Source organism: Arthrobacter sp. ok362 (assembly GCF_900102785.1).
GTDB lineage: Bacteria > Actinomycetota > Actinomycetes > Actinomycetales > Micrococcaceae > Arthrobacter.
In genome coordinates this window covers 1-115,343 of sequence record NZ_FNGC01000006.1, presented here as the reverse complement: position 1 = coordinate 115,343, position 115,343 = coordinate 1, and the positions used below count along the sequence as shown (strand labels likewise).

Sequence of the window (115,343 nt, the reverse complement as noted above, 5' to 3'; positions counted from 1 at the left end):
GGTCCGAGCGGCGCTTGTTCAGTGAGACGAGGTCGCGCTGCAGGGCGACAAGGTCCTTGGACAGGCCCGTGCCGCTGTTGAGCCGCGCCTCGTCGCGTTCGATCCGGGAAGCAACCTGTTCGACGTCGGCCTCTGAGCGCTTGAGTTCGAGTTCGGCGTCGTGGACGGCCATCTTCGCGGCGCCGAGCTCACCGTTGGCCACGCTGAGGGCGGCTTCCAGGTCGGTGATCCGGGAGTCGCTTTCAAGGCTTCGTCGGCGGTTGGACAAGGACTTGAGCTTGGCATCGAGTCCCTGCAATTCGAGCAACTTCAACTGTTCCGCCGGTGCTGCCTTGGCCACTATTTACCTCCGCTAAATCCAAACCGGCCGAAGCCGGGCACCGTATCGGCGCTCCCTAGACTCTAGTCCCCGCCCGGAGTCAGAATGAAGTCCCACGGGTCGCTGTTGGTGGTACTGACCCGGATCTGGACGTCATGGCCCTGGTCGGTGAGCACGTTGCCCAGCGCTTCGGCGGCCGCAGGCAGCCACAGCCATTCGCTGGCGAAGTGGGACACATCGATCAGGTACGGCCGGTCGTTCACCGCCGCCTCCCGGGCTTCCGATGCCGGGTGGTGGCGCAGGTCCGCCGTCACGTAGACGTCCGCGTTGCTTGCCCGCACCTCGCCAAAGAGGGAGTCCCCGGCGCCACCGCAGACAGCCACGCGCCGGATCAGTCCGTCCCGGTCCCCCGATACCCGGACGCCGCCCGCCACCGAGGGCAGGATGCCGAACACGCGGGCAGCGAAATCACCCAGCGTCAGGACTTCTTCGAGGTCGCCGACGCGGCCGATGCCTTCCTCGGGGAGCCCGTTCGCGGCGGGGGTCAGCGGGGCCACGTTCTGCAGGCCCAGCGCGTCGGCCAGGACGTCGGAGACCCCCCCGACGGCGGAGTCACCGTTGGTGTGCACGGTCATCAGCGCGGTCCCGGACTCGATGAGGCGGTGCACGGCCTTGCCCTTGGCCGTGTTCGCCGCGACGGACGTCACGCCCTTGAGCAGCAGCGGATGGTGCGTGATGAGCAGTTCGGCACCGAAGTCGATGGCTTCCTCGATCACATCGATGGACGGGTCGACTGCGAACATGACCCTGTGCACCTCGGCGCCCGGGTGGCCCGCCACGAGGCCCACCTCGTCCCAGTCCTCGGCCAGCGATTCGGGCCAGAGTTCCTCCACCGCCAGCTGGATCATGCCCAGCGTCACTGTCCCCAGGGTCTCAGGGCCGCGCGCCTCCCCGGGGCCGGTATCGCCGTCGACGGCGGCAGCAGGGCCGTCGGATTCCGCTGAAACATCGGTGTTCACAGGTTCCATACCCCCATTTTTACCCTATCCGCGGGCGGCCCGGTCACTCGTAACACTCTCGTAAGGTGGGCGGGGAATCATCGGGGCCCTCGAACCATTGAACACATCATGAGAACTTTTGTCCTCGGCGGAGGCTGCTTTTGGTGCCTCGACGCCGTCTACCAGAAAACCAAGGGCGTCAGCTCGGTCGTCTCGGGCTACACCGGAGGCCATGACCACAACCCCGACTACTACTCCGTGTGCTCCGGGACCACTGGCCACGCCGAGGCGGTGGCGGTGACGTTCGATGAGGACGTCATTCCCGCCGAGGTCATCCTGGACATGTTCTTCGCCCTCCACGACCCCACCACGCTGAACCGGCAGGGCTACGACGTCGGGACCCAGTACCGCTCCTCGATGTTCTACGAGACCACCGAGGAAAAGATCCTGTTCGAGGAGGCGATCGAACGGAACCAGGCCCTGTGGCGGCATCCGATCGTCACCGAGGTCAGCCGGCTGCCAAAGTTCCATGTGGCCGAGGAAATCCACCAGGACTTCTTCGCCAAGTACCCCGAACAGGGCTACTGCCAGGTCATCATCAACCCCAAGCTGGCCAAGGCGAGGAAATATTACTCTGCATGGCTTAATGCTTAGCTAGGGCCTGTGGCCGCTCGTTAGGCTGACCTCAGTCAACCCTCTTCAAAGACAGGCATACATACATGGCACCGATCTATGACGATGTAACCCAGCTGGTGGGCGGAACTCCGCTGGTCCGGCTGAACCGGCTGACCGAAGGCCTTGACGCCACCGTGGCCGTCAAGCTGGAGTTCTACAACCCGGCCAACAGCGTCAAGGACCGGATCGGCGTCGCCATCATCGATGCCGCCGAGAAGTCCGGTGCCCTCAAGCCCGGCGGCACCATTGTCGAAGGCACGTCCGGCAACACCGGAATCGCGCTGGCCATGGTGGGCGCGGCCCGCGGCTACAGGGTCATCCTGACCATGCCGGAAACCATGTCCACCGAGCGCCGGGTCATGCTGCGTGCTTACGGCGCCGAGATTGTCCTGACCCCCGGCTCCGAGGGCATGCGCGGAGCCGTGGAGAAGGCCCAGGAGATCGTGGCCAACACGGAGAACTCCATCTGGGCCCAGCAGTTCGCCAACGAGGCCAACCCGGAGGTCCACCGCCGCACCACGGCCGAGGAAATCTGGGCCGACACCGACGGCAAGGTGGACATCTTCGTCGCCGGCGTTGGCACCGGCGGCACCGTCACCGGTGTCGGCCAGGTCCTGAAGGAACGCAGGCCGGAGGTCCAGATCGTCGCCGTCGAGCCGAAGGACTCCGCCATCCTCAACGGCGGAGCCCCGGGCCCGCACAAGATCCAAGGCCTCGGCGCGAACTTCGTCCCCGAAATCCTGGACACCAATGTCTATGACGAGGTCATCGACGCCACGCTGGAAGATTCCGTCCGCGTCGCGCGTGATCTCGGCATCAAGGAAGGCATCCTGGGCGGCATCTCCTCCGGCGCCATCGTCTGGGCGGCCCTGGAGCTCGCCAAGCGGCCGGAGAACGCCGGTAAACTCATTGTTGCTGTGGTTTGCGACTTTGGTGAGCGCTACATCTCCACCGTGCTGTATGACGACATCCGCGGCTAAGTCCCTGCCGCTGTCCCACGATTTCCCAGAAAGGTCTTTGTGAGCTTCTTCGCAAGACTGAAGGAAGACCTCGACGCCGCCCGGTCCCACGACCCGGCGGCTCGAGGTTCTTTTGAGAACTTCTTCGCCTATTCCGGCCTGCACGCGATCTGGTTCCACCGCCTGACGCACCGGCTGTGGCAAAACCCGGCCCTGCGGTTCCCGGCGCGGCTCATCTCCCAGCTCGCCCGGTTCCTCACCGGCATCGAGATCCACCCTGGCGCGACCATCGGCCGGCGCTTCTTCATCGACCACGGCATGGGCGTGGTCATCGGCGAAACCGCCGAGATCGGCGAGGACGTCATGATCTACCACGGCGTGACCCTCGGCGGCCGCTCCCTCGCCAAGATCAAACGCCACCCCACCATCGAGGACCGCGTGGTGATCGGCGCCGGGGCCAAGATCCTTGGCCCCATCACCATCGGCCGGGACAGCGCCGTCGGCGCCAACGCCGTGGTGGTCAAGGACGCCCCGGCCGAATCAATCGTCACCGGCGTGCCCGCCACCTGGCGGCACCGCGACGCGCAGCGCGAGACCAAGCCCGCAGTCGACCCGGCCGAATACCTGATCGAATACCGGATCTAGGCCGAATACCGGATCCAGCCGTTCCTACCCGGGGAACCGCTTGTAGATGTTCCAGAGGACGGCGTCGAACGCCCGGTCCGGCAGCAAGTGGCGCAGCAGCAGGATCCCCCGGGCGCTGGCCCCCACCGGGTAGCGTGTCTTGGGCCGCCGCGCCGTCGCCGCGTGCAGGATCGCCTCGGCCGCGAGCTCAGGCCGCGCCGAGGTTGCCGCGTTGTCCGTAGTGGCCAGGGCGGCCGCCACCACCTTGGCCTGGGCCCCATACGGGCCACTCCCGGAACTGGCCAGCAGCCCCTGCGCCGCGATGGCGCCCCACTCGGACTGCGTCCCGGCGGGCTCGATGATGGCCACGTCAATGCCGTGAGGCTTGAGCTCGAGCCGCAGCGAATCGCTTAGGCCCTCCACTGCAAACTTGGTCGCGTGGTACCAGGCGCCCAGCGGCTCGTACATTTTGCCGCCGATCGATGAGATATTGATGATCCTGCCCGCACGTGCGGCCCGCATGGCGGGGATCACGAGCTGCGTCATGCGCGCCAGGCCGAAGACGTTCACGTCGAACTGCCGCCGCCCTTCGGCCAGCTCCACCTCCTCGAGCGAACCGTACGTCCCATAGCCGGCGTTGTTGACCAGGACGTCGATCCGGCCGTGCGCGGCCAGCACTTCCCCGACGGCGGCGCTCATCGAGTCCTCATCCGTCACGTCCAGGGCCATCACCTTGACGCCGGAGGCCAACAGCGGCTCCATTTTCTCCACCCGCCGGGCCCCGGCATAGACCGCGAAGCCGGCCGCGGCAAGCTTCTTCGCGGTTTCAAAACCGATCCCGGTGGACGCACCGGTGACAAACGCTACGGGCTGGGGCATGGGCAAAACTCCTTGGGCGCTGAACTCCTTGGGCAGGAGCGGTGCGGAAACACGGACGGCCGGCGCCTCCCAGAGTATCTGGAAAGGGCCGGCCGTCCGTGGTGCGGCTAGTGGGTGTCGACTGCCTCGATCTCGGACTTGTCCTCGCCCCAGAGGGTGTGGAACGTGCCCTCGGCATCGACGCGGCCGTAGGTGTGCGCACCGAAGAGGTCGCGCTGGCCCTGGATGACGGCGGCCGGCAGGCGCTTGCGGCGCAGGCCGTCGTAGTAGGCCAGCGAGGAGGAGAACACCGGAACCGGGATGCCGAGCTGCACGGCGGTGGACACCACGCGGCGCCAGGCCGGGAGGACCTCGGCGATCGCCTTGGTGAACGCCGGGGCGAAGAGCAGGTTGGCCGGCTTCTCCGCCGCGGCGTAGGCCTTGGTGATCTCCTTGAGCAGTTCGGCGCGGATGATGCAGCCGCCGCGCCACAGCGAGGCGATTTCATCCAGCTTCAGGTCCCAGCCGTATTCCTTGGCCGCGGAGGTGAGCATGTCCAGCCCCTGGGCGTAGGAGACCAGCTTCGAGGCGTAGAGCGCCTGGCGGACGTCTTCGACGAAGCTCTCGGGGACCTCGACGGCGGCCTCGCCGCCGGCCAGCAGTTCCTGGGCCAGCACACGCTGCTCCGCCTGCGAGGACAGGGCACGGGCGAAGACGGACTCTGCGATGCCCGAGGTCGGGGAGCCGAGCTCGAGCGCGGAGATGACCGTCCAGCGGCCGGTGCCCTTCTGGCCGGCAGCATCCACCACGACGTCGACGAACGGCTTGCCGGTCTTCGCATCAACGTGGCCGAGCACCTCGGCGGAGATTTCGATCAGGAACGAGGCGAGGTCGCCCTTGTTCCACTCTTCGAAGATCTTGGCCTGCTCGGCCGGTTCGATCCCGGCGCCGGAGCGCAGGAGGTCGAAGGCCTCGCCGATGACCTGCATGTCGGCGTATTCGATGCCGTTGTGGACCATCTTGACGAAGTGGCCGGCGCCGTCGGTGCCGATCCAGGCGCAGCAGGGCTGGCCGTCGACGTGGGCGGCGATCTTTTCCAGCAGCGGGCCGAGGGCGTCATAGGACTCCTTGGAGCCACCGGGCATGATCGAGGGGCCCTTGAGGGCGCCTTCCTCGCCACCGGAGACGCCGATGCCGACGAAGTGCAGGTCTTTCTTGGCGAGCGCGGCCTCGCGGCGGCGGGTGTCCTCGTAGTGCGAGTTGCCGGCGTCGATGATGATGTCGCCCGCCTCCAGGAGCGGCTCGAGCTGCTCGATCACGGAATCGACCGGCTTGCCGGCCTTGACCATGATCAGCACGCGGCGCGGCTTCTCCAGCGAATCAACGAGTTCCTGGAGGGTCTCCGTGCGGACGAAGTCGCCCTCGTCGCCGTACTTGGCGAGCAGGGTGTCTGTCTTTTCCACCGACCGGTTGTGCAGGGCAACGGTGAAGCCGTTCCGGGCCAGGTTGCGTGCGAGGTTGGCCCCCATCACCGCGAGGCCGGTAACACCGATGTGTGCTGACATCAAAACTCCAATTCATTTCTGTACACCCATGATTTCTGTAGACCATGTATGCACGGCGGTTCATCTAAGACGTTCATTTAGGACTCGGGCAGGTTGCGCCGCAGAGGGCGGAACCCCGCTTGAGGATTTGTGGCTGTCCATAAACCATATGTATTTCCGCGGGCTGCGGGAAAGCAGCGCCCACGTAGCGGAATACTGCGCGTCATAAACAGTCTATGATCACAGGCGCCCGCCCCGCCGGTCGGCCTGGAGCGGGCCCGCAGCATTATGCTTACGACTATGTCAATCAGCCTCCATCATCGTGCCATTGAGCACCTCGGGACCCGGATCGTGGCCGGCGAGCTGCCGGCCGGGCACGTCATGCTTGCCGAGCACCTTGAGGACGAGCTCAAGGTCTCCCGCTCGGTGGTCCGGGAGGCCGTCCGGGTCCTCCAGTCCCTCGGCCTGGTTGAGACAATCAAGCGGGTCGGCATCCGGGTGCTGCCCTCGAACCGGTGGAACCCGTTCGATCCGCTCGTGATCCGCTGGCGCCTGGCCGGCGAGGGCCGCGGCGCCCAGCTGCGCTCCCTGGCCGAGCTCCGCACCGCCGTCGAACCGGTGGCCGCCGAACTGGCAGCGGCCAACGCCCCCGAGGAGCTCCGCCGGGAGCTCGTGGAGATCTCGCACGCCATGCGCGATGCCGGGCAGGCCGGGGACGTGCCCCGGTTCCTGGAGCTGGACATCCTGTTCCACTCCCTGTTGCTGACCGGCTCCGGCAACGAGATGTTCGCCAACATGGTGGGCCAGGTGACCGAGACGCTGACCGGACGCACCATCCACGGCCTGATGCCGGACCACCCGCGGGAGACGGCGCTGCAGTGGCACGTGGAGGTCGCCGAGGCCATCGCCGCCGGGGATGCCGCCGCCGCGCGCGAGGCCTCGAACCGGATCATGCGCGAGACCATCTCGGAGATGGAGCCGAGCTGGAAGAACCAGCCGCGGGTGTTTGTCCCGGTCGAGCGGCACTAGCGCGCCGGTCGCGGCCCGGGCCTCGACGACGGCGGCGCGCCTCACGCCGGGGCCGGCCGGAAGTCCAGCAGGACCTTCCCGGAAACAGCCGCGTTCCTGGCGACCTCGAACGCTTCCAGTCCGCGGTCCAGCGTAAAGGCGTGGGTGACCACGGGATCCACCAGCAGCGATCCGTCGGCCAGCGCACCGAGGACCTCATCGAGTTCGTCGTTGAAGCGGAACGAGCCCAGCAGTTCCAGCTCGCGCGTGATGGCCAGGGAGATCAGCACGGGCTGCGGGCCGGAGGGCAGGAGCCCCACCATGACCACCCTGCCGCCGCGGACCGCGCCTTTGATCGCCGAGGCCAGGCCCTGGTGGCTGCCGGAGGACTCGATGACGACGTCCGCCTCCACCGCCGCGATCGCCTCGGCGTCGTCCCCTTTGAGGACGGCGTCAGCTCCCACGGCACGGGCTATTTCCAGCGGCCTGTCGTGCATGTCCACGGCCACGATCCGCCGCGCGCCGGCGCGCTTGAGGACGGCCACCGCCAGGGCCCCGATGGGACCGCTGCCGATCACCAGCGCCGTCTTTCCCGCCACATCCCCGGCACGCGACACGGCGTGCCAGGCAACGCTGGCCGGTTCCGCCAGGGCCGCGGTCCGCAGTTCCAGCCCCGCCGGCAGCGGCCGCAGCATCCGGGCAGGCAGGGTGGCATAGCGGCTGAAAGCCCCGTCCGTGTGGGGAAAGCGCGCGGCGCTGCCCAGGTAGGTGCAGCCGGGTGAAAGGTTGGGGCGGTCCTCGGGGTACCGGGCGCCGCCCGGACCCGGCGTGGCGGGATGCACCGCGACGGGCGTGCCGGGCGCGGGCCCCGAGCCGTCCGCGGCGGCGCGGATCACGGTTCCCACGATCTCGTGGCCCAGGACCAGGGGTGCCTTGAGGACGGATTCCCCTGCGGCACCGTGCAGCCAGTAGTGCAGGTCGGAGCCGCAGATGCCGCCGAAGGCGACTTCGATGACGGCTTCATCGGGCGCCGGCGCGGACACGGGAATGTCCTCGATGCGCAGATCGCCCGCCGCGTGGGCCACCACGGCCGCGGCCGTGGCCGGAAGTGCTGCCGCGGCGCCCATCAGACCACCACCGTCATTCCGCCGTCGATGAAGATCGTCTGGCCGTTCACGAAGTCCGAGCCGCTGGAGGCCAGCCACACCGCCGGGCCGGCCAGGTCCTGCACGGTCCCCCACCGGTGCGCCGGGGTCCGGCCCAGGATCCAGGAGTTGAAAGCCTCGTCGTCCACGAGGTTCTGCGTCATCTCGGTGTGGATGTAGCCCGGGGCGATGCCGTTGATCTGCAGCCCCGAACCGGCCCATTCCGCGGTCATGGCCCGGGTCAGGTTCCGCAGGCCGCCCTTGGCCGCAACATAGGGGGCGATGGTGGGCCGGGCAAGGTCCGTCTGGACCGAGCAGATGTTGATGATCTTGCCCCGGCCGCGGGGAATCATGTGCCGGGCCGCCGCGCGCCCCACCAGGAAGGCGCTGGTCAGGTCCGTGGAGATCACCCGCTCCCAGTCGGCGACGTCGAGCTCCAGCATCGGCACCCGGTGCTGGATCCCGGCGTTGTTCACCAGGATCTCCAGCGGCCCCACGTTCTCCTCCACCCAGGCGACGCCCCGGGCCGCCTCGGCGTCATTGGTGACGTCGAAGGCGCAGCTGTGCACCCGGCCCGGCGGGTAGTCCGCGGCCATTGCGGCTTCGGCGGCCTTGAGCCGCTCGGCGTTGGTGCCGTTGAGCACAACGGTGGCGCCGGCGTCGGCCAGTGCCCGGGCCAGGGCGTTGCCGATCCCCCGGCTGGAGCCGGTGACCAGTGCGGTCCGGCCTGTCAGGTCAAAAAGTCCATTCATGGTTCGCTGATCCTCAATTGGTCTTTGCTGCTGGGTTGTCACGTGGGTAGTCGCTGAGGTTGGAGATGGTTTGCCGCACGGCGGCGAGGTCCCGGTCCCCCAGCCCCTGGCGCTTGAGTTCCGCATAGAGCTCGACGCCGGCGGCCGCCATCGGTACTGCGGCACCGGCCGCCGCGGCGCTTTCGAGCACGAAGGACAAGTCCTTGTGCATGAACTTGGCGGGTCCGGTGGGCTCGTAGTTCCTGGCGGCGAGCCGTGGCCCCACGATGTCCAGAACCCGGCTGCCGGCCAGTCCGCCCGCGAGCACCTCGTAGAGGGCAGGTACGTCCATGCCGGAGCGTTCGGCGAGTTCCGCGGCCTCGGCGAGCGCCGCCGTCGTGGTTCCCACGATCAGCTGGTTGCATGCCTTGGCGAGCGACCCCGCACCCAGCGGTCCCAGCCGCCGCACAATGCTGCCCATCGCGCTGAAGAGCGGCAGGAGCCGGCGGAAGTCGTCTTCGCTGGCGCCTGCCATGATGGCGAGGGTTCCGTCCACCGCACCTTTTGTGCCGCCGCTGACGGGCGCATCGACGACGACGGCGTTGCCTCCGCTCGCCTCCGCGACCCGTGCCCCGAATTCCTGCACCGCGGACGGCGAGACGCTGCTCATGACCACCACCGCGGTGCCGGGGGCGGGCGGCCTGGCGCTCCAGCCGGCCAGGAGCGCGGCGCTGGCATCCTCGATGTCGGACAGATCCGGGAGCATGAAGACAATGACGGGGTGGTCGCGGAGAGCCTCGACCACGGCCACCCTGGATCCGCCCCGGGCCTCGAAGGCATCCAGTGCCGCCGGCGACCGGTTCCAGGCACTGACGGCCCACCCTGCCGCGACGAGGTTGGCGGCCATCGGCGCGCCCATCAGTCCGAGGCCGACAAAGCCGGCCTCCTTGCGGTCCATCTCCATGCTGCCTCACTCCGTCGTGGTAAATCCCTCGTGGGTAAATCTTCGAAACTTGTTCAGCATTCTAGCCTCTATTCAGTATGATGAACACTATGACGACCAAAACCACCGTCGCGATCGCCGTCCCGCTCGAAGCAGAGCTGGTGGAACGCATCCGCGCCGTAGATCCGTCCGTGACCGTTCTCTACGAGCCCGGGCTCTTGCCGCCGGAACGCTTTCCCGCCGACCATGCGGGCGATCCGGACTTCCGCCGGACGCCGGAGCAGGAAGAGCGCTACTGGGATATGCTCAACAAGGCCCAGGTCCTGTACGGGCTCCCCAACGAAAGCCCGGCGGGCCTCGCCAGGATCGCCGGCAGCAATCCCCGGCTTGAGTGGATCCATGCCATGGCGGCCGGCGCCGGCGGCGCCGTGAAGGCCTCGGGACTGGACGCCGCGACGCTGCAGAAGTTCAAGGTCACGACCTCGGCCGGAGTGCACGCCCTGCCGCTCGCCGAGTTCGCCGCCCTCGCCATCCTCAACGGCTTCAAGCGCAGCGCGGAACTGGCACAGGACCAGGCCGCCAAGCTCTGGCCCGAACTCCGCACGCCCACCCGCCTGGTCAACGGCTCCCGCCTGGTGGTCACCGGGCTCGGCGAGATCGGGCTCGAGACCGCACGGATCGCCCGCGCCCTGGGCATGCGCGTCAGCGGCACCAAGCGGACCGTGGAGACCATCGACGGGATAGAGGTGGTCACGGACAACGACGGCCTCGCCGGCCTGCTCGGCACCGCAGACGCCGTCGTCAACACCCTTCCCGGCACGCCGTACACCGAAAAACTCTTCAACCGCGAAGTCTTCGCTGCCATGAAGCCCGGAACGGTCTTCGTCAACGTGGGCCGTGGCACCGTGGTGGATGAAGAGGCACTCCTGGAGGCGCTCGGGAACGGCCAGGTCTCCTATGCCTGCCTGGACGTGTTTGCCGTGGAGCCGCTCCCGCAGGACAGCCCGCTGTGGACACACCCCAGGGTGATGGTGTCCCCGCACACTTCGGCCCTCAGCGCAGCCGAAAACCGGCTGATCGCCGAACGCTTCTGCAGCAACCTGCGGACCTACCTCGACGGCGGCGAACTCCCCCACCTCGTGGACACGGTGCACTTCTACTGAGTCAGCTCCTTCCCATCCTTGCGGCCCGCGCGGCGGCGCACACCCGGGCGGCCTCTCCGGAAACGGAGGGGCCGCCCTTTGCTGTCGACGCGCTTCCTGCCCGGCGCGGCGGCTTCCGCTCGGCGACGCGCTTCCTGCCCGGCGAGGCGGCTTCCGCTCGGCGCCGCGCATAGTGCCCGTCGACGCCGGTATTCGGTAGCGCCGTGTATTTCGCGCGTCGCCAGGCGCTTCCCGAGGCGCAGAAACGGCCGTGGCCCCTTCCTTGGTGGAAGGGGCCACGGCCTGGGGTCCTGCAGGCAGCGTGCCGATAAGGGCGGGTGCGCCTAGTGCGCGTCCTCCGTCAGGAGGAGGTCGCGTCCCACCGTCTCGGGCGTGAAGAACGTGGTGACGAACGAGATCAGCGCAAGCACCAGCGAATAGATGGCGAGCACCAGCCAGGAATGGTCCGTGGCGGCCAGCAGCGCGGCTCCCACCAGCGGGACCAGTCCGCCGGCGAGGACGGCGGAGAGTTCGCGGCTCATGGCCACGCCGGTGAAGCGGTACTGCGAGCCGAAGAGTTCCGGCAGCAGCGGGCACTGCGGGCCGAGCATGGACTGAACGCCGAGGGCGATGCCCACCACCATGACGATCCACACGAGCGTGACGTTGCCCAGCGTCACCAGATAGAACGCCGGCAGCGCGATGAGCGCCTGGAAAAGCGCACCGTAGCGGTAGACGGGCACGCGGCCAAACCTGTCGGACAGCGCACCGAACGTGATCACCATGACGGCGGCGAAGCCTGCGGCGATGAGCAGGCCGACCGGTCCGATGAACTTGTCGCCGGGAAAAACGCCGTCCTTTGCCGCCAGGAACGCGATGAGCAGGGCGGAGTAGATCGAGGAGTTTCCGTTTTCGCCCATCCGCAGGCCGATGCCGATCAGCACGTTCTTCTTGGAGTGCTTCCACAGCTGGCCGACGGGGTTCTTGACCACGTTCTTGTGCTTCTCCAGCTCCTGGAAGACGGGCGTTTCCTTCAGCCGGAGCCGAATGAAGATGGCCACCGCAACCAGGAGCACGCTGGCCAGGAAGGGCATCCGCCACAGCCAGCCTTCCAGGACGGCCTTGTCCGCCATGGCAATGAGCGCAAACGTTCCGGCGCCGAGCAGGGTGCCCAGCTGGATGCCGACGAACGGGAGCGAGGCGAAGAAGCCACGACGGCGGCGCGGTGCGACCTCGGAAATCAAGGTGGTGGCGCCGGCCTGTTCAGCACCGGCACCCAATCCCTGCAGGATGCGCAGGGTCACCAGGAGCACGGCGCCAAGCATGCCCGCCTGTTCGTAGGTCGGCAGCAGGCCGATGGCAAAGCTGGCGGTCCCCATCAGGCCAATGGTGAGGATGAGGACCATCTTGCGGCCGAACCGGTCGCCGATGTACCCGAAGACCATTCCGCCGAAGGGCCGGGCCGCGAAGCCGACGCCGTATGTGGCGAAGGATGCAATCAGGGCCCCGTCCTCGCCGAGCGGCTTGAAGAACAGCGGGCCGAAGATCAGGGCCGAGGCCAGGCCGTAGATGTAGAAGTCGTAGTACTCCAGCGCGGAGCCCACGGAGCTGGCAAGCGTTGCCCGTCGCAGCTGTTCCGGATCGACGACGGCGCCGTCCGCTTCAGCGAGCGGTGTATTAGTACTAGTTGTCACAAGCACTCCCTCAAGAACACTCCAGACCCCCGTTGGTCTGGTGGGACGTGAGCAACCCTCTACGGGCCAATCACTATGCTGAACAGCGTACAGCATGATGATCAACTAGCCAATTAATAATCAGATTTATTCGCGGTACCCCGGACAGCCCGACGTTTCGGGTGCTAGCCCATGGGATTGCCGAGGGACCGGGCGAGGTCCTGGAGTTCCTTCACCATCATGGCGCCCTGCTCCTGCGAGTACGTCGCCTTGAGTGCGGTGACCGAGAGGCCGAGGCTGGGGCCGTGTGCGCCGCGCGTCGGGACGGCCACAGCCAGGCACACGACGCCGGTGGTGGATTCCTCGTCCTCGAACGCGTACCCCTGCTCCCGGATGACGGCGAGTTGCGCCTTGAGCTCGGCTCCCGTGCGCAGCGACTTCGGGGTCAGGACCGGCAGTTCGGCGTCGTCGGGGAACATCTCGTCGACGTCGTGGTCATGCAGCCGCGCCATCAGCGCCTTGCCCACGGCGCAGAGGGAGACCGGCATCTTGTCGCCGATGTTGGACGTCAGGCGTACCGCCGGGTGTCCTTCGTAGCGGGCGAGGTAGATGACATTTGTTCCATCCAACATGGCGATCCGGACCGTCTCCCCCGAAAGCGTCGGAGCCTGTTCACAGAACCGGTAGAACTCCTGGACCTCGTCGAGGCGGCTGAGGTACGCCGCACCCAGCTCAACCAATTTGCGGCCCAGGGTGAACTCCGCGCCCTGGCGGTTGATAAGCCTGGCCTCCTCGAGCGCGAGCAGGAGGTTGGAGGTTGAGGACTTCGGAATTCCCAGCTCCCTGGCCAGATCACTGAGCGTGAGGCGTCCGGTCGCTGATGCGGCCAGGGCTTCCAGCACGGCGGCGGCACGGGTGACAGCCGGCGCGGGTGAGGCGCTCCCCAATCCGTCGGAGGTTCGGGAAACTCGGGAATCGGCCATGATTCTCCTTCAGGTATCGCGCGCATGTCGCCGCGCCACTCGTTCGAATGCCGTCCAGTCAGCTGAACAGTAACCATCATAATGTCTGGTGCCGTGGATTGGGACCCGGCTGGCGCCGTTCGCCCGCGGTTCCCCTGTCAGCGCTCCTCGTCGTGGACCGCCGGCCTCTCAGGCAGCGGACTCCACGGGATTGGTCAGCTGGCCGATGCCTGCAATGTGGCACGTGACTGAGTCGCCGGGAACGATTGGCGCGCACTCGGCGGGGAATCCCGTCAGGACCAGGTCGCCCGGGTGGAGCGTCATGAAGGAGGTCAGATAGGCAAGGATTTCCTCGACCCTCCACCCGAGATCGGCGGTGCTGGCCGCCTTGAGCTCCACGCCGTTGTGTCTGATTCCGACCGCCAGGTCTTCGCCCGTCAGATCCGTGACGATCCATGGCCCCACGGGCGTGAACGTGTCCTGGCTCTTGGCGCTGATCCACAGCTCGTCGGATTTCTGCAAGTCCCTGGCGGAGACGTCGTTTCCGATCGTGTAGCCCAGGACTGCGCTCCTGGCGTTGCCGGGCGTCAGTCCGCGGGCCCTGCTTCCGACGACGATTGTCAGTTCGGCCTCCGGCTCGACGCGGCCCACGCCCGGGCGGAGTTCAATTGCATCGCCCGGTCCGACCACGCTGGGCGACGCCTTATGGAAGGCCTGCGGCGGAAGGTCGCGGCCCGCGCGGCCGGTATTGTGCGCCATGCCCAGGACGTTGGCCGGGACGCTGGGCGCGAGGAACGTGAATGATGCTTCATCCACCGTCGCGCCGATTTCCCAGCCGCCGCGGGGCCGGCTGCCGGCGTTGGCAGCGGAACCAGGAAACGGGGAGGTGGTTACGGTCCACACCTTGCCGGCCGCACTGCCAAAGTCCGGTGCGTCGTTGGCGACGAAGAAGTGTTCGTCCTCGGCGGCACGGGAAAGGGGGCGGACTCTGGCGATGCGTCGGGCACTCGTGGCGGTCATGAAAACATCCTAGGCGGCAGGGTCCCGGCGCCTGCGATTAGGCCATCGAATGGCCTAATTCTGCGGCGGTGAAACGCCGTCGGTGTTTCACATTTCCAATCGTTCACGGTATATTCGTGTACAAGCCTTCCACCGCGGCATCCCCCAATAGTCGCGGTGGAAGGCTTTTCCAATGCCCGGGTGGCGCCGGTGTCCGGGACCACCAGCGGGAGCCGGCGGGACCGGCCGATCGATGCCGGCCCCAGCCCCTTAGGCCCGGTACCCTAGGCGGCGTCCGCCACCGCCCCCCGCAGCCGCCAGCCGCCGCCGAGGCCGTCCCGGATCAGTTCCATGGTGGTCAGCGCCGATCCGCGGTTGCGGCCAAGCCTTGCCTGGATCTGCCAGACCTCGACGTCCACGCGGCTCAGGCCCTTGGGCATCCGGCGCTCGGCCTCCCACCAGCTGACCCGCTCGAACCAGCGCACCGGCTCGGCCCCGACCAACCATTCCCTGCCCCCGCGGACCACGGCCAGCGGCCGCCCGTCCGGGGCTGTCTTCACCATCACGTGTTCCATGCCCGACATGCTAGGGCGGGGCTCGGACATTTTAGGGGCCGGACAATTTGGGGGCCCGGAGATTTCGGGGCCCGGAGACCGGTGAACCGCGGCCGAACGGATCAACAGGACGCACAAAACCCCGTCCTTGCGGACCATGTGGTCCGGAATGACGGGGTTTTTATGGTGGGTCCTACCGGGATCGAACCGATGACATCCACGGTGTAAACGTGGCGCTCTACCAGCTGAGCTAAAGACCCAAACCGCGGTATCCGCGCCTCAGCGCTTCAACCAACGAACAGCTACTGTACCGGATGTCACCGGCCATGCGCCAATCGGCCAGGGCGTCCCTACAGTGGCGGCAGCTCGGCGGCGAGCCAGGTCAGGGCCCCGCTGACGCCTGCCTCCAACTTGATGGTGGCGAGGTTGTCCCCGCGGGTCGGTCCCTTATTGATGATGACCACGGCTTTGCCCTGCTTCGCCGCGTGGCGGACAAAACGCAGGCCGCTCATCACGGTGAGCGATGAGCCGGCCACCAGGAGCGCCCGGGCCGCGTCAACCATGGCGTAGGAGCGCTCCACGCGGTCCTTGGGCACGTTTTCGCCGAAGTACACGAAGTCTGGTTTCAAGGTTCCCGCGCAGGCGGGGCAGCGGGCGACGACGAACGATTCGATCAGTCCGGAGTCCTCGACTGTGGCATCGGCGTCGGGGGCCATTTCAACTACCCCGGCGGCCTGCGCCCGTTCCAGGAACCCGGGGTTGAGTTCCTCCAGGACACCGGCCAGCATCCGGCGGCTGAACCGCCGCTGGCAGTCCAGGCACACAACCTGGTCGAACCGGCCGTGCAGGTCCACCACGTTGACGCTGCCGGCGTCCTCGTGGAGACGGTCCACGTTCTGGGTGATGAGCCCGGTGAGCAGTCCCCGCTGTTCCAGCCGGGCTACCGCGGCGTGGCCGTCGTTGGGATCGGCCCGGCGCAGGTGCGACCAGCCGATGTGGTTACGGGCCCAGTAGCGTTGCCGGTTTCCGGGTTCGCCGATGAATTCCTGGTAGGTCATGGGGGTCCGCGGCGCGGCGCCGGGCCCCCGGTAATCCGGGATGCCCGAATCCGTGCTCAGGCCGGCGCCGGTCAGCACCGCAAACTGTCGCCCGGACAGGAGGCCGTGGATGTCCTGCAGGATCCCGAGTTCGCTGCACTGGAGCTCCGCGGCGGTCTCGGCTGCCGCGACCGGCGGGAGGCTGGCAAACCCGGTCATGCCGATTCCTGGCCGCCGCTGCCTCACCGGATCAGTTCCCGCCGAGTCCCGCGAGGGCAGTCCGGTATTCGGCAAGGTCCCGGGCCTGGCCGCGGGGATTCACCACGACGTAGCGGACGATTCCCGCCGCGTCGATGATAAAGGTGCCGCGCAGTGCCATGCCGCTCTCAGAGTCGAACACCCCGTACGCCGAGGCCACGGCGCCGTGCGGCCAAAAGTCGGCGAGCAGGTCGAAGCCGTAGCCTTCCTTTTCGGCGTAGGCCCGCTGGGCGAACTTGCTGTCCACCGAGACTGCAAGCACGGCGGCATCGGCATCTTCGAACAGGGCCAGGTTGTCCCGGATTTCGCACAGTTCCCCGGTGCAGATGCCGGAGAAAGCGAAGGGATAAAAGACAATGACTACATTGTGCCCGCGGAAGTCCGAGAGGCGCACGGGTTCGCCGAATTGATTGGCGAGTTCGAAATCCGGGGCGGGATCGCCGATGCCGGGAACGGGCGCCACGGCGGCGGACAGCGTAGCGGCAGACACCGCAGTGGCCTCGTGCTGGACCGCTTGGGTCACTTGTTCTTCCGCGTGACCAGCCGGGTGGCGCTCCAGTCCTTCGAGACGCCGGCGGACGTGGTGTAGTGGAGCCCCGCGGTGGGCGCGGCATCCTGGATGTCGGCCGGCGACACGTAGCCGTCCCGGCCGGACTTGGGAGTCAGGACCCAGACAACGCCGCCCTCGGTGAGAGTGGTCAGCGAATCGACCAGGGTGTCAACAAGGTCTCCGTCACCTGCCCGCCACCAGAGAATGGCGGCGTCGACCACCTCGTGATCGTCCTCGTCGAGAAGCTCAGAGCCCGTGAGATCTTCGATATCGTCTCGCAAGTCGAAGTCGACGTCGTCGTCATAACCGAATTCCTGAATCAGGTCCCCGTCTTTGAAACCCAGTTTCTCCGCCACATTTACCGAAGTAGCGGCGTCGGCCTCGCTCACGTGTTGCTCCTATGCTTTGTGAATTGCTTCATGTTTTCAATGGCACTAGTGATTTCCATTACTCCAAGCCAACACCCTTTGAGCTCTCGCTTCAAGCTGTTGGCACCGCGATCCGCCATATTCTGCGTCACACGGGGCGATCCGGAGGCTGCCGGGCAGCGCTTCGTCACACAACCAGTATGCCCGTGAAATACGGTGGCGGGTCCATGGGGCGGCTACGCATCCGCCAGCCCGCACGGCTAGAGTGGCAGGTGACGACTACGCCTGCGCGGGCAACCGCCCGGCTATTTACAGGCAGGCGTACCGTGATTGGACCTTGCCCGGCGCATACGACCGGGCTGTTGTAACCGATATGTCGCACACGACGCGTTCACGCCAGGCAGTCACCCTGCCCGGAGCTGAGGGTGCCGATGGATGCGCTCAAAGAGAGGTTGGACGTGGCTGCAGGAGAAGATACCTCCCATATCCTCAGCGGGTTGACAAACCAGCTGCCTGATCGTGATCCGGAAGAGACCGCCGAATGGCTGGAGTCCCTGGACACTTTGATTCAGGAACAGGGCACTGAACGTGCCCAGTACATTATGCGCAGCCTGCTCCAGCGGGCCGGGGCGCAGAGCGTGGGTGTTCCGATGGTCACCACCACGGACTACGTCAACACCATCCCGGTGGACCAGGAAGCGGAATTCCCGGGCGACGAGGAGATTGAACGCAAGTACCGCGCCTGGCTGCGCTGGAACGCCGCGGTCATGGTGCACCGGGCCCAGCGTGCGGATATCGGCGTCGGCGGCCACATCTCCACCTACGCCGGCGCCGCAACTCTCTACGAAGTCGGGTTCAACCACTTCTTCCGCGGCAAGGACCACCCCGGCGGCGGGGACCAGGTCTTCTTCCAGGGCCACGCCTCCCCCGGCATGTACGCCCGCGCCTTCATGGAAGGCCGGCTGAGCGAAGAGGACATGGACGGCTTCCGTCAGGAGAAGTCCAAGGAAGGGCATGCCCTTTCCTCCTACCCGCACCCGCGCCTCATGCCGGAATTCTGGGAATTCCCCACGGTCTCCATGGGCATCGGCCCGATGAACGCCATCTACCAGGCGCAGTCCAACCGGTACCTGCACAACCGCGGCATGAAGGACACCTCGGACCAGCAGGTCTGGGCGTTCCTGGGCGACGGCGAAATGGACGAGCCCGAGTCCCGCGGCCTGCTCCAGCTCGCGGCCAACGACAAGCTCGACAACCTTAACTTCGTCATCAACTGCAACCTCCAGCGCCTCGACGGACCGGTCCGCGGCAACGGCAAGATCATGCAGGAACTCGAGGCCTTCTTCCGCGGCGCCGGCTGGAACGTCATCAAGGTGGTCTGGGGCCGGGAGTGGGACAACTTGCTGGCCAAGGACGAGGACGGCTCGCTCGTCAAGATCATGAACGAGACCGTCGACGGCGATTACCAGACGTACAAGGCCGAGTCCGGCGCGTTCGTCCGCGAGCACTTCTTCGGCAAGACCCCGCAGACCAAGGAAATGGTCCAGGACCTGTCCGACGACGAGATCTGGAACCTCAAGCGCGGCGGTCACGACTACAACAAGGTTTACGCCGCCTACAAGGCCGCCACCGAGTTCAAGGGCAAGCCCACGGTCATCCTGGCCCACACGGTCAAGGGCTACGGCCTGGGTACGCACTTCGAGGGCCGCAACGCGACCCACCAGATGAAGAAGCTCACGATGGCCGACCTCAAGGCCTTCCGCGACCACCTGCGCATCCCGATCACGGACGAGCAGCTGGAAGCGGACCTCTACCGGCCGCCGTACTACCACCCCGGCATGGACTCCCCGGAGATCCAGTACCTGATGGGCCGCCGCAAGGAACTCGGCGGCTTCGTCCCCGAGCGGCGCTCCAAGCACGTGGACGTCACCCTCCCGGATGAGAAGGCCTACGAAGTCGCCAACCGCGGCTCCGGCAAACAGCATGCCGCCACGACCATGGCGTTTGTCCGCCTGCTCAAGGACCTCATGCGGGACAAGGAGTTCGGCAAGCGGATTGTGCCGATCATTCCGGATGAGGCCCGAACGTTCGGCATGGACGCGTTCTTCCCGACGGCGAAGATCTACAACCCGAACGGCCAGAACTACCTCTCCGTGGACCGCGAGCTCGTCCTGGCGTACAAGGAGTCCATCTCCGGCCAGATCGTGCACGCCGGCATCAACGAGGCCGGGTCCGTGGCAGCCTTCACCGCCGCCGGCACGTCCTACGCCACGCACGGCGAACCGCTCATCCCGGTCTACGTCTTCTACTCGATGTTCGGGTTCCAGCGCACGGGCGATTCCTTCTGGGCCGCCGCGGATCAGATGACCCGCGGGTTCATCATCGGCGCCACGGCCGGCCGCACCACGCTGACCGGCGAAGGCCTGCAGCACGCGGACGGGCACTCCCCCATGCTGGCGGCAACCAACCCGGCCGTCGTCACCTACGACCCGGCATACGGCTATGAGATCGGCGTCATTATGCGCGACGGCCTCAACCGGATGTACGGCCCCGGCCCGGCCGACAACGACCCGTCGCGGAACGTGATGTACTACATCACGGTCTACAACGAGCCGATCGTGCAGCCGCCGGCACCGGCGGAACTCGACGTCGAGGGCATCGTCAAGGGCATCTACCTGCTCGCACCGGCCAAGATTGACGGCCCGCGCACGCAGATCCTTGCCTCGGGCGTGTCCGTCCCCTGGGCCCTCGAAGCCCAGCGGGTCCTCGCCGAGGACTGGGGCGTCTCAGCGGACGTCTGGTCCGTGACCTCCTGGACCGAACTGCGCCGCGACGCCATGGCCGCTGAGGAAGACTCCTTCCTCAACCCCGGCCAGCCCGCCCGCGTCCCGTTCGTGACCCAGCAGCTCGCCGGCGCCACCGGCCCGATCGTGGCCGTCACCGACTACATGAAGGCCGTGCCGGACCAGATCCGCCAGTTCCTCCCGAACGAGTTTGCCTCGCTCGGCGCTGACGGCTTCGGCTTCTCGGACACCCGCGCCGCGGCACGCCGCTTCTTCAAGAACGACGTCCACTCGGTTGTGGTCCGTTCCCTGGAGATGCTGGCCCGTCGGGGCGAAGTGGATGCCCAGGCGCCCGCCCAGGCCATCGAGAAGTACCGCCTGCACAACGTCAACGCCGGCACCACCGGCAACGCGGGCGGCGACTCCTAACCCGACGCCCCCGCCCGGCCGTGAGGCCAGGCAGCCATGACCGACGGCGGCTCCTCTTTCGAAAGGTGGGGGGCCGCCGTCGGGCGTTTAAGCCCGCCGTCCCCCGCCGTCTCCCTCCGGGGGCCGGATCGGGGGCCGGGCCGTTGGCCGGGCCGTTGGCCGGGCCGTGGACGTTGTGATGCAGGACAACGGCAGTTGTAGCCTTCGCACAAATGGAGCTTGGACGGCGCGCCCCGTATGCTCAATGCATGGCAGAGCCGATCACCACTCCCGAAAAACGCAAGCCGGCCTCGAGGGCGATGACTCCGGAGAAGGCCGAGACCCTCAAGAAGCTCCGGGCCAGCGTGGGCCAGCTGTCGACGACGACGCTGCGCCAGTTGGAGAAATCCCTGCCGTGGTACAGCCGGCTGAACTCGGATGAACGTTCCGCCCTGGGCATGGTGGCCCAGAACGGCATCGCAGCCTTCGTCACATGGTACGAGCGGCCGAGCTCGCCGTCGTGGATCCTCTCCGACGTCTTCGGCACCGCGCCCACCGAGCTGACCCGCTCCATCAGCCTCCAGAAGGCGCTCCAGCTGATCCGGATCGTCGTGGAGGTCGTGGAGGACCAGGTCCCGGTCATCGCCCCGGAAGCGGACCAGGGGGCCCTCCGGGAAGCCGTGCTGCGCTATTCGCGGGAGGTCGCGTTCGCGGCCGCCGACGTCTACGCCCGCGCCGCGGAATCCCGCGGCTCCTGGGATACCCGCCTGGAGGCCCTGATTGTCGATGCCATCCTCCGCGGCGAAAACACGGACGCGCTGCGGTCCAGGATCGCGGCCCTGGGCTGGAAGGCGCAGGAACGCTTCACTGTGATGGTCGGGAATTCCCCGTCCGAACCAAGCGCCAGCTACGTCAGCGAACTGCGGCGCACCGCAGGGCGCTTCGCCGAGGACGCCCTTGTGGGGATCCAGGGCGACCGGCTCATCCTGATCCTCGGCGGGGTCCACGACCGGGAGACCGCGTACCTGAAGCTCAGCGAACTCTTTGCTCCCGGCCCGGTGGTCTACGGCCCGGAGGCCGGTTCCCTCCTGGAAGCCAGCGGCTCCGCCCAGTCAGCCTTCGCCGGCCTCACCGCGGCCCGGGCATGGCCTTCCGCGCCGCGCCCGGTGGCGGCCGATGACCTGCTCCCCGAGCGCGTCATCTCCGGCGACGACGCCGCCCGCCGCTCGCTGGTCAAGAACATCTACCGCCCGCTGCTGGCCGCCTCCAACGGGCTGGTGGAGACCTTGGGCACGTACCTCGAACTGGGCCATTCGCTCGAGGCGACGGCCCGCGAACTCTTCGTCCACGCCAACACGGTGCGCTACCGGCTCAAGCGCGTCTGCGACGTCACGGGCTGGGATCCGCTGCTGCCGCGGGAGGCGTTCGTGCTCCAGACCGCCCTCGTGGTGGGCCGGCTTTCGGCCCCGCCGAAGGCCCCCACGGAGCGGCAGCCTCCCCGCAACGGCTCCTGAACCGTTGTAGACTTCCTACAAACTGACCCAGTGAGCTTGGTGCATGAAAACACGAATGTTCACGCGGTAATTTGGAAAGCTGGTTACGTGCTTGCAATCGTCTGCCCTGGACAGGGCTCCCAGACCCCTGGTTTTCTGGCCCCCTGGCTGGAACTGCCACCCGTCGCAGGCCTCCTGGCCTCCCTCAGCGAAATAGCAGGCATCGACCTCACCGCCCACGGCACCACCTCCGATGAGGAGACCATCAAGGACACTGCGGTAGCGCAGCCCCTGATTGTCGCCGCAGGCCTGGTGACCGCAAAGTCACTGTTCGACGTCGAACTCGGCACGCTTCCGGTCATCCTTGCCGGCCACTCCGTCGGCGAAATCACCGCGGCCTCGCTCGCCGGTGTGCTGTCGGAAACCGAAGCCATGACGTTTGTCCGCGAACGAGCCAACAGCATGGCCGCCGCCGCTGCCGCCACCCCGACCGGCATGAGCGCCGTCGTGGGCGGCGACCCCGCGGACGTCCTGGCAGCCATTGGCGCCGCCGGGGCCACCGCCGCCAACGTCAACGGGGCCGGCCAGACCGTCGCCGCCGGCACCCTGGAGCAGCTCAAGGCCCTGGCGGAGAACCCGCCGGCCAAGGCCCGGGTCATTCCGCTGAAGGTCGCGGGCGCGTTCCACACCGCGCACATGGCCCCCGCCGGCGCGGCCCTGCAGGCCCTGCGCCCGTCGCTGCACCCCCAGAACCCGCAGGTACCGCTGCTGTCCAACTTCGACGGCGCGGAAGTCACCGACGGCGCTGCCGCCGTCGACAGCCTGATCGCCCAGGTGTCCCGTCCGGTCCGCTGGGACCTCTGCATGGAGACGATGGTGCAGCGCGGGGTAACCGGCGTGATCGAACTGGCTCCCGCCGGAACACTGGCCGGCCTGGCCAAGCGCGGCATGTCCGGCGTCAAGACCGTCACCGTCAAGACCCCGGACGACCTTTCCGCGGCCCTGGCCCTATTCGCAGAACTGGAGGGAGGGGCATGAGCGTTCCCACTTTGAAGCAGGCGCCCGTACAGGAAAACACCCGCATCATGGGTGTCGGCGCCTACCGGCCCAGCGTGATCGTGACCAACGATGACGTGTGCCAGTGGATCGATTCGTCGGATGAGTGGATCCGCCAGCGCACGGGCATCGTCACCCGGCACCGCGCGCCCGCCGATGTCAGCGTGATTGACATGGCCGAGGGTGCCGCACGTGAGGCGCTGCAAAAGGCCGGCATCGAGGCCTCCCAGCTCGGCGCCGTGATCGTTTCCACGGTCACCCACCCGTACGCGACCCCCTCCGCTGCCGCGAGCCTCGCCGACCGCCTCGGCGCGACGCCGGCCCCGGCCTTCGACATTTCCGCGGCGTGCGCCGGCTACTGCTACGGCATCGCCCAGGGCGACGCCCTGGTGCGCTCCGGCGCGGCCGCCTACGTCCTGGTCGTCGGTGCCGAGAAGCTCTCCGACGTCATCGACAACACGGAACGGACCATCTCCTTCCTGCTTGGCGACGGCGCGGGTGCCGTCGTGATCGGCCCCTCCGACACGCCGGGCATCGCCCCTTCAGTCTGGGGATCGGACGGCAGCAAGTGGGATGCCATCGGGATGACCCACTCCATGCTGGACATCCGCGAGCTCGCCCTGACCGGCAAGCACGGCGCCGCAATCAGCGATGCGGAAGCGGCAGTGACCGACGCGTCGCTGTGGCCCACCCTGCGCCAGGACGGCCAGACCGTCTTCCGCTGGGCCGTATGGGAGATGGCCAAGGTGGCCCAGCAGGCCTTGGATGCCGCCGGCATCCGGGCCGAGGACCTTGCCGCGTTCATCCCGCATCAGGCCAACATGCGCATCATTGACGAGATGGCCAAGAAGCTGCAGCTGCCCGAGACCGTCAAGATCGCCCGCGACATCGCCGACGCCGGCAACACGTCGGCGGCGTCCATCCCCCTGGCCACCCACCGCCTGCTTGAGGAAAACCCTGAGCTCAGCGGCGGGCTGGCGCTGCAGATCGGCTTCGGAGCCGGACTGGTCTTCGGCGCCCAGGTGGTCGTGCTTCCTTAGGCAGCCACCGCTTTTCTGAACTGAATACGTTCCGCCCGTTTTACCTTTGCACCGCATGTCCTGACTTTCAGGGCTCGCCCCATGCTGTGCTCAGCAAGCATTCCCGCACCAAGCCGAACCCTCGGTTTGAATCATTTCCGCCCACGACGGCCGGCATTCCACCGGCGGCCGGGGGCAACAACCAGAAAAGGAGCCATCAATGGCTAACAACGAAGAAATCCTGGCCGGCCTGGCTGAAATCGTCAACGAAGAGACCGGTCTGGCCACGGAGGCTGTCGAAATGGACAAGTCCTTCACCGAGGACCTGGACATCGACTCCATCTCGATGATGACCATCGTGGTCAACGCCGAAGAGAAGTTCGGCGTCCGCATCCCGGACGAAGAGGTCAAGAACCTCAAGACCGTCGGCGACGCCGTCAGCTTCATCGCCAACGCCCAGGCCTAGTCTGGCTTCCGCCGGCAACGGCGGACCCCGGTGCCCGGTCCGGGCGCTGCAGCAGTGCCCGGACCGGACCACCATCAATTTGCATGACCCCAAAGTTTTCCCTCGCAGGCCCCGGCCATCCCGTTCGCGGTTCCGGATACGGCAGGCGCACCGACAGAGAGTGATCCCATGGCACGCAAAGTAGTCATTACCGGTCTGGGTGCCACCACACCCATCGGCGGCGATGTCCCCACGATGTGGAAGAACGCGCTCAAGGGCGTCTCCGGCGCGCACACGCTTGAGGACGACTGGGTGGCAAAGTTCGAGCTGCCTGTCCACTTCGCCGCACGCGCCTCCACGCCCGCCCTCGATGTCCTGACCCGGGTCGAGGCCAAGCGCATGGACCCGTCCACGCAGTTCGCCGTTGTCGCAGCCCGCGAGGCGTGGGCCGACTCCGGCATCACCGAAATCGACCACGACCGTCTGGCGGTTGCCTTCGCGACCGGCATCGGCGGCGTCTGGACCCTTCTGGATGCTTGGGACACCCTGCGCGAAAAGGGCCCCCGCCGTGTCCTGCCCATGACCGTGCCCATGCTGATGCCCAACGGCCCGGCCGCGGCGGTAAGCCTGGACCTGGGAGCCCGCGCCGGTGCCCACACCCCCGTTTCCGCCTGCGCGTCCGGCACCGAGGCCGTGCACGTGGGCCTGGACCTGATCCGCGCCGGCAAGGCGGACGTCGTCGTCTGCGGCGGCGCCGAAGCCGCCATCCACCCGATGCCGATCGCCGCCTTCGCCTCCATGCAGGCACTCTCGCGCCGCAACGACGATCCCGAGCACGCCTCACGCCCCTACGACCGTGACCGCGACGGCTTCGTCATGGGCGAGGGCGCCGGTGCCCTGGTGCTCGAGGCCGAGGAACACGCCCTGGCCCGCGGCGCACGGATCTACGCGGAACTGGCCGGCACCTCGGTCACCGCCGACGCCTACCACATCACCGCCCCGGACCCCGAGGGTCTCGGCGCCACCCGCGCGCTGAAGGCTGCCATGTTCGACGGCCGCATCCAGCCCGAAGACATCGTCCACGTCAACGCGCACGCCACCTCCACCCCGGTCGGCGACAAGCCCGAGTACGCGGCCCTCAAGGCCGCCCTGGGCAAGCACGTGGACAGCGTCGCGGTCTCGGCCACCAAGTCCCAGATGGGGCACCTGCTTGGCGCCTCCGGTGCAGTGGAAGCCGTGCTGACCGTCATGGCCATCTACGACCGCAAGGCGCCGGCGACCATCAACCTCGAGAACCAGGATCCGGAAATCCCGCTCGACGTCGTCACGACGGCCCGCGACCTGCCCGCCGGCAGCATCGCCGCGCTGAGCAACTCGTTCGGTTTCGGCGGCCACAACGCCGTGATCGCGGTACGCAGCGTGTAGCTCCACCTGCCCGCAGCACGCCGAGATGACAGATGGCGGCAATGTTCTTCGTGAACATTGCCGCCATCTGCCTTTTGGCGCCTAGCTATGGAATTGCTGCGATGTAGCGCCTGGTGGGGCCCTAGCCGACCTGGTGGAGCCAGCGCACAGGGGCGCCTTCGGCGGCGTGCCGGAAGGGCTCGAGTTCCTCATCCCAGGCCTCACCGAGGGCGAGCGAGAGTTCGTGGTAGACGGCCGAGGGGTCGCCGGCGCCGGATTCGTAGGCGTAGCGGATGCGGTCCTCCGAAACCATGATGTTGCCGTGGACATCGGTGGTGGCGTGGAAGATCCCAAGCTCCGGGGTGTGCGACCAGCGGCCGCCGTCGACTCCCTGGCTGGGTTCTTCGGTGACTTCGTAGCGCAGGTGTGCCCAGCCGCGCAGAGCGGACGCCAATTGGGCCCCCGTGCCCGGCGCACCGGTCCACGACAGCTCGGCCCGGAACATTCCGGGCGCGGCAGGCTGAGCGGTCCACTCCAAGTCCGTCCGCTTGTCCACGACAGACCCTATGGCCCACTCGACGTGGGGGCACAAGGCAGTCGGGGCTGAGTGAACGAACAACACACCTCGGGTCAGTGCAACAGACATTCCATCCTCCATAGCTGTAGGTACGTCTTCCCCAACGACCTCTGCCTGGATGTCTGTCTGCTGCGCGGATCCGAAATAATGCCGGCGGCCCTGCCAGATTACCAATATACAACCGGGTTTGAAGCTGGGACGTGCTGCATTCCAGCTTCAAGTTCAACTTGAAACTTCCCGGGCGTGAGTTTTATTCTGCCCTACGCCTCCTAATTACGCCAGTGCGATTCGGCGCGTCTTATTCGGCGCGCCGCCCCCGTCTCCGCGGACCGGTTTCCGGGCCGGCCGGTACATCGCCGCGCCCCGCGATCCTCAGGCCCGGGGGTGCGCCTGCTGGTAGCTCTGCCGGAGTCTCTCGACCGACACGTGGGTGTAAATCTGTGTGGTGGCCAGGCTGCTGTGCCCGAGAATTTCCTGCACGGCACGCAGGTCCGCCCCGCCGTCGAGCAGGTGGGTCGCTGCGGAGTGCCGCAAGGCGTGCGGTCCGGTGGCGGCGGTGTCCCCCAGCCGCTCCAGCATCTCCTTGACCACGCTGCGGACCTGGCGCTGGTCCACCCTTCCGCCGCGCGCGCCCAGGAAGAGCGCGGGACCGCTGGTCCCGGTGGCGAGGGCCGGCCGGCCGCGGCGGAGCCAGTCGTCGACGGCGAGCGCCGCCGGCAGCCCGTAGGGCACCGTGCGTTCCTTGTTGCCCTTGCCGAGCACCCGGAGGGTCCTGCGGTCCGGGTCGAGGTCGTCGACGTCCATGCCGGCCAGCTCGCCAACCCGGACACCGGTGGCGTAGAGCAGCTCCACCATGGCGCGGTTGCGCAAGGCCAACGGACCCCCCTCGGCCGAAGCCAATGCGGCGTCGTCCACGAGCCGCCGGACCTGTTGCTGGTGCAGAACACCGGGCAGGGACTTCTCCCGCTTTGGGGCCTTGAGCCGCAGGGCGGGGTCGGCTTCGATCAGCTCCTCACGGACCGCCCAGGCGGTGAAGGCCCTGGCGGTGGCGGCGCGGCGGGCCAGGGTGGCGCGGGACTTGCCGGACTCGCTCTGGGCGCCAAGCCAGCGCCGGAGGGTTCCGAGCTCCAGCCCGGCAAGGTCCTGGACCCCCTCGGTTGCGGCGTGCGCCAGCAGGCTTTCGACGTCGGAGAGATAGGCCCGCACGGTATGGGCGGACCGGCCCCGCTCCGCTTCCAGGTAGCGGCCGAAGCGTGCGGCGGCAAGCTGCATGGCGGCAGGCAGCGCGGCGGGATCCTGTGTAGACACCCTCCTACTGTGGCAGTATTCCCGGGGCATTCAAGGAGCTGGTCGGCGAGCCGTGCCTTCCCTGCGGCGCTCATCACCTCAGTTCGCTTTCCCGAAGCGTTTCCAGCCGCCGTGCCGGGATTCGGCCAGGCCCAACAGTCCCAGCCTGCCGAGCCCGGCGCGGACCGAGTCCGGGCCCAGTCCTGCCACCGTGGCCAGCTTCTCGACCGAGCTGGTGGTGCGCAGCGGCAGGGCATCGAGCAGGATCAGGTCCTCCAGGGTCAGGCCGTCGTGGACCTCCGTCCGGCCTGCCTTCTCCGGGGGCATCGCCTCGCCGCTCGGGGAGGCGAGTTCCGCGATTTCCCCGGCATCCGTGACGCACACGGCCCCGCCTTCGCGCAGGAGCCGGTGGCAGCCGGCGGAGTTGGCGCTGTGGATGGATCCGGGCACGGCGCCCACGGCCCTGCCCAGGCTTTCGGCATGGTGGGCCGTGTTCAGGGCACCGGAGCGCCACCGGGCCTCGACGACGACCGTGACGGAGGCCAACGCCGCAATCAGGCGGTTACGTTGCAGGAACCGGTAACGGGTGGGCGCGGACCCGGGCGGCACCTCGGCCAGGACCGCGCCGTGGTCCGCCACAGCCCGGAGCAAGTCCTCATTGCCGGAGGGGTAGAAGCGGTCCACTCCCCCGGCCATGACGGCAATGGTTGGCACGCCGCCCGTGCTGCCGGCCAGGGCCGCCCTGTGGGCGTGGGCGTCAATCCCGTAGGCACCGCCGGAGACGATTGTGAAGCCACGCTGGGCCAGCGAGTACGCGAGGTCACCCGTCACCGAAGCCCCGTAGCTGGTGCTGTCCCGGGAGCCCACCAGGGCAATGGCCCTGGCCGCCGGGGGCAGTTCCTGCTCCACGCCGCGCCACCACAGGCAGATGGGCTCCTGCAGGCCGAGGTCGGCCAGCTGCCGCGGCCACAACTCATCCGCGGGAATGATGATCCGTCCACCGAGCCGCTGCATGGTGGCCAGGTCCCGCTCCGGTGCGAGGTCGGGCACGCGGGGCGTCCAACGCTTCAGTGCCTCGGTGAGTCCTGACCAGCCGCTGCCGGAGCCGCTGTCCGCCAGGATTCCGCTGATCTCCTGCTCGAGCCCGGGACCGGCTGTGAGCCCGCCGCTGGCGATCCGCAAGGCGTCCTGCGCTCCCGCGGCCTGCACCAGTGCCAGCGCCGCCGCGTCCTGCGGTTCGAACAGCCGGGACAGGGCGGCCCGGGCTGTTCGTTCGTCATCGATCATGGTGGTTCCTTTCGCAGGGCTGCGGGTGCGGTTTTGTGCCGGCAGGCTCAGGGTGAGGCGGCGGCGGCCTGGCGGAGGCCCAGCGCCTGCCCGACGTCGTCCCCGTCGGGCACGTCGCGCCGGGAGAGGTCCGCAAGGGTCCAGGCGAGGCGCAGCACGCGGTCGTAGCCGCGTGCGGTCAGCACACCGCGCTCCAGCGCGTAGTCCAGGATGCGGGTGGTGGGGGCATCGAGCCGGAGGGCCCCGCGCAGCAGCCGCCCCGGCACCTGCGCATTGGTTTCCATCCCAAACGGCAGCAGCCGGTCCAGCTGCCGGCCCCGGGCCGCCCGGACCCGTTCCGCGATGCTGGCGGTGCCCTCCTCGGGTGCAGGCTGCCCGAAGCCGGCGAGCGACACCCGCTCGACTTCGAGCTGGATATCGACCCGGTCCAGCAGCGGCCCGGACATCCGTGCTTGGTACCGGCGGCGCATGGTGGGGGTGCAGATGCAGTCCACCCCTTTGCCGGTTGCCTTGCCGCAGGGACAGGGGTTGGCCGCAAGGACCAGCTGAAACCGGGCGGGATAGGCCGCTGACCCGGCCGAGCGGTGAATGACCAGCTCACCGCTTTCCAGCGGCTGCCGCAGGGCGTCCAGGACGCCGCGGTCATACTCCGGGGCTTCGTCCAGGAAGAGCACTCCGCGGTGTGCACGGGACGCTGCCCCGGGCCGCGGCAGCCCGGACCCGCCGCCGATGATGGCCACCGCGGTCGCGGTGTGGTGCGGGTTCTCATAAGGCGGCCGGCGCAGCAGCTGCACGGAGCCCGACGGCAGCGAACACAGGGAGTGGATGGCGGTGACCTCCATTGCCTCGGTGTCGCCCAGGTCCGGCAGCAGGCCCGGCAGCCGCTCGGCGAGCATGGTCTTCCCGGCGCCGGGCGGTCCGGTCAGCAGCAGGTGGTGGGCACCGGCAGCGGCCACCTCCAAGGCGCGCCGCGCCGCTGCCTGTCCGGAGACATCGCACATGTCCGGCGGTAGAACAGGACCGGTGCCTGTACCGGGGCCGTCCGTGTCATCCGGCTCGGGTTCAAAGTCGAGGGCGAGGTCCTGCGGGTCCGCGCCGCAGTCGAACGCGAGCCGGGCCAGTGTGGCGTAGCCCCGGACCTGTGCGCCGGGGACGAGCTCGGCCTCCGCCACGTTGGCGCGGGCCACGACGACCTCGGGGTAGCCGGCCCGTACCGCGGCCATCACGGCCGGAAGGATGCCCCGCACGGGCCGCAGCCGGCCGTCCAGGCCGAGCTCGGCGATAAAGACGGTGCGGCCCGTGGCCCGGATGTCGTTCGCCGCCAGCAGCACGGCCATGGCGATGGCGAGGTCGAAGCCCGAGCCGCGTTTGGGCAGGGACGCCGGGATGAGGTTGGCCGTGATCTTCCGGCGGCTCAGCGGGATCCCCGAGTTCTGGGCCGCGGAGCGGATCCGTTCCTTGGCCTCGTTCAGTGAGGCGTCCGGCAGGCCCAGGATCACGAACGCCGGCAGGGTCTGGCCGATGTCGGCCTCGACCTCCACGATGTAGCCGTTGAGGCCCACCAGGGCGACGGAGTAGGTCCGGCCCAGCGCCATCTACCCCACCCCCCTGAGGTGCTCGACGGCGGGCTCGCCGGTGCCGTCGTCCAGCACGGCGATCACGTCCACGCGGCACGGCGGCATGCGCAGCCCCTGGACCCGGCACCACGCCGACGCCAGCCGGTGGAGCCTGGCCAGCTTGTCCGCGCCGACGGCCTCGAAGGGATGCCCGTACGCGAGGGACTTCCGGGTTTTCACCTCGGCGATGACCAGCGCGTCGCCGTCGAGCGCGACAATGTCGATCTCGCCCTCGGGACAGCGCCAGTTCCGCTCCACGATCCGCATACCGACCGATTCGAGATACCCGGCGGCGAGTTCCTCCCCGCGCCGGCCCAGCACATCCTTGGCTCTCATCACAACAGCGTGGAGTACCGCTACGGACGAACACAGGACACACTTTGGCTATGTGGGAAACCCGTGCGCAAACCGGCGTGGGAAACCGCAGCCCGGCCCATGTGGAGGAAGAGTCGCGGAACCCGGCGGACGGCCGGCTGCCGCGACGGATCACGCGAAGGATCAGTTGCCCAGGTCCTCCACCTTGGGCAGGGCGAGTTCCTCGCTGCGCGGCAATTCCTCGACATTGACGTCCTTGAACGTGATGACGCGGACGCTCTTGACGAACCGGGCGGAGCGGTAGACGTCCCACACCCAGGCGTCCTGCAGGGTCAGGTCGAAGTAGACCTCGCCATCGGCGCTGCGGGCCTGGAGGTCAACGTGGTTGGCAAGGTAGAAACGCCGTTCGGTCTCGACCACATAGCTGAACAGCCCGACGACGTCGCGGTATTCGCGGTAGAGCTGCAGCTCCATGTCGGTCTCATAGTTTTCAAGGTCCTCGGCACTCATGGTTCCATCTTGCACCATCCGGCGCCGGCCGCGCGCCACCGGCGGCCGGCGCCAGCCCTAGAGCAGCTGCCAGCTGACCCGGTGGTACGGCGTGGGACCGGCGCTCCGCAGCGCCTCCTTGTGCGCTGCGGTGCCGTAGCCCTTGTTCTCGTCCCAGCCGTAGGCCGGGTATTGGGTGTGCAGCTCGCACATCATGGTGTCGCGCTCGACCTTCGCGAGGATGCTGGCCGCGGCGACGCTGAGGCACTGCATGTCGGCTTTCACCAGGGTGTGCACCGGGGCGTCGCAGCCGGGTTCGGCGGGAGCTTCGTCAAACAATGAGGGCTGGAGATCGGGCGAGAGCCAGTTGTGGCTGCCGTCCAGCAGGACCACCTCGGGCCGGATGCCGGCGGCGAGGACGGCGAACCAGGCCCGGTTGCCGGCAAGCCGGAGGGCGCCGATGATGCCGAACTCGTCAATCTCGTTCGCGGACGCGTGTCCCACGGCGGAGGCGACGCACCACTCCCGCACCAGCGGCACCAGCCGCTCCCGGTCCGCGACCTTGAGCAGCTTGCTGTCCCGGACATCGGCCAGGAGCTTCTGCTGCTGCAGGTCCACGACGGCGATCCCCACGCTGACGGGGCCGGCGAGGGCACCGCGGCCGACCTCGTCGATGCCCGCGAGAAGCCGGGCGCCGGAGCTGCGGAAGCGGCGTTCGTAGTCGAGGGTGGGGGCGACGGACATAACGGGCGGCTTACTTTCCGGCCGGGGCAGGGACGCTGCGGAAGACGTCCGGATAGTTGTCGAGGGCCGCTATCCGGTTCAGCGGCCACGCGATGACGGCGGCCTTGCCTTCGATGTCGGCCTCGTTGACGAAGCCGCCGTTGGTATCCATATGGGCGCGTGAATCCGCGGAGTGGTTGCGGTTGTCGCCCATGACCCAGACCTTGCCCGCAGGCACGATGACGTCGAAGTCGCGGACCTGGGGAATCTCCGCGGAATTGATGTACTTCTCGTCCAGCGGCGCGCCGTTGACGGTGAGCTGTCCGCCGGCGTCGCAGCAGACGACGTGGTCGCCGGGGAGCCCGATGACGCGCTTGACCAGGTGCTGTTCCGAGTTGTCCGGAAGCAAACCGACGAACGTCAGCCCGTCCTGCACCCAGGTAAACGGACCCTTCGTCTTCTGGACTGCGGGGGCAAGCCAGCCCTGGCTGTCCCTGAACACCACAACGTCCCCGCGTTGGAGCGCCATGGGCTCCGGCACGAGGAGGTTCACGAAGATGCGGTCGTTCACATCGAGGGTGTTGACCATGGATTCGGAGGGGATGTAGAAGGCCCGGAACAGGAAGGTCTTGATCAGGAAGGACAGCACGATCGCCACGATGACCACCGTGGCAACCTCCTTCAGCCACAGGAAGAGCGGGCTGTGCCCCTCACGGGCTTTGGCCTTCCTGGCCCGGCGCGAGGACGCATCTGCGTGGGCGGGACCGGCGGGCCGGCCCCTCTCGCTCCGGTCCCTGTCGCTCCGATCAGCCCGCTGCGCCCCGGCGCTTTCGTCCTGCGACGCCGACGCCGACGCCGGCCCGGCAGCAGGCGCCGCAGCCCCCGCGTCCGGCGTCCCAGCCGGCGCGCCAGCTGGCGCATCCGCCGCGGCACCGGCGAAGGCTCCGGCACCCGTACCCGCGCCCGTACCCGCACCATGGCCGGCTCCCGCGCCATGGCCGGCTCCCGCGCCATGGCCGGCTCCCGCGCCGGGGGCGTGCTCGTCCGCGACCCGTGCCTGCGGCAGCCGGGTGGTGGGGTGCTCCGCCGGCTCGTCCCCCGGGATCGCCGAGGCGGTAACCCGGGGTCGGTCCTGGCCCTGCGGATCAGGAGTGCGCGGTTCGGTCTCGGGCATCTACTGTCCGTTCGTCGTCGTCGTTGTCGCAGCCGGTTCGGGCCGCGCTACTGCTGCAAATCTATCAAGCGGCCAGATGATCTGTACCGGCCTGCCAATGACGCGCTCCAGCGGCACCATGCCGCCGCCGGGGGCGCCCAGGAGGCTCCGGGAATCGGCCGACAGGGAGCGGTGGTCCCCCAGGAGCCAAAGCCGCCCGGCGGGCACCTCAACAGCGAACTTCACATCGCTCGGGCTGTCCCCCGGATACAAGTACGGTTCCGCAACTTGCTGGCCGTTGACTGTGAGCCGGCCGCCGGCATCGCAACAGACCACGCGGTCGCCGGGCAGTCCGATGATGCGCTTGACATACGTGGTGTCGCTGCCCGCGAGGCCGAGCCAGCGTCCGGCTTCGGCGAGGGCATCCACCACGGGGCCGTTGCCGCTGTTGAGCGGGGCGAAGGAGCCGCGGCCGTCAAAGACGACGACGTCCCCCCGGCCCAGGGGTTCAGCCTGGAAGCCGGTCCGTGCCACCAGGATCCGGTCCCCGGTGTGCAGGAGCGGTTCCATGGAGGCGGACGGGATGAAGAAGATGTCCACCCACAGTGAGCGGACCACGGCGCTGATGGCCACGGCGAGCACCAGGGCCAGCAACGCAAAACGCCAGCCCGGTTTCCTGGGCTGGCGTTTTGGCTGTTCCATGTTCCGTATCCCCTGGCGCTGTTGTGAACTAAATTGCGCTGTTGCGGATAGCTCCGGCGCCGCACTAGCTGACGCACCGGGTACGGTCCGTGGACCCGCGGTGGAAGACTGCCTTAGAAGTCTGGGAAGTCTTACTTGGCAGGCTGGAAGTCGCGCTTTTCCTTGATCTTCGCGGCCTTACCACGCAGGTTACGCATGTAGTAAAGCTTGGCGCGGCGCACGTCACCCTTGGAGACGAGCTCGATCTTGTCGATGATCGGGGAGTGCACCGGGAAGGTACGCTCTACGCCGACACCGAAGGAGACCTTGCGGACGGTGAAGGTTTCGCGGACGCCATCGCCGTGGCGGCCCAGGACGAAGCCCTGGAAGACCTGGACGCGGGAGTTCTTGCCTTCGATGATGTTCACGTGAACCTTGATGGTGTCACCCGCGCGGAACTCGGGAACATCGGTGCGCAGCGAGGCTGCATCTACGGAATCGAGGATATGCATTGATCCACTCCTGGTGAACGCCACAGGTCACTCACGTTGGGTTACGGCGGCCAAGCCCGGGGGCAGATGCCCCCCGGAAATATCCGCCGAAAGTTTGTCAATCCGGCCCTGTCAGGAATAGACGGGACCGGGGTGCCGGGCTGTTGGTAGCGCTCCCCCTGTGGCAGGTTCGCAACCCAGCAGGCACAAGGACTAATTTTGCCACATTTTGTGCGGGTTAGCCCAATCCCGGCGGTTAGGCGTCGGGACGGCGCACCAGGTGGCCGTCGACGACGTCGTACCCCAGGTCAGCGAACGCCGCGCCGTCCGCGCGGGGCAGCTTGCCGGCGTCGAACTCCACGAGCAGGTCGGGGCGGCGTTCGGCGGTGCGCCGGTACTGCTCGTGCCTGCGCCACTGGGCAATCTTGCCGTGGTTGCCGCTCAGCAGCACCGCCGGGACGTCCCGGTCCCGCCAGCTGGAAGGCTTGGTGTAGACGGGGTACTCGAGCAGCCCGTCCGAGTGGGACTCCTCCACGAGGGACTCGGGGTTGCCGACGACGCCGGGCAGCAGCCGCCCAATGGCCTCAACCATGGCCAGCACGGCGACTTCGCCGCCGTTGAGGACGTAGTCCCCCAGGCTCATCGGCCGCACCGTGAAGTGGTCCGCGGCCCATTCCAGGACCCGTTCGTCGATGCCTTCATAGCGTCCGCAGGCGAACACCAGCTGGTCTTCCTCCGCCAGTTCGTGCGCGGTGGCCTGGGTGAAGCGCTCCCCCGCCGGCGACGGGACAATCAGTACCGGTTTGCCCGCAGATCCGGAAGCGCCGGGTGCGCCGGCGTCTTCGGACCGCCCTGCTGCCACGGCGGTGAGGGCCTGCGCCCACGGCTCGGGCTTCATGACCATGCCGGCGCCGCCGCCGTACGGGGTGTCATCCACCGTCCGGTGCCGGTCGGTGGTGAACTCCCGCAGGTCATGGACCCTCAGGTCCAGCAGGCCATCCTGGCGGGCCTTGCCGATCAGCGACAGCTCCAGCGGGGCCAGGTACTCCGGAAAGATGCTGACGACGTCGATTCTCATCTACGCCTTGCCCTGCTCTTCGGGGTTCCGGGCGGCGGTGTCCTGCTCTTCCGTGCCCAGCGCTTCAGAGTTCTGGTCTTCAGGGTTCTGGTCTTGGGGGGCCTCGTCGGTGTTGACCTCGAACAGTCCGGGCGGCGGGGTGACGAGGACGTACCTTTCACCCACGTTGACCTCGGGCACAATCTGCTCCACGAACGGGACCAGGACTTCCTTGCCGTCATCCGTGGTGACCACCAGCAAGTCCTGGACGGGCAGGGTGTGCAGTGCTGAGACCTTGCCGACCACGTTGCCGCCCACCCGGACGTCCAGGCCCACGAGCTCGTGCTCGTACCAGCCCTCATCGTCGTCGGCGCCGATTTCTTCGGTTTCGATGAACAGTTTGGCGCCGCGGAGCGTCTCGGCGTCGTTGCGGGTCTCGATCTCGTCGAAGGCCAGCAAGAGGATGTCCTTGTTCCAGCGGGCGCTGAACACCGTCAGCGGCCCGGCGGAGGCGGGTTCCACGATGAACTGCGTGCCGGGGACAAAACGGTCGCCGGGCGCGTCGGTGAGCACCTGGACGGTCACTTCGCCGCGGATGCCGTGGGGCTTGCCGATTCGTGCCACCTGGAGCTGCATCTGTTCCTCTGTTCGGGGTTGGTGATTCTGTAGGTCTGGTGCGTAAATACGGGAAAACAGTTCGGCCCCTCCACCATGATCTGGTGAAGGGGCCGGACTCAAGACAAGTAGTGCTGAAAGCGTTACCGGCGGCGGTCGGTGTCGACGACGTCGACCCTGACCGGCTCGCCGTCCGCCAGCGCCGCAACCACAGTGCGCAATGCGCGTGCGGTCCGGCCCTGCCGGCCGATCACCCGTCCGAGGTCGTCCTGATGAACGCGCACCTCGAGGGTTTCCCCGCGGCGGTTGTTCTTCGCACTGACCTTGACGTCCTCAGGGCTGTCAACAATCCCGCGGACCAGGTGTTCGAGCGCTTCTGCCAGCAATTTACTCAGCCTCGGTGGTCTCTGCTTCAGCGGCGTCGGCGGGAGCCTCGGCAGCTTCGTCCTTCTTGGCCTTCTTGGTGATGGCTTCCGGGATGATCACGGAACCCTTTTCCGGGGTAACGAAGGCAGCCTTGGGAGCCTTGGTCTTCAAGGTTCCCTCCTGGCCCGGGAGACCCTTGAACTTCTGCCAGTCACCGGTGATCTTCAGGATCGCGGCAACCTGCTCGGACGGCTGTGCGCCGACGCCGAGCCAGTACTGGGCACGGTCCGTGTCGACCTCGATGTACGAGGGCTCTTCGGTCGGGTGGTACTTGCCGATCTCTTCGATGGCACGGCCATCACGCTTGGAGCGTGAGTCCATGACGACGATGCGGTAGTACGGTGCGCGCATCTTACCGAAGCGCTTAAGGCGAATCTTTACGGCCACTTTTGTGGTCACTCCTGTTTCTGAAACGGGGTCGAGCCCGGCGTTCTGCACCCGTGGGGCGGGCCGTACTTGGGGGTTCTAAAGGACAAGATCCAGACGCGGAGAGAGGGGCCACGCAGATCGAGTACCTGTTCATTGTGCCAGATCACCGGCAGGATTTCGACTTGACACGGGCCCGGCGCATCAGCGAGCGACCTGGACGCGGCGATCCGCGCCGATCAGGTCGTCCAGACGGGTCGTCCCGTCAGGTCGTCCGGTCAGGTCGTCCAGACGTAGAGCCCCGACTTGCTGGCGGGGTCCACTGCGGCCGCGAGCTCGGCGATACGGCGGACATAGCCCCGCGCCTCGTCCGGGCCGAAGGGCATGTCCTCCTCGGCGGCCCAGTTGGCCGCCACGTCCTCAAGGACGTCGCCCTCCCCTTCGGTTTCATAGCTGAGCAGTTCCGCCAGCGTGCGGACCATCGCGGCGGGGACGCCGAGCAGCGAGTCGGTGGCCACGTCCACCATGGCCAGCTCGTAGTCGGCACCGGCCGCGTGGACGGCAGTGCCGGCCAGGTCACCCAAGCGCTCGATTTCGAAGTCCGTGATATCCGCAATCCGGACGGCCGCGGGGGCGGCGGGAGCCCCGCCGTCGAGGGCAGCAGCACGTTTGAGGGCTTCATCGTGGGTGAAGACAAAGACTTCGGTGAATCCCATGGATCTCGTCCTTAGATGTCTGGCGGCGCTGGGCCGCGGTTTTTCGGCGTCGCTTCAGCCTAGTCGCTTCAGCACAGCCTCGCCCCGACCGCTGGACATGCCCTCCGCCAGCCCGGGGGAACCCTGCCCGACCGGCCCCGCCTGTGGACATGCCCTCCCCTGACGGTGAGCAATGGACATATGGCAGCTATGTCCATTCCCAGCTGTTACCGGTGGACATGCCCAACGGCCCTGCCAGCGAACAGTGTCAGCGAACGTTGGGCATGTCCTCCGCCAGCCCGGGGGAACCTCGCCTCACCGGGCCCCTCCCGTGGACACGCCCTCTCCTGACGGTGAGCAATGGACATATGGCAGCTATGTCCATTCCCAGCTGTAACCAGTGGACATGCCCAACGGCCCTGCCAGCGAACAGTGTCAGCGAACGTTGGGCATGTCCTCCGCCAGCCCGGGGGAACCTCGCCTCACCGGGCCCCTCCCGTGGACATGCCCTCCCCTGACGGTGAGCAATGGACATCTGGCAGCTATGTCCATTGCCGGCTGTGACCGGTGGACATGCCCAGCGGTCCTGTCAGCGAACAGTGTCAGCGAACAGTGGGCATGTCCTCCGCCAGCCCGGGGGAACCCTGCCCACCCGGCCTTCCCGTGGACATGCCCTCCCCTGACGATGAGCAATGGACATATGGCAGCTATGTCCATTCCCGGCTGCCCGCGTTGGACATGTTCCGAAGTCCGGCCGGCGAAGGTTGGGCATGTCCAGCGGGGAGGTTGGAACGCTGGACATGCCCAGCGAAAAGCGTGCCTTAGCGCACGGCGACGCGGATCCGGTTGCGCCACGGGTCCTCGAAGCGCAGCTCGGCGCCGGTGTGGTGCGAGTCGACGCCGGCGACCTTGAGCCGGTCGGCCAGGGCCGCGACGTCGTCACCGGACGGCACTTCAATGAGGACTTCACCCAGGCCCAGCGTGTCGCGCCGAGGGCCCGCGCCGCGGCTGTTCCAGACGTTCATGGCCATATGGTGGTGGTAGCCGCCGGCCGAGACGAACAGCGCCTGGCCATGCCAGCCCGCGGTCTTCTCGAAGCCGAGCGTGCCGACGTAGAACTCATGCGCCGACTGGACGTCGCCCACCTGCAGGTGGACGTGCCCGACGCCGGCGGCAGCCTGGCGCTGGCCGGCAACGGACTCCTCGGTCAGGTACTGCTGCAGGTAGCGTTGCGGCGGCAGGGCGAGGCTGTCCATGACAACGTTCTTGCCCTCCCAGGACCAGGCCTCCCGCGGCCGGTCCCAGTACAGCTCGATGCCGTTGCCTTCGGGGTCGTTGAAGTAGAAGGCCTCACTGACGAGATGGTCCGCGCTGCCGGTGAAGGACTGGGGCTCGTACTGGGCCGCGCTGGCAATGGTGGCCGCCAGGGAGTGCTGGTCCTCGAAGAGGAGCGCGGTGTGGAAGAGCCCGGCTTCGCCGCGGTAAGGAAGGGCCAGGCCAGGGGCGGGTGCCAGGTGGACCAGCGGCTTCTGCTGGCGCCCAAGGTAGAGCCCGCCGTCCTGTTCGGCCACGGCTTCCAGGCCGAGGGCGCGCTGGTAGTAGTCGGTCATGAGCTTCATGTCGCCGACCTTGAGCATCACAGTGCCCATGGTGAGTTCGGCAGGAAGGAGGTCCTGGGTGCTGGCTGCTGCGGTCATTGAAACGCTCCGTGGATTCTGTAGCCACCGGCTTTCGGTGACTCTACATAGAAGTAAATTACTTGAAGCTTCAATTTATTCCTAGTGGCCGGCCTGGTTCCCGGTTCACTGGCAGCCCGCGCAGCACGATCTGCTTGAGCTGGCGGAGCGTGGCCGGTTGGCTCCGCGGATCCTCGGCGGTGACAAGGACATCCGCACTTGCCCCTTCGCCGATGGACTCCGCGCCGAGCCACGTCCGCGCGGACCAGCTTGCGGCGTCGAGGGCGGCTGCGGCGGGAAGTCCGGCGGCGTGCAGGGCCTGAATCTCGTCCACGATCCGGCCGTGGCTGATCACGCTGCCGGCGTCGGTGCCGGCATAGATCGCCACCCCGGCCTCGTAGGCTTCGAGCACCCTTTCAGCCCGCCGCTCCCACAGCGAACGCATGTGGGCGGCGTAGCGGGGGAACTTGGCCTCCGCCCGGGCGGCGATGTCCGGGAACGTGGCGATGTTGATCAGGGTGGGCACGATCGGGACGCCCTGCTCACGGAAGCGGGGCAGGTGCCGGGGCAGCAGCCCGGTGGCGTGCTCGATGCAGTCGATCCCGGCGTCGAGCATGTCATCCAGGGTGTCTTCGGCGAAGCAGTGCGCGGTGACGCGGGCCCCCTCATCGTGGGCCGCCTGGACGGCGTCCTTGACCGTCCGGGCGGGAAAGCTGGCGGCGAGGTCGCCGGCGTCGCGGTCGATCCAGTCCCCCACGAGCTTGACCCAGCCGTCGCCTGCGCGGGCCTGCTTGCGCACGGCCTCGACGAGATCCTCCGGTTCGACCTCGACGGCCAGGCCCGGCAGGTAGCGCCGGGTCCTGGCGAGGTGCCGGCCGGAGCGGATGACCCGGGGAAGGTCCGCGCGCTGCTGGAGCCAGCGGGTGTCGTGGACGGCGCCGGCGCCGCGGACCAGCAGCGTCCCGGTGTCGCGGTCCGCGAGGGCCTGGGATTCCGCGGTGTCCTCGGAAACGTCCCCGCCAGGGCCCAGGCCGATGTGGCAGTGCGCGTCCACGAGCCCGGGAATGACCCAGCCGTCGAGCACGAGGTCCGGCGCGGCGGCCGGACGGCGGAAGGTGAGCAGGCCATCCACCGACCAGAGCCCGCGGCGTTCCTGGTCTGCCGCTGTGAGGATGGGGCCGCTGAACTCGATGATGCCGGTCATGGCCTAAAGCCTAATCCGCATGACGATCCGCCGGCCCAGATCATCCAGACCCAGCTGCGCTTCGTGGATCCGCAGGGCAGCCAGCGCCTGCCCGGGCTGGGCGAATTCCTCGAAACCGCAGCTCGCGTAAAACGGCGCATTGAACGGAACGTCCGCGAAAGTGCAAAGCGTCATTGATAAATAGCCACGGCCCCGGGCCGCATCGAGGGCCGCCTCCACCAAGGACCGTCCGATCCCCCGCCCGCCAAAGTCCGGCTGCACGGAGAGTTGCTCCAGATGGGCGTGGCCGCCGACTTCGTCAACGCGGGCAAACCCTACGGGCGGGGTTCCGGCGACAAGTATGAAGAGCGGCTCAACCGGCGTCGTCAACTCCGGGGCCGGGAGCGCCTGGTTCCCCAGCTCCGCTTCGAGGACGCGGTCTGCCGCGGCCTCGAGAACTGACAGCGCCGGGAGCTCTTCCGGCGTCGCCGTCCTGATGCGGGGCACGGCCCTGGGCAGAGTCACCATGCCACGCTAACACCGCGGCCCGGCGGCCGCGTCATACTCGACAGCCGTCGACAGGCGCGTGGTAGCTTCATGTACGACCACACGGGTGCCCCCTGCAGGGGCTGAGATCGGGCTGACGCAGCCTGCGACCGTTGAACCTGTCCGGGTAATGCCGGCGAAGGAAGTGAGTATTTTCGTGAATACCCAATTGGCACAGCACAGCCCTGTCCAAAAGCAGTTCGTCCACAATGAATCAGTCCAAAACGAGTCCGTCCCCAACGAGTCAGCAGCCACCACGCAGTCGCTGAAGTCCCACTCGCTGGCCTTCACCACGGACCCGGACCATGGCCTCCGCGTCCCGGTGACCGAGATTGCCCTGGAACCCTCACCGGGCGGCGTCGCGAACCCTCCTTTCCGGGTCTACCGCACGGCCGGCCCGGGCAGCGATCCGGTCCGCGGGCTGGAGCCGTTCCGGGCACCCTGGATTGAGGCCAGGGCGGACACCGAAACCTACGCGGGCCGGGAAAGGGAGCTGCTCGACGACGGCAAGTCGGCGGTGCGCCGGGGTGCGGCGTCGGCCGAGTGGCGGGGCGGACGCCCGGTGCCGCGCCGCGCGGTCGAGGGCAGGACCGTCACGCAGATGCGCTACGCCCGGGACGGTGTCATCACCCAGGAAATGCGGTTCGTCGCGCTGCGCGAGAACTGCGACGTGGAGCTGGTGCGCGGCGAGCTGGCCGCGGGCCGGGCGATCATTCCCAACAACGTCAACCACCCCGAATCCGAGCCGATGATCATCGGCAAGGCGTTCCTGGTGAAAATCAACGCCAATATCGGAAATTCCGCCGTGACCAGCTCCATCGCCGAGGAGGTCGACAAACTCCAGTGGGCCACGCAATGGGGCGCGGACACGGTCATGGACCTCTCCACCGGGGACGACATCCACACGACGCGCGAGTGGATCATCCGCAACTCCCCCGTCCCCATCGGCACGGTCCCGATCTACCAGGCGCTGGAGAAGGTCAACGGCGAGGCCAACGCCCTGACCTGGGAAATCTTCCGGGACACCGTGATCGAGCAGTGCGAGCAGGGCGTGGACTACATGACCATCCACGCCGGGGTGCTGCTGCGCTATGTGCCCCTGACAGCCAACCGGGTCACCGGCATCGTGTCCCGCGGCGGTTCCATCATGGCCGGCTGGTGCCTGGCGCACCACCAGGAGAACTTCCTCTACACCCACTTCGACGAGCTGTGCGAGATCTTCGCGAAGTACGACGTCGCGTTCTCCCTGGGTGACGGGCTGCGCCCCGGCGCAACGGCGGATGCCAACGACGCGGCGCAGTTCGCCGAACTGGACACGCTGGCCGAGCTCACGCAGCGGGCCTGGGAGTTCGACGTGCAGGTCATGGTGGAGGGCCCCGGGCATGTGCCCTTCCACCTCGTCCGGGAAAACGTGGAGCGCCAACAGGAACTCTGCAAGGGCGCCCCGTTCTATACGCTCGGGCCGCTGGTCACCGACATCGCACCGGGGTATGACCACATCACCTCGGCGATCGGCGCCACGGAGATTGCCCGCTACGGCACCGCCATGCTCTGCTACGTCACGCCCAAGGAACACCTCGGGCTGCCGAACAAGGACGACGTGAAGACGGGCGTGATCACCTACAAGATCGCGGCCCACGCCGCCGACCTCGCCAAGGGCCACCCCGGCGCCCACGAACGCGACGATGCCCTGTCCAAGGCGAGGTTTGAGTTCCGCTGGCGGGACCAGTTCGCGCTGTCCCTGGACCCGGTGACAGCCGAAGCCTTCCACGATGAGACGCTTCCCGCGGAGCCTGCCAAGACGGCCCACTTCTGCTCGATGTGCGGTCCGAAGTTCTGCTCCATGCGGATCAGCCAGGACATCCGGGACGAATACGGATCAGCCGATTCGCAGGCGGCCCTGGCGCAGATGGCGGCCGGAATGCAGGCGAAGAGCAATGAGTTCCTTGCCTCGGGCGGCAAGGTCTACTTGCCGGAGCCTGCCGTGGGAGCCCCCGCAGCCTCCTAGGACGCCCGGGCGTGCTGGCGCCGGCTGACCTCGGCGATGTACGAGCGGATGGCCCGGTTCCCGTCAGTTGAATCCTGCGGCCGGTGGCCTCCCGGCGCCGTGCGGTGCAAGGCGCCGGTCTCGCGCAGGTAGCCGGCGATTTCCTCATACAGCGGTTCCCAGCCGCCGGTCAGGACCAGCGTCGGCACGCCCGGCACGATCTGCAGCGGGGCTTCCCACGGCGGCGCCTGCAGGCGGAGCCGGCGCGCTGCCCGGAGGGCCTCCGGCGTCGTGGCCCCCGGGGCGTCCGCCGCGAACGCGCGGCGGATGAACTCCCGCTGGAAGTCGTCGTCGCTGAGGTTGTGCCGGACGTCGAAGAGCGGCTGCATGAGGGCCCGGTGCGCGGCGGTGGCCGGGAGCTCCGCGGTCAAGGACAGGCAGGCCGGTTCCACCAGGGTCAGCGACTGGACGAGGTCGGGCCGCTCGACGGCGGCCATCATCGCGGCGATCGCGCCCTGCGAATGGGCCACCACATGACCGCCGGCCTCGCCGCGGCCGTCGTCTGCCAGCGACGCGAGCACGATTGCGGCGTCGGCGGCGAAGTTGGATTCGAGCGGTTCCGCGACGGCGTCAAACCCGTGCCGCCGCAGGAACAGGGCGTCGTAGTCCAGCGCCATTCCGTGCTGCTTTGGCCACGCGGCGGCACCAAAACTGCCATCCCCGTGGACGAAGACTACGCGCTGCTTGAACATTGTCTAACCCTATGGCACTTCAGTGCTGCTGCCGCCGGCGACACAGTCCCGGCGGCATCAGCAGCTGCGGCTACTTGCTGCCGCCAAGGAACTTGTCGAAGCCCTTGGGCAGGTTCAGCTGGGACGGATCGAAGTCGCCGCCCTGCTGGCCGAACGACGCTCCGGTGGGCAGGGCCTTGGCGCCGGCGGCACGCCGGGCCTCGGCGTCGCGCAGTTCCTGCGCAGCCTTGGCCGGGTTGCCGGAGCGGGCCTTCTTCTTGGGCGCGGACTTGGCTCCCTTTCGAGCACCGCCCCCGCCGCCCATGCCGGGCATTCCCGGCATGCCGGGCATCCCGCCGCCGGCGGCCATCTTCTTCATCATCTTCTGGGCCTGGGCAAAGCGTTCCAGCAGTCCGTTGACCTCGGAGACGTGCACGCCCGAGCCGCGGGCAATGCGGGCCCGGCGGGAGCCGTTGATGATCTTCGGAGCCACGCGCTCGTGCGGGGTCATCGACCGGACAATGGCCTCGACGCGGTCGATCTCGCGCTCGTCGAACTGCTCCAGCTGCTGGCGGATGTTCTGCGCGCCGGGCATCATCATGAGCATTTTCTTCATGGAGCCCATGTTGCGGATCTGCTGCATCTGGGCGAGGAAGTCATCCAGGGTGAAGTCTTCCTGGTCGGCGAACTTCTTCGCCATCCGGGCGGCTTCATCCTTGTCCCAGGACTTCTCGGCCTGCTCGATCAGGGTGAGGACGTCACCCATGTCGAGGATGCGCGAGGCCATGCGGTCCGGGTGGAAGAGCTCGAAGTCGTCCAGGCCTTCGCCGGTGGATGCGAACATGACGGGCTTGCCGGTCACCGATGTGACGGAGAGCGCGGCACCGCCGCGGGCGTCGCCGTCGAGCTTGGAGAGCACGATGCCGGTGAAGTTGACGCCCTCGTCGAAGGCCATGGCCGTGTTCACGGCGTCCTGGCCGATCATGGAGTCGATCACGTACAGGACTTCGTTCGGGACGATCGCCCGGCGGATCTGGCGCGCCTGCTCCATCATCTCGGCATCGATGCCAAGACGGCCGGCGGTGTCCACGATCACGACGTCGTGGAGGGTGCGCTTGGCTTCCTCGACGCCGGCACGGGCGACGGCGACAGGGTCGCCGGCAGGGTGGTCCAGCTCGGTGGACGTGGCGCCCGGGTGCGGGGCGAACACGGGTACGCCGGCGCGCTGGCCAACCACCTGCAGCTGGGTGACGGCGTTGGGGCGCTGGAGGTCACAGGCCACCAGCATGGGGCTGTGGCCCTGGGACTTGAGCCACTTGGACAGCTTGCCGGCCAGGGTGGTCTTGCCGGCGCCCTGCAGACCGGCCAGCATGATGATGGTGGGCCCGGACTTGGCGAGGCGGATCCGGCGGGTCTCGCCGCCAAGGATCTCAACAAGTTCCTCGTTGACGATCTTCACGATCTGCTGGCTCGGGTTCAGCGCGCCGGAGACTTCGGCGCCGAGGGCACGCTCGCGCACGCGGCCTGTGAACTCCCGGACCACGGGCACGGCGACATCGGCGTCCAGGAGGGCACGCCGGATCTCGCGGACTGTGGCGTCAACGTCCGCCTCGGTCAGGCGGCCTTTGCCACGCAGATTCTTGAAGGTTGCTGTCAACCGGTCAGAGAGTGAATTGAACACGCGCCGTGCACTTCTTTCAGTGGATCTACAGGTGGCGGCCGGTGCGGCACGCCAGCGTCGCGACTGGTGTTCGCCTGAACGAACCGCCTCGACGACAGGACTCGACTATCTAGGGTACCAAGATGCGCCTTCAAGATGGCATGCTGGCTTAGGTGACCAGCCAAACAACTGTAAAAACCCTGCTCATCCTTGGCGCCTCCGGCGATCTTACCGGCCGGCTCCTGTTGCCAGGGCTCGCCCGCCTGGTGGCCCGGGGCCGCGCCGACGGCCTCACCCTGGCCGGAGCGGGATCGGACCCCTGGACCCCGGAGCAGTGGCTGGGCCGGGTCGAGGAGTCTTTCGCGGACGAGAACTCCCAGGCCGATGGCCACGGCAAGCGGGAGCTCAACCGGATCCGCCAGGAGAGCACCTACCACCAGCTCGATGTCACAGCGCAGGGCCAGCTCGCCGGGCTGCTCGCGCAGCTGGAGGGCCCCGTGGCCGTCTACTTCGCCCTGCCCCCGCGGGTCAGCCAGCTCGCGTGCGAGGCGCTGGCCCCGGAGGACTTGCCCGCCGGCACCCGGCTGGTCATGGAGAAGCCGTTCGGCTCGGACGAGCAGTCCGCACAGCACCTGAACAAGACACTGGCCGCGCTGGTGCCGGAGGACCACATCCACCGGGTGGACCACTTCCTCGGCAAGGCAACCGTCCTGAACATCCTTGGCCTGCGCTTCGCGAACACGTTCCTGGAGCCGGTGTGGAACCGGCAAAATATCGAAAAGATCGAGATCATTTTCGACGAGGACCTCGCCCTGGAAGGCCGCGCCCGCTACTACGACGGCGCCGGCGCCCTCCGCGACATGATTCAGAGCCATCTGCTTCAGATCATGGCCCTGATGGCAATCGAGCCGCCGGCATCCGTGGACGAACGCGACCTCCGCGATGCTGTGGCCACCGTGCTGCGGGCCAGCAGCATCAAGGCCCCGTACCGCCAAAACACCCGCCGGGCACGGTACACCGCCGGTTCAATCAACAGCCGGAAAGTTCCGGACTATGCCCGGGAGGACGGCGTGGACGCGGCCAGGGGCACCGAGACCCTCGCCGAGGTGCAGGTGGAGATCGACAACTGGCGCTGGCAGGGCGTGCCGTTCATCCTGCGCTCGGGCAAGGCGGTGGGCACAAAACGCAAGGAGGCCGTGGTGACCTTCCGGCCGGTGCCGCACCTGCCGAAGGGGTTCACCGGCGTGGACGCCCCCAACCAGCTGCGGATCGGTTTCGGCCCGGACACGCTGCAGTTCGACGTCGACGTGAACGGCCCGGGCGATGTCCTGAGCCTGGACCGGACCACGTTGCACGCCGAGCTGAGCGACTCCGAGCTCCTCCCCTACGGTGAAGTGCTGGAGGGCGTCCTGGCCGGCGATCCGCTGCTCTCGGTGCGGGCAGACACCGCCGAGGAATGCTGGCGCATCCTGGCGCCGGTGCTGAAGTCCTGGACCGCCGGACATGTCCCGCTGGAGGAATATCCGGCCGGCACCCCGGGGCCGGAGGGCTGGCCGGCGTAGCACCGGCCCAGCACCAACGACACAGCGGGCCGGATGCCTTTTGGGGCATCCGGCCCGCTGTGTCAGCGCCGCGTTGCTGTGTCAGCCGCGCTTTCCGGGGCGGAGCGGGAGCAGCTAGATCGCTGCCGAACCGCGCTCTCCGGTGCGGACCCTGACAGCCTCGAACACATCCATCGTCCAGACCTTGCCGTCCCCGGCCCGGCCAGTGTTCGAACTGGCGATGATGACATCCAGGATGTCATCCGCCTGTTCGTCGGTGGCCAGGACTTCTACCCGGATCTTTGGGAGGAGATCCACGTTGTACTCGGCCCCGCGGTACACCTCGGTGTAGCCGCGCTGCCGGCCGTAGCCGCTGGCTGCGCTGACCGTGAGGCCCTGCACACCGTAGGCTTCCAGGCCTTCGCGAATAGCCTCAAGCTTTTCCGGTCGGACGATTGCTGTGATCAGTTTCATGCCCCCACACTTTCCTTACCCGTTGCGTTCTGCTTGCCGTTGGACGAAGGGTCCACCTCAGCGGCGGAAACTGAGTTCTCCTCCTGCGGCCTGCCGGTGATCAGTTCGTGCAGCGGCTGGAAGCTGCCGCCGTGCCCGCCGACGCCGAACTCGTATGCGGTCTCGGCGTGCAGGCTCAGGTCCACGCCGACGACTTCCTGTTCCTGGGAGACCCGGAAGCCCATGAGCTTGTGGATCGGGAAGGCGATGATGAACGTCATCACGGCGGTGAAGACGATGGCCATCATTGCCGCGAGGCTTTGGGCGACCAGCTGCGTGGTGCCGCCGCCGTAGAACAGGCCCGCGGCGCCCTGGGTCGGGGTGGCCAGGAAGCCGATTGCCACGGTGCCGATCACGCCGGAGACGAGGTGGACGCCGACGACGTCGAGCGAGTCGTCGTAGCCGAACTTGAACTTCAGGCCGACGGCGAGCGCGGAGGCCACACCGGCAACGACGCCAAGGGCGATCGCACCCAGCGGGGAGACGTTGGCACAGGCCGGGGTGATGGCGACCAGGCCGGCGACCACGCCGGAGGCGGCACCGAGTGAGGTCGGGTGACCGTCGCGGAAGCGTTCCACGGCGAGCCAGCCGAGCATGGCGGCGGCCGGGGCGGCCAGGGTGTTGATCCAGATCAGGCCGGCCTGCTCCACAGTGGCGGCGGCACCGGCGTTGAAGCCGAACCAGCCGAACCACAGGATTGCGGCGCCGAGCATGACGAACGGAATGTTGTGCGGGCGGTGGTTCGGGTCTTTGCCGAAGCCCTTGCGGTTACCGATGATCAGGACCAGGATCAGGCCCGCGACGCCGGCGTTGATGTGGACCACGGTGCCGCCGGCGAAGTCGATGACCGGCGCGAACGTCTGGCCGAACCAGCCGCTGGCGGAGAAGAGTCCGCCGCCCCAGACCATGAAGGCCATCGGCGCGTAGACGAGGGTGGCCCAGATGGGGGTGAAGACCACCCAGGCGGAGAACTTGGCACGGTCGGCGACCGCGCCGGAGATCAGGGCCACCGTGATGATGGCGAAGGTGGCCGCGTAGCCGACCTTGAGCAGATCCGCCGGTTCGGTGAAGCCGTGCAGGCCGAAGTGGCTGAACGGGTTGGCGAAGATCTGGAAGAAGTTGTCTTCGTTGCTCGTCGCCATCGAGGCGCCCCACAGGACCCACATGATGCTCACGGTTCCAATGGCGACGAAGCTCATCATCATCATGTTCAAAGCCGACTTGGCGCGAGTCATGCCGCCGTAGAAGAATGCCAGGCCCGGGGTCATGAACAGCACGAGTGCCGCGGCGACCAGGAGCCAAACGAGACCTGCGGTGAGTTCCATGGTCTACGTCCTCTCTTGCAATAGGTGCGGGGTAGTCCGCCGGTCCCAACGCATTATTTGCGTTCTACATCGAGTTTCGCGGGGCTGTGTTTCGCTGGCGGAGGATTTACATTGCCGGGTTGTTACAAGAACCTCCCGGACGTAAATGGTGCATCTCACACTTGTTACGGTTATGTTTCACCGGTTTAATTCCGCGCTTGAAGGACCCGCCGCCAGCGGGCCCCGCATCTGCCCAAGGACGAACGCATTATGAGCAACACCTCCCGCCCCGTCGGCGACGCCGCAGCCCAGGCGCCCTCCCCGGCGCCGGGGCGTTCCCGGCTGCCCCGGGACATCAAAGTGATGCTGGTTGCGGCCTTCCTGATCGCGATCGGTTTTGGCCTCGTGGCGCCCGTCCTCCCCCAGTTCGCCACCACGTTCGGCGTCGGCGCCACGGAGGCGGCCATCATCGTGAGCATCTTCGCCTTCATGCGCCTCGTCTTCGCCCCGGCCGGCGGGGCCCTGATCGTGAAGCTGGGCGAACGGCCCGTCTACGTGGCCGGGCTGCTGATCGTGGCCGCGTCGACGGCGGCCTGCGCTTTCGCCCAGAACTACTGGCAGTTGCTGGTCTTCCGTGGCCTGGGCGGGGCGGGTTCGGTGATGTTCACTGTGGCGTCCATGGCGCTCGTGGTCCGGCTCGCGCCGCCGGAAAGCCGCGGCCGGGTCTCGGGGGCCTATGCCTCCGCCTTCCTGATCGGCAACGTCTGCGGCCCGATCGTGGGCGGACTGCTCGCCAACTTCGGTCTGCGGGTGCCGTTCCTTGCCTACGCGGCTGCCCTGGTGCTGGCCGCCCTCGTGGTGCAGACCCAGCTCAGCCATGTCCCGGCCGCCTCGCGGCAGCCCGGCGCCACAGCCCCGGCGATGGAACTGAAAGACGCGCTGCGGGACAGCGCCTACCGGGCCGGCCTGTTTTCGAGTTTTGCCAACGGCTGGGCCACCTTCGGCGTGCGGATGGCCACAGTGCCGCTCTTCGCCGTGGTGGCGCTCGGCGCGGGGCCGGAATCGGCCGGCTGGGCCCTGGCGGTGTTCGCGGGCGGCAACGCGGCGGCTCTGACGTTCTCCGGCCGGCTCGCCGACAGCCTTGGCCGCAAGCCGCTCCTGCTGTCCGGGCTGCTGGTCACCGGCACTGCCACGGCGGCCATCGGGTTCACACACCAGCTGCCCTGGTTTCTGCTCGCCTCCGCTTGCGCCGGGATCGGCTCCGGCCTGCTCGGACCGGCCCAGCAGGCCGCCATCGCCGACGTGATCGGCAACGAGCGCTCCGGCGGCCGCGTCCTGGCCGTCTTCCAGATGGCCTCGGACAGCGGCGCGATCGTCGGGCCCGTGGTGGCCGGGCTGCTGGCGGACCGCCTCGGCTACGGCTGGGCCTTCGGAGTCACGGGCGGCATGCTGCTGGCCGCCGCCGCCGTGTGGGTGCCGGCCCGCGAAACGTTCCGCCGACCCGCCGCGGTGGGCGCCTGACCTGCGGTGTTGCCGCCGCCGGCCCGCCGTGCGAGCAGTCCTGTCCAGAACCGCGTCCGCGGCCTCGTTCAGATCCTTGTCGAGGACCCTGTTCCGGACCTTCCGGTCAGCGGCGGCCGCCTCCCTTGGCTAAGCTGGGGGCACGTGTCACAAACTTCCGGAGGTTATCCCCCATGGCCAGATTCGACTCTTCCCCCGGGAAAGCCGATAGCCCAGACTCCGCCAAACCCGCCAGCGCGGGAAAAAGCGCGGAGAAAAGGAAGCGTTCGCGGATCGTCGCCGGTGCCGGAATCACCGCCGTCGTCGCCGCGGCAGTGCTGATTCCGCTCTCACTCGGAAGTCCGACGCCGGCCCCGCCGGCTGCTTCTTCTCCCGCGCAGTCGGCACCGGCGCTCGCCCCGGCCGAGGTCGGACCGCCCGTCACCTATTACAAACAGCCGGGTCCGCCGGCCGGGTCGCCGCTGGAAAAGGTTGAGCCCCTCAAGGTCGATGTCTCCAGCGACCTCGTTGGCACATCGCTGAACAAGGGCACAATGGGAATCTCGCTGGAGGCCACGGACCTGGCCGATCCCGACCTCAGCAGCGACAATGCGTCGCTGGTGAAGCTTCTCAAGGAGCTCGACCAGCCGGTCCTGCGCTTCGGCGGCAACGCCGTCGACCGGCGCTTCTTCTGGACGTCCACAGGCGAGGCCGTCCCCGCCGATTACAAGGGCGACGAGACCCACCCGGTCAAGGCCGTGGGACCGGCAGACCTGACCCGGCTGAAGACTCTCCTGGAGGCCGGTGATGCCAAGGTCACCCTTACGGTGGACCTGGGCCACTACAACCCGGCCCGGGCCGCGGATATGGTCAAGAATGCGTCGCAGATCCTCGGTGACCGGCTGCTCAGCGTCACCGTGGGCAACGAGCCCAACGGCTTCGTCTTCAACGATGTCAAAACCGGCAGCGGCTACAGCCTTGAGCAGTACATCCGGGAACTGAAGGACTACGCCAACGCGATCTACGCCGTGGCGCCCAATGTGCCCATCTCCGGACCGGGCACCTTTGACTCGAAGTGGTGGCAGCCCTTCGTCGATGCAGACATCCCGCAGAAGAAGATCCTGACGTTCCACCACTACCCGCTCTCCGACTGTGACGGCAAGGTCCCCCAGGACTCGCCCACGATGGCAAACCTGGTGAGCCGAACGATGCACGACCGTGCCGCCGAGTACCAGAACGCGGCCCTCGCGGTGGGCCGTGCCGCGGGCCTGGAGACCTGGATTCCGGAAACCGGGGTCTCGGCGTGCCCCGGTTCCAACGAGACCTCCCGTACCCACGCCTCCGCGCTGTGGGCGGCAGACTATGCCCTCACCGCCGCCCAGCTGGGCATCACCCGGGTCAGCCTCCACAGCTCGCTGCTGACGTGCAAGGGCGGGCCGCCCCTGTCCGCCGTCTGCAGCGCCGGCGCCTACCCGTACGGAAACGGCAAGATGTCCGGCCGGGCCAACTTCTTCGGCCTCTCCATGGTTGCCGGGCTCGAGGCCGGAAAGTTCATGAAACTGAACAGCTCCGGCGGCGGCTTGGCGTTCAGCTACGCGCTGCAGAACGCGGACGGCAGCACCAGCGTGGTGATCGTCAATGAAAACGACCCCGAAAAGGCCGCGCAGACTTTCGTCACACTGAACCTGCCGGGAAAGCCGGTAACCGGGACGATGACCCAGCTCAGCGGCCCCAGTTACTCGGCCGAGGACCAGACTGTCATCGATGGCGCCAAGACTGAGCCCAAGCCCCTCGCCAAGCGCGCCACAGTGCCCGGGTTCGCGTACAAGTCCCAGACCCAGCAGTTCAAGCTGACCGCCGGAACAGTGACGGTCCTGAACTTCAAGTACTAGCCACCTGACGTACCAGCCGCAACACAAAGTGCCCCGGTCCGCGAGGACCGGGGCACTTTTTGGTGCTGTGCGTGCTGCTTGCGTGCGTGCTAGTTCAGCAGCGCATCCACGAAGCCTTCGGCCTCGAACGGCGCGAGGTCATCGGCGCCTTCGCCCAGGCCGATCAGCTTGACCGGGACGCCGAGGGACTTCTGGATGGCGACGACGATCCCGCCCTTGGCGGTGCCGTCCAGCTTGGTCAGGACGATCCCGGTGATGTTCACGACCTCGGAGAACACCCGGGCCTGGTTGAGCCCGTTCTGGCCGGTGGTGGCGTCCAGGACCAGCAGCACCTCGTCCACCTCCGCAAGCTTTTCGATGACCCGCTTAACCTTGCTGAGCTCGTCCATGAGGCCCACCTTGTTCTGCAGGCGCCCCGCTGTGTCGATCATGACGACGTCGACTTCCTGATCGATGCCGGCCTTGACGGCCTCGTAGGCCACGGAGGCCGGGTCCGCGCCGTCGATGTCCGACTTCACGGTGGGCACGCCGACGCGCTGGCCCCACGTGGCCAGCTGCTCGGAGGCGGCGGCGCGGAAGGTGTCGGCAGCGCCCAGCAGCACGTCTTTGTCTTCGGCCACGAGCACACGGGCGAGCTTGCCCACGGTGGTGGTCTTGCCGACGCCGTTGACGCCGACCACCATCATGACAGCGGGCTTGTCGGCGTGGCGTTCGACATTCAGGCTCCGGTCCATGGTGGGGTCCACGAGCTTGATGAGTTCCTCGCGGAGCAGGGCCTTGACGTGCTCCGGGTCCCGGGTGCCGATCACCTTGACGCGTTCGCGGAGCGCGTCCACGAGCTGCATCGTGGGTTCGGTGCCGAGATCGGCCAGCAGGAGGGTTTCCTCGACTTCATCCCAGACGTCTTCATCGATCTTGTCCGCTGAGAGCAGGGCCAGGAGCCCCTTGCCCAGGACGTTGTTGGACTTGACCAGCCGCTCGCGCAGCCGGGCGAGGCGGCCTGCCACCGGCAGCGGCGTTTCCACCGGCACGGTTTCCAGGCCGGCGGCGTTGTCCGGCACCTCGACCATTGGTCCTTCGAGCACGACGCCGTCCGGCGAGGTCCTTTCCGGTGCTGGCGCCGGCGCGGGACGGTCCTCCACAAGGGTTCCGGCTCCCGGGGCCTGCACGGGGTCGTTTTCGTCACGTGTGCCGAGATACTTCCGGGTGGTCTTCCGGGTCTTCATGAGCACCGGGATCAGCACACCGAGGACCACCAGGACAGCGAGAATGGGCAGAATGATGGGAAGGATGTCGTTCACTCCCCTAGCTTCTCACAAACCCCAAATGGGCCGTGGCCAGCGTATTCGTTCTGCCTGGACCCCTGTCCTGCTCAAACGTCCGCGCCCAGCCGCTGGCTGATCACCGTGGAGACGCCGTCGCCGCGCATTGTGACGCCGTAGAGGGCGTCGGCGACTTCCATGGTGCGCTTCTGGTGCGTGATGACAATCAGCTGGCTGGATTCGCGGAGCTCTTCGAAGATGGTGATGAGCCGGCCCAGGTTGGTGTCATCGAGCGCGGCCTCGACCTCGTCCATGACGTAGAAGGGCGAGGGCCGTGCCTTGAAGATGGCCACCAGCAGCGCCACGGCCGTCAGGGAACGCTCGCCGCCGGAGAGCAGCGAGAGCCGCTTGATTTTCTTGCCGGCCGGGCGGGCTTCCACCTCGATCCCGGTGGTGAGCATGTCGGAGGGGTCGGTCAGGATGAGCCGGCCTTCGCCGCCGGGGAACAGCCGGGCGAAGACGCGGACAAACTGCCGTGAGGTGTCATCGAATGCCTCGGCGAAGACCTTCTGGACGCGGTCATCGACTTCCTTGATGATGTCCAGCAGATCCTTGCGGCTGGACTTCAGGTCTTCGAGCTGGGTGCTGAGGAACTGGTGGCGCTCCTCGAGCGCGGCGAACTCCTCGAGCGCCAGCGGGTTGACTTTGCCGAGGGCCGCGAGGTCGCGTTCGGCGCGTTTGAGTCGTTTTTCCTGCTCGGCCCGGACGAAGGGCTTGCCCTCGGGAATCTCGCGGCCGTCCTCGTCCACCGGGGCGCGCAGGGCGGCCCATTTGTCCGCCGAGTCCTCGGCCGGCACCGGGACGGGCCGGTCCGGACCGTAGTCGGCCACGAGTTGCTCGGCGGTCAGCCCGAGCTCCTCCACGCTTTTGAGTTCCAGGGCCTCGATCCGCAGCCGCTGCTGCGTGCGGGCGAGCTCGTCGCGGTGCACGGAGTCGGTGAGCTCGGCCAGTTCACGGGCCAGGGCGTCGTTACCGCTGCGGACCCCGGCAAGCTCACGGTCCATCGCGTCCCTGCGTTCCTCGGCGCTGTCCCGCTCCCGGCGGGCCAGCTCCACGGACACGTCGATGAACCCGATGATCTGCTGCACGGCGGTGGAGACGGCGGCGGCGCGCCGGGCCTGGAGCCGGCGGCGGCGGGCCCGTTCCGCGGCTTCTTCGCGGGCGCGGCGTTCGGTGGCGGCGGCCCGTTCCAGCGAGGCCGCCCGGTTCCGGGTGGCCGTGAGCTGTTCCTCGGCGCTGCGCAGGGCGAGCCTGGCCTCCATTTCGGCCGTGCGCGCCAGCGAGGCGGCCAGGGCCAGGGCGTCGCGGTGCTCCGGGGAGGGTTCCTGCTCCTCGGGGGCTTCGGTGGCCGCGGCCAGCCGTGCCGCCACCGCTTCCAGGGCGTCTTGTTCGCTGACAATCTGGGCCTCGGCCCTGGCCAGGGAGGCGGCCAGGCGCTCACTTTCCCCCACGGCGCTGCGCAGCACCGCGTTCAGATGGCCCAGGCGTTCGGCGACTGCCGCCAGTTTCGCGTCGGAATCGTGGAGTTTCGCGAGGGCCGCGTCCGCCCGGTCCTGGGCTTCGGCGCGCCGGGCCCGGGCGGTGGAGAGCGCGAAGCGGTTGCGTTCGAGTCCGGCGGTGACGGCGGCCAGCTTCGCGGCGGCGTCGTCGACGGCGGCCTGCACTTCCAGCAGCGACGGCGCCGACGCGGAACCGCCGGTCACGGTCAGCGCGGTAAAGACGTCCCCGGCCCGGGTCACGGCGGTTAGCTCGGGGCGCGCCGCGATCAGCTGCGCCGCGGCATCCAGATCCTCGACGACGGCGACGCCCGCCAGCAGGGCGGCCAGCGGTAGGCCGGCGGCATCCGGATCCGCAGCCGAAACCAGCTCCGCGGCCCAGCGCCCGCCTGCGGGAAGCGTGCTCCCGCCGCTCAATTCATGGGCCAACAGCGCATCGGCCAACAGCGGCGAAGCTCCGGCCGCGGCGTCGGCGAGCAGCAGCGCGGCGCGGCCGGCGTCGTCCTCGCGCAGCAGCCGCACGGCGGCGGCGGCCGTCTCCTGGTCCCGGACCACCACGGCGTCGGACGCGCTGCCGAGTGCGGCGGCGACGGCGGCCTCGAATCCGGCCTCCACGGTGATCATGGATGCCAGGGAGCCCAGGACCCCGGCGGCCAGGTTCCCGGCGGCCGCGCCGAGCACGTGCCCGGAGCCGTCTTTGCGGTTCAGGCCGAGCTGGAGGGCATCGCGGCGGGCCACGAGGGCGCCGCGCTCCCGCTCGCCCTCACGCTCGGCCGCCTTCAGTGCGTCAATTTCGGCGATGACCGTGTCGAGGGCAACGCTTGCGGCCTCGTAATCGGCGTCGAGCGATTCCTCGCCGTCCTCGACGCCTGCCACCTGCGTCTCCAGGGCCGTGAACTCGCTGTGCGCGTGCCGGCGGCGTTCCTCACCCGCCTTTTGCGATTCGCGGAGGCGTCCGAGTTCGGACTGGGCCGACTCGACGCGGGACCGTGCCGCGCCGACCTGCCCGGCGAGCTTTGCCAGTCCTTCGCGCCGGTCCGCGGCGGCCCGCAGCAGGGCGGCGAGCCGCTTGTCCTCGGCGGCGGCGGCCTGCTCGGCATCATGTTTTCCGGCTGTCGCGGCGTCCAGGGCCTCCGTCCGGTCCAGGATCTGCCGTTCCAGCCCGGCCTGCTCGTCGCGGACGCGGGCGGCCTGCTGCTCCAGCTGGTCCGGATCCCGGCCGGTGTCCGGAACCACGTCCGCTGCGCCGAGCAGCCTGCGGCGCTCCTCGGCGAGCGAGCCGAGCGAACGGAGCCGTTCGCGCCCGGTGGAGAGCGAATACCAGTTCTCCCGCGCGGCGTTCAGGATTGGCGTGGCCTCGGCAGCGAGCCGTTCAAGGACTGCCTGGCGCTGCCGTCCAGCCTCGAGGTCGCGTTCAACGACGCCGCGGCGAGCCTTGAGCGCCGATTCATCCGCGACATCCTGCGCCAGCGCGGACTGCAGCTGGACGAGGTCGTCGGCCAGGAGGCGTGAGCGGGCGTCGCGGACCTCGAACTGGACGCTCTGGGCACGCCGGGCCACTTCCGCCTGCTTGCCCAGCGGGGTCAATTGCCGCCGGATTTCGCCGGTGAGATCGCTGAGCCGGGACAGGTTGGCCTGCATGGCCTCGAGTTTGCGGACAGTCTTTTCCTTGCGGCGGCGGTGTTTAAGGATGCCGGCGGCCTCTTCGATGAAGCCCCGCCGGTCCTCGGGGGTGGCGTGCAGGACCTTGTCCAGCTGGCCCTGGCCCACAATCACGTGCATCTCCCGGCCGAGGCCCGAGTCGGAAAGCAGCTCCTGGATATCCAGCAGCCGGCAGCCGGCGCCGTTGATGGCGTACTCCGAGCCGCCGGTCCGGAACAGGGTCCGCGAGATCGTCACCTCGCTGTATTCGATCGGCAGGGCGCCGTCGCTGTTGTCGATGGTCAGCGAGACATGGGCCCGCCCCAGCGGCGGCCGGCCCGAGGTGCCCGCGAAGATCACGTCCTCCATCTTGCCGCCGCGAAGGGTTTTGGCTCCCTGCTCGCCCATGACCCAGGCCAGCGCGTCCACCACATTCGACTTGCCCGAGCCGTTGGGCCCCACCACGGCGGTGACGCCGGGTTCGAATTCGAAAGTCGTCGCGGAGGCGAACGACTTGAATCCCCGGACGGTCAGACTTTTGAGGTGCAAGGTGTTTCGGGTCTCCTGCTCGGCGGACTGGGCGCGCTGTTCGATGTAAGCATGATTCGGACTGCATTATTCAAACGGGCGCGGGTGTTCGGGAAGGCCCCGGATACCTAAATCTACTGCGGTGTTGCGACAAGTCCGCGCAGAACCCGTGCGAAGCCGCCGCTAATGCCGCAGAATATGCAGGAACAGCTGCGCACCGGGCATAGTTAAGCTCTTGGGCTTGTGCTTGAAGGTGCAGTTAACCGTCGGAGCGCAGGACGGACACGAACAGGGGCTTGATTTGATAGGGAATGCAACATTCCGGCACCGCAACACCGCATTGCTTTCGGTGAGCAGCGTTGAAGCTCCGACGATCATCAGTTCTACGGATTTCGACCGCAGGCTGGCTTCGACCCTGCGGCGGCTGAAATTCCCTCCGAAGCTGCTCGAACGGGTCGCCGGCATCACCCACCGGCGCTGGTGGGCCCCCGGGACATCGTTCGACGACGCCGCCATCGAGGCGGGCGCGAAGGCCCTGGCCGAGTCCGGCATCGAAGCGTCCCAGGTTGGCCTTCTGATCAACACGTCCGTCACGCGGCGCAACCTCGAACCGTCTGTCGCGGTGAAGGTCCACCACGGACTCGGCCTGCCGTCGTCGGCCATGAACTTCGACCTCGCCAACGCCTGCCTCGGATTCGTCAACGGCATGACCCTGGCGGCCAACATGATTGACTCCGGCCAGATCAAATACGCGGTGATCGTCAACGGAGAGGATGCCCAGGCCACGCAGGAGGCCACCCTGGCCCGGCTGCAGCGGCCCGAGACGACCCGCGAGGACTTCAACCGCGAGTTCGCCACACTCACACTGGGCTCCGGAGCCGCTGCGGCCGTCCTGGGCCCGGCGGACCAGCACCCCGGGGCGCACCGGATCGTCGGCGGCGTGATGCGGGCCGGCACGGAGCACCATGAACTGTGCGTGGGCGGCATCGACGGCATGGCCACCGACACGAAGGGCCTGCTCGACGGCGGTCTGCAGCTCGTGCTCGAAGCCTGGCACGAGGCCCAGCCGGAGTGGGACTGGGCCTCGATGGACCGCTACATCACACACCAGGTGAGCAATGCCTATACGCAGGCCATCATCGACGCCATCAACCTGGACCCGGACAAGGTGCCGATCACGTTCCCGCACTGGGGCAACGTGGGCCCGGCCTCGCTCCCAATGACCCTCGCCGCCGAAGCACAAACCCTCGAACCTGGGAACCGCGTGCTGTGCATGGGCGTCGGTTCCGGTCTGAACACCGCCATGGTGGAAATAGTTTGGTAGCCGCCGACTGGCCCGGCGTCGACCCCGAATGGTCGCGCGAAATCGATGTGGCGTCCACCTCCGCCGCGGATGAGCCCGGAGCCGTGCGCCGCTGGCACCTGCTCGACAACGGTGCCCAGCTCTCCCGCCGCGGCCTGACGCCCGCCGGCACCCTGCTGTGCGTGCACGGCAACCCGACGTGGTCCTACCTGTGGCGGACCTTGCTGGCCGCCGGATCCGACCCCGCACATCCGTGGCGCGTGGTGGCGGTGGACCAGCTGGATATGGGCTTCTCCGAGCGCACCGGCACGTTCCGGCGCCTGGCGGACCGGATCAACGACCTCGGCGACCTCACCGCCGCGCTTGGGCTGGACGGGCCGGTCGTCACCGTCGGCCACGACTGGGGCGGCGTGATCAGCCTCGGCTGGGCCGTGGCACATCCCCAGCAGCTCGCCGGGGTGGTGCTGACCAATACCGCCGTCCACCAGCCTTCCGGCGCGCACATCCCGCCGGCGCTGCGGCTTGCCCTGCATCCCGCCGTGCACCGCTGGGGAACGACGACGTCGGATGCCTTCCTGCGGGTGACGCATTCCCTGGCGCACCCGCCGCTGGCCGCGGAGGTCCGCAGCGCCTTCATGGCCCCCTACCGTGGCGCCGACCGCCGCACCGGCGTGGGGAACTTCGTCGCGGACATTCCCGCCGACGCGTCCCATCCCAGCTTCCCGGCGCTCAGCCGCGTCGCCGAAGGGGTACGCGGGTTGAGGGTTCCGGCGCTGATGCTCTGGGGCCCGCGGGACCCGATCTTTTCCGACCGGTACCTCAAGGACCTCATCGGCCGCCTGCCGCACGCGAAGGTGCACCGCTTCGAGGGTGCCGGCCACCTGGTCGCGGAAGACCGGGACATCGCCGCACCCGTCTTCGAGTGGCTTGCCGAGCGCGGCCAAGACAGCGGACACGGCCTTCAGCGGACAGACGCCCCGACCGGCGGCCCGACGCTGGAGCACGCAGCCGAGCCCCTCGAGCCCCTGGAGAACGGCACTGGTGTCCCGGGCACTGGTGTCCCGCCCCTTTGGGCGCCGCTCACCGCGCTGGCGGCGGGACCTGCCGCGGGAGATACCGCCGTCGCGGAAATGGCAGCGGACGGCAGCGTCGCCCGCTCGCTCAGCTGGCGGGAGCTGGAACAGAATGTCGCCGCCCTCGCGGCGGGCCTGCAGGAAGCCGGCGTGGGGCACTGCAGCCGGGTGAGCCTGATGGTTCCGCCGGGCGTGGACCTGACCGTGGTCCTGTACGCCTGCCTGCGGCTCGGCGCGGTGGTCATCGTGGCCGACGCCGGCCTGGGCACCCGCGGCCTGAGCCGCGCCGTGAACGGCGCCACCCCGGATTTCCTCATCGGCATCGACAAGGCGCTGGCGGCTGCGTCGGTACTCGGCTGGTCGGGACGGCGAATCAGTGTGCGGGACCTGCCGGCCGCCCGCCGCCGCCTCCTCCGTGTCGAAACCTCCCTCGCCGCCCTCGGCCGCCGCGGAGCGAGCCCCAGCCCGGAGCTCCTCTGCCATGAAACGGCCCCGGTCCCGGACGCCCCCGCCGCCGTGCTCTTCACCTCCGGCTCCACCGGTCCCGCCAAGGGCGTGCTCTACACACACCGGCAGCTGGCAGCGATGCGGGATACCGTGGCCGCGACGCTGGGGATCCGCCCGGGCTCACGCCTGGTGGCGGGGTTCGCGCCGTTCGCCCTGCTGGGGCCGGCACTCGGAGCAGTCTCGGTAACGCCCGCCATGGACGTCACCTTGCCCCGCACCCTGACGGCCCGCGCACTGGCGGACGCTGCCGCAGCCATCGACGCCACGGTGATCTTCGCCTCCCCCGCGGCGCTGCGCAACGTCCTCGCGACCCAGGGCAACCTGAGCCGGGCCGGGCACGAGACCCTGGGGCGCGTGGAGCTGCTGCTCTCCGCAGGCGCGCCCGTCCCCGAACCCCTCCTGGCAGAGGTGCAGCGGCTGCTGCCCCGGGCCTCGCTGCACACCCCGTACGGGATGACCGAGGCGCTGCCAGTTACCGACATCAGCCTCGAACAGATCCGCGCCGCCGAGGCCGACGCCGCCGACGGAACCGTGGCGGGGGCCGGCAACGGCGTGTGCGTGGGCTGGCCGGTGCACGACGCCCGTGTGGCCGTCATCCCGCTCGCCACGGACGGCACCACACCCGGGAATGACCCCGTGACGGACGCGGGCGTGACCGGCGAGATCCTCGTCAGCGCCCCGCATGTGAAGGAAGCCTACGACAGACTCTGGCTGACCCAGCGCGAGAGCGTCCGCACGGCCGGATGGCACCGCACCGGCGACGTCGGGCACCTCGACGCTGCCGGCCGGCTCTGGGTGGAAGGACGCCTCGCGCACGTCGTGACGGCCCCGGATACTGCGGTGACGCCCGTGGGCGCCGAGCAGGCCATCGAACGCCTGGACGACGTCGGGCTGGCCGCCGTCGTCGGGGTCGGCCCGTCCGGGACCCAGGCCGTCGTCGCCGTCGTCGAGACTGTACCTCCGGCCCGCCGGGCCGGCCCCGCCGCGCCGCAGCTCGCCGGGCGGGTACGGGACGCGGCCCGTCAGGCCGGCATCAGCGTCTCCGCCGTGCTCGCCGTCCCGTCCCAGCCGACCGACATCCGCCACAACGCCAAGATCGACCGGACCCGCCTGTCCCGGTGGGCGTCAAAGGTGCTGGCCGGCGGCCGTCCGGGCACGCCGTGAGGGTCCTCGTCACCGGCGCGAGCGGCTTGCTCGGCCGTGAAGTGGCCCGGCTGCTGGTACGGCAGGGCCACGCCGTCACCACGTTCCAACGCCGTCCCTCGGGCGTCGACGGCGCCGCGGACCTCTCCGGGTCCGTCACGGACGACGACGCCGTCCGTCGCGCCGTCTCCGGCGCCGAGGGCGTCATCCACCTGGCCGCGAAGGTCTCCTTCACCGGCCGCGCCGCGGATTTCGAGGAAGTGAATGCCGAAGGCACCCGTCGCCTGCTCCGTGCGGCCCGGGAGGCCGGCGTGCGGGACCTGGTGTTCGTCTCCTCCCCGTCCGTAGCCAACTCCGGCGCCGCCATCGCCGGACTGGGCGCCGAGCCGGCGGACCCGGCCCGCGCGCACGGCGACTACTCCCGCACCAAGGCCGAGGCCGAACTGCTGGCGCTGGCCGCGGACGTGCCGGATTTCCGGGTCGCGGCGGTGCGCCCGCACATCGTCTGGGGCCCGGGCGACACACAGCTGGTGGAACGGGTGCTGGAACGTGCCAGCCGCGGCCGCCTGCCGCTGCTCGACGCCGGGGCGGCCCTGATCGACACCACCTACGTGGACAACGCCGCCTCGGCCATCGTCGCCGCGCTGCACCGCATGGAGCACATCCACGGCCGGGCGCTCGTGGTCAGCAACGGCGAACCCCGCCCTGTCGGCGAGCTGCTGGCGGGCATCTGCGCCGCGGCCGGCGTCCCCGCGCCGTCGTGGACGGTGCCGGGCAGGCTCGCGCGCGCGGCAGGATCGGTGGTGGAGAAGCTCTGGACCGGTACCGGCCGGGCTGGGGAGCCGCCGATGACCAGATTCCTCGCCGAGCAGCTCTCCACCGCCCACTGGTTCGACCAGCGCGAGACCCGTGAACTCCTCAACTGGACGCCCGCCGTTTCGCTTGATGAGGGCCTGGCGAGGCTGGCCGAGCACTACGGTTCATTTTCAGCGGCTCGGGTTTCGCGCCCGGGCTCCCCTACCAGCGCCCGTTCCGCGGCCGGGGCTGGCAGACAGGACAGGTGTACGAGGAACGGTTCATGAACTGCTCCCGCAACAGCCGGCTGACCCGGCCGGCGGCGGCGCAGCGCTTGCACTCGAGGCCCTCCCGGCCGTAGGCGTTCAGGGAGCGGTCAAAGTACCCGGAGGCACCGTTGACGTTGACGTAGAGCGAATCGAAGCTCGTGCCGCCGGCGGCCAGCGCATCCGTCATGACTTCGCGGGCGGCGTCGAGGACCCGCAGCGCGTCGGCGCGGCGCAGGGTGTCGGTGGGCCGGGCATAATGCAGCCGCGCCTTCCAGAGGGCCTCGTCCGCGTAGATGTTGCCGATCCCGGAGACCAGGCCTTGGTCCAGCAGCGCCCGCTTGAGCCCGGTTTTGCGCGCGCGCAGGCGCCGGTAGAAGCCCTCGAAGGAAAAATAGGGGTCCAGCGGGTCCCGGGCAATGTGCGAGGCTTCCTCGGCGATGAGCGGCAGCGGCGTTTCGGCGAGGCCGCCCGGCCCGCCGTCGTCCGTGGGGATCAGCGAGGTGAGGAACAGGCCGCCAAAGATGCGCTGGTCCACGAACCGGAGCTGTTCGGGCATGCCTTCGGCGGGGCTGAGCCGCAGCCTGACCTTGAGGTGTTTTTCGTCCGGAACGCCGGGGTCCTGCATCAGCAGCTGGCCGGACATGCCAAGGTGGGCCATGAGTGCGACGGCGGGGGAAGGCGCTGCGGACGGGACACTGCTCCCGGACGGCACACTGCTCCCGGACGGGGCGGGCGTGTCCGCCAGCGGCATCCAGAGGAATTTGCCGCGGCGGACCACGTCCAGCACCCGTGCGCCCTCAAGGTTGCCGGCAAAGTCTTCCGGGCCCAGGGCATGCCGGCGCAGGGAGCGCGGGTCCAGCACATCGACGGAGGTGATGGTCCGGCCCCGCACCCAGCTCACCAGGCCGCGCCGGACCACCTCCACCTCGGGCAGTTCAGGCAACGCCGCCGCCTACGTGCCGGTCTGGGTGTGCAGTTGCTGCGGATCAGGCGCGGACGGAGCGGTCAGCCGGCGCCAGGCGTCGGCGGCGGCCTCCTGCTCGGCTTCCTTCTTGGAGTTGCCGGTGCCGGTGCCATAGTCGGTGCCACCGATCCGCAGCACGGCCTCGAACGTCCGGGCATGGTCCGGTCCGGAGCCGTCAACCGCGTAGTTGATGGTTCCAAGCTGCCGGCTGGCCGCCAGCTCCTGGATACTCGTCTTCCAGTCTGTGCCAGCGCCGAGGGCGGCCGCGTCCTTCAACAGCGGGCCGACCAGCCGCATGACCAGCTGCCGGGCCGTCTCGATGTCGTTGGAGAGGTAGGTGGCGCCGATCAGCGCCTCCATGGTGTCCGCCAGGATGGACGCTTTGTTCTTGCCTTCGGTGAGCTTCTCGCCCTGTCCGAGGTAGATGTATTCGCCCAGCCCGATGCTGCGGCCGATGCCGGCCAGGGCCCGGGTGCTGACGACGGCGGACCGGCGCTTGGCCAGGTCGCCTTCGGGCAGCGTGGGGTTATCACGGTACAGCGCGTCAGTTACGGAGAACCCCAGAATGGAGTCGCCCAGGAACTCGAGCCGTTCGTTGGTGGGGATGCCGCCGTTTTCGTAGGCGTAGGAACGGTGTGTGAGCGCAAGACGAAGCGTCCCGGCGTCAATAGTGACACCGAGACGCTTCAGAAGCTCTTCAGTTGAAGACATCTTTTTCAGCCTGTTGGCGGATTAGACGTCTGCGACCTTGCGGCCCTTGTACTCAAGGAACAGCGCAGTGCCAGCCGAGTCGGTAACGACCTTTGCCTGGTGCGGCAGGCTGTAAACAACCTGGCCGTTCTCTACGGTCTTCACCAGGTGGGGGGCAGTTGCCTTCCACTGGGAGCGGCGGGCGCGGGTATTCGAGCGAGACATTTTCCGCTTGGGAACAGCCACGGCTAACTCATTTCTCTCTAGTCCAACACTTACAAATCAGTTTTGCCGGTCAGGCTTAGCCAAGTCAGTCAGGGCAGCCCAACGAGGATCTACGACCTCGTGGTGATGCCCCGGCTCGTCTTCCAGGCGTACTCCACATTCGGAGCAAAGGCCCTGGCAGTCTTCCCGGCACACCGGCTGGAACGGCAGTATGGTGACAACTGCGTCCCGCAACACCGGCTCAAGATCGATCAGATCGTGCTCGACTCGACGTTGCTCTTCTTCGTCTTCTTCGTCGGAGAACACAGCGTCCTCGTAGAAGAAAAGTTCTTGCACATCAACCTCTTGGTCATACGCAAGGGGATCCAGGCATCGGCCGCATTCGCCAGTAACTTCAACGAGCGCGGTTCCTGATACCAGAATTCCTTCGTGTACGGCCTCAAGTCGCAGGTCCAGCTCGATATCCGAGCCTTCCTGCACGCCAATGAGCGCCACACCAAGATCACTTGGTGCGGGTACATGTTCCGTCAGCGTTCGCATGCTTCCCGGACTGCGTCCGAGGTCCTTGACGTCGAACGCCAAGGGCGAACTAGCATCTCGTTTAATGAGAACTCCTGTTGAACATATGACCGACGTACTATCTTAGCCTGAACTTCCGGACGGACTCAAACCGGGGACACGCCTGCGGTTCCCACCACAAACGGCCTCGGATTCGGGCCACGCAACCGGCAGCAGGCCGCCGAGTACCGGTCAAGCTTACACTTTGCGCGCCCGGTTCTGGACCGGCTCGCCCGGAGCCAGCCGTTTCAGCACGGACCGGGGAACAAAGTCCGAGACGTCCCCGCCCAGGGTGAAGACCTCTTTGATGAGGGTGGAGGACAGGTGAAGGTAGTGGCTTTCCGCCGGCAGGAATACCGTCTCGACGCCGGTCAGTTGCCGGTTCATCGTGGCCATCGGCAGCTCGTAGTCGAAGTCCGAGGACGAACGCAGGCCCTTGACGATCGCGGACACACCACGCTGCCTGCAGTACTCGGCCAGGAGCCCCTCCCCCACAGGTTCCACCACGATGCCGCGCAAGGACGCGAACGTTTCCTTGGCCATGTCGATCCGCTCCTCAACGCTGAAGCGATACTTCTTGGCCATGTTCGTTGACACGGCCACGATCACCTCGTCGAAGAGGCCCGCGGCACGCGCAATGACTTCAAGGTGTCCATTGTGAATGGGGTCAAAGGAGCCAGGGCAAACAGCGCGTCTCATGCTCCGAACCTACCGTATCCGCGCCGCAGGCCGGGATAACATGACTGAATGTCCCAGCTCCCTCCCCAGTTCCCATGGCAGCGCGCCGCAACCGGCGCCAACTTGCTCTCCCCTGACGGTTCGCTGGGCGTCACGATCTTCGAGGAGATGACCACCCTGGCGCTCAGCACGGGCGCCATCAACCTCGGCCAGGGCTTCCCGGATGAGGACGGCCCCGTCGAGATCAAGGAGGCCGCCCAGGCCGCCATCGCCGCCGGAGCCAACCAGTATGCGCCTGGCAAGGGCATCCTGCCCCTGCGGGAGGCAATCGCAGTCCACCAGCAGCGGTTCTACGGGCTGGCACCGGATCCCCAGACCGAGATCATCGTCACGACCGGCGCCACAGAGGCCATCGCCGCCTCGCTGCTCGCGCTGGTCGGACCGGGAGACGAGGTGCTCACGTTCGAGCCGTTCTACGACTCCTACGGCGCCATCATCGGCCTCTCCGGCGCCACGCACGTCACGGCCCCGCTCCTGGCCCCGGATTTCATGCCGGACCTGGCAGCGCTCGAGGCCGCGTTCAGCAACCGCACCAAGGTGGTGCTGATCAACAATCCGCACAACCCGACCGGCGCGGTGTTCCCCCGCGAGGTGCTTGCGCGCGTCGTCGAACTGGCCGCGAAATACGACGCCGTCATCGTCACCGACGAAGTATACGAGCACCTGACCTTCGGTGTGCGGCACATCCCGCTGGCCACCCTGCCCGGCGCGGCCGAGCGCACGCTGACCATTTCCTCGGCAGGCAAGACGTTCTCCTTCACCGGCTGGAAGATCGGCTGGCTCTCCGGACCGGAGCACCTCGTGGCCGCCGCCCGGACGGTCAAGCAGTTCCTGAGCTACAGTTCCGGCACGCCCTTCCAGGCCGCGATCGCGGTGGGGCTGGGGCTTCCGGACGAGTTCTATGCCGGCATTGCCGACACGCTCCGGTACAAGCGCGACATCCTCAGCGAGGGACTCCGGGCAGCGGGCCTCGACGTCCTGACGCCGCAGGGCACCTACTTCGTGAACGTGGATACCTCACCGCTGGGGATCACCGATTCCGTGGAGCTGGCCCGCAGGCTCCCGGCCCTCGTGGGCGTCGCCGCGATCCCGGTACCGGTCTTCTGCCACGCCGACGGCGCCGAGCGCACCCGCAGTCTGCTCCGCTTCGCTTTCTGCAAGCAGCTGCACGTGCTGGAAGAGGCCGCCGAGCGGCTGGCGACCTTGCGCGACAGGCTTTGAGCATGGCCGCGCTGCAACCCGGAGCCTCCCGGTTCCTGCGGACCACCGGGCAGCACGCCGCGATCGAACCGGATCCCTTTACCGACGGCGGCTTCGTGCTGAGCATCGGCGGCGCCGAGCAGTCCCACGTCAACCTGGCCGATCCCGCGGACATCTTCTACGAGTACCTGCGCAGGATCGGACACGTGGTGGACCTCGCCGCCCCTTGGGGCGAGCCCATCGCTGCCCTGCACTTGGGCGCGGGTGCCCTGACGCTGGCCCGCTACATCCAGGCCACCCGGCCCGGTTCGGTCCAGTATGCCGTGGAGCTGGAACGGGAACTGCTCGACTTCGTGCTGGCGCAGCTGCCCCTGCCGGAAGGAACGCAGTTGCACACGGTGATCGGCGATGCCCGCGACGCCCTCGCCGGGCTTCCGGCGGAGCTGCGCTTCGACGTCGTGATCCTGGACATCTTCTCCGGGCCCGAGGCGCCGGAACACATCGCATGCACCGAGTTCTACCAGGAGGCTGCGGCTCGGCTGACGCCGCGCGGGGTATTGATTGTCAACGTGGGCGACGAACCCGGGCTGACCCTGGTCCGGAGCCAGGTCGCGGCCATGCGCCGGGCCATGACCGACGTCTCGGCCTTCGCCGAGGCCGGAATGTTCACCGGCCGGTACCCCGGGAACATCATCCTGACCGGGACGCAGGGCCCGTGGCCGGAGGTCTGGACGGCGGCGCTCACGGCGCGCGGCCCGCATCCGGCCAGGCTGCTCTCCGGCGTCGAACTCGACGTGCTGGCCGGTTAGTCCTCGACTTTTTCGTTAACGGCCTCTAAGTCGACGGCGTCCACGGCTTCCACGGCTTCCACACCGGGCTCGGCGAACCACAGCCGGGTTTCCCCGTACTTCTTCTCGGCAAACCGTTCCATGCCCTCGGGCCATGCCGGCTCGGGGGTCCGGGACGAGCGTTCCACCACCACGACGGCCACCTCGCCCAGGTGCGGCACCAGCTTGGCCAGCACGGCAGCGAGGGCCGGCTCGTCCAGGGGGTAGGGCGGGTCCAGGAACACCAGGTCCCAGCGCACGGCCTCAGCGGTCCGGTCCAGGAAGGATTCGACCTTGGAGCGGTGCACGGAGACCACCTTGCGGCCCGCGACGGTGTTGACGAGGTCCGCGTTGCGCTGGCAGACGGCGCTGGCCTTGGCGTCGAATTCGACCAGGTCCACGGAGTCGGCGCCGCGGCTGCCGCTCTCCACACCCAGCGAGCCGGATCCGGCATAGAGGTCCAGCACCCTGGCGCCGGCAATGACGTCGAAGGCGTCCAGCCGGGAAAACAGCGCTTCCTTGACCCGGTCGGTTGTGGGCCGCGTCAGGCTCCCGGGGACGCTGTTCAGGGTGCTGCCGCCGGCGGCGCCGGCAATGATCCGGCTCATGGGCGGGGCCCCTGTCGTGTGGTCCTAGCCGCGTTCAAGGAACGCCTCCTTCTCGGGGTTCAAGTATTCCTCGATCGCGGCCGCGAGCCTCGGCTGGCCCGCCAGCGAGGGATCGGCGGCCACGATCCGCTGGGCGTCCTGCCGGGCCCGGGCGATCACGTCCTCGTGTTCGAGGACGCGCAGCAGCTTCAGGGTGGAGCGCCCGCCTGACTGCGAGGCGCCCAGGATGTCGCCTTCCCGGCGGAGCTTGAGGTCCTCCTGGGACAGTTCGAAGCCGTCGGTGGTGGCCGCCACGGCATCGAGCCGGCGCCGGCTCGGATGGCCCGGCTCCAGGGTGGTGACCAGTAGGCAGGTCCCGGGCAGCCCGCCGCGGCCCACCCGGCCGCGCAGCTGGTGGAGCTGGGAGATGCCGAAGCGGTCCGCGTCCAGGATCACCATGAGCGTGGCGTTGTGGACGTCCACGCCGACCTCAATCACGGTGGTGGAGACGAGCAGTTTGGTCTGATTGGCCGTGAAGGAGGCCATCGTCTCAGACTTCAGCACCGGGTCCTGCCGGCCGTGCAGCGGCGCCACAGCCACCCCGGCGAGGGCTGGTTCGTCCTGGAGGTGTTCCACGACGCCGGTGACGGAAGCGAGTTCCCGCGAGCCGTTCTCGCCTTCGAGGTCCGCAGCGGACGGTTCGGCCTCGCCCGGGGTGAAGTCGCCGTCGTCGTCCGCGCCGATCTTGGGGCAGACCACGTAGACCTGGTGGCCGGCGTCGATCTCCTCCCGCGAACGGGACCAGATGCGGGTGGCCCAGGCCGGGTGTTCCGCGAGCCCCACCACGTGGGTGGAGATCGGGGCACGGCCGGCGGGGAGCTCATCCAGCACGGACGTTTCGAGGTCTCCGAACACGGTCATGGCCACGGTCCGGGGAATCGGGGTGGCGGTCATGACCAGCAGGTGCGGCGGTTTGCTGGCTTTGGCCCGGAGGGCGTCGCGCTGTTCCACGCCGAAGCGGTGCTGCTCGTCCACCACAATCAGGCCGAGGTCGTAGAAAGTCACGTTGTCGCTGAGCAGGGCGTGGGTGCCGATCACGATTCCCGCCGTTCCGGAGGCCGCGTCCAGCATGGCCTGCTTCCGCGCCGCGGTCGGCATGGAGCCGGTGAGGAGGGTGACCTGGACGGCGTCGGGGCCGAACCCGCCGAGCATGCCGTCCCGGGAGAGCGGTCCGAGCGTGCGTCGGATGGATTCATAGTGCTGGGCGGCGAGGACTTCCGTGGGGGCCAGCAGGGCAGCCTGTCCCCCGGCGTCCACCACCTGCAGCATGGCACGCAGCGCCACGATCGTCTTGCCGGAGCCCACCTCGCCCTGGAGCAGCCGGTTCATGGGCGAGTCCTGGGCGAGCTCGCCGGAGAGCGTCTTGCCGACGGCGGCCTGGCCGGCGGTCAGCGTGAACGGCAACTGGCGGTCGAAGGCCGGCAGCAGCCCGTCCGGTGCCGGGCGGCGGGCCGTTGCTTCCTCGGCGGCGAGTTGGGCGCGGCGGCGGGCCAGGGCCGACTGGAGCACCAGGGCTTCCTGGTAGCGGAACCTGTCGCGGGCGCGTTGGAAGTCCGCAGGGGTTTGCGGGGCGTGGATCAGCCGGTAGGCGTCTGCGAGCGGAAGGAACTTCTCCCGCGCCGCGATCTCCGCCGGCAGCGGGTCGCCGAGGGTTTCAAGATCCACGGTGTCCAGCAGCGTCGAGATGACCTTCTGGATGGACCAGCTGGTGAGTTTGGCCGTGGCCGGGTACACCGGGATCGGCATGGCGGCGAGCTTCTCCGGATCGATGCCCGGGGTGTCGGGGTCCTCGTCGAGCAGCAGGAAATCGGGGTTGGTCAGGCCGAGGGATCCGCCGTAGCGGGTGACCTTGCCGGAGAACATGGCGCGCCTGCCCGGCTGCAGCTCCGCCCTGGCCCGGAACCCGTTGAAAAAGCTGACCTTGAGCGTGCCCGGCAGCGCTCCGCCGGCGTCGTCGGAGATCACGACGTCGGTCAGGGAACCGCGCCGGGCGCGCATGGGCCGGGTGCTGTTGGAGACCACCCGGGCGATCAGGGTCACTTCCTCGTCCAGCGGGACCTCACTGATGGGTGTCAGCTCGCCGCGGCTAAGGTAGCGGCGGGGGAAGTAGTTCAGGAGCCCGCCGACAGTGCTGATGCCGAGGTGTTTTTCGATGACGGCCGCGGAGCGCTTGCCGATCCGGCGCTCCAGGCCCAGGTCAAGTTCAGCGTGCATGTCCGTCGGGGTTTCGGGTTTCGGCGGCCAGCGCCGGGGCAACGGTGGCGGCAACGGTGGCGGCCTGTGGTTCCGGATCGCGTGGCACCGCGAGCTCGCTCACGGACATGTCCGTGGGCTCGCCCAGGGAACGGATCAGCGCGACGGCGGGTTCGGCATCCAGGACGTGGACGTGGACGCGCCAGCGGTAGTGCCCGGCGGTCTCCGCGTCGCCGCCGACCTGGCTCATGATCACCGAGTCGCCCATTTCGTCGAGCCGTTGGCGCATCATGGCGGCGTCCAGCGGGGACAGGGAGATGGTGCACATGACTTCGACGCCTTCATCGCGCGGCATGCCGACGTGGATATGCGGATCCTGGACGTCGTAGCCGTGCAGGCCGTCCAGCAGTTCGCTCTGGAGCTCCTCGCCCAGCACGGCGGAGCGGAGGCAGTCCAGGATCAGGAGCATGCCCACGCCGCCGGCGTCCACCACATGGGCGGCGTGCAGGGCCTCGAGCTGGTCCTCCGTGCGCACCACGGCGGCCAGGGCTGCCTCGACGGCGGCATCCAGGGCCAGGCCGAGGGTCTGGTTGCTGTCATCGCCGTCGTGTGCGGAGTCCACGGCGGCCGCGGCCCGGGCGGCGGCTTCCATGACGGAAAGCATGGTGCCGGGCACGGGATCACTCAGCGCGGACCAGGCCCGGATCTGGGCCCGGTTCAAGGCCGCGGCCAGCAGCGGTGAGCTGATCCGGGTGTGCCCGGCCAGCGGTTCGGCGGCGGCGGCGAGGAAGACGGCAAACAGGGTTCCCGAGTTGCCACGGGCCTGTTCCATGGCCACCCGGCCGGCCTGCGCCAGGACGGCGCCGACGTCGTTGTGTGCCGGAGCGTGCGCGCCGGCCGCCTGCACCGGCGTGTTCGCGCTGATTTGGGGCATGGCGGCAGTGTCCGGCACCGTGTCGTGGAGGGCGTGGGCCGCGGCACGGACGGTCAGGTAGAGGTTGGTGCCGGTGTCGCCGTCGGCCACGGGAAAGATGTTGATGGCGTTCAGGCGGTCGCTGTGGTTGCCCAGCGTGGTTTCCGCCTTGCCCAACCACCGCTTCATCGCTTGCGCGTTGGCGGCAATCCTAGTCTGCAAAGTGATCCCATCCCACAGCGTCAGCGGGCCTGCCCGCGATCGTTACTCCCGTGCTTTCGGTTGGTGCAGGGGCCTCTACCGAGCCTATCGCAGTGAACCCGGGAGGGAGCTGAACCCCTGGCGGGAAAGTGACCAGCAGTCCGTGGTCTTCGCCGCCGCCGAGGACCCAGGACATCGGGTCTGCTTTTAACAGCTCCGACGCCGGCAGCAGCGCAACGGCCAGCTCCTTGAGGGCGGCGGCTTCCAGGTTCAGCACCGCGTGGCTCGCGGCCGCCATGCGGTTTCCGTCACGGACCAGGCCGTCCGAAATGTCCATCATGGCCGACGCGCCGGCCTCACGGGCCAAGGGGCCGGCCGCGAGCGGCGGCTGCGGCCGGCACTGGGTGTCCATGAGGGAGCGCTGCTCGGTGGTCAGGTCCTCCACGCGGACGTCCGACTCCAGCAGCGCCAGCCCGGCGGCGGCCCGGCCCACTGTTCCCGCCAGGGCCACGGTGTCCCCCGGCCGGGCACCGGAACGCAGCACGGGCTCCTTGCCGTCAAGGGTCCCCAGGATGGCCACGCTGACTGCCAGTTCGCGGCCGCGGCCGAGGTCGCCGCCGGCCACCGAGCAGGCGGGAGCCCCCAGCCCCCTGATCCCGGCCATGAGGCCGTCCGCGAAATCTTCCACCCAGCAGACGAGGGTCTCCGGCGGCATCGTCAGGCTCACCACAAGGGACGTGGCCCGGGCGCCCATGGCATTGATGTCGCTGAGGTTTTGCGCCGCAGCCTTCCAGCCGACGTCGTACCCGGTGGTCCGGTAGCCGTTGTTCCATTGGAGCCGGAAGTCCTGGTCGGCCACCTGGGTGTCAATGCTCAGCACAGTCCGTCCGTCCGGCGCGGCGACTATCGCGGCGTCGTCCCCCGGTCCCAGCTGCAAGTACGTCACCGCGTCCGGCGCGCCAGTGGGCTCGGAGATGGTGAGTCGCGGGAAAATGCGCGCCAGCAACTGGGACTCCGAGAGCCCGGCAACGGTCAACTCGGCGTCCGGCGGCAGGTGTTCGGCCGGAGAAATTTTGGACACGGCAGTTTCGGGGACAGGAACGTCGGAGACGGGAGTCTCAGGCACAATTTCAGGCACAACGCTACGCTACCGCGAGGGCCTGACGGCTCGCCTAAGGATGAGACAGAAGGTTGAGATCTGTTTGGCGAGAGCGACGTAAACTCTTAGCCGTGCCTCCTTCCGTCGCCGCAGTGAATACAGCCACCCGCCGGGTGCTCGCCTTCGCCGTCGGAGGCGTCCTGCTGTGGCTGATCATTGCCGTTCAACTGTTCGTCAACGTGGATCCGCTCAGCGTGCACCGGACGGACGCCGTCATCATGCTGGGCGGCGCGGCCTCCGAACGCCTCCCGGTGGCCCGCCAGATCCAGGCCGGATTCGGCATCCCGGTCCTGGTGATCTCGCACACGGACACTTTCGGCAACCGCGAGGCGGATGAGGCCTGCAATTCAGCAGTCTTTCCGAACCCGAGCGTTGTCTGTTTCAGGCCCCCGGACCTGGACACCCGCGGAGAAGCGCGGGCAATCTCCCGGCTGATCGAGGCCAACGGCTGGAAGTCTGTCACCGTGGTGACTTCCAGCTACCACGTAACCCGCGCCGGCCGTCTCATCGGACAGTGCACGACGGCGGAAGTCCAGATGGTTGCCTCGCATCCGGATCTGGATCTGGGCCAGTGGATCCGGCGGTTTGTGATCGAAACCGGAGGCCTCATGGACGTTTCCTTGCGGCCGGAATGCGCCAATTAGGGGACGGAAATGTAACAATTGAACCTCATCCGGTTGAACTGGTCAGCCGGTTTGGGCTTCTGACCGAGGCGAGGAGGACACGCTGGAACACTCTTCCGACGGCACTCCCTCGCTGGCTGCCGCACCACGGCACCTGCGCAGACGGCGCCTGCACGAGGACATTCCAGATACGCTCCTGGTCCCAGACGCCGAGCCGCTTCCGCTGCCCGTCCGCGCACCGCGTGAACCGACGACGCAGGAACAAGAAGGCGAACGGCCAGCGCCGGCCAAGCGGGCCGCCGACCTGGACCTCGACGACCAGGAAGTGGCATACCGTCGCAAGCGCATGGCGGCACTGATTGCCGTTATATTCGTTGTGGTTAGCGTCCCGACACTCGTGATCGCCTTGCTGCTGCTGGGCTGAACGAACCCTCCAGGAGGCTCCGCACTTCCGCTGCATCGTGACTGTCACCGGGCAACACCGCGAGATGCTGGACCAGGTCAACGAACTGTTCGGCATTGTTCCGGACCATGACCTCAACATCCTGCAGCAGGGACAGTCGCTGTCCGCCATCATGACGCGCACCATCGACGGCTTGGAGACGCTCTTCGCCCAGTCGAGGCCAGACGCCGTCGTTGTCCAGGGCGATACCACCACGTCCACGGCCGCCGCCATCGCCGCGTTCTATCACGGCATCCCGGTGGTCCACGTCGAGGCCGGCCTGCGCAGTGGCGACCTGCTCTCCCCTTTTCCGGAGGAAGCCAACCGCAAGATCACCAGCCAGATCACCCGCCTGCATCTGGCGCCAACGTCCACCAGCAGGGGAAACCTGCTGAGGGAAGGCATCAGCCCCCAGGACATCGTGGTGACCGGAAATACGGTGATCGATGCCCTGCTCGCCACGGTGGACAAGCAGCTCCCCTTCACGGATCCCAAACTGGAAGAACTGGCCGCCAGCGGTCGCCGAATCCTGCTGGTCACCACGCACCGCCGCGAAAACCAGGGCGAATCCATGCGCAGCGTGGGACGGGCGCTGGCCCGGATCGCCGACGCCGAGCCGGACCTCGTGATCGTCCTGCCCGCCCACAAGAATCCCGTGGTGCGCGAGGCAGTGCTTCCCGCGCTGGAGGGCAAGGCCAACATCCTGGTCACGGAACCGCTGGCCTACGGCGAATTCACTCGACTGCTGTCACTTTCCCATGTGGTGTTAACGGACTCTGGCGGAGTCCAGGAGGAAGCTCCAAGCCTCGGCAAGCCGGTCCTGGTGATGCGGGAAAACACCGAACGGCCCGAGGCCCTGGAAGCCGGCACCGTGAAGCTCATAGGCACGGACGAAGAGCGGATCGTCGACGAGGTGACCCGCCTGCTCCACGAGCACGGCCATTTTTCCGCGATGGCAAACGCCGTCAATCCCTACGGGGACGGCAAGGCCGCAGCGCGGACCGTTGCCGCCATCGAAGAACTGATGGGCGTGGGGTCCCGGATTAGCGAGTTCAGCGGCGGGTAGGCACCTGTCGCAATATTGCGCCACGGCAACGGGATGTTCGCCGGGAAGTTAACACAGCATTAACGTAGGATTGCCCGCATCATTCGGTGACACCGATGCTCAACCCTTATGCTTGGACGCGGGGGAAGCGCCCTTCTGGGGCGTCCACACAGTTCCGGGGCGATTCCGGGGCGATCTCTAGCGATGCGACGGCTCGCCGCTCCCGCCACCCGGATCGCCCACAGAAGAGGAAAGACACATGAGAGTTCAGGCCGTAATTCTTGCCGCCGGAATGGGAACGCGGTTGGCGCGCCCGCACCCGAAGCCCATGACAGAGCTCAGTGATGGGCGCACCATCATGCACCAGCAGGTCCAGAACCTGCGGAAAGCATTCGGCAAGGGCCTCCGCCTCACCATTGCTGTCGGTTTCAAGCTCGAAATGATCCTCGAACACGTGCCGAACGCGTCGTTTGTGTACAACGAGAACTTTGACCAGACCAACACCTCCAAGAGCCTCCTGAAGGCAATCCGGAATTCGGCCAAGGGTGGCGTCCTCTGGATGAACGGCGACGTCGTGTTCGACCCCGACATTCTTCGGATGCTGGCGCCCTACATCAAGCGTGATGAATCCTTCGTTACCGTTGATGTGTCCTCGGTTTCCGACGAGGAAGTCAAATACACCACTGACGCTGATGGCAACATCCTGGAGCTGTCCAAGATTGTCCCCGCCGATGTTGCCCAGGGCGAGGCTGTTGGCATCAACTTCGTCAGTTCGAAGGACAAGAAGAAGTTCCTTAAGCGACTCATTGAGGTCGATGACCAGGACTACTTCGAGGCCGCGATCGAGTTGACCATCAAGCAGGACGACGTCAAATGGACCCCAGTGGACATCAGCGAGTTCTACGCTGTGGAGGTCGACTTCCCGGACGACCTGGTCCGGGCCAACGCCAGCCTCTAAGGGCAGCTCACTAGAAGCCGCCCGAAGTTTGGCGGCTCAGGCGAATGACGCCACCGCAAGCCGATCGCAACAGCAAGGGTTACATTAGCAAGTGCGACAGCCGAACAAGACGCCAGTATCACGGCGAGACGCCCTCCGGTGGTCTCTGGCTGGCACTATCGGCGTCACTGTGTTGAGGGTTTCCGGATCTTCACCCGAGTCTTCGTCCACATCTCCGGGGAACGCACAGGCCATGCCAGAGCCTTCAGCACCGCTGTCAACACTGGAAGCCACCGTCATCTTAGGATCCCGGGCCGCGCCTCGCCTGCCGTACCAGAGGCTGGCGCGCGGACCGGCCCTTGAGACGCTCGTCCGTGAGGACCTCTGCACCCGGAGCCGCGCTGTTAGCGGCCGGCGAATCGGGCTGGCCACGTTCGGGCATCTGACGGACGCCCACGTTCTCGACGCAGCCAATCCCGGCAGGCTGTCCTTCCTCTGGCAATACTTTGACTTCTCGGACGGGTATCCGTCGTCCGGGAAATTTAGGCCCCAGGATCTCTTGACGGTCCACGTCCTGGACGCGACGGTCCGGAAGCTCAACGCCGTCCGCTTCGGCCCCCTCAGCGAACGGCCTCTGGACTGCCTAGTGACCACGGGTGACGTCACCAACACCTTTGCCGTCGGTGAACTCTCAGCCGCCGTCGGTGTTTTCAAGGGCGGATCCGTGACCTCACATCCCACCGCTGCCTACGACGGCGTCCAAGATCACGGTCCGGCTCCCCGCGAACTGTCGAAGAGCATTTGGCATCCCGAGCCGGAAAATACGCTGATCTCCCCGGATGACTGGAAGGCGCTTCACGGTTACCCCACCGTTCCCGGATTCCTCACGGCGGCCATCAAGCCGGTAAGGGCGCAGGGCTCAGATTTCCCGTGGTACATCGGCGTGGGAAATCACGATGAAGCCGGGCGGTCTCCGTCAGGCACGATTTCCGCAAAGGCCGAGTTCGTTGACGCTCTTCGAACCGGTGACCGGCTTCCGATTCAGCTCCCGCAAGGCATGAACGCCACTGACTTCTGGAATGATGTCAGACGTTCAAATGGGAGCGAACGCCGCAGGCTTATCACATCATTGCCTTCCCGAACCGTGCGTGCCTCGAAACTACGCCGCCCATTCACCAAGGCAGAGTTCATGGACGCCTTGCCGGACGGTGAAGCCAAGGTGCAGTTTGGTTCCGGCCCTGATGCCGAAGCGAAGCCGTACTACACCTTCGACATCGCTCCTGAGGTAATCGGCATCATGCTGAACACGGCGAGCCCGGACGGGAGCATCAAGGCCGTCCTGGATGCGGGCCAGGCGGACTGGCTTGAGGAACAACTCAGGGGTGCTTCGGCGAACTACTACGATTCAAAGGGCAAGCTCACCGCATCCAGTGGCCAAGGCCGTCTTGTGGTGTTGTTCAGCCACCATCCCCTCTCCACCTTTGATGAGGAGGAACAGTCGTCCGACGGCGGCCGGCCGCCGTTGAATCGATCGGCAGTCCTGGGGCTGCTTTCCCGCTACCCAAATGTGGTCGCCTGGATGAACGGCCACAGGCACAAGCACCGAGTGACACCGCACAAAGGGAAGCATGGATCTGGCGGATTCTGGGAAATTACCACGGCGTCCCTCATTGACTATCCGCAGCAATCGAGAGTTGTCGAACTCATGGACAACGGCGACGGAACGCTGTCAATCGCGGCGACTTTGGTGGACCATTCGACGCCGGAGGGTGTGCTGTACGAAGGAGAGCACACTGCCGCGTCTCTTGCGGCGTTGAGCCTCGAGCTCGCCTTGAACCGTCCAGGGCTGGACCGCGCTGAGATAAGTGGCGGCATCGAGGACCAGAATGTCGACTTGATCCTCAACAAGCCCTTCTAAATTTGAGCCCCTTGGATCGGCCTGTCGCGGGATGCCGTGCGATTATTGACAGAGTGTCAGCGGCCGGCGCGGAGGCAGCGTCATCTACTTGTACCTAATGACGAAGTAACAACCACTGGTTGGAAACGACGAAAGAAGCGAATCTAAGAATGCCAGGTCGCAAAGAGAGCCAAGCCATAGCTTCGTTGAAAGCCGCTGCTAAGAGGAATCTGAGGCGTGCATGGCGGGCGTTGCCTCCGGAGCAGCAAAAGCAGATCCGGAAGTTGGCCCATCCGGCCAATTTGGCCAAGGTCCAACGTGCGCTCAACGCATCCCCACTTGGCCTCCCTCAGCCGCCACAGCTCTCCGTCGTCGTCCTGGTGGCAGATTACGCTCCCGATCCAGATATGACGCTGCGGAGCCTGGTTGGCCAGAAGCCCGCATTGGAAATGATCGTCATTGATACGTCGTCGGCGGGCGTGGGCGAGAGCGCAGTACAGCCCTTCGTAAAGCGTGACCGCAGTGTGAAGTACCTCGCACTTTCCGGCGTCAGTGGTGAAGAAGCCCGGAACCGCGCCGTGGCCTCTTCGCGGGCCCCGTACCTGATGTTCCTCACGGCGGGGGATGAGGTTGAAAAACAAAGCTTGGACACCATGCTCCGCTCGCTGCGTGAGACAGGCTCGTCCTTCGCCGTCGGCATGACCGGAATCGTGAAGGGCAAAATCATCTCCACCCCGCCATGGCAGCAGAAAATCCACGGTGAACCTCGGCCCGCCGTGACCGTGGCGGAAGTCCCGGAGATACTGCTGGATGGTGCCCTCGCCAACAAACTATTCAGGCGTGACTTCTGGATTTCGGCAACTGCCGATGTCGCGCTGGATCGTGAACACTGGCAGTATGAGGCCGTTGCCACTCTTTACACGCGCGCAAAGTCATTCGACGTTCTGGACCGCAAGGTCGTCAATACGTCCCTGGATTCCGCTATCCGGCCCCCGTCCCGCGGGCTGATCTGCGAGACGGGATACCTCGAAGACCGACTGCACCGACTCGAGTCACTGGCCGCCGCAGTCCGCGCGGTCGCGGCTCCCGGAGACTACCGGCGTTTGCTTTCCGGAGAACTGGGAAATGGACTGTTCCGCTACTACGAGGTGGTGCCCCGCACCAGCCCCGAATACTGGGATTTGCTACACGCCACAGTGCGCCGCCTCAGCGAAGGTCAGGAGCTGGACTGGGATCTCATCCGGATCCACAACCGGCTGATCCTCTCGGCCGTCCTCGCGGACAAGCGCGAGGACGTGATCCGCATCTGTAACCACCGGAGCGACTACGCGTCCAGCTTTCCGACGGTGCTGACAGATTCCGGGATCCTCGCACAGCCCCTCTACCTGGAGGAGCTTTCAACCTACGATCCCCGGCTCCTGCCCTGCCGCGATATCGACCTTCGGCTGGTCAGCAAATTGACCCGCTTCGACTGGCAGGACGACGGCCAGCTAGTAATCGGCGGTCACGCGTACATATCCTCAGTGGACCCGATCAACGGCAACCTCTCGATCCAGGCCTCCTTGGTCAACGCCAGCAGCGGGGAGGCTGTCCCCTTGGCAGTGGCCCGCCACACGGACAAGTCCATCGATTGGGAGTCCAACGACAACTGGACGTCGTACTCCGACGCGGGTTTCAGCACCACCATTGACCCGGCCGTGATGCTTGAGGGAAACGGGGCTGCAGCTCCCGTCAGCTGGTACGTTCTCCTGACCGTCAGTGCCGGCGGCCGAACACTCACAGCGCCATTGATGCGCCGTGACCTCAACGGTTCGACCGGCCAGCTGCCTGTAGGCCCCATGCAAGGCACCACCAGGATGGCCGTGGAGATGCGCGCAGCCACTGGGCTGACCTTTGTTCCGGTTGCTCCGCACTACGTGGCGACATCCCTGGAGCTGGCAGGACGAACCCTGAAGCTTACGGTCGAGGCCCATGCCGCCCCTGTGGCCACCAGGGTTTCCATCGAGAGCACCAAGTTTGGCATCCGTAAAACAGCGACTTTCCAAGAGGTGGAGGGGAACCGAGCCGTCTACCTCATCGACGTCCCGGCGCTGGGATCCGGTGCAAGGACCACGGCCGAATATGAATGGCATCTGCGACTGGAGAGCGGCGTCAAGGCGCCCCAGCCAGTGGCGTGGCCGGAGGGGACCGCGGAACTCGAGGCCCGTTCCGATCAAACCCGAAGCCTGAGGCTGGGACTGACAGGTTACGGGTTCATCACCCTCGAGGAGCGGAAGAGCCGCGTTATTGCGTCCGCAGTCGAAGTCTCACCCGACAAACGCATCCTTCGGATCGAGGGCTCTGCAGACCTTCCCGTGACCCGAGCCCCCCGCTTTGTCCTTTCCAGTGGGAAGGCCGTCATCCCTGCGACCGACGTCGTCTTGGCGGTCCGGACGAACGAGGGAAGCAACCACTTCTCTGCGCAATTTCTGCTCCCTCACCGGCCTTGGGGTGGCGACGAGGTAATGCCGGAAACCGGTGCCTACAGCGTGCGCCACGTTCCCCGGGGGGTCGACGACCACATGGGCTATTGGATCCCGGCGTCGTCCGGGCTCCAAACGCAGATGCCCCGCCGGATTGAAGCGGACCGGCTGGAAATCGGAGTAAGCCGCGCCCCGAAGGCTGCGCTGACCATCCACCTGAGGCCCCCCTTCGCAGAAGACGAGACAGGACGGTTCGACCAGCAGACGCTCCGCACTCCGGTAACGCGGGCCGGTAGCGCTGAGCTTAAGGACGCCGTCCTGTTCATGTGCTTCGGCGGACGCCGTGCTACCGACAGTCCGCGCCGTCTATTGGAGGAATTCCAACGACGGGGAAGCCAGTGGCCCCTGTACTGGGCGGTCGCTGATTTTTCGGTGCCCGTACCGGCAGGAACCGAAGCAGTCTTGATCGGCTCCCGGAAGTGGTACCAGCTCTTGACCGAGTCCCGGATTTTGATCAACAACAACAATTTCCCGTTCTATTTCCGCAAACGCGAGGGGCAGGTCTACATCCAGACCTGGCACGGCACACCCCTCAAGAAGCTCGGCAACGACGTCGCCCGCACCAGCTTCTCTCTTTCCTACTGGAACCTGATGTGGCGGGAGGCGGAGTATTGGGACGCGCTCCTGGCGCAGAACGAGTACGCCGCCGGGGTCCTCGCCAACTGCTTCGGGTTCGAGGGGCGGGTTGTGGCCGAGGGCTATCCCCGTAACGACAGCCTCACCCCCGAGCGGATGGAACAGAACCGGGCCGCCATCAGGACAAATCTCGGCATCCCCGATGGCAAGACTGCGATTCTCTACGCGCCCACGTGGCGCGATGACGCAAAGAACGACTCACGGCAGTACGAGATGGTCACCTACCTCGATTTCGAAAAGGCCCAGCAGCAGCTCGGCGACGACTACGTGCTGCTCTTGCGCGGACACCACAACATCGCAAGCCAACGGCAGACTGCGGCCAACAAGTTCGTCATCGACGTGACCGAATACCCGGAGGTCAACGACCTCTACACGGCAGCGGACATCCTGGTCAACGACTACTCGTCCGTGATGTTCGACTTCTGCGTGACGGGCAAACCCATTGTGTTCCTCACACCGGACATCGCCCAGTACCGTGATGCGACCCGGGGCTTCTACTTCGACCTTGAAGAAAAAGCACCCGGTCCGCTTCACAACACCACGGACGAGGTTGTTCGCTCCATCAAAAACATCTCCGCCGTGTCCCGCCGCTACGCGCCCAAGTACGAGGCTTTCGTCAAGATGTTTGCCCCGTACTGCGACGGTGAGGCAACAAGCCGGGTCTTTGATGCGCTATGGCCGGACAAGGAAGCCATCGGCATCACCTCAAGCACCGACTGACCGAGCGATCGGCACCTCCCGAGTGTGCGGTCGGCAGCCCCTCAGCTGCGTGGATCAACCAGCAACAAGAACGGAAAACAGTGCGGCAGCAACCTCGCCTAAGCATCGTCATGCCGGTGTTCAACGCCTCAGCGTACCTACGCGAAACTCTCGATGTGCTCCCGGCTCAAACATCGCAAGACTTTGAGCTGATTGCTGTCGACGACGGATCAACGGACGACAGTCTTGAAATCCTCAACGAATACGCTGCCATGCATGCTAACTGTATCGTCCGCGGCATCCCGAACAGCGGTTCAGCGGCACTCCCGAGGAATGTTGCTCTCGACATAGCGAGCGGCGAGTTTGTCTTTTTTCTCGACTCCGATGACCTGATCGCTCCGCAAACCGTGGAGAACCTTTTGAAGGCGGCTGACGAGTCGGGATCCGACGTCGTGCTCTGCAAGATGGAGAACTTCGGTATCGGAACGCGGTCCCTGCCGCGCTCCGTTTTCAAGACCGAACGTCGCGCCGAGGACTTCATAGACAGCTTCGCCTACCGCACCTTGAGCCCGATGAAGATGTTCCGGCGCTCCATGATCGAACGGCATAGGATCCGGTTCCCGCTAGGATACAGCAACGGTGAAGACCAGCCCTTTGTGATGCGGGCTTACCTCGAGTCAAACCACATTTCAGCGATCTCCGACCAAATCTATTACTGGATACGTAATCGTGCCAACGGCGTTCCAGGCACACCCGCCGCCGGTAACGTAAGCAAGGCCGGCCAGCCGCCGGGAAAGGATCTGACGAAGAACCTGACGGTCATCGACGTGGTCGAGAGGCACACAGATTCCGGCGCCCGGCGCGACATGCTCCTAGAACGGTTCTTCACTGGAGCGGCCGGACTCACGTTCGCGTTCAACCGTCGTTTCCTCGCCCTCGACCGCAGTGAGCAGCAACAATTGATCGACCGGGCTCGCAAGGTGTCGCATCTCTGGAACGACCGGCTACGAGGGAATGCGAACAGTCACGTTCGTGAACTGCTTGACACGCTCTTCTCAGGGTCCCTCGAGGAGGTCGTGGCGATGATCGCAAGACCTAACGGCGAAGAATTGGTGCTCAAGCTCAAGGAACGAATCGACCGATCCCCCCAGCTTCCACTCACATTCACTAAGTCGAGGATGTACAAACCTACATGTTTAGTTCTCGAACATGTCGTGGTCAATCATCGAATAGCCTTCGATGTAAATTGGGGACGAGATGGCTGGCGCTTATCCGTCGTCGGAAGAGACGCGGCCTCAAAGCGCTTCCTCCGCAATTTGCTAGTTGGTCGAGCAAGTCTTTTACAGGAAAATGGGGAACGCCACAGTCTTGCCAGTTGGGATTCTGGGACTGACACTTCTGTTTTACTTTCTGACATACTCACCCAAATGTTATGGATAATCCACTTCGCACTCTCCATACCCCACGAGGGCAAAACACCCGCGGTGATTCAGGAGGGTCTGCCCAAGGCTTAATTTACATTTGGGGTGGTTCCCGGGGTAACGAAAGAATAATCTGCCGAGCTGCGTGAGGCTAAGATTCGCAGACCAGGCCCGGTCCCCCAGGGCCGATGAACCCCGTGAATGTCCCAATCACAGGGTTCATCTACCTTGATATTCCTTAGAGCACGGGAATTATTCAGGCCTCACGGAATCCAGAATGCGGCCAGCCGCAGAACCGTCGTCGTAGGGGGCATAGTTCTCGAGGAAACGCGAGTATTGGGCGGAGAAATCTCCACGCCAGAGCTGGTGTTCCTTGATCCAAGCAGCAAGTTTATTTTCCTCAAAAACCAAGGGTCCGGGAGCAGACTCTTCATAAGGAAAAAGCCAACCTCTTTCGTTCTCGTACAGCGAGTAGTCCGGGACATAGAAGACCATGGGCTTGCCCGTAACCGCATAGTCGAACCGAATTGAAGAATAATCGAAGACGCCAATGTCCGACGCGAGACACAAGTCAGCCGAGTCTGGATACGAGGTGACGTCGATGATGCGTGCGGCGCCGCGGTCCACAGGACCGGCCTTAGCGCTGTATCTGTGGCCCCGCATAAGCAACACGTAGTCAGGTCCCAAATCCTCAGCGATTTTTTGGGCGTCGAACAGGTCCGTGACCACAGTCTCTGTTGTTGCCTTCTGGTCTGATTCCCGCCAAGTCGGTGCGTAAAGCACAACTGTCTTGGAATCGTCGATCCCCAGCAGACGCCGGGTGTCAGCGGCAGTCTGGGCTGCATGGGGCCCCTTGAACACGTCGTTCCGCGGGTAGCCGAGTTCGAGCACCTGCCCCCGGAATCCGTATTCCTCGACATAGAGCTCCGTAGCTTTGGGGCTCTGGCTGACGATGTGGCTCCACTGGTCGTTCTTTACCTCGATCCGTTGGGCGATCCGTTCGGGGCCGGCTCCGAGGCTGAGCCAGCGGGAACGGCCCATTCGCTTAAAGGGATGCCCGTGGAAAGTCTGGACCACGGTTTGGCCAGGGCGCCTAAGCTTCCACCAATCGGCATCATTATTGGAGAAGGTGTAGGTGGCCGTGCTCCGGGCCTCGTACCAAGCCTCTGAACGCTTGACCACTGGTATGCCGCCCTCCGGCAGCGAGACCGAGAAGTCCGAAACTTCCCAATACAGCTTCGCCTGCGGCCACCGGCGTCGTGCCTCTTTGTGCAACTCCACCTGGCTGTCGTTAGCGACCTCGCCGAAATAGCACCGGAAGAAGAAAGCTTCCGGATCCAACGGGAGCACGGGGTCCTCAATGTGGCGCTCGTAGAGCGCCAACTGTCCGCGTTGGCTCTTTTCCTCGGTGGTGAGTGCCGGTTGGAACGTCACGCGGAACGTGCCAGTGTGGCTGGCTCCAAGGTGCACCCCGACACGGCTACAGTCCAGGCGGTTGCCACGTGCCCCAAGTTCCTGCGCGGCACGCGTTACTGAGGAATACGAACTGACGCCGTCTGTCGTAGCAACACGCCGTAGGTAGTAGCGGCCGCTCGGCGGAACTTTGCGCTGGCGGCCCCAGTCGGAGACGGTGAGGTCGAAAGTCAGCTCGTACAATCCCTTTGCCAGTGGCTTCACGGTAAATCCGGTGAATGTGTGGCGGTCACTGGCCAGTTCAAAGGCAGGCAATGCATCCGGAGAGTCAGTCCGGACATCGAAGACGAGAGACGTGGAGCTAGAGTCGAAGCGCACATTGACGACTTCTGTCCACAACGGATCGTCCGTTAGGGTGATGTTTCCCTGGTTGGTGCGGGTTAGCCGTAGGCTCCCGTCCGCGGAGACAATTTCCCGTCCGGCGCCGGACCCGCCCTCCAGGGACCAGCCGATGCGCCGCGTTCGTCCGTCTGCGGTCACAGCGTCCACAGTCCAGTGCCTCAGCCCTGACGGCTCTGTCCACACTCCTTCGGGAACCTCGATGCTGCCGTAGAGCCCATTTTGGGTGTACCTGACCAGTTCTGACTGAACTGAGTGTCCCGCTGCAGTGAGACGGAGGTAGCGGAACTGTAGCATCGAGCCATATTCCTGCAAAGAGATCTGCAGAGTGCGATTTTCGAAGCCGACGTCTGTCGCCCAGATGGCGCTTCGCCGAAGCCGTATCCGCAACCCGTCCGTCTTGGTGAACTCGGGAGTGATCCAGATCTGGTCTCTGTGCTCTCGGGAAATCGGCGTTTGCATGATCCTGAAGTCGTGCCGCCGCTCCATGGCACAGATGCGCTCCGTTTCGGGGCTCTGGAGAATCAACCGGACGTCATAGGTCTGTAAAAACCCCGGCCGGGCCGAAAGTTCCGCGTCATCGATGACGTCATCAAAATCGATGCTGGCCACGAAACACGCTTGAGCGTAACTGTTGTGCGGGTCCTTGGCGAATTGATCCATTCGAGGATTGACGGTTCGTTCAACCTTGGCCGGAAAGACGCGGCCGCCCGGTCCGACAAGTTGCAGGCCGATTCGCAGACTCTCGGGATCCGCCGAGAGACCTTCAATGTACGCGGCGCCCTCAATCAGCAACCTGTTTTCATCTTCAGCCCAGTGAACCGACGTCAGGAGCGAAACAGCCGGAAGCGAGGAATAGGGCCGCACCAGCGTGTCCTCTGAAAGATACGGTGCGATTTCCTCGATGAGGGGGGCGGTATAGACCACTCCTTCAGCTGTTTGTTCCAGCGGCGCAAAAGCGAATGCGGGTGCATTGTGTTCCAAGAAGCGCGCCAGCAGCTCGAACTGCCCGGCGGCAACAAGCTTGAGTACAATCCGGTCGTGCAGTGAGATGCCGAACCAGGATTGCTTATTCACCCCATCGAGCACTTCGCGGCAGTTCTCCTGGGCCAGCTGTCGGAGTGCGGGGAAATCGTGGCTAACAGCCAGGAGTGCATTCTTCAGGAGGACGTGCGTGAGGAAGTGCGATTCAAACTCCTGCAGTCCCTCCGGGTGTCCAGCCAGTTCTTTCGTGGTGGCCCGCCAGCTCGGCAGAATGCCACCCATACGCTCAACGAGGATCTGCTCATCCGCCTGCTTTTCGCGTTGGGTCCAGAGACGCCAGCGGTAGACAACGTCCGGAAGGAGATCGAACGTTCCGGCCTTGTACGCCTCCAGCATGGGCCGGTCGCTTTCGAAGGCGCGGCTGGCGCCGAACCAGAGGGCTTTGGCGTTCCAGAACGATGTGCGGAAGGCTGCCCCCACGACGGTCATGTGGCGAAGTGCAACGGGCGCCGCCGGCAAGGTTTGCCTTGAGAATGCCGAATGCTTTAGCGATTCCTGCCACGGAACCGGCATCAGCTTCTGGCCTTGGAAGACCTGGACTCCAGCGACGGCGAAGTCAGCATTCGAAGTGGTAAGGGAGGCCATCAACCGCGCAAAGCCGCCCTCGGCAACCATGTCGTCGGAGTCCACAAAAGTAAGGAATTCGCCTCTTGCGGAGAGTACACCTCTGTCCCGCGCCGCGCCCGGACCGCGGCGGTCCTGAGTGATGATTCGGATCCGGGGGTCCCGCGTGCGGAAGTCCCGGACAATTTGCGCCGAGATGTCTGTGGACCCATCGTCGACGACGATGACCTCGATATTCCGGTAGCTTTGGCCGGTGACGCTCGCTAGACACTCGCGGACGTATACATCCGCGTTGTGCATTGGCACGACCACGCTTAGGAGACCCGGGACATGTTTCGGGTTCGAAGATGCGGACCTAGGGCGGACGGCCAAGGTCAGCCCCTGCTGTGTCCTGGCGGCAAACTGCAACTCCACACGGTTGTTGCCCAGAAAGGCGCTGCGGCCCGCCAAGGAGTGCCCCACACGGACAACGGAGGCGCTACCCGCAGTTCCGGCGTCGGGCGCACATTCTAGCCGGTAGTTTCCCGGTCCGGGAACCGGGAGGACTATCTCGAAGCCACCATGAGGCGTTGGCTGCACTGACGTCGGCCAGACAGAACTTTTCCCGTCCAGGTGCACGCGCGACGCCGAGGCAGGGTCCCCGGTTTTCACGACCAGAATCAGCGACGTCTCTTCCTGATCGAGTGACGCAGACTCGACCAAGACGAAGGCCTCGCTGTCCAGGAGGCTAAGATTCCCGGCAGCGTTGCTGGCCGCCACCAGTGGCGATCCCGCAGCGGAAACATGACAGCTGGCACTTGAGGCGGTCAACCCCCAGCCCAGGCCCCGTTCGACGGCGGTATCAGTAACAGCGCGGAGCGTCCACTGTGGAAAATCGGTTTCCTGCCCGGGGCCGACCGGCAAGTCAAGGACTGCGCGGCCGATCCCGTCAGGTCCCGTTGTCACCGCTGCCTGCGCCGTCAACTCACCCCTACGGGCGACCACCTTGGTGAACGTCCACGTGGGATCGATTTCACGCAGGTTCAGGCCGATCCTCCTGCCGGAGATATCCACCCCCTCGGCCACCACGGCTGCACGCCTTAGGACTAGCCGGAACCCGTCCTCAGGGGAGAATTCCGGGGTTACAAAAATATCTCCGGGTAGGCGCTCGGACAGAAGCGTGCGCATGAATTGGCCATATGTGCGTCGCTGGATAGGGACCCGGCGCGTGCCACCGGCAACCGTCAGATCTACTGCGACATTCCAGGTGGAGAGGGTTCCGGTCCGAGGAACGTCCGCGAAGACTTCGGCGAGTTCGGGGACGTTGATCTCCGCGGAAAAACCGGCCGCTCCGTAGTAACCCCACGGATCTTTGTCAGTAGTGCCGGAATCCGGGTTATTGGCCCGAGCGACACTGATCGTTCGGCTCTTCCCCGCTTGGTCCGTGAGCACCAGCGTCACCTCCAGAGATCCCGGGTCGGAGGGCAGCCCTGCGATGAAAGCGATACCGCCGACTTCGAGCATGCCGTTTTCAAGCCAGATACATGTCTCCAAGACGGCCACATCGGTCAAGGCTTCTGGACTGAACGGAATCTCCAAGGGGGCCGGCGGGGGTCCTCCGGCCAGTCGTGTGGACTGAAGCGGCGATTCACTCAGGGACTTGACGGGTTCAATGCGTTCCAACAACTATCTCCAAACCGATCTGCACATTCTCATCCGGGGCAAGTAGCCAACGTCAGTGTTCCAGGACCGGCTCCGCCATTTGGAATTCGTCCTGGATGGCTGGACTGTCCATCACGGCAACGTTCAGCGGGTCCATTTTGCGGACGTCGATAACGTGACCAGTCGTATTGGTGATGAGAACGTCCAGCGACCGCCGCGCTACCTCAGTAGAATCCAGCAAATCGGCAGCGGGCTCCGATCCGAATGCGTTGGTGCGCATCGGGGTGGCCGTTCGCTCGGGGTTCACACAGTTAACCCGGATACCCTCGTGGGACCACTCGTCCGCCAGCGCCTGGGTGAGGTTGACCGTTGCCGCCTTCGCGGAGCTGTACAGGCTGTACCCTGCCCGCCCTCGGGTGTAAGAGCTCGAAGTAAAGAGCAGCAGGGCGCCCCGCGTCTTCGCGAGTTCATCGTGAAAAGTCTGGGCGATGAGCATCGGAGCGATGTAGTTGACTTCCGTTGCGAGGTAGATCGTCTCCTCGGACGCGTCCGCCAGGGAACCCATCGGGAGGACGCCGGCGGTGTTGACCACGTAGTCAATGCGGCCGGTATCGGCCAGCACTTCGTCGCGCGCCTTTATGAGATCTGCTCGACGATTCACGTGAGTGTTTGTCAGACCCCGGGAAAACACCTTGACCGCGGCGCCGTATTCGGCCGCCAGCGCCGCAATGTCCGCCCCGATCCCATAGGACCCGCCGAAGACCACCACGGTCTTACCGGACAGTTTTTCGCTGAACTGGAGAGCGGTGTGCTGAAGGCCGTCGTGGTTGCGGGTGAGTTGAAAGAGCTTGTCCGCCAAGTAGACGTCAATGGGCTGGGTGATCTTCATGTTCCGTTCATCCCCCATGACCACCGCGATGGGGACGTCCGGCAGATAACGGAGGACTACGGTGCAGTCATCGGTGGCTTTGAAGTCAGGGTCTTTTCGGGCCACCTCGTATGCTTTCTTGATGGTGGCGAGGTGAAATGCCTGAGGCGTCTGGCCTCGGCGGAGGTAGCCCCGGGGCGGCACTTCACGGATCTTGGCCAGATCTGACGTCTTACCCTGCATCGAATCATCTTCGGAAACGACAATGATCGTGTCTGCGGACGGAATGGCAACGTCCACAGCTTCGTGGTCGTCCAAGGCGGCTATGACATCCGCGATGATGCGGACCGAGACGAGCGGCCGCACGGCGTCATGGAAGATTACGTTGACGTCCTGATCGCCGATTGCGTCCAGAGCCAGCTTCGTGGTCCCGTTCCGTTCTGCTGCGCCTTCCAGGATAGTGGTCACCTTCGTGAAGGAGCACTTTTTCACCATGGCGCGCACGTTGTCCAGATAACCGGGGGTCATCATGACGATGATCTCATCGACCAGGTCGCACTCCTGAGCAACGGCGAGCGTGTGCTCCATGATCGGCCGGCCCGCTATCTTGACCAACTGCTTCGGAATACTCAGTCCGACGCGGCTGCCAACGCCGCCGGCCAGAATGACCATGATATTTCGTTTACGTTCCACAAGTTCCCCCTGGTTTGCGTGTTCTCGCGTGCGTCAGTCTGCCACCACCCAGGCTGGACACGGCTTCCGACACGTAGCAACGCCAATCATCGACTGGGCACCATTTTGCGTATGTTGCGTGAACGGGCACCTGAGGCAGCACAAATGCTGCGCAGGCGCCCGCGCTCCAGCCATTCAGTCTACGGCAGTTGCAGAACGGCATTGACCATGTTGTGGTCCGACGCAATCGTTCCGATGAAGCTAGCGGAGGAATCGATGTTGATGACGGCCTCCCACTTCCCCACCCTCATCTTGGACGTGACGATGTGGTCCAGGTTCTTGGCAGGGAGGCCCAGTGCGCGTGGTCCAGCCGAAGTCCCCGCAGACAACCGAACCAAGCTGCGGGAAATTGCCGCAATAATGCGCTTCGATTCCAATGGTGCGCTTTCTACACATAACTATCGGCAAGAAATGCCCTGCCGTTAGGCCAGGCGAGGGAGCAACCCGGGCTGAAGCAGGCAAATCCGCCACCCAGAGAAAGCAGCACCCTGCGTCTTTTTGCGATGTTCAAGGTCCGTCAAGGATCGGGGAAAAACTCCGGCCTCGATGAACGAGGCCCAAATGACCTATCCGCAACGAGAGCTAAATCACGGGTTAGCTCTGCGCGTTGTACTTAAAGATTAGTGCGTGCCACACTATGGTGTCCCATAGCACCTCCTATCGCTTGATTGCACCTTTTGCTCGCACCCTTGCCGCCCTTCTGGTGCCCAAGGTCTCACCGATAAGGTCTCGCATGCCAAAAAACGGTCGTGGCTCAACATTCCGTGTTCGCCCGCTCCCCATTTTGATCCTCGCAATACTCCTCCTCCTATCCGGTGCCCCCGGAGCATTTGCAGCCACTCCTGCCCCCTCCGGCCTCAAGTCGCCCGCTCAAACAAGCACGTCGGTCTTCATTTCCTGGAACGCTGTCAGCGGCGCGCCGAGATATCGCGTCCAATACTCCACCAAGGCCGACTTTTCGGACTCCACGTACAACCGCTTCACAACCACCTCCACCGAACTCCGGGGACTCAAAAGCAACACCAGCTATTACCTTCGGGTAAGAGTCATCTCCGCAGACGGAACAACTAACCTGAGCCCGTATTCCGCTGCCATAACAACCAAGACGAAGACCGCCCCAGTTATTGCGGCGGTCGTAAACCCGCTATCGGTTGCAAGCTACAACGTGAAGTGCGCCAACTGCTTCGCAGGAGCCGCCAATGAACTGACCTGGGCCGGACGCAGGTCGGCAGTGGTGGCGAACATTAAGGCCCAGATGCCGGACGTCATCGGCATCCAGGAAGCCTCTCAGGGATGGCTCAAGGATGACCAACGCCCGGGCGGAGTCTCCCAGTTTGAAGACCTTCAAGAACGACTCCAGGCGGCCGGAGCGAACTACCGACTGACGAATTCAAAGCGCAACAACTGTGTGAAGGACACCACGCCCAATCTCTGCGTTTACGCCGATAAGGGCGCCTCGCAAGGGACGAAGCTTTTCTATAACGCAACCAAAGTGTCCTTGGTCAGCCAGGGCTCCCTCGCTTTGCCCCCTGACCGCTCGCACTACTTGGCCTGGGGCATATTCATCCAAAAGTCGACAAACAAGAAATTCTTCGTTGGTGACACACATTTGACACCCGGGGCCACGGCCGACGTACACACCAAGCAGACGCAGGCCATCACGGCAGAAATCAAGAAGCGCAACCCTCAGAATCTCCCGGTCCTGTTGACAGGAGACCTGAACTCCCATAAATGGACGACGCCGAGGAACGCGCCCTACGACGTTCTGATCGCTGCCGGCTACAAAGACCCGCTGGGGAACACCTATGCATCGGACCTCCCGAGCGGAGCTGCGACAGCTGAGAAGACGGTGGGTGCGAACTACGACAGCTTCAACGCGTTCAAACGCCTCGCCAACGCCCGTAACGCCTGGGGTAACGGGACCTACTTGGATTACATCTTCACTTCCAAGATGCGCGTCGTTGAGTGGCGCACCGTTGTGAATGTCGACTCGAAAGGGAACTTCATAGGTACCATCCCTTCCGATCACAATATGGTAAAGGCAACGGTTCAGCTCCCCTAGGAGCGGAGCCAGTCAAATAACGCTCAAGGGACTCGTGGTTCAGTTCGGCTGGAATCAACGCCGACAGAACCACGAGTCCCTTGGGCTCTCCCCGGGCAGTGCTGAAATCTCCGCTACGTGCTACTGATGCTTCTGGCCCTGGAGTATCCCACGCAATTTGCGATCCAAGGCGGCATGCATCTCTGCACTCCACCGGTCCACGACGGCAGCGTCGTTGAAGGTGGTGGCCTTGGCAACAGCCTGAAGCCGCATTTTTTCGATGGCAGATGGCTCCATCGTCCGCAGCTCCACGATGGCTTCGGCCATGGACGACACCTCTCCTGCTTTGACCAGAAACCCATCCACGCCGTCATCGATGATGTCAGCAGGGCCGTACGGGACGTCGTACGCGATGGGAATGCAGCCAACACTCATTGCCTCGATCAGAACCAGACCTTGACCCTCCAGCTTGCTGGTGAGCATTGTGAACGAAGCCGACTCAAATTTCTCTCGTGCCGACGGGGAATATCCGGCCAATTCCACCGATTCACCAAGGCCCTGGGCAGTGATGAGCTTCTGCAGGGAAGCCTTCTCAGGACCTTGCCCATAAATGCTGAGCTTGAGTTCCAAATCTCCTGATGTCCGTGCCCGCCCGATGGCAGAAACGGAATGATCAAGACGCTTCCGATTTGTCAGGCTGCTAAGGACTACCCCCAATTGCGGGTCGTGGCCAAGCTCCGGCTTGGAAATCCCCGGCAGGGACCTGCTATTAGGGATCACGCACGCATTCGGCGGATTACCGAAGACCAGATCGACGTCCCTTTTCTGGCTCTCGGTCAAGAAGACCACGGCGTCGAAGGAATTCAACCGCTCGAACACGTAACGCCGGGTTTGGCTCAACTCCCCATGCGGTGGAACGGCACCGCTCGCCATGTGCGAGTTGTGCACCAAATGCATGGTGACCACGTTATCCCGCCGGTATCGGGTCATGAAGTTGGCGGTCGACTTGCTGTCGACAATCATATAGGACTCACGATCAGCGACGACGCAGTCGAGCCAGAAAAGGTAAAGGGGCCAAATCTGGTTCCAGGAGGCTACCGGATAACCGTCCAAACCGCACAGGGTTACCAGTCGGCCACCCACTGTACCTTTGGTATCAAGATCTCGACGATCAGCGACCATGAGTGAGCCATCCGAGCGGAAATAGTCCACCTGCAAGACGGTCTTCTGATCGGAGGCATAACGAACCCGCCGACGAAGGATTTCTCCGCTGACTTCATCCGTCGATTCCTCTGCCTCACCGATGGCCGAGAACTCGCCTACGACGTTTTTGCCCGGTCGAGACGAGTCCAGCTGTGTTTTCGTGAGCTGGCCCAGTTCGTCCCACAAGTTCCTGAGGTGAAGTCCCTCGATCAACTCGCCCGTGGCTTCCAGCTCGCAACGGATCTCACTGTAGTCTTCCGCCCATTCGAAAGTCAGCACATCCACGGAAACACCAGCCTCATGGATAAAGGACCTGGAGCGGTGAAGCAGGGCATTCGTCATGCCTCCGTAATTCGCCGGTATCCCCCAAGTTATGGCGCAGTGGTAACCAAGAGGGAAGTTATGCGGCCGGTCTTCACGCACATCGTGTTTATTCAATGGTGTTCTCCGAGAACTTAGGTACATCTGTTGTGGCTACGGTGAGAGCAGGCTGTTCGCCTGTTCCGTCAGCGCCAGAAACCACGGGTATCGATGAGCCGCTTGCCTTCGAGGCTGGCGGGATCGATCTCGCGGAATTTGTCGTGATCGACCAGAAGCACCACCACCTGGGCGGTCTCGATAGCCTTGTCCGTCTCCACGTGACGGATGTTGGGAAGCACGGCCAGCACCTGCGGCAGATGATCTTTGTGCGGTGCCGCGACGAGAATCTCGGCATCGGGATGCTGCTCAGCCACTCGTCGGACGATCTCCACGGCCGGGGACTCCCGGACGTCGTCGATATTTGCCTTGAAGGCCAGGCCCAGGCAGGCAATCGTCGGACTGCTGATCTCGCTGACGGCCTTTCGGACCTGTTCCACTATGTAGCCAGGCTTGCCGTCATTGACTTCCCGCGCGGTTCGGATCAGGGTCGCATTCCCGGGATCGGCTGCCACGATGAACCAGGGGTCCACGGCGATGCAGTGGCCGCCGACTCCGGGGCCCGGCTGAAGGATGTTGACGCGGGGATGATGATTGGCCAGGCGGATGAGTTCCCACACATCGATATCCAGGTTGTCGCTGATGACGGACAGCTCGTTGGCAAAGGCGATGTTGACATCGCGGTAGGCGTTCTCGACAAGCTTGGACATCTCTGCCGTGGCGGCGTCCGTAAGGTGGATTTCGCCTTGGCAGAACACTGCGTACAGCGCAGCGGCAGCTTCTGCAGCCTCAGGCGTAAGACCGCCCACTACCCGGTCGTTGGTAACGAGCTCGATCATGATCCTGCCCGGCAGCACCCTTTCGGGGCAGTGTGCCACCAGCAGCACCGGTTTGCCGTCGCGGCCGTCAAGGCTGAGGTCCGGGCGCAGCCCAAGGATCAGCTCGGCGAGCCGGCGCGTGCTGCCAGGAGGCGACGTCGACTCGAGAATCACCAGTTCCCCGCCACTCAGTTTCGGGGCGATAGCACGGGCAGCAGCGGCAATGTAGGACATGTCGGCGGACTTGTCTGCCTTGAACGGGGTCGGCACCGCCACAATGTAGGCATCCGCGGCGGGGGTTTCGAGCTGAGCCCGGAGCCGGCCCTGACTGACGGCGCCGGCGACGTGGACCCCCAGGTCAGGTTCCACAAAAGGCACGTCGCCGTTGTTGATGGCTTTCACGGTGCCCGGATTTACGTCGACGCCGATCACGTCGAGTCCGTTGGTGGCCAGGATGGCGGCCGTGGGCAGCCCTATGTAGCCCAGCCCGACGACGGCGACCGTCCTGATGGGAGCCTCAGTTTCGGCAGCCTTAGATGTCAACATGTTCATTTAACTTTCCATAGAATTTCAGGTCACCTGACGCGAGAAGCTCTGCGTCCTCCACCTGCCAGGTGTGTCCCTCACCGGTACGGACCTGGAAGTAGTTGAAGCGGTCCGCCGAGTAAATGATCCTGCCTGCGGCGTGGGCGGCACGAAGAAATCCGGAGTCCTCGCCGACGGTGACATGCTGGAACGGGTGGTCGGTGAAGACTTCCCTGTGGGCCATGATGGTTGGCCCCATGACGAAGTCGGTGAACCGGTGTTCTAGGGCCGCAAACCGCAGGATAGCCGCGTTCGACGTTTCAAGATGCATGTAGTGCGCCCGTTTACCCACGACGTCGGCGCCTGAGTAGGACATGGCGTGAAGCTGGTCACTGAGATAGTGCGGGCCGTAGTGATCGTCGTCGTCCATCTTCGTTAGGACCTGCCCGCTGGCCGCGGCGACGCAGCGGTTCAGGCACTCCCCCAGCGACACTTCCCGCGATGCCTCGAGGACCACGACGTTCCGCAGCCCGGAGGCCGCGCACAACTCGGCCACGCGTTCGGCGGACAGCTGAAAGCCGTGGGTGAGCAGCACCAGTTCCGGCTCCACGCCGCGCTGTCCGGCCAGGGTCTGGAAGACACGTTCCAGGTTCTGGGGCCGGATGGTTGGCAACAGTATGGACAACGACGGCTGCAGGGCGCCAGCAGCAATTCCCGGCACGGCGTGCTGGAGCACCGTGGCCGCCCGGTGGGCATAGGTGTGGTGCGACCAAATCGTCCGTTGGGCCAAGTGCACCGTACGGTCATTGAACTCCGGATTCGAAACCAGCGCCCGGGTAAGGTGCTCCGCTTCCGTGCGGGTGGCGGCCACAGGTACGGCCGCGGGGGTGAAGAACTGTCCCATGGCCTGGCTGGGAGCTGTGATGACAGGTGTGCCGGACGCCGAGATCTCAAAAATGCGCCTGGCGCACATGCTCGGAGAGTCAACAACGGAATTAACGTTGAGGAAAACCTTGTATGCCTTGTAGGCCGATAGCATCTGGGGATAACTCAACGATCCGACCACCCGCGTGTCCATCGGTGCGGGGAACTGATACTCGGCATTGCCGCCCAGCTGGCGCGAGAATATTTCCAGGCCCGTGCCCATCCGGGCGGAGGCGTCCAGCGCACCGCCCAGGAGGAAGTCCATCTGGGCACGGCGTTCCGGAAACTTGTGGGCAAAATACATTCCCGCAAAGGCAACGTCTCTCTTGTGCCGGCCGTGCCCCGGTCGCACCGGGTTGTTGATCGCAGGCTGAGCCGCAAACGGAAGCACCGCTACGCGTTCGTGCCCGAGATCCACGGTGTACTGCGCAATGCGGCCGGAATCAGAGGTGAAGACGTGGTCAAACAGCCGGGCCGCGGGAAGGAAATCCTCGTAATGCGGAGGGTCTTCCTTGTTCCAGAAAACCGTGGGGATCCCTTGCTCCCGGCACCACTGGACCATCTCCCGGAACTCGTCGCTTGGACCGTCGGGGCCGGTCAGCTTACCGCGCCACTGTCCACCGTTTCCCGCCCAAGCCGATTCGACAAACAGGAGATCAACGTCGCTGTCTGCCAGGTCACTGCGCCAGGTGCGCAGGGGGACGGGGATAGTGGTCCACTCATAGCCGAAGGCCAGCGCGGAAAAGTCGTCCAGGATCACTGCGGCACGCACGTCCGGCCGGTTTGGCGGCTGTTGCGGTAGGGTGGCCGGCGCGAGCGACAGCCGTCGTTTGCGCCCACGTCCAGTCCAGGCAGCTTCCACGCCCTGCACGTTGCGCGGCGCGGCAAAGCCCTGGTCTATCCGCTGACGGGACCGCCATGACTTGTACTGCGCCGGACCGCCCCTCCGCAGATGCCACAGTCCTGTACGGATCTCCCTGAGCCCCGCCATCAGCCCCGGCTCCGGCGTGAGGACCGCCCGCGGACCTCGGTGGCGACAAGGTTCGCTTTTGCGTCGTCGAGAATCTGGGCGGCTGAAACATTGTTGCCCTTGGACAGGTGGCGGGTGAAGTCCTGATAGGCCTTGATGGCTACCTCCGGCTCACCGTCCATGATGAGGTCACCCTTGTCCAGCCAGATCACTCGCGTGCACATGTCCTTGATGGTGTCCAGGCTGTGGCTGACCAGGAAGACACAGCCCGCCTGCTCGCGGAGCTCGTCCATCCGCAGCTTGCTGCGATCCCCAAACTGGGCATCGCCGGTGTTGAGCGCCTCATCCACCAGGAGAATCTCAGGGTCGACGCTCGCCGCGATGGCAAACCGGAGGCGGGAGGCCATGCCTGAAGAGTAGGACTTCATCGGCAGGTGAATGGACTTCTCAAGTCCGGACAATTCCACGATGCTGTTGAACTTTTCGTCAACCTCGGCCCGGCTCATGCCCATGGCGAGGCATCCGAGGATGACATTCTGATCGCCGGACAAGTCCTGGACGAGGGCCGCGTTGACGCCGAGCATGATCGGTGTACTGGAGGCATACACCGCACCCGACGTCGGCTTGGATTGTCCGCTGATGATCTTCATGAGCGTGCTTTTTCCAGAGCCGTTCCGCCCGATGATCCCCACCGACTCACCACGCTCAACCACAAGGGAGAGTTCGTTCAGGGCCTGCACTGTCACCATGTTGGGCTTGCTGACAGCACGACGCAGGAAACGGGACTTGGTCTCCTCAGCATTCGCCTCAGAAGCCGCGCTCGAGGCCACGCGGTAGCGCATCCGCACCCTATCCACGACAACGCACGGATGTCCCTCGAGGAATATTTCCTGTTCACCCACGTCCATAGGATTCCTCACCTTTCCAGAAATACACCATGCCAACAGCTAGGGCCCCGAAGGCCCAGACGACAAGAATGGCCCACGACTGCCATTGGGGAACCCGGGCATAGAGAACGCAGTCCCGGACTATGTCAATGACGTTGAACAAGGGATTGAGCTTGATGGCGGCCAGCATTTGGGGATGGGTGACGAAGCGGTCATAAGTGTAGAAGATGGCCGAGACGTACATCCAGGCCCGGATCGCGAAGGGAAGCAGGTGCGTGACGTCGTGAACTCGGGAGATAATCCGAGCAAGGATGAGGCCGACACCAAGGTTAAACAGTGACTGCAGAAGTATGGCCGGTACAACCAACACCCAGAGCCACGTGATCTCCTCTGCCGGTGGCAGCACCACCACGATCAGCAGCATGGCCAGTACCAGAGGAACGGCCGACAACAGTTCCCGGACGTTGGCCCCGATGGGGAGCGCGGCGCGCGGGAAGTTGAACGCCTGCACAATGGACTTGTTGTTTCGGATGGAGCGTGCGCCGGAGGTGATGGCACCGGAGCTGAACTGGAATATGAAGATTCCCACCACCAGGTACCCCACGAAGTTCTCGACACCCTTGCTGGTCTTCAGCAGCAGTCCGAAAATCAGGAAGTAAGTCAGCCCGTTGAAGATGGGGTTCAGGAGCAGCCATGCGCTGCCCAGACGATCGCGCCGCGTGCCACTTTGAACGCGGGCACGGGCATCATAAAAAATGAACTGCCGGAAATCCCAGAGCTGGACTAGATAGTCCAGGAAGTTTGGCCGCGAACCGACACGTGTCAGCCGCCGCATGTCCACGGAGAGGGGCTGCACAGCCACCGGCTCCGGATCTATTGCACTATCTGCGGACACTACTGGATCTCCTCATGTTCATGGTGCAGCCCAGCGTAACGCGCGGCCAAGGCCTTGGCGTTGGCAGCCCAGGTCCTCTCGGCCAGGACTGCGGCTCGGCCTGCGTCGCCCATCGATGCCCGCCGGCTCGCATCGAGGAGCAGCGCCGAAATCGCGTGTGCAAGTTGGCCCGGTGACGCGGCGGGGACCAAAAGCCCGTTCCCGCCGTCGTCTATTATCTCCCGAAGTGCGGGCAAGTCGCTTCCAACCACCGGCCGCGCACTCGCCAGTGCCTCGATTGGCTTGAGGGGAGTCACCGCACGGGTCACGTCCAGGTCCTTGCGTGGCACCACGAACACGTCCAGGGCCTGGTGATACAGCGGGGTCTGGTCCCGGGGTACCCTGCCCGTGAAAATTGCCCTGTCAGCGAGGCCGAGTCCCCGGACTTGCTTCTGCAGTGCGGGGCCGGCCACACCGTCACCAACAATCAGCAAGCGCAACTGCGGAAACTCCGGCGCCAGGACCGCGAAAGAGCGGACAAGGTCGTCCAGGCCTTCATACGCGACAAGGCTGCTGACGGTGCCGATGTAGAGTCCGTCCTCGGGCAGGCCGAGTTCGCGGCGCGCGTCGGCGGCGTCCCGGGGCTGTTGGAGGAAGGCTCCGCCGACGGCGTTGGGAGCGATGATGATCTTCTCGCCGGGGATGCCAGCGGCAACTATGTTGGCCTTCATGGCCTGCCCCAGCGTCACTACCAAGTCGGCGTCCCGCATGACTTCAGTTTCCCGAGCTTGGAAAAGCGTGTACTTCTCGCTGTCCAGTGCCTCAGGTCCCCGGGTGGCGGCCCAGGTGTCCGCCAACTGGCCGCGGACCTCGTACACCCAGGGAATGCCCAGGGCCTCGGCCACGGCCCTGGCCACCAGTCCATTGACGAAGTGAGTGGTGGTGTGGAGCACACTCGGCCTGAATTTCAAGGCCACTTGCAGTAATTCCTCGGCCTGTTGCTGAAGACGTGCGTCCATGGTCTGTGCCAGCCGTGACGGGAGCAGACGCCTGTAACGGACGCCATCCACCACGTCGCTGGCCCGCGCCAGGAATTTGCCCACCTGGACGGGGTACCCAAGCCGCGTGACGGCCAGGACATCCCAGCCCGATTCCTTCTGGGCCACCATGATGGAGTGGGACCTCTGGGCGTAGCCGCTGGCGGTGTGGGGCAGAGAATTTGTGAGCAAATGCAGGACCCTGCCGGGGACCGGCGTGAACTCTTGGCGCTGCAGCCAGGGGGCCGCGCCTGCGTATACTGCGGCCTCGCCGGCGAGCCGTGCCTGCTGCCGCCGTCCTGCCGCGCCGGATCCGTCCAGGGCGGTGACGGCTCCACTGAGGTTGCCCTCATGCCACAGCCTGCGGGCCTGTACAGAATTGAGGCCGGGAGCGTTCCCGGCCTTGGCCAAAAGTGTGTCTGCAATCTCCGTCAGGCCCGCGGCCAGGGCAATGTCGGCCAAACGCCGGACCTGCTCCCCCGTGGCGCCCCCACACAGGGCAAGCTCGAGGCGGCGCTTGACGTCGGCGTCGTCTCCGTTGCTCATCGAAGCGAGCAACACTGGAACGGCCACCGAGTCCTTCGGAAAGACAGCGGACACAACCCGGCCCAACGGGCGAACGACGGCGGGCAGGCGGCGCGCCGCCTGCAGGTACAGAAGGAACGGATCATCAACGAGGTGCTGGGAGATGACGCTCGCGGCAAGCCGCGCATTCTTGAAGAGCTGGATCATCTGCCGCTATCGGTTCCCGCAAGGAGCTCAGAGATGAGGTCCATGTAGCGGTCGGCGAGGTGTCCGTATTCCGCGTTGGTCTTGACCCACTGGCGGCTGTCACCGTTGCGCACAAGCCGGCTTCGATCAGCTGCGAGCTGGCGCCAGAGATCGGCCACGGCCTCCGGAGAGCTGGGAACAATGTCCCCGGCTTCCGCGTCCATGACAATCCGGGCCGCTTCGCCGCGCACCATTGCTGTTACGTGCCGTCCGATGGCCAAGACCTCGTAGGTCTTTGACGGCACGGTGGTTTCGAAGGATTTCCAGTCATCGCGGAGGGATACCACACAGGTATCTGCAGATGCATAGCGTTCCAGCATGGCGTCGCCTGTCAGGGGTGGATGAAACGTAACCGGGGCCTTCAGCTCCCGCGCCAGTTTCTCCAGCGCCGGCCGCTGGGTGCCGTGGCCGACCATGTGCAGGTGCATGGAGTCCCCCACCAGGGCACTTGCCCTGATGGCAACGTCCAGCCGCTGGCTCTCGCCATGGTTTCCCAGATACAGGGCTTCGAATGTGTCCCGCTCGTATTCCGGCGGACCCACCACGGGGATGGAGTCCAAGTGGACGCCATTACTGACCGTCGCCACGTTTCGGACGCCGCGCGCCCGCAGCGTAGCGGCGAATCCCTCCGTCACGGTGACCACGAGGTCGGCGCGGTGCTGGACGAAATCCACCACGTGCTCAACCAAACTTTTCACGCTGCCCTGGACCAACCGCGCATCACGCGCCAGGTCCGGCCATGCATCCCGCATTTCCACGATCAGAGGCACGCCGCGGGCCTTGGCCAGGATGTATCCGGCAGCGAGCGAAGGCAGCCCGGGCGCCGTAACGATGACGACGTCCGGTTTCCGGACCATGAATCCGGCGGGAATGGAAAGCGCAGCCGAATAGCACTGGTCCAGCAGGCGTGCCGCCCGGGAGTTGCCGTGGCGGAGGTACGGAACCCGAAGTACTTTCTCGGTAAATTGCCCTTTCTGCAGCCTGAACGGCCTCCCCGCCATCTTGCGAGGAAGGGCCCGACGGCCGAAGGGATAGTGCGCTACCGGCGTCACGACGTCGACGTCCCAGCCGGATCGGGAAAATTCCTTGATCATGGCGGTCCAGCGTCGCTGGGGCGGGCTCTGCTCGGGCCAGTAGGAGTGGGTCAGCAAGGTGATGCGCAAGCCATCGGCCGGCGTCTTCTGTGGTGTACGTTCAAAAAATTTAGGGCACATGTCTAGAGAGTTACTTTCCCGCCTTGGCGGAACCGAATAGGCTCCTCCCGGCGAGGAAACGGAAGTAGGCCAAACCTGCACCGAGCAGGATCAGGACTGTGACCAGCTGAACCCCAAGCGGGCTGCCTGTAGCTACTGCCACTGCCGCCTGGACCTCGGGCTTCACCATCACGGGCGGCTCGCTAGGGGTGGCGATCACCGCAGGGGCCATAGAGGGGGCCGTCGTCGGTGTCGGGGTCGGGGTGGCCGAAGGGGTCGGCGTTGCCGACGGGGCTTCTTGCACGGGCGCCGGAGCCACGGGTGCAACGACGGGCGGCGTTTCGATCGCGGGCGCGGGCGTCACGACGGACGGAGCCGGCCGCACTACGGGCGGGACGGCTGGCGCGGGGACGACGGGCGCCGGATTCACAGGCACCGGGACCGGGGGCGCGGGGACAACAGGCGCCGGATCCACAGGTGTCGGGTCGACGGGTCCAGGGTCGACGGGTGCCGGGTCAACGGGCGGGCTCGATTCGCTGGGAGCGGGAGCGGGCGAAATTGCACTTTCCATGGGGCTAGGAATCACCAAGTCATCCGCGTTGGCGGCTGTCGCCGTGCCGATAACCGAGGCAGCCAGGAGCAGTGCTCCCAGCCCGACGCGTGCGGACTTCAGTTTTTGGCTGCGCGACATCATCGACAGGCCCTCCCCCAGGTACGAGATCTAATCAAGTGTGTGCGGTCGTGGCCATCACTAACGTCATTGTCGGCAAAACCCCAGCTGTGCACGGTCCCCCCAGTCTACTTGACGGCAGGAGACACTCTGTTCACCGCAGTGCCACCGGGCCATGATATAGGGCAGGCAGAGCCGGGACTATGACGCCACGCGGGCCAGGATAAGCTGGATGAATGCTCCAATTCAGGCGGTTCGTTTCGGCGCGCCCTTCCCTCGCTGTTGCGGCCATCGCAGCCGGCCTTGCCTTGACGTCCTGCTCCCCGGCGGTCGACGTCACACCAGCCAAGGATGCTGCGAACGCGGCCTGCGCGCCCATGATGCTGGCGCTTCCGGATGCAATCGGCGACGCCAAGCTGCGCAAGACAAATGCCCAGGCCACCGCGGCCTGGGGCGATCCATCCGTGGTGATCCTTCGCTGTGGAGTCAACGTCCCGGGTCCCACCACGGATCGCTGCGTAAGCGTCAACGGCGTCGACTGGGTGATCAAGGAAGGCAACCCCGTGTGGACGTTGACCACGTTCGGCCGCGAACCGGCGACGGAGATACTGATGGATCCGGACAAGATCAGTTCGGCTACCGTGCTGGCCGACCTCTCCGCCCCGGCGCTGAAGATCAAGGCCACCCGGAACTGCGTGGGCCAGGAAGACCTGCAGAACCTGCCGACCAGCAAGTAGGCCCGGCGCAGGCCTGATCGACGCGCCTGGCCCGTCCTGGCAGGGCCTAGCGCAGTCCGGTCTTGCGGTGCAGTGCGAGTTGGATCAGTTCGGTATCGGGTCGTCCGTGATTGCAGACATCGATTGAGCAATTTGGCGCATGCTCGCGTAGCATCGGTGCCGAAGCCATCCACAACACCCGGGGGAATTGCTGTGCCCATCGTCATGCCGATTTTCGGCACCCGTCCCGAGGCCATCAAGATGGCCCCAATTGTTGCCGCCCTGCAAGAGTCCAATCACTTCGAGTGCGTGGTCACTGTGACCGGTCAGCACCGCGAGATGCTGGACCAGGTCAACGAGCTTTTCGGCATTGTGCCGGATCACGACCTCAATATCCTGCAACAGCGGCAGTCGCTCTCAGCCATCATGACCCGAACCATCGACGGGCTGGACAAGCTCTTCGCCGAGAAAAAACCTGATGCCGTGATCGTTCAAGGCGACACTACGACATCCACTGCCGGCGCCATCGCTGCTTTCTACCACGGAATCCCCGTTGTGCACGTGGAAGCGGGGCTTCGTAGCGGCGACCTCTTCTCGCCGTTCCCGGAGGAAGCCAACCGCAAGATTACGAGCCAAATCGCGAGCCTCCACCTTGCTCCCACCAGTGTCAGCCGGACCAACCTCCTTGCCGAAGGCATCAGGGCCAGCGACATTGTGGTCACCGGCAACTCGGTTATCGATGCCCTGCTGACGACGGTAGGCAAGCAGATCCCTTTCACCGACCCTCAGCTGGAAGAACTCGCAGCGAGCGGCCGGAAGATCCTGCTGGTGACCACGCACCGGCGTGAGAATCAGGGAGACGCCATGCGAGGGGTGGGCCGCGCCTTGGCGCGAATCGCGGACGCCGAACCTGACTTGGTGATCGTTTTGCCGGCGCACAAGAACCCTGCGGTGCGCGAAGCGGTGCTGCCGGCCCTCGAAGGCAAGTCGAACGTTATCGTCACTGAGCCACTGGCTTACGGTGAATTCACCCGTATGCTCTCGCTCGCCCACGTCGTCCTCACCGACTCGGGCGGAGTGCAGGAAGAGGCGCCCAGCCTTGGTAAGCCGGTTCTCGTCATGCGTGACAACACCGAACGGCCTGAGGCAGTCGATGCCGGAACCGTGACCCTCATAGGTACCGACGAAGAACGCATAGTGAAAGAAATCGACAGGTTGCTCCATGACCAGGATCATTTTGATTCCATGGCCAACGCCGTTAACCCCTATGGAGACGGCAGAGCCTCGGAACGAACTGTCGCGGCGGTGGCGCACCTGCTGAACCTCGGAGACAGAATCGCCGAATTCGGTCAGTAACACACGCAACCGCGGTGAGGCCCGTGCCAGATCCGTGATTTTCTTTGCAGCCCGGGCGCAGAACGCGTCGCCGAACTGCGCCGGCGATCTCCCCGGGGGTGAAGCGCTTCGCGCTCAGCGACAACACGATCTCGTCGACGCCCCGCATCTGGCCCTGCCGTTTCTGGGCTCTCTGCGGGCTGCTCTAATTCTTGCCCATGGCTCGCCGACGACGCGGTTAAAACGCCTTTACCCCGCCCTGCACGAGCCATGTGCAGGACGGGGTACAGCAGCTACCCCCTCGGACGTGCGGCGCCGGTCGAGCCTTCACCGAGGATGATGCTGGTCAATGCTGACAGCACGTCGCGGGATTCGAACTGCGCGACAACATAGTCCTGTGCCGCCCCTGCAGCTTGAGCCCATGATGCGTCATCCTGGGAAGCAATGTAGTCGGCCAACTCGCCCGTACCAGCACGCAGCCAGCTTGTCGGGTAAATCTGATCGGCTCCTGGCCACGCGAGGCTGACCGGCAGCGCACCAGAGGCAGCACCGTCCGGCAGGGTGAGGTGGAATGATTCAAAGTCGCTCAGCGACAGCGCCACCCCGATCTTCCGGTACCAGGCAGCCATATCGTCGCCATGAGCATCAAAAGTGACTGCGCCCGCAAGAAGAGGATCTGTTTCGATTCGCAGGTACTGCTCGTCGAAGTACGCCATTTCTTCGGGGCGATTGGCCATCCACGGGAAATCTTCAGGCCGTTTTCCCTTGATAAACAGTCTGTAACGGTCATCCTGCATCCGGAGAAGCCTCAAAACATCCAAGGCCTTGTCCAATCGTTTGCTAGCCGGGACAATCCCGACGAACCCAAGATTGAACCTCGCGCCAGCAACCTTTTCCTGCCGAAGTTTGACCGTATCGACAGGATTTGGAACGACGCGACTTATGCCCCGTGGAACATTGTGATCTCGGACCGCAAGCTCCAGGACATGCTTTCCGACGAAAACCACGTCGTCCACAGCTCCGTACGAAACGTCTTTAACAAAGGGCCGAAAGATTTCTTGGGAATGAAGTCGGGTCACCATTCGCTGGTGCGAAGATTTGTTTTTCGAATACCACACGGCGTTGCCAAGCGTCCATTCACAGAAGATCACGTCAGCCTGGGCAAGTAGGCGCTGGCTTTGCCCTTCATCGTGTTTGTTGTGGTCCAACCACTTGTCGATCATGACGCTGTGCCCCATCGCCTCAAGTTCCGAGATGATGCCAGTGGCAAATTTCAAGTCATGTCCCGCGACCAGTACATTCTTCGGCCCTTTGAGAGGCTCAACCCTGGAGGGCTGGTCTTTTGAGACTAGAGCCCTCCGCAGGCAGAGCTGGCCGTCATTCTGAGGACCATCGAGCGCGCTGAGCAGCGGGCTTCCGTCAGCTGCCGATCCACGCCGGGCGAGCCCGAGGCCCGGAGTGTCCAGCTCATCACTTGAGATTGCGATAGAACTCCAGGCGCCAAAGCTGGCGGCAGACAGCATGTCTTCAAACACTGTTCGATCGCGATGTCCCGTTCCCGGGGAACCGATGAACGAGAGTCCGTCGGCTTTCGCCAGCTTCGCTGCGTCGGCGAAATCAACCACGATCTCTACGGGCAAGTCCCCCGCCGCTCCGCCCCGTGTGGAGTAGATCCTCATGGGCTGCACAGTCTGCATGGCAATTACCGAGGCGATTTCGGGAGTTAGGCCTTCAACGAAGACTGCATAACTGGGCATCTCTGGAGCTTCCACGATTAGCCCCGCAGTGCGAAGTACGTATGCCAGCCTGTGCGCCGCAGTGTGACCCCTGTGCACGTGCCTGTAAGCGAGCCACGCGTCCCTTATGCGCGCCGGCTCGTTGTTCATCCATTCGGTCACAAGAAGGTCTACTTCGTCTGACCCCTCGATGACCGGCACAAGGCCGTTCATGACGTTCTCAACGCCGACGCCTCTGCCGCTCAGGACCGCCGAGCCGGATGCGGCAACCTCCATGACGCGCCGAGAGAACATCGTGGGTGAGCCATCGACTGAGTTTACATTTATGTGCACGGGATGGGATTTGTAGGCATCAACCATTTCCTTATAGCTCAGCCCTCCCCGGACGTATCGGCTCAGATGATCCGGGAAGCGATAGGGGCTCTCCGGATTCAGATGCTGCCTGTCATAGATGGACAACCCATGGTTTTTGGCAACGTCCAGGATTGTGGCTAATTCCTCGGACCGGGCCTTATATCGGTCGCCGTAGAAGGAACCGGCGTAGGCCACGGAGTGATCATATGGGCGTTCGGACGGAACGATGTTGTGTAGCCGGGGTTGGGCATAAAAGGGAAGCGAAGCGACAGTTCGCTGCCGGGGACCCGCGTCCGCTTTGTACAGGCGGATGCAGTCCGAATCTGTCGTGAATACGTGGTCAAAATGGGCGGCAGTTCGGCTGAACCTGCTGATGTGCACAGGATCTTCCTTGTTCCAAAAGATCGTTGGGATGCCCACCGTGTTGCAGTGTTCCAGGATGGCCCTCAACGTCGAGAATCGCTCTTCGTCGTAGTAACCGACCTTTTGGTTCCACAAGCCGTCAACGCCCTCCCAAGCGGACTCCACTAACAGCGCGTCCAGCGGCTGTGCATCGATTTGCTTGCGCCACGACTCAGGCCGGAGCTCGACAAGTGTGGTGTCGCCGCGCATACCCTCAAGAGTGAATTCGTCGGCTATTATGCCGACGGTCATTTCCGACAGTATCCGCCCTGAGGCAGGTGGTGCTCCGGCGCCCGCCCGGCCGTGAGCTTCTACAGCCTTACGGCCGGTCGACCGCCAGGTGCGTTCCTCGACCGCCCAGAGGCGGGCTCGTCTGCCCATCAACGCACGCCGCTCGGAGTCTTGTGCCAAAACTATGATTGCCTCCGCAAGAGAGCTCGGATTTCCGGCTTCTGAGAGCAAAGCGCGGGCCTGTTCCGGCCCTGCAAGGTCGCGCAACGGGGCGAGGTCGCTGAGGATCAAAGCCTTGGCGCTTGCCATTGCCTCGAGAGGTTTGAGCGGTGACACCATTTCCGTAACCGGCGACCATCTTCGAGGACATGGCATGATATCGAAAAGACTTACGTAGTTCGGGATTTCTGCCGCCGGCACTCGACCGGTGAACATGACTTTGTCAGAGATTCCGAGTTCCACAGCCCGCCGTTTCAGCTCGGGCAACTGAACGCCGTCGCCGACGATTACTAAAGTAACGTCCAAGCCCCCGTCTAGGACGATTCTTGCTGCGTCCAGGAGATCGTCCAAGCCCTCGTAAGCGACAAGGCTTCCCGCGTAGCCGACCACGGTCGTGTTCTCTGCCAGGCCAAGTTTTCGACGCAGAGGTTCCAGGGCGGGCATGGGAGCAAACGTATCGGTGTCCACCGAATTTGGCATCAGGCTGATCGAGGATGAGTCGACTCCGCGCCGCACCAATTCGTCCCGCACCTGGCTCGTGATCGCCAGGACGAGATCGGCTTCAGTTGCTACCAGTGTTTCTAGGCGGACAGCAAGCTTAAAGCGCTCTGTCTCTCCCCAGTTCGGGTTATTGGATAGCTGCGTGATCTCCCACAGTCCCCGGACTTCATAGGCGAAGGGGATACCGAGCCTTCGGGCCGCCATGAGTGCCGGCAATGCGGTGACGTAGTTCGAGGCAGACTGGATTAGCGAGACCCGATTGCGTTGGGCCTCGCGGACGTAGACATCTACGGCTTCGGCCAAGTAGTAATCCAGGCGGTCGGCGGTCAAGCTCGGTCCTGGGTTGAAAACGTGTGTGACTCCGCTAATCTCACGCTCGAAGCGATCCTTGGAAGACACTTCAACATCGACTGTCGAATCCCACGGGTACCCGGGGCGCGCCACAACCAGGACATCTTCGCCGTTGGCCTGAAGCCCGGCGACAACACCACCGGTTCGCGTCGAATAGCCGTTGCTGTTGAAGTATCCGGTGCTGTGGGCGCAGTACATAATCCGTTTGCGCTCCACCGCGTAGCCGGCATTGGATTGTCTCGGGGAGAGGAACTGCTCCCGGGTCAGAAGCTCGCGCTGCCCAAGGATATTTTGTACAAGCACGCGTTCTGAACCGGCCAAATCGCTGAGGAGCGCGGCGTTCTGAAGAATGAACTCTGCCGGCTCCAGAATCGACCCCCTGACAAAGTAATCGTGGGAGATGACCTTGAGGGCCGTGGCCCTGGACGGCTGCGCCTCAAACTCACGGATGAGGTCTTCGCGCTGCACAGGGATAACACCCCCTGCCATGACGGGTTTGAGAGCGGCCAAACTCTGCCCGGACACGGCGGACTGCTTCGACGACGATCGGCCCGATTCTGCCGGAACTGAGCGCTTGACCGGCCTTGGTTTAATCTGAGCCGGCCTCCCCGTATTCCCGAACACGCGGGAGAGAATGCGAGCGGGGGCGAGGACTGCCCGCCCGATTTGGAGGCTCTTGGAGGAGCGAAGCGCTTTCAGGGCTGATTTTAGCTTTTTGCGCTCGTCATTCGCTGACTTCAGCTCAGCCTTGGCGTTGTCCCGGGCCCTTCGCATGGCACGGAGATCACTCTCCAGAACGTGCTCCCGACGCCGGCCCTGGGCTTCACGGGCAAGAATCCGTTCATAGTCCTGGATCACAGCGTCGATATCCTGAAGATACCTCTTGCGTTTGGCCAGTTTGACCGTCGCTATGTGGGCGACTTCATCTGCATACTTCAAGGCTTCACTCCGTGTGCGCGTCGGGCTTGCAATTACTGCCAGATTCCCCGCGTGTCCAACACTGGCTTGCCCGCCATGGGTTGCCGGTCCATTTCCCTGAAGTCGTCATGGTCCACGAGGAGCAGCACAACGTCGGCCTCAGCTACCGCCGGGTCCAGTTCGTGCAGGACTACGTTACTGAGACTTGCAAGCTGCCTCGGGAGACGATCCACATGCGGCTCTACAATCAGCAGTTCTGCGCCGTCCAGCTTGGAGCTGAGTTTTTCGACGATTGCGACGGCGGGAGACTCACGGAGGTCGTCGATGTTCGCCTTGAACGCCAGTCCCAAGACAGCGATCTTGGGCGATACGGTCTCCCCGACAGCTTCCTGTACCTTCTTCACGACCCAGTCCGGCTTCGAGTCGTTCGTCTCGCGTGCCTGCCGGATCAGCTGTGCTTCTTCCGGGGCAGCGGCGACAATAAACCAGGGATCGACGGCGATGCAGTGGCCGCCCACCCCGGGGCCCGGCTGCAGGATATTAACGCGGGGGTGGTGGTTGGCGAGTTTGATGAGTTCCCAGACGTTAATGCCCAGCTTGTCGCTGATCACCGATAGCTCGTTGGCGAAGGCGATATTTACGTCGCGGTAGGAGTTCTCCACCAGCTTGGCCATTTCCGCCGTGGCGGCGTCGGTGACGAGGATCTCGCCTTGGCAGAAGACGGCGTATAGCGCTTTGGCGAGCTGGGCTGCCTCGGGGGTTAGGCCTCCGACGATGCGGTCATTGGTGACAAGCTCGATCATGATCCGGCCGGGCAACACACGCTCCGGGCAGTGGGCCACATGGATGGACGGCTTGCCATCGGTTCCATCGAGACGCAAATCCGGCCGCAAACTGATGAGGTACTCCCCGAGGAGCTGCGTGGTTCCAGGAGGCGACGTGGACTCAAGAATAACGAGCTCCCCACCCACAAGCTGAGGGGCAATGCCGCGCGCGGCGGCCTTGATGTATGTCAGATCAGCTGTGTGGTCCGCGTTAAAAGGCGTGGGGACAGCCACGATGTACGCCTGGGCGGCGGGAGTCTCGCCGGACGCGCTGAGCTTGTGCTGGCTTACGGCGCCAGCTACGTAGGATGCCAGGTCTGGCTCTACAAAGGGAACTTCACCACGGTTGACGGAGTCGACCGTGTCCGAGTTTACGTCCACACCGATGACGTGAACGCCGTTTCCGGCAAGAATCGCCGCGGTCGGCAGGCCGATGTAGCCCAATCCGATGACAGCTACTGTTTCAATGGTATTCAACGAGAACCCCCACTCAGACAGAGACTTGATCTCTGTGATATTTAAATAAATTCAATACGCGGCTGGCCCGCAGGTCGCATTCGGTGACTTTCCAGACGTGCCCCTCCGAGGCCCACTGCTGACAGTAGCTAAACCTGTCGGATGCACACACCATGCCCCGCCGGCAACGACGTCACTTAAGGAAGTGTTAATCTTCTCCGCAGGTAGGGCGAAAGGACTGCCCCGAAAGCGTCCGCGGGTCCGTTGACCGTCCGAGTATACCGGTGCTCCCACTGGAGACAGGAAGCAGGGTTGCATTCAGGTCCGCGAAGTACATGTAGTGCGCCTGTTGCCCCTGCCGACCAGTAGGTAGGCCTAGCGCAGGCCGGTTTTGCGGTGCAGTGCGAGGTGGATCAGCTCGTCAATCAGTTCGGCGTAGCCCAGGCCTGAGGCCTTCCACATCTGCGGGTACATGCTCTTGGGCGTAAAGCCAGGCATCGTGTTGATCTCGTTGATAATCAGATCGCCATCCGGGGTGTAGAAGAAGTCAACCCGGCTCAGTCCCTCACCACCGACGGCGTCGAACGCGACGGCGGCCAGTTCCCGGACCCGGGCGATCGCTTCTTCGGGGAGGTCGGCTGGGCAGCTCAGCGCGGCGGCGTCGTCGACGTATTTGGCGTTGAAGTCATAGAAGTCGTGCCCGCCGCCTGCCACGGAAATCTCGCCGGGCATGGACGTCCGGGGACTATCGTTCCCCCGGCCCTCTAATACAGCGCATTCAATCTCGCGTCCCGTGATGCCAGCCTCGATGACCAGTTTAGGATCGTGCTCCCGGGCGGTCTCTATTGCGGCGTCAAGGCCGTCGAGGGAATCCACCTTGGAGATGCCCATGGAAGAGCCCGCCCGGGCCGGCTTGACGAACACGGGGAAGCCCAGCTGGTCCACGCGCTTGCGGACGGTTTCGGGATCTGTGCGCCACTGCCGGTCGGTCACGGCGATGTACGGTCCCACCTGGAGCCCGACCGATTCAAAGACCACCTTCATGAAGTGCTTGTCCATGCCGACCGCGGACGCGAGCACGCCGGCGCCCACATAGCGGGTGTCGGACAGTTCCAGGAGGCCCTGGATGGTCCCGTCCTCGCCGAAGGGCCCGTGCAGCAGCGGGAAGACGACATCCACGGAGCCGAGTTCCTGCGGGACCGTGTTCGGGGCTGCGACGATCAGCTGGTGCTCGCCGCCGATCTCCGCCAAGGCCACGGTCTGTGCCGACGGCGCCACCTCGGGCAGCGACGAGGCGGAAAGCGACCACTCGTTGGTCTCGCCGGAGGCCAAAACCCACTGGCCGGTCTTGGCGATCCCGATCGGGATGACGTCGTACTTGTCCTTGTCGATGGCGCCCAGGACGCCGGCGGCTGTCACGCAGCTGACGGCGTGCTCGCTGGAGCGGCCGCCGAACAGCACCGCCACGCGGGGCTTCGGCTGGTCCGTACGGCCTTCTGTGGTCATATTGTTCTCTGACACTCTCAGTGATCGCCTTCGGGTTTCAGGTCCCGGGACAGCAGCAGCGGACCCAGTTCGTCTACGGACAGTTTTCCCGCCAACACGGCGACGACGGCTGCCGTAATCGGCATGTCGACGCCGAGCTTGCCGGCAAGCTCATGGACCGCCTGGCTGGACTTGATGCCCTCGGCCGTCTGCTTCATTTCGGCCGTGACCTGCTCCAGGGTCAGTCCGTTGCCGAGAAGCCGGCCGGCGGTGTGGTTTCGGGACAGCGGAGAGGAACACGTGGCCACGAGATCGCCCAGGCCGGCGAGCCCCGCCATGGTCCGGGCCTCACCACCCAGGGCAAGGGTCAGCCGGGAGGTCTCTGCCAAGCCGCGGGTGATGACGGAGGCCTTGGTGTTGTCCCCCATCTTCTTGCCTTCGCAGATTCCCACGGCCAGGGCGATCACGTTCTTGACGATCCCGCCGATTTCGACGCCGATCACATCCGTGGTGGTGTACGGGCGGAAGTAGGGCGCGGTGCAGCTGCGGGCGATCCAGCCTGCCGTGACCGGATCCGTGCAGGCCACGACGGATGCGGTCGGTTCTTCCCGGGCGATCTCCATGGCCAGGTTGGGGCCGGAAACCACGGCGACGCGGTCAGCCGGCAGGTCCAGCTCCGTGCAGATGACCTCGCTCATGCGGGCATCGGTGTGGAGCTCAAGGCCCTTCATGAGGGACACCACGACGGCGCCGGGCGCCAGATGCTCCTTCCAGGCCTGCAGTTGCGGCCGCAGGGTCTGTGCCGGAACCGCCAGGATGACCAGCTCGGCGCCCGCCAGGACCTCGGAGACATCCTTGGACGCGGTGATGCTGGACGGCAGCGTGATGCCCTTCAGGTACTGCTCATTGCGGTGCAGGGTGTTGATCTGGTCCACAATTTCCGGACGTCGGCCCCAGAGGCGGATGCTTCGTTCGACCCCGGAGGCGGCGGCTGCGTCGGCGACGACCTTGGCGAAAGTGGTGCCCCAGGAGCCTGCCCCCAGGACGGCCACGGTGCTGGCCGATGTTGCTCGTTCAAAGTTAACCGTCATCCGGCGCTGTCCCCAGTAATCTCGTTTGATGCGCCACCCTCTTGGATAGCACTGCCTTTGGAGCCGCCCCGCTCGACGAACCGACCCTGCGTGGACTGGTTGTGCGCCGCCGGGTCCCACCGCTCCGCGGGCGGCTGTTCGGCGCGCAGTCCCGCCAGAAGACCAGTTATGGCGTCCATGATGACGTTCGTGGCTGCGGTGAGCGTCGCTCTGTCCAGCGGGAGGCCTGCAAAGGCGCTCAGGTCCACGGGATCCCCGACCACCAGACGGGACGTCTTGCGGGGAAAGATGTAGAAACGCTTCGCATACCGGGGGAAGACCTCTTGGGCACCCCAATGGGCCATAGGCACCACGGGAATGCCGCTCTCCAGCGCCATGCGCGCGGCGCCGGTGTGACCCCTCATCGGCCAGAGTGCGGGGTCTCTGGTCAGGGTTCCCTCGGGGTAGATGATGATCGCCCCGCCCTCGTTCACGATCTCCTTGGCGAGCTGCAGCGAACGGTTCGCCCCCGCCGTCGAGCGTTCCACCGGGATCTGCTTGGTGGACCGCAGGACAGCGCCCAGCACGGGCACCTTGAAAAGACCGGCTTTGGCCAGGAAATGCGGCATCCGTTTCTGGTTATAGAGCATGTGCCCCACCACCAGCGGGTCGATCTCCGTGCAGTGGTTGGGTGCGGCGATGAAGCCCCCGGCCGGCAGCTTCTCGAGGCCTTCCCACTTCTTGTTCATCAGCAGGTTCATCACGGGCCGAACGATCCCGGCGACCGCCACAAATGTGGCGTGGCTCTTGGCCGACTCCTTCACTTCGGTCCCCGCTACTTGGCTGACGTGATGTCGAAATCGGCGCCGAGGCCCGCGAGCTTCTCCGTGAAGCGCTCGTAACCGCGGTTGATGATGTCGATTCCCGTGACGCGGGAGGTGCCCGTGGCGGCCAGGGCGGCGATGAGGTGGCTGAATCCGCCGCGCAGGTCCGGGACGTCGATGTCGGTGCCCTTGAGCTGCGTCGGGCCGGAGATCACGGCGGAGTGCAGGAAGTTGCGCTGGCCGAAACGGCACGGCACGCTGCCGAGGCATTCGCGGTGGACCTGGATATTGGCGCCCATGCGGATCAGTGCATCCGTGAAGCCGAACCGGTTCTCATACACGGTCTCGTGGACGATCGAGACGCCCTCGGCCTGGGTCAGGGCGACGATGAGGGGCTGCTGCCAGTCCGTCATGAATCCCGGGTGCACGTCCGTTTCGAGGACCAACGGGTTGAGCTTGCCGCCGCGGTGGTAGAAGCGGATGCCGTCGTCGCCGATGTCCATGCCGCCGCCGACCTTGCGGTAGGTGTTCAGAAAGGTCATCATGTCCCGCTGTGTGGCGCCTTCGACAAAGATGTCGCCGCGGGTGACCAAGGCCGCGGAAGCCCAGGAGGCCGACTCGTTGCGGTCCGAGAGGGCCCGGTGGTTGTACCCGCCCAGGTCCCGGACCCCTTCGATCCGGATGGTGCGGTCAGTCTGGACACTGATGATGGCGCCCATCTTCTGCAGCACCGCGATGAGGTCCACGATTTCCGGCTCGGTGGCCGCACCGGAGAGCTCGGTGATGCCCTCAGCGCGCGTGGCGCTCAGCAGGACCTGCTCGGTGGCGCCGACGGACGGGTAGGGCAGCACAATCTTGGCGCCCTTGAGCCCGTTGGGCGCGGAGATGTGGATGCCGCCGGGGCGCTTTTCCACTACAGCACCGAACTGGCGCAGGACGTTCAGGTGAAAGTCGATCGGACGGTCGCCGATCTTGCAGCCGCCCAGATCCGGGATGAAGGCCTCGCCGATGGCGTGGATCAATGGCCCGCACAGCAGGATCGGGATGCGCGAATCGCCGGCGTGGGCATCGATCGCCGTGCTGGAGGCGGTCTTGGCACCCTTCGGGTCAAGCGTCAGATCACCGGTCACGGGGTCCTTGTCGACCCTGACGCCATGGAGCTGAAGCAGGCTCGTGACAACCTCGACGTCCTTGATTTCAGGCACGTTGCGCAACACCGATGGCTCATTGCCCAGAAGGGCAGCAACCATGGCCTTGGGGACAAGATTCTTGGCCCCGCGAACGGTGACGCGGCCAGTTAGCGGGACGCCTCCGCGGATTGTCAGAACACTACTCATATACCGGTTTCCTCACGACTACTCGCCCCCAAATCCTTACAAACGCTCCAGCTAAGCATAGGAGCATCCGTTACCGATCTGAAATACGGAGCGGTTCGATTGGCGTCGCACTGGGCCGGCCTGAGCGGATATGGCGGGGCAGACGTGGTGGGTATGTCGGGCCCCGACACGGTCTGCCACATCATCACGGCTGTCCCGGGAACCTGGTCGTCGGCGGCGTGGCTGGGCTACCGCTGGTCAGTTAGGACCCGGGGGCCGGCAGCCATTATTGTCAGAGGTCCCTGAGACACTGAATTCATGGACGGCAAGCAGGGGCTCGATGTGGTTCCGACACCAATTCACGGCGCGGAAGGCACCGGCGCCACGGAGTGCGGTGCAGGGCAGTACGGTGCTGCCACTGATGCGACGGCCACTCACAGAGCTTGCTGCCTGTCCGCCCGCCCGGCCACGGACAGCCCCGCCGCACTGATCGACGAGATCCGGGACCTCGAGGACCGAAAGTCCGCCATGGCCGCCCGCCAGGCCCGCCTGGCTGTCGCCTTCGAACTTCAGCAGCGCCGCGAACAGGCCGACGCCGGCGTGCCCTCGGACCAGTTGGGTGCCGGTGTCGCAGCGCAGATCGAGCCTGTCAAGTTGTTTGTGTAAGTGAGGCGGAGTGTCATCGGTTCAGATAGGGTCCGAGCCGGTCGGGGTAGTTCAGGACCAGGATGCCG

The 115,343-nt window shown here is 65.7% G+C and carries 92 protein-coding genes, 1 tRNA gene, 2 pseudogenes and 1 riboswitch (1 of these 96 running past the window's edge); of the genes and pseudogenes, 30 read left to right on the top strand and 65 right to left on the bottom strand.

Annotation, left to right across the window (positions count from 1 at the left end):
• Positions 1-340 carry the start of a zinc ribbon domain-containing protein gene (locus BLQ10_RS09725; RefSeq protein ID WP_091561207.1) on the bottom strand. The gene continues 398 nt to the left of window position 1, outside the view, so the window shows 340 of its 738 coding nt (coding positions 1-340); the start codon lies at positions 338-340; its stop codon lies beyond the left edge, outside the window.
• Between the two features lie 62 nt (positions 341-402).
• The gene (locus tag BLQ10_RS09720) at positions 403-1,347 is read right to left on the bottom strand and encodes a Nif3-like dinuclear metal center hexameric protein (RefSeq protein WP_091561205.1); all 945 of its coding nucleotides are present in this window, start codon (positions 1,345-1,347) and stop codon (positions 403-405) included.
• A gap of 99 nt (positions 1,348-1,446) precedes the next feature.
• Here BLQ10_RS09720 and msrA point away from each other — a divergent pair, with 99 nt between their 5' ends.
• The 3 genes from msrA to epsC all read left to right on the top strand — a co-directional run bounded on the left by msrA (position 1,447) and on the right by epsC (position 3,596).
• On the top strand, positions 1,447-1,971 hold the full coding sequence (gene msrA, locus BLQ10_RS09715; protein ID WP_091561203.1) for a peptide-methionine (S)-S-oxide reductase MsrA: 525 nt from the start codon (positions 1,447-1,449) through the stop codon (positions 1,969-1,971).
• 65 nt (positions 1,972-2,036) lie between these two features.
• Entirely contained in the window at positions 2,037-2,972 is a 936-nt protein-coding gene (cysK, locus tag BLQ10_RS09710; protein ID WP_091561200.1) for a cysteine synthase A, read from the top strand.
• A gap of 39 nt (positions 2,973-3,011) precedes the next feature.
• Entirely contained in the window at positions 3,012-3,596 is a 585-nt protein-coding gene (gene epsC, locus BLQ10_RS09705) for a serine O-acetyltransferase EpsC (RefSeq protein WP_018773413.1), read from the top strand.
• 24 nt (positions 3,597-3,620) lie between these two features.
• Here epsC and BLQ10_RS09700 read toward each other — a convergent pair whose 3' ends face one another.
• Positions 3,621-4,454 carry an oxidoreductase gene (locus BLQ10_RS09700; protein WP_091561198.1) on the bottom strand — a complete coding sequence of 278 codons (834 nt, stop codon included), beginning with the start codon at positions 4,452-4,454 and terminating at the stop codon, positions 3,621-3,623.
• A 107-nt stretch (positions 4,455-4,561) separates the two neighbouring features.
• Entirely contained in the window at positions 4,562-5,998 is a 1,437-nt protein-coding gene (gndA, locus tag BLQ10_RS09695) for an NADP-dependent phosphogluconate dehydrogenase (RefSeq protein ID WP_091561196.1), read from the bottom strand.
• A 279-nt stretch (positions 5,999-6,277) separates the two neighbouring features.
• Here gndA and BLQ10_RS09690 point away from each other — a divergent pair, with 279 nt between their 5' ends.
• Positions 6,278-7,006 (top strand): FadR/GntR family transcriptional regulator, encoded by a 729-nt coding sequence (locus tag BLQ10_RS09690; RefSeq protein WP_091561195.1) that lies wholly within the window; start codon positions 6,278-6,280, stop codon positions 7,004-7,006.
• Between the two features lie 41 nt (positions 7,007-7,047).
• Here the strand turns inward: BLQ10_RS09690 and BLQ10_RS09685 are convergent, their stop codons facing one another.
• Genes BLQ10_RS09685 through BLQ10_RS09675 form a run of 3 tightly spaced genes read right to left on the bottom strand, consistent with a single transcriptional unit; the run spans position 7,048 to position 9,819 of the window.
• The gene (locus BLQ10_RS09685; protein WP_091561193.1) at positions 7,048-8,112 is read right to left on the bottom strand and encodes an L-idonate 5-dehydrogenase; all 1,065 of its coding nucleotides are present in this window, start codon (positions 8,110-8,112) and stop codon (positions 7,048-7,050) included.
• Positions 8,112-8,882, bottom strand: coding sequence for an SDR family oxidoreductase (locus BLQ10_RS09680; RefSeq protein WP_091561191.1), 771 nt, complete (start codon positions 8,880-8,882; stop codon positions 8,112-8,114). Before BLQ10_RS09680 ends, BLQ10_RS09685 begins: the two co-directional genes overlap by 1 nt.
• Before the next feature lie 13 nt (positions 8,883-8,895).
• Complete coding sequence (locus BLQ10_RS09675) at positions 8,896-9,819, bottom strand: NAD(P)-dependent oxidoreductase (protein WP_091561514.1); 924 nt, start codon at positions 9,817-9,819, stop codon at positions 8,896-8,898.
• Positions 9,820-9,902: 83 nt separating this feature from the next.
• Between BLQ10_RS09675 and BLQ10_RS09670 the strand changes: the two genes are divergently transcribed.
• Positions 9,903-10,967 carry a D-2-hydroxyacid dehydrogenase gene (locus tag BLQ10_RS09670; protein ID WP_091561189.1) on the top strand — a complete coding sequence of 355 codons (1,065 nt, stop codon included), beginning with the start codon at positions 9,903-9,905 and terminating at the stop codon, positions 10,965-10,967.
• A 323-nt stretch (positions 10,968-11,290) separates the two neighbouring features.
• On the opposite strand, the gene BLQ10_RS09665 is transcribed toward BLQ10_RS09670, so the two are convergent.
• From BLQ10_RS09665 to BLQ10_RS09630, 8 genes are all read right to left on the bottom strand, one after another.
• Positions 11,291-12,640 (bottom strand): MFS transporter, encoded by a 1,350-nt coding sequence (locus BLQ10_RS09665; RefSeq protein WP_091561511.1) that lies wholly within the window; start codon positions 12,638-12,640, stop codon positions 11,291-11,293.
• Between the two features lie 164 nt (positions 12,641-12,804).
• On the bottom strand, positions 12,805-13,602 hold the full coding sequence (locus BLQ10_RS09660; protein WP_091561186.1) for an IclR family transcriptional regulator: 798 nt from the start codon (positions 13,600-13,602) through the stop codon (positions 12,805-12,807).
• Positions 13,603-13,770: 168 nt separating this feature from the next.
• On the bottom strand, positions 13,771-14,601 hold the full coding sequence (locus BLQ10_RS09655) for a fumarylacetoacetate hydrolase family protein (RefSeq protein WP_091561182.1): 831 nt from the start codon (positions 14,599-14,601) through the stop codon (positions 13,771-13,773).
• A 263-nt stretch (positions 14,602-14,864) separates the two neighbouring features.
• On the bottom strand, positions 14,865-15,155 hold the full coding sequence (locus tag BLQ10_RS09650) for a hypothetical protein (protein WP_175558554.1): 291 nt from the start codon (positions 15,153-15,155) through the stop codon (positions 14,865-14,867).
• Between the two features lie 163 nt (positions 15,156-15,318).
• Positions 15,319-15,394, bottom strand: a tRNA-Val gene (locus BLQ10_RS09645).
• 90 nt (positions 15,395-15,484) lie between these two features.
• A complete protein-coding gene (locus tag BLQ10_RS09640) occupies positions 15,485-16,417 on the bottom strand; it encodes an NAD-dependent protein deacetylase (RefSeq protein ID WP_091561177.1) in 933 nt (310 codons plus the stop codon).
• Between the two features lie 4 nt (positions 16,418-16,421).
• The gene (locus BLQ10_RS09635; protein ID WP_091561509.1) at positions 16,422-16,919 is read right to left on the bottom strand and encodes a peroxiredoxin; all 498 of its coding nucleotides are present in this window, start codon (positions 16,917-16,919) and stop codon (positions 16,422-16,424) included.
• Between the two features lie 29 nt (positions 16,920-16,948).
• Positions 16,949-17,368 (bottom strand): DUF3052 domain-containing protein, encoded by a 420-nt coding sequence (locus BLQ10_RS09630; protein WP_018773429.1) that lies wholly within the window; start codon positions 17,366-17,368, stop codon positions 16,949-16,951.
• Positions 17,369-17,778: 410 nt separating this feature from the next.
• Here BLQ10_RS09630 and aceE point away from each other — a divergent pair, with 410 nt between their 5' ends.
• From aceE to fabF, 6 genes are all read left to right on the top strand, one after another.
• On the top strand, positions 17,779-20,559 hold the full coding sequence (gene aceE, locus BLQ10_RS09625) for a pyruvate dehydrogenase (acetyl-transferring), homodimeric type (protein WP_175558552.1): 2,781 nt from the start codon (positions 17,779-17,781) through the stop codon (positions 20,557-20,559).
• A gap of 248 nt (positions 20,560-20,807) precedes the next feature.
• Positions 20,808-22,052, top strand: a complete 1,245-nt coding sequence (locus BLQ10_RS09620) for a PucR family transcriptional regulator (protein WP_091561174.1) — start codon at positions 20,808-20,810, stop codon at positions 22,050-22,052.
• A gap of 87 nt (positions 22,053-22,139) precedes the next feature.
• On the top strand, positions 22,140-23,069 hold the full coding sequence (locus BLQ10_RS09615) for an ACP S-malonyltransferase (protein ID WP_091561171.1): 930 nt from the start codon (positions 22,140-22,142) through the stop codon (positions 23,067-23,069).
• A complete protein-coding gene (locus tag BLQ10_RS09610; protein ID WP_091561170.1) occupies positions 23,066-24,127 on the top strand; it encodes a beta-ketoacyl-ACP synthase III in 1,062 nt (353 codons plus the stop codon). The genes BLQ10_RS09615 and BLQ10_RS09610 overlap by 4 nt, the downstream gene beginning before the upstream one ends.
• Positions 24,128-24,326: 199 nt before the next feature.
• Positions 24,327-24,572 (top strand): acyl carrier protein, encoded by a 246-nt coding sequence (locus BLQ10_RS09605; protein ID WP_091561168.1) that lies wholly within the window; start codon positions 24,327-24,329, stop codon positions 24,570-24,572.
• 168 nt (positions 24,573-24,740) lie between these two features.
• Complete coding sequence (fabF, locus tag BLQ10_RS09600; protein ID WP_091561166.1) at positions 24,741-25,976, top strand: beta-ketoacyl-ACP synthase II; 1,236 nt, start codon at positions 24,741-24,743, stop codon at positions 25,974-25,976.
• 121 nt (positions 25,977-26,097) lie between these two features.
• Here fabF and BLQ10_RS09595 read toward each other — a convergent pair whose 3' ends face one another.
• The 18 genes and pseudogenes from BLQ10_RS09595 to BLQ10_RS09505 all read right to left on the bottom strand — a co-directional run bounded on the left by BLQ10_RS09595 (position 26,098) and on the right by BLQ10_RS09505 (position 41,117).
• Positions 26,098-26,601, bottom strand: coding sequence for a DUF3145 domain-containing protein (locus tag BLQ10_RS09595; RefSeq protein ID WP_091561164.1), 504 nt, complete (start codon positions 26,599-26,601; stop codon positions 26,098-26,100).
• A 303-nt stretch (positions 26,602-26,904) separates the two neighbouring features.
• Positions 26,905-27,804 (bottom strand): tyrosine recombinase XerC, encoded by a 900-nt coding sequence (locus BLQ10_RS09590; RefSeq protein WP_091561162.1) that lies wholly within the window; start codon positions 27,802-27,804, stop codon positions 26,905-26,907.
• Positions 27,805-27,918: 114 nt separating this feature from the next.
• Positions 27,919-29,106, bottom strand: a complete 1,188-nt coding sequence (gene dprA, locus BLQ10_RS09585) for a DNA-processing protein DprA (protein WP_091561160.1) — start codon at positions 29,104-29,106, stop codon at positions 27,919-27,921.
• Between the two features lie 47 nt (positions 29,107-29,153).
• Entirely contained in the window at positions 29,154-30,701 is a 1,548-nt protein-coding gene (locus tag BLQ10_RS09580; RefSeq protein ID WP_091561158.1) for a YifB family Mg chelatase-like AAA ATPase, read from the bottom strand.
• Positions 30,702-31,058 carry a YraN family protein gene (locus BLQ10_RS09575; RefSeq protein ID WP_091561157.1) on the bottom strand — a complete coding sequence of 119 codons (357 nt, stop codon included), beginning with the start codon at positions 31,056-31,058 and terminating at the stop codon, positions 30,702-30,704.
• 162 nt (positions 31,059-31,220) lie between these two features.
• Positions 31,221-31,547, bottom strand: a complete 327-nt coding sequence (locus BLQ10_RS09570) for a DUF2469 domain-containing protein (RefSeq protein WP_018773443.1) — start codon at positions 31,545-31,547, stop codon at positions 31,221-31,223.
• Positions 31,548-31,604: 57 nt separating this feature from the next.
• Positions 31,605-32,270, bottom strand: a complete 666-nt coding sequence (locus tag BLQ10_RS09565) for a ribonuclease HII (RefSeq protein WP_091561154.1) — start codon at positions 32,268-32,270, stop codon at positions 31,605-31,607.
• A gap of 10 nt (positions 32,271-32,280) precedes the next feature.
• Positions 32,281-32,946: pseudogene (gene lepB, locus BLQ10_RS09560) on the bottom strand (signal peptidase I); the annotation flags it as partial.
• Between the two features lie 477 nt (positions 32,947-33,423).
• Positions 33,424-34,104 (bottom strand): signal peptidase I, encoded by a 681-nt coding sequence (gene lepB / locus BLQ10_RS09550; protein ID WP_091561152.1) that lies wholly within the window; start codon positions 34,102-34,104, stop codon positions 33,424-33,426.
• Between the two features lie 131 nt (positions 34,105-34,235).
• A complete protein-coding gene (gene rplS, locus BLQ10_RS09545) occupies positions 34,236-34,595 on the bottom strand; it encodes a 50S ribosomal protein L19 (protein ID WP_090578701.1) in 360 nt (119 codons plus the stop codon).
• Positions 34,596-34,830: 235 nt separating this feature from the next.
• On the bottom strand, positions 34,831-35,652 hold the full coding sequence (gene trmD / locus BLQ10_RS09540) for a tRNA (guanosine(37)-N1)-methyltransferase TrmD (RefSeq protein WP_091561150.1): 822 nt from the start codon (positions 35,650-35,652) through the stop codon (positions 34,831-34,833).
• Positions 35,653-36,267 (bottom strand): ribosome maturation factor RimM, encoded by a 615-nt coding sequence (gene rimM, locus BLQ10_RS09535; protein ID WP_091561147.1) that lies wholly within the window; start codon positions 36,265-36,267, stop codon positions 35,653-35,655.
• A 122-nt stretch (positions 36,268-36,389) separates the two neighbouring features.
• Complete coding sequence (locus tag BLQ10_RS09530; RefSeq protein WP_018773450.1) at positions 36,390-36,632, bottom strand: RNA-binding protein; 243 nt, start codon at positions 36,630-36,632, stop codon at positions 36,390-36,392.
• 1 nt (position 36,633) lies between these two features.
• Positions 36,634-37,059: a 30S ribosomal protein S16 gene (gene rpsP, locus BLQ10_RS09525; RefSeq protein ID WP_026266438.1), complete on the bottom strand. Its 426-nt coding sequence runs from the start codon at positions 37,057-37,059 to the stop codon at positions 36,634-36,636.
• Positions 37,060-37,316: 257 nt separating this feature from the next.
• Positions 37,317-37,754 carry a hypothetical protein gene (locus BLQ10_RS09520; RefSeq protein ID WP_091561145.1) on the bottom strand — a complete coding sequence of 146 codons (438 nt, stop codon included), beginning with the start codon at positions 37,752-37,754 and terminating at the stop codon, positions 37,317-37,319.
• A gap of 800 nt (positions 37,755-38,554) precedes the next feature.
• On the bottom strand, positions 38,555-39,430 hold the full coding sequence (locus tag BLQ10_RS09515) for a VOC family protein (protein ID WP_091561142.1): 876 nt from the start codon (positions 39,428-39,430) through the stop codon (positions 38,555-38,557).
• A 70-nt stretch (positions 39,431-39,500) separates the two neighbouring features.
• A complete protein-coding gene (locus tag BLQ10_RS09510) occupies positions 39,501-40,613 on the bottom strand; it encodes an amidohydrolase family protein (RefSeq protein WP_091561140.1) in 1,113 nt (370 codons plus the stop codon).
• A gap of 3 nt (positions 40,614-40,616) precedes the next feature.
• Entirely contained in the window at positions 40,617-41,117 is a 501-nt protein-coding gene (locus BLQ10_RS09505; RefSeq protein ID WP_254785492.1) for a GNAT family N-acetyltransferase, read from the bottom strand.
• 74 nt (positions 41,118-41,191) lie between these two features.
• Positions 41,192-41,300, top strand: a riboswitch (TPP riboswitch).
• Here BLQ10_RS09505 and thiC point away from each other — a divergent pair.
• The gene (gene thiC, locus BLQ10_RS09500; RefSeq protein ID WP_175558551.1) at positions 41,296-43,146 is read left to right on the top strand and encodes a phosphomethylpyrimidine synthase ThiC; all 1,851 of its coding nucleotides are present in this window, start codon (positions 41,296-41,298) and stop codon (positions 43,144-43,146) included. It overlaps the preceding riboswitch by 5 nt.
• Here the strand turns inward: thiC and BLQ10_RS09495 are convergent.
• Together BLQ10_RS09495 and ffh are read right to left on the bottom strand one after the other, a co-directional pair.
• Positions 43,143-43,877, bottom strand: coding sequence for an alpha/beta fold hydrolase (locus BLQ10_RS09495; protein WP_091561136.1), 735 nt, complete (start codon positions 43,875-43,877; stop codon positions 43,143-43,145). The two genes, thiC and BLQ10_RS09495, sit on opposite strands and share 4 nt — an antisense overlap.
• Positions 43,878-43,947: 70 nt before the next feature.
• Complete coding sequence (gene ffh, locus BLQ10_RS09490) at positions 43,948-45,537, bottom strand: signal recognition particle protein (protein WP_091561133.1); 1,590 nt, start codon at positions 45,535-45,537, stop codon at positions 43,948-43,950.
• Between the two features lie 152 nt (positions 45,538-45,689).
• On the opposite strand from ffh, the gene BLQ10_RS09485 reads away from it, so the two are divergent.
• On the top strand, positions 45,690-47,078 hold the full coding sequence (locus BLQ10_RS09485) for a glucose-6-phosphate dehydrogenase (RefSeq protein ID WP_091561131.1): 1,389 nt from the start codon (positions 45,690-45,692) through the stop codon (positions 47,076-47,078).
• Between the two features lie 114 nt (positions 47,079-47,192).
• Here the strand turns inward: BLQ10_RS09485 and BLQ10_RS09480 are convergent, their stop codons facing one another.
• Together BLQ10_RS09480 and BLQ10_RS09475 are read right to left on the bottom strand one after the other, a co-directional pair.
• Positions 47,193-47,531, bottom strand: coding sequence for a P-II family nitrogen regulator (locus BLQ10_RS09480; RefSeq protein WP_028276847.1), 339 nt, complete (start codon positions 47,529-47,531; stop codon positions 47,193-47,195).
• Positions 47,528-48,895: an ammonium transporter gene (locus BLQ10_RS09475; protein WP_091561129.1), complete on the bottom strand. Its 1,368-nt coding sequence runs from the start codon at positions 48,893-48,895 to the stop codon at positions 47,528-47,530. Before BLQ10_RS09475 ends, BLQ10_RS09480 begins: the two co-directional genes overlap by 4 nt.
• 249 nt (positions 48,896-49,144) lie before the next feature.
• On the opposite strand from BLQ10_RS09475, the gene BLQ10_RS09470 reads away from it, so the two are divergent.
• Positions 49,145-50,395, top strand: a complete 1,251-nt coding sequence (locus BLQ10_RS09470; RefSeq protein WP_139164209.1) for an MFS transporter — start codon at positions 49,145-49,147, stop codon at positions 50,393-50,395.
• A 173-nt stretch (positions 50,396-50,568) separates the two neighbouring features.
• Positions 50,569-52,266, top strand: a complete 1,698-nt coding sequence (locus BLQ10_RS09465) for a hypothetical protein (protein ID WP_254785491.1) — start codon at positions 50,569-50,571, stop codon at positions 52,264-52,266.
• Between the two features lie 89 nt (positions 52,267-52,355).
• Here BLQ10_RS09465 and ftsY read toward each other — a convergent pair whose 3' ends face one another.
• Together ftsY and smc are read right to left on the bottom strand one after the other, a co-directional pair.
• The gene (gene ftsY, locus BLQ10_RS09460) at positions 52,356-53,567 is read right to left on the bottom strand and encodes a signal recognition particle-docking protein FtsY (RefSeq protein ID WP_091561126.1); all 1,212 of its coding nucleotides are present in this window, start codon (positions 53,565-53,567) and stop codon (positions 52,356-52,358) included.
• A gap of 71 nt (positions 53,568-53,638) precedes the next feature.
• A complete protein-coding gene (gene smc / locus BLQ10_RS09455) occupies positions 53,639-57,274 on the bottom strand; it encodes a chromosome segregation protein SMC (protein ID WP_175558550.1) in 3,636 nt (1,211 codons plus the stop codon).
• Between the two features lie 280 nt (positions 57,275-57,554).
• Here smc and BLQ10_RS09450 point away from each other — a divergent pair, with 280 nt between their 5' ends.
• From BLQ10_RS09450 to BLQ10_RS09440, 3 genes are read left to right on the top strand one after another with little or no spacing between them, the layout of a single operon-like run.
• The gene (locus BLQ10_RS09450) at positions 57,555-58,577 is read left to right on the top strand and encodes a 3-oxoacyl-ACP synthase III (protein ID WP_091561491.1); all 1,023 of its coding nucleotides are present in this window, start codon (positions 57,555-57,557) and stop codon (positions 58,575-58,577) included.
• Entirely contained in the window at positions 58,571-61,300 is a 2,730-nt protein-coding gene (locus BLQ10_RS09445) for an alpha/beta fold hydrolase (protein ID WP_091561124.1), read from the top strand. The genes BLQ10_RS09450 and BLQ10_RS09445 overlap by 7 nt, the downstream gene beginning before the upstream one ends.
• Positions 61,297-62,361 (top strand): NAD-dependent epimerase/dehydratase family protein, encoded by a 1,065-nt coding sequence (locus BLQ10_RS09440; protein WP_091561489.1) that lies wholly within the window; start codon positions 61,297-61,299, stop codon positions 62,359-62,361. Before BLQ10_RS09445 ends, BLQ10_RS09440 begins: the two co-directional genes overlap by 4 nt.
• Here BLQ10_RS09440 and mutM read toward each other — a convergent pair.
• From mutM to coaD, 5 genes are all read right to left on the bottom strand, one after another.
• Complete coding sequence (mutM, locus tag BLQ10_RS09435) at positions 62,297-63,286, bottom strand: bifunctional DNA-formamidopyrimidine glycosylase/DNA-(apurinic or apyrimidinic site) lyase (RefSeq protein WP_091561122.1); 990 nt, start codon at positions 63,284-63,286, stop codon at positions 62,297-62,299. The two genes, BLQ10_RS09440 and mutM, sit on opposite strands and share 65 nt — an antisense overlap.
• Before the next feature lie 9 nt (positions 63,287-63,295).
• The gene (gene rnc / locus BLQ10_RS09430) at positions 63,296-64,018 is read right to left on the bottom strand and encodes a ribonuclease III (protein ID WP_091561118.1); all 723 of its coding nucleotides are present in this window, start codon (positions 64,016-64,018) and stop codon (positions 63,296-63,298) included.
• Between the two features lie 21 nt (positions 64,019-64,039).
• A complete protein-coding gene (rpmF, locus tag BLQ10_RS09425; protein WP_056738282.1) occupies positions 64,040-64,243 on the bottom strand; it encodes a 50S ribosomal protein L32 in 204 nt (67 codons plus the stop codon).
• 36 nt (positions 64,244-64,279) lie between these two features.
• Positions 64,280-64,804: a YceD family protein gene (locus BLQ10_RS09420; protein ID WP_091561115.1), complete on the bottom strand. Its 525-nt coding sequence runs from the start codon at positions 64,802-64,804 to the stop codon at positions 64,280-64,282.
• A 174-nt stretch (positions 64,805-64,978) separates the two neighbouring features.
• Positions 64,979-65,479 carry a pantetheine-phosphate adenylyltransferase gene (gene coaD, locus BLQ10_RS09415; RefSeq protein WP_091561112.1) on the bottom strand — a complete coding sequence of 167 codons (501 nt, stop codon included), beginning with the start codon at positions 65,477-65,479 and terminating at the stop codon, positions 64,979-64,981.
• Positions 65,480-65,527: 48 nt separating this feature from the next.
• On the opposite strand from coaD, the gene BLQ10_RS09410 reads away from it, so the two are divergent.
• Together BLQ10_RS09410 and BLQ10_RS09405 are read left to right on the top strand one after the other, a co-directional pair.
• The gene (locus tag BLQ10_RS09410) at positions 65,528-66,739 is read left to right on the top strand and encodes an aminotransferase class I/II-fold pyridoxal phosphate-dependent enzyme (protein ID WP_091561111.1); all 1,212 of its coding nucleotides are present in this window, start codon (positions 65,528-65,530) and stop codon (positions 66,737-66,739) included.
• A 2-nt stretch (positions 66,740-66,741) separates the two neighbouring features.
• Complete coding sequence (locus tag BLQ10_RS09405) at positions 66,742-67,527, top strand: spermidine synthase (protein ID WP_175558549.1); 786 nt, start codon at positions 66,742-66,744, stop codon at positions 67,525-67,527.
• Here BLQ10_RS09405 and rsmD read toward each other — a convergent pair.
• The 4 genes from rsmD to thiL are packed head-to-tail and all read right to left on the bottom strand — an operon-like array spanning position 67,524 to position 72,535.
• Positions 67,524-68,153 (bottom strand): 16S rRNA (guanine(966)-N(2))-methyltransferase RsmD, encoded by a 630-nt coding sequence (gene rsmD / locus BLQ10_RS09400; RefSeq protein ID WP_091561109.1) that lies wholly within the window; start codon positions 68,151-68,153, stop codon positions 67,524-67,526. The genes BLQ10_RS09405 and rsmD overlap by 4 nt on opposite strands.
• A gap of 24 nt (positions 68,154-68,177) precedes the next feature.
• Positions 68,178-70,406, bottom strand: a complete 2,229-nt coding sequence (locus BLQ10_RS09395; RefSeq protein WP_091561107.1) for an ATP-dependent DNA helicase RecG — start codon at positions 70,404-70,406, stop codon at positions 68,178-68,180.
• The gene (locus tag BLQ10_RS09390; protein WP_254785490.1) at positions 70,396-71,487 is read right to left on the bottom strand and encodes a DAK2 domain-containing protein; all 1,092 of its coding nucleotides are present in this window, start codon (positions 71,485-71,487) and stop codon (positions 70,396-70,398) included. Before BLQ10_RS09390 ends, BLQ10_RS09395 begins: the two co-directional genes overlap by 11 nt.
• A 22-nt stretch (positions 71,488-71,509) precedes the next feature.
• Positions 71,510-72,535 (bottom strand): thiamine-phosphate kinase, encoded by a 1,026-nt coding sequence (gene thiL / locus BLQ10_RS09385; RefSeq protein WP_175558567.1) that lies wholly within the window; start codon positions 72,533-72,535, stop codon positions 71,510-71,512.
• 194 nt (positions 72,536-72,729) lie between these two features.
• Here thiL and BLQ10_RS09380 point away from each other — a divergent pair, with 194 nt between their 5' ends.
• From BLQ10_RS09380 to BLQ10_RS09350, 6 genes and pseudogenes are all read left to right on the top strand, one after another.
• The gene (locus BLQ10_RS09380; protein ID WP_139164208.1) at positions 72,730-73,302 is read left to right on the top strand and encodes a YdcF family protein; all 573 of its coding nucleotides are present in this window, start codon (positions 72,730-72,732) and stop codon (positions 73,300-73,302) included.
• Between the two features lie 410 nt (positions 73,303-73,712).
• Positions 73,713-74,789, top strand: a pseudogene (wecB, locus tag BLQ10_RS09370) (non-hydrolyzing UDP-N-acetylglucosamine 2-epimerase); the annotation flags it as partial.
• Positions 74,790-75,027: 238 nt separating this feature from the next.
• A complete protein-coding gene (locus BLQ10_RS09365; RefSeq protein WP_091561099.1) occupies positions 75,028-75,726 on the top strand; it encodes a phosphocholine cytidylyltransferase family protein in 699 nt (232 codons plus the stop codon).
• A 232-nt stretch (positions 75,727-75,958) separates the two neighbouring features.
• Positions 75,959-77,623, top strand: coding sequence for a TIGR03767 family metallophosphoesterase (locus BLQ10_RS09360; protein ID WP_091561097.1), 1,665 nt, complete (start codon positions 75,959-75,961; stop codon positions 77,621-77,623).
• 386 nt (positions 77,624-78,009) lie between these two features.
• Positions 78,010-81,480: a CDP-glycerol glycerophosphotransferase family protein gene (locus BLQ10_RS09355; RefSeq protein ID WP_175558548.1), complete on the top strand. Its 3,471-nt coding sequence runs from the start codon at positions 78,010-78,012 to the stop codon at positions 81,478-81,480.
• Positions 81,435-82,973, top strand: a complete 1,539-nt coding sequence (locus tag BLQ10_RS09350) for a glycosyltransferase family 2 protein (RefSeq protein ID WP_091561093.1) — start codon at positions 81,435-81,437, stop codon at positions 82,971-82,973. Before BLQ10_RS09355 ends, BLQ10_RS09350 begins: the two co-directional genes overlap by 46 nt.
• Positions 82,974-83,132: 159 nt before the next feature.
• On the opposite strand, the gene BLQ10_RS09345 is transcribed toward BLQ10_RS09350, so the two are convergent.
• From BLQ10_RS09345 to BLQ10_RS09335, 3 genes are all read right to left on the bottom strand, one after another.
• Positions 83,133-87,878 (bottom strand): bifunctional glycosyltransferase/CDP-glycerol:glycerophosphate glycerophosphotransferase, encoded by a 4,746-nt coding sequence (locus BLQ10_RS09345; RefSeq protein ID WP_139164207.1) that lies wholly within the window; start codon positions 87,876-87,878, stop codon positions 83,133-83,135.
• A 136-nt stretch (positions 87,879-88,014) separates the two neighbouring features.
• The gene (locus BLQ10_RS09340; RefSeq protein ID WP_091561089.1) at positions 88,015-89,481 is read right to left on the bottom strand and encodes a bifunctional cytidylyltransferase/SDR family oxidoreductase; all 1,467 of its coding nucleotides are present in this window, start codon (positions 89,479-89,481) and stop codon (positions 88,015-88,017) included.
• 200 nt (positions 89,482-89,681) lie between these two features.
• On the bottom strand, positions 89,682-89,870 hold the full coding sequence (locus BLQ10_RS09335; protein ID WP_139164206.1) for a hypothetical protein: 189 nt from the start codon (positions 89,868-89,870) through the stop codon (positions 89,682-89,684).
• Between the two features lie 455 nt (positions 89,871-90,325).
• Here BLQ10_RS09335 and BLQ10_RS09330 point away from each other — a divergent pair, with 455 nt between their 5' ends.
• Positions 90,326-91,603: an endonuclease/exonuclease/phosphatase family protein gene (locus BLQ10_RS09330; RefSeq protein WP_175558546.1), complete on the top strand. Its 1,278-nt coding sequence runs from the start codon at positions 90,326-90,328 to the stop codon at positions 91,601-91,603.
• A 120-nt stretch (positions 91,604-91,723) separates the two neighbouring features.
• On the opposite strand, the gene BLQ10_RS09325 is transcribed toward BLQ10_RS09330, so the two are convergent.
• The 8 genes from BLQ10_RS09325 to BLQ10_RS22005 form a co-directional block, all read right to left on the bottom strand.
• Positions 91,724-93,127, bottom strand: a complete 1,404-nt coding sequence (locus BLQ10_RS09325) for a glycosyltransferase (RefSeq protein WP_175558545.1) — start codon at positions 93,125-93,127, stop codon at positions 91,724-91,726.
• Positions 93,128-93,291: 164 nt separating this feature from the next.
• On the bottom strand, positions 93,292-94,572 hold the full coding sequence (wecC, locus tag BLQ10_RS09320; protein WP_254785489.1) for a UDP-N-acetyl-D-mannosamine dehydrogenase: 1,281 nt from the start codon (positions 94,570-94,572) through the stop codon (positions 93,292-93,294).
• Positions 94,553-96,241: a glycosyltransferase family protein gene (locus BLQ10_RS09315; protein WP_368086505.1), complete on the bottom strand. Its 1,689-nt coding sequence runs from the start codon at positions 96,239-96,241 to the stop codon at positions 94,553-94,555. The genes wecC (BLQ10_RS09320) and BLQ10_RS09315 overlap by 20 nt, the downstream gene beginning before the upstream one ends.
• Positions 96,242-96,459: 218 nt before the next feature.
• Positions 96,460-97,341 carry an ABC transporter ATP-binding protein gene (locus tag BLQ10_RS09310; protein WP_254785488.1) on the bottom strand — a complete coding sequence of 294 codons (882 nt, stop codon included), beginning with the start codon at positions 97,339-97,341 and terminating at the stop codon, positions 96,460-96,462.
• Positions 97,334-98,221: an ABC transporter permease gene (locus BLQ10_RS09305; RefSeq protein WP_254785487.1), complete on the bottom strand. Its 888-nt coding sequence runs from the start codon at positions 98,219-98,221 to the stop codon at positions 97,334-97,336. The genes BLQ10_RS09310 and BLQ10_RS09305 overlap by 8 nt, the downstream gene beginning before the upstream one ends.
• On the bottom strand, positions 98,221-99,969 hold the full coding sequence (locus BLQ10_RS09300) for a glycosyltransferase family 4 protein (protein WP_091561074.1): 1,749 nt from the start codon (positions 99,967-99,969) through the stop codon (positions 98,221-98,223). The genes BLQ10_RS09305 and BLQ10_RS09300 overlap by 1 nt, the downstream gene beginning before the upstream one ends.
• A complete protein-coding gene (locus BLQ10_RS09295) occupies positions 99,966-101,171 on the bottom strand; it encodes a glycosyltransferase family 4 protein (RefSeq protein ID WP_254785486.1) in 1,206 nt (401 codons plus the stop codon). Before BLQ10_RS09295 ends, BLQ10_RS09300 begins: the two co-directional genes overlap by 4 nt.
• A 61-nt stretch (positions 101,172-101,232) precedes the next feature.
• A complete protein-coding gene (locus tag BLQ10_RS22005; RefSeq protein ID WP_175558544.1) occupies positions 101,233-101,895 on the bottom strand; it encodes a hypothetical protein in 663 nt (220 codons plus the stop codon).
• 212 nt (positions 101,896-102,107) lie between these two features.
• Between BLQ10_RS22005 and BLQ10_RS09280 the strand changes: the two genes are divergently transcribed.
• The gene (locus BLQ10_RS09280) at positions 102,108-102,608 is read left to right on the top strand and encodes a DUF3515 family protein (protein ID WP_091561065.1); all 501 of its coding nucleotides are present in this window, start codon (positions 102,108-102,110) and stop codon (positions 102,606-102,608) included.
• Between the two features lie 192 nt (positions 102,609-102,800).
• Entirely contained in the window at positions 102,801-103,943 is a 1,143-nt protein-coding gene (wecB, locus tag BLQ10_RS09275; RefSeq protein ID WP_091561063.1) for a non-hydrolyzing UDP-N-acetylglucosamine 2-epimerase, read from the top strand.
• Positions 103,944-104,215: 272 nt separating this feature from the next.
• Here wecB (BLQ10_RS09275) and BLQ10_RS09270 read toward each other — a convergent pair whose 3' ends face one another.
• From BLQ10_RS09270 to murA, 6 genes are all read right to left on the bottom strand, one after another.
• Positions 104,216-108,655 (bottom strand): glycosyltransferase, encoded by a 4,440-nt coding sequence (locus BLQ10_RS09270; RefSeq protein ID WP_091561060.1) that lies wholly within the window; start codon positions 108,653-108,655, stop codon positions 104,216-104,218.
• Positions 108,656-108,687: 32 nt separating this feature from the next.
• Positions 108,688-109,935 (bottom strand): UDP-N-acetyl-D-mannosamine dehydrogenase, encoded by a 1,248-nt coding sequence (wecC, locus tag BLQ10_RS09265; protein ID WP_091561055.1) that lies wholly within the window; start codon positions 109,933-109,935, stop codon positions 108,688-108,690.
• Between the two features lie 354 nt (positions 109,936-110,289).
• Positions 110,290-111,420, bottom strand: a complete 1,131-nt coding sequence (locus BLQ10_RS09260; RefSeq protein WP_091561475.1) for a D-alanine--D-alanine ligase family protein — start codon at positions 111,418-111,420, stop codon at positions 110,290-110,292.
• A gap of 17 nt (positions 111,421-111,437) precedes the next feature.
• Positions 111,438-112,490, bottom strand: coding sequence for an NAD(P)H-dependent glycerol-3-phosphate dehydrogenase (locus BLQ10_RS09255; protein ID WP_091561052.1), 1,053 nt, complete (start codon positions 112,488-112,490; stop codon positions 111,438-111,440).
• Positions 112,487-113,293 carry a lysophospholipid acyltransferase family protein gene (locus tag BLQ10_RS09250; protein WP_091561050.1) on the bottom strand — a complete coding sequence of 269 codons (807 nt, stop codon included), beginning with the start codon at positions 113,291-113,293 and terminating at the stop codon, positions 112,487-112,489. The genes BLQ10_RS09255 and BLQ10_RS09250 overlap by 4 nt, the downstream gene beginning before the upstream one ends.
• An 11-nt stretch (positions 113,294-113,304) precedes the next feature.
• Positions 113,305-114,630: a UDP-N-acetylglucosamine 1-carboxyvinyltransferase gene (gene murA, locus BLQ10_RS09245; RefSeq protein ID WP_091561048.1), complete on the bottom strand. Its 1,326-nt coding sequence runs from the start codon at positions 114,628-114,630 to the stop codon at positions 113,305-113,307.
• Positions 114,631-114,927: 297 nt separating this feature from the next.
• Here murA and BLQ10_RS22335 point away from each other — a divergent pair, with 297 nt between their 5' ends.
• Positions 114,928-115,275 carry a hypothetical protein gene (locus BLQ10_RS22335; RefSeq protein ID WP_091561045.1) on the top strand — a complete coding sequence of 116 codons (348 nt, stop codon included), beginning with the start codon at positions 114,928-114,930 and terminating at the stop codon, positions 115,273-115,275.
• Positions 115,276-115,343: the final 68 nt, after the last annotated feature.

Excerpts from the sequence above, each read along its gene's own strand:
- BLQ10_RS09325 (WP_175558545.1), bottom strand. The coding sequence starts at position 93,127 with ATGACGAATGCCCTGCTTCACCGCTCCAGGTCCTTTATCCATGAGGCT.
- BLQ10_RS09260 (WP_091561475.1), bottom strand. The coding sequence starts at position 111,420 with ATGACCACAGAAGGCCGTACGGACCAGCCGAAGCCCCGCGTGGCGGTG.
- BLQ10_RS09360 (WP_091561097.1), top strand. The coding sequence starts at position 75,959 with ATGCCAGAGCCTTCAGCACCGCTGTCAACACTGGAAGCCACCGTCATC.
- BLQ10_RS09650 (WP_175558554.1), bottom strand. The coding sequence starts at position 15,155 with ATGGAACACGTGATGGTGAAGACAGCCCCGGACGGGCGGCCGCTGGCC.
- BLQ10_RS09620 (WP_091561174.1), top strand. The coding sequence starts at position 20,808 with ATGGCAGAGCCGATCACCACTCCCGAAAAACGCAAGCCGGCCTCGAGG.
- aceE (WP_175558552.1), top strand. The coding sequence starts at position 17,779 with ATGGATGCGCTCAAAGAGAGGTTGGACGTGGCTGCAGGAGAAGATACC.
- dprA (WP_091561160.1), bottom strand. The coding sequence starts at position 29,106 with ATGATCGATGACGAACGAACAGCCCGGGCCGCCCTGTCCCGGCTGTTC.
- trmD (WP_091561150.1), bottom strand. The coding sequence starts at position 35,652 with ATGAGAATCGACGTCGTCAGCATCTTTCCGGAGTACCTGGCCCCGCTG.
- wecC (WP_254785489.1), bottom strand. The coding sequence starts at position 94,572 with ATGAACATGTTGACATCTAAGGCTGCCGAAACTGAGGCTCCCATCAGG.
- BLQ10_RS09300 (WP_091561074.1), bottom strand. The coding sequence starts at position 99,969 with ATGATCCAGCTCTTCAAGAATGCGCGGCTTGCCGCGAGCGTCATCTCC.
- BLQ10_RS09510 (WP_091561140.1), bottom strand. The coding sequence starts at position 40,613 with ATGACCGGCATCATCGAGTTCAGCGGCCCCATCCTCACAGCGGCAGAC.
- BLQ10_RS09475 (WP_091561129.1), bottom strand. The coding sequence starts at position 48,895 with ATGGAACTCACCGCAGGTCTCGTTTGGCTCCTGGTCGCCGCGGCACTC.
- lepB (WP_091561152.1), bottom strand. The coding sequence starts at position 34,104 with ATGGAACAGCCAAAACGCCAGCCCAGGAAACCGGGCTGGCGTTTTGCG.
- BLQ10_RS09690 (WP_091561195.1), top strand. The coding sequence starts at position 6,278 with ATGTCAATCAGCCTCCATCATCGTGCCATTGAGCACCTCGGGACCCGG.
- rsmD (WP_091561109.1), bottom strand. The coding sequence starts at position 68,153 with ATGAGCCGGATCATTGCCGGCGCCGCCGGCGGCAGCACCCTGAACAGC.
- BLQ10_RS09355 (WP_175558548.1), top strand. The coding sequence starts at position 78,010 with ATGACGCTGCGGAGCCTGGTTGGCCAGAAGCCCGCATTGGAAATGATC.
- BLQ10_RS09670 (WP_091561189.1), top strand. The coding sequence starts at position 9,903 with ATGATGAACACTATGACGACCAAAACCACCGTCGCGATCGCCGTCCCG.
- BLQ10_RS09590 (WP_091561162.1), bottom strand. The coding sequence starts at position 27,804 with ATGCAGCTTGCCGCCGCACGCTTCGGCCGCTACCTGGAAGCGGAGCGG.
- BLQ10_RS09365 (WP_091561099.1), top strand. The coding sequence starts at position 75,028 with ATGAGAGTTCAGGCCGTAATTCTTGCCGCCGGAATGGGAACGCGGTTG.
- BLQ10_RS09405 (WP_175558549.1), top strand. The coding sequence starts at position 66,742 with ATGGCCGCGCTGCAACCCGGAGCCTCCCGGTTCCTGCGGACCACCGGG.
- BLQ10_RS09660 (WP_091561186.1), bottom strand. The coding sequence starts at position 13,602 with ATGGCCGATTCCCGAGTTTCCCGAACCTCCGACGGATTGGGGAGCGCC.
- BLQ10_RS22005 (WP_175558544.1), bottom strand. The coding sequence starts at position 101,895 with ATGATGTCGCGCAGCCAAAAACTGAAGTCCGCACGCGTCGGGCTGGGA.
- BLQ10_RS09470 (WP_139164209.1), top strand. The coding sequence starts at position 49,145 with ATGAGCAACACCTCCCGCCCCGTCGGCGACGCCGCAGCCCAGGCGCCC.
- BLQ10_RS22335 (WP_091561045.1), top strand. The coding sequence starts at position 114,928 with ATGGACGGCAAGCAGGGGCTCGATGTGGTTCCGACACCAATTCACGGC.
- BLQ10_RS09465 (WP_254785491.1), top strand. The coding sequence starts at position 50,569 with ATGGCCAGATTCGACTCTTCCCCCGGGAAAGCCGATAGCCCAGACTCC.
- BLQ10_RS09655 (WP_091561182.1), bottom strand. The coding sequence starts at position 14,601 with ATGACCGCCACGAGTGCCCGACGCATCGCCAGAGTCCGCCCCCTTTCC.
- BLQ10_RS09605 (WP_091561168.1), top strand. The coding sequence starts at position 24,327 with ATGGCTAACAACGAAGAAATCCTGGCCGGCCTGGCTGAAATCGTCAAC.
- BLQ10_RS09610 (WP_091561170.1), top strand. The coding sequence starts at position 23,066 with ATGAGCGTTCCCACTTTGAAGCAGGCGCCCGTACAGGAAAACACCCGC.
- BLQ10_RS09255 (WP_091561052.1), bottom strand. The coding sequence starts at position 112,490 with ATGACGGTTAACTTTGAACGAGCAACATCGGCCAGCACCGTGGCCGTC.
- BLQ10_RS09595 (WP_091561164.1), bottom strand. The coding sequence starts at position 26,601 with ATGTCTGTTGCACTGACCCGAGGTGTGTTGTTCGTTCACTCAGCCCCG.
- BLQ10_RS09580 (WP_091561158.1), bottom strand. The coding sequence starts at position 30,701 with ATGGCGCTGGGCCGGACCTACTCCGTCGCCCTGGTGGGCCTCAACGGC.
- cysK (WP_091561200.1), top strand. The coding sequence starts at position 2,037 with ATGGCACCGATCTATGACGATGTAACCCAGCTGGTGGGCGGAACTCCG.
- BLQ10_RS09410 (WP_091561111.1), top strand. The coding sequence starts at position 65,528 with ATGTCCCAGCTCCCTCCCCAGTTCCCATGGCAGCGCGCCGCAACCGGC.
- msrA (WP_091561203.1), top strand. The coding sequence starts at position 1,447 with ATGAGAACTTTTGTCCTCGGCGGAGGCTGCTTTTGGTGCCTCGACGCC.
- BLQ10_RS09520 (WP_091561145.1), bottom strand. The coding sequence starts at position 37,754 with ATGGGATTCACCGAAGTCTTTGTCTTCACCCACGATGAAGCCCTCAAA.
- coaD (WP_091561112.1), bottom strand. The coding sequence starts at position 65,479 with ATGAGACGCGCTGTTTGCCCTGGCTCCTTTGACCCCATTCACAATGGA.
- BLQ10_RS09685 (WP_091561193.1), bottom strand. The coding sequence starts at position 8,112 with ATGGGCGCCGCGGCAGCACTTCCGGCCACGGCCGCGGCCGTGGTGGCC.
- BLQ10_RS09280 (WP_091561065.1), top strand. The coding sequence starts at position 102,108 with ATGCTCCAATTCAGGCGGTTCGTTTCGGCGCGCCCTTCCCTCGCTGTT.
- BLQ10_RS09515 (WP_091561142.1), bottom strand. The coding sequence starts at position 39,430 with ATGACCGCAGCAGCCAGCACCCAGGACCTCCTTCCTGCCGAACTCACC.
- BLQ10_RS09575 (WP_091561157.1), bottom strand. The coding sequence starts at position 31,058 with ATGAGAGCCAAGGATGTGCTGGGCCGGCGCGGGGAGGAACTCGCCGCC.
- murA (WP_091561048.1), bottom strand. The coding sequence starts at position 114,630 with ATGAGTAGTGTTCTGACAATCCGCGGAGGCGTCCCGCTAACTGGCCGC.
- BLQ10_RS09350 (WP_091561093.1), top strand. The coding sequence starts at position 81,435 with ATGGCCGGACAAGGAAGCCATCGGCATCACCTCAAGCACCGACTGACC.
- rimM (WP_091561147.1), bottom strand. The coding sequence starts at position 36,267 with ATGCAGCTCCAGGTGGCACGAATCGGCAAGCCCCACGGCATCCGCGGC.
- BLQ10_RS09675 (WP_091561514.1), bottom strand. The coding sequence starts at position 9,819 with ATGGACCGCAAGGAGGCCGGCTTTGTCGGCCTCGGACTGATGGGCGCG.
- BLQ10_RS09395 (WP_091561107.1), bottom strand. The coding sequence starts at position 70,406 with ATGCACGCTGAACTTGACCTGGGCCTGGAGCGCCGGATCGGCAAGCGC.
- BLQ10_RS09680 (WP_091561191.1), bottom strand. The coding sequence starts at position 8,882 with ATGAATGGACTTTTTGACCTGACAGGCCGGACCGCACTGGTCACCGGC.
- BLQ10_RS09570 (WP_018773443.1), bottom strand. The coding sequence starts at position 31,547 with ATGAGTGCCGAGGACCTTGAAAACTATGAGACCGACATGGAGCTGCAG.
- BLQ10_RS09495 (WP_091561136.1), bottom strand. The coding sequence starts at position 43,877 with ATGTTCAAGCAGCGCGTAGTCTTCGTCCACGGGGATGGCAGTTTTGGT.
- BLQ10_RS09720 (WP_091561205.1), bottom strand. The coding sequence starts at position 1,347 with ATGGAACCTGTGAACACCGATGTTTCAGCGGAATCCGACGGCCCTGCT.
- fabF (WP_091561166.1), top strand. The coding sequence starts at position 24,741 with ATGGCACGCAAAGTAGTCATTACCGGTCTGGGTGCCACCACACCCATC.
- rnc (WP_091561118.1), bottom strand. The coding sequence starts at position 64,018 with ATGTCTTCAACTGAAGAGCTTCTGAAGCGTCTCGGTGTCACTATTGAC.
- BLQ10_RS09700 (WP_091561198.1), bottom strand. The coding sequence starts at position 4,454 with ATGCCCCAGCCCGTAGCGTTTGTCACCGGTGCGTCCACCGGGATCGGT.
- BLQ10_RS09565 (WP_091561154.1), bottom strand. The coding sequence starts at position 32,270 with ATGTCCGTCGCCCCCACCCTCGACTACGAACGCCGCTTCCGCAGCTCC.
- BLQ10_RS09480 (WP_028276847.1), bottom strand. The coding sequence starts at position 47,531 with ATGAAACTGATCACAGCAATCGTCCGACCGGAAAAGCTTGAGGCTATT.
- rplS (WP_090578701.1), bottom strand. The coding sequence starts at position 34,595 with ATGCATATCCTCGATTCCGTAGATGCAGCCTCGCTGCGCACCGATGTT.
- BLQ10_RS09390 (WP_254785490.1), bottom strand. The coding sequence starts at position 71,487 with ATGAAGCGGTGGTTGGGCAAGGCGGAAACCACGCTGGGCAACCACAGC.
- BLQ10_RS09340 (WP_091561089.1), bottom strand. The coding sequence starts at position 89,481 with ATGGTCATTCTGGCCGGCGGCGTTGGCAGCCGCGTCGGACTGAGTATT.
- gndA (WP_091561196.1), bottom strand. The coding sequence starts at position 5,998 with ATGTCAGCACACATCGGTGTTACCGGCCTCGCGGTGATGGGGGCCAAC.